We start from the raw sequence: 115343 nt of genomic DNA on the forward strand, positions 1-115343 counted from the left end.
TTAGTCGGTGAAGGGCTAGACGATGCGCTTAACCCCAAACTTTCCCGCGAGCGCTAGGAGCCCTTCATGACGGTCACTATTGATTCTAAAAAAGAGAATCCATCAGTTGAAACAGTGCTTAGCATTCGTGACTTAAGCGTGGCACTGCCCAAAGGTGCCGACCGTGCCTTGGCGGTGGAAAACGTTAGCTACGACGTTAATCGCGGCGAAATCATGTGCGTAGTCGGGGAATCCGGCTCGGGTAAATCAATGGCCGCTAACACCGTGATGGGCCTGCTCCCTAAAGGCGTACGCCCCGTTCAAGGTGAGGTTAACTTTCTCGGCCAAGACGTCATCACCCTAACCGAGAAGCAGCATCGCGCCCTGCGCGGCCTTAAAATCGGCATGATTTTTCAGGAACCGATGACCGCGCTTAATCCGTTAATGCGAGTGGGTGCCCAAATCGCCGAGGTGTTTGAAGCGCACGGTCAACTGACCCCGAAACAGCGTCAAGAACGTGCCTTGGAGCTGTTGATTGAAGTGGGTATACCACAGCCAGAAAAAGCCATCAGCGCCTACCCTTTTGAGCTATCCGGTGGTCAGCGGCAACGCGTCATGATCGCCATGGCATTAGCCCTAGAGCCCGTACTATTGATCGCCGACGAACCCACTACGGCGCTGGATGTGACTACCCAGGCGCAGATTCTCGAGCTTATTCGTGACCTAAAGCGCCGCCGTGGTATGGCGGTGATGTTTATCACTCATGATTTTGGGGTCGTGGCTGAAATTGCCAACCGCGTCTGTGTCATGCGCCATGGTAAGATTGTCGAAATCGGCGAAGCCAAAGAGGTGCTGGAAAATCCGCAAAACGCTTACACAAAAGCACTGATTGCCGCCATTCCCAGCAATGCAGTGCCGCCCCACCGTGAAACAAGCCAGGTGGCTCCGCTACTCGAGATCAAACAGCTTAATAAAGTCTTTCGTTCACGCGGGGGCTGGTTTAAGCCAGCCCGAGAAGTCCGCGCACTGGATGATATCTCGCTAACTCTGGCCCGTGGCGAGACCATGGGTATTGTTGGTGAATCGGGATCGGGGAAATCCACCCTTGGCCGCTGTGTGGTGCGCCTTGAACACCCAGACAGCGGTGAACTGTTGCTGGATGGCGTTAATCTTTCACAGCTAAAAGGCGACGCGCTGCGTCGTGAACGCCACCGCGTGCAGATGATTTTTCAGGACCCCTACGCCTCGCTTAACCCACGCACTCGGGTCGGCATGGCGATTGCGCAAGGACCTATGGCCAATGGCACACCCAAAGATGTGGCACTCAAGCAGGCAGGAGAACTACTTGATCTTGTGGGCCTTGGCGCAAGCGCCGTGGAGCGCTTCCCCCATGAGTTTTCCGGCGGACAACGCCAGCGCATTGGCATTGCCCGTGCGTTGGCGCTAAACCCTGAACTGATTGTCGCTGATGAAGCTGTTTCAGCGTTGGATGTGTCTATTCAAGCCCAGGTACTGGAACTGCTTGAAGAGTTGAAGCAACGGCTTTCGCTTTCACTGCTGTTTATTACCCACGATTTACGCGTCGCCGCGCAAATTTGCGACCGCATCGTGGTGATGCAGCATGGCCGTATTGTTGAACAAGGCAGCGCTGAACAAATATTCCTTCAGCCGAAAGAGGCCTATACCCAGTCACTGCTTGATGCGATTCCTGGTCGTCAAGCGCCAGTGGCGGCTACCGCCTAATCGCTGAATTTCAACCTATTTACCAAGGAACACCCATGCAGATAACCCTGGAGGCGCTGCGCACACTTGTTGGTTCTGCCCATGTGCTCACGGGCGATGATGTCACTAGTCGCCGTGTTGACTGGATGACCGGCGCGCCCTGCCAAGCAGGCGCCATCGTGCGTCCGGCAGACACCGAACAGTTAGCGGCTGTCATGCAGGCATGCCATGCGCTTAAACAGCCCGTCGTGACCCACGGCGGCTTAACCGGTTTGGTCCATGGCGCGGAGGCGAGCCCAGAAGAACTGGTCATTTCCCTGGAGCGCATGACCGCTATCGAAGAGATTGATCAGGTCGGCGGTACGATAACGGTGCAAGCGGGCGCCCCCCTTCAGCGGGTTCAAGAAGCCGCTAACGAGGTAGGTCTGCAGTTCCCGCTGGATTTAGGCGCACGTGGAAGCTGTACGATTGGCGGCAATATCGCCACCAATGCTGGCGGTGTCAGGGTGATTCGCTACGGCATGATGCGCCAGCAAGTACTAGGGCTTGAAGCAGTGATGGCCGACGGGCGTGTTGTCAGTTCCATGAATCGCATGCTGAAAAACAATGCAGGGTTTGATTTAAAGCAGCTATTTATTGGCAGTGAAGGCACCCTGGGGATTATTACCCGCGCCGTGCTGCGGCTTCAGCCGCCTACCCCTAGCGAACAAACGGCACTGGTGGCGTGCCACTCGTTTGACGCGCTAACCGGGCTATTAAGCCATATGGGCAAAGCGCTTGGGGGTGGCCTGGGGGCGTTTGAGGTAATGTGGCAAAACCACTATCGCCTGCTCACCGAAACACTGGCGAGGCACACGCCCCCGATTCCACCAGAGCACCCCTTTTATGTGATTATCGAATCACTCGGCAACGATGAAATTCACCATGCAGAGCAGTTCCGCGAAGCGCTTGAACAGGCATTTGAACACGACTTAATCGTCGATGCGGTGATTGCCCAATCAAGTGCACAAAGCGATGGTCTCTGGGCGATACGAGAAGATATTGAAGGGCTCATTAAGGGGTTGGCCCCCATCTTCACCTTTGATGTCAGCCTCCCCATTGCCGATATGCAGCGCTATACCGATGCATTAGAGAAGCAACTGGTACAACGCTGGCCAGATGGCCGCCTAGTGGTATTTGGCCACCTTGGCGATGGCAACCTGCATATTTCTGTTAGCGTTGGCAGCGATGCGCCAGAAGAGCGCCACGCGGTAGAAACACTGGTTTACGAGCCACTTAAAGCGCTGGGAGGCTCTGTTTCAGCAGAGCATGGCATTGGTTTGGAAAAACGCCCCTGGCTTAGCACCTGCCGCTCTCAGGCGGAAATTGAATTAATGCACACACTGAAGCAGGCGTTTGACCCACACCAGTTGCTTAATCGCGGTAAAATTTTGAGCTGAAAATTTTCACTATTAGGATATCGATATGCCCTCCTACCCCCATCATCTTACTGGTGAAGGTCCCCTTAATCCGTTTCCTGGGATTAAAGTTTTGGAGCGCCGCATTGGCCGCGAAATCCCTCATCGATTGGGCTCTAATGAAGGGCTGGACATGCCCCATCGTGCGCTACGTGAACATTTTGGCGATGCTGTCGCCGAGCATGTGTATTGTTACGGCGATGCGGAAGCTCTCGGCGTTCGTCAGCGACTAAGCGCCCAGCAGGGTATACCACTCGATCACTTGCTGGTGGATGCCGGCGCCGATAGCCTAATCGCGTTAGCGCTACGCACCACTTGCACACCGGGCGACACCGTGGTTAGTACGGCGGGCACTTACCCAACCTTTGGTTACTTTGCGAAAGGCCAGGGTTGCCACTTAGTAGAACCTAGCTATGTTGAAGCCCCTGGCCTACTGGCCCCTGATTTGGAAGCGTTAGCGGCAGCAGCACACCAGGAAAATGCCCAGCTGGTTTATTTAGCCAACCCCGATAACCCTAGCGGCCATCTGCATAGCGACAGTGCCATTCTCAAGCTGCGCGACGCACTGCCGGACACCTGCTGGCTGCTGCTGGATGAGGCGTATGGCGATTTTCGTGATGACGCCAACAGTGACTTCGCTGCCAAGGCACTTCCAGGTGTCATTCGCCTACGCACTCTGTCAAAAGCCCACGGTTTAGCAGGCTTACGCATTGGCTATGCGATTGCTGACCCTGATGTGCTCGCCTTGATGATGAAGGTGCGCATTCACTACGCGGTATCCACCTTTACCCAGGCAGCCGCAGAAATCGTGCTCGATCACCCAGCTGAAGTCCACCAACATATTGCGGAAGTAAAAGCACGCAGGGAACAGTTAGCGGCTCATTTCCAAGCACTGGGTGCCGACGTACTGCCTAGCGCCACCAACTTTATCGGCATTCGCTTACCAACTGCCGAACTGGCCGAGCGGGTAAACCGTGAGCTACTGGAAGCAGGCCGTTTAATCGCCCGCCCCGCTCACCCGGCACTTGGTCATGTCTTACGCATTACCGCCGTCGCGGATGCTCTGGAACCAGGGCAGCTAGCGATTCTTGAGCAGGCCATTAAAGAGAATGCCTGACGGCTGTCAGGCATTCTTCAAACGTTAGCGAATAGCGGGCAATAAACCTAAGCGGGCGTTAACCAGTGCTTGAACGCGGCCAGCTCGCCACGCACCGCTTGGCGATACAGGCGCTGCAAGCGCGCGGTCACACTGTCGTCCGGTATCGGCGCGTCAACTGCCAGCGCACCCGCCCTTACCCCGATGCGGCGGCCATCCAGTTCACGCAGAGGAAGAATTTCCGCAGCGGTACCGGTTAAGAACGCTTCATCAGCGGTATACAGCTCATCGCGAGTGATGCGCCGTTCGCGCACTTCAATGCCCAGCGCCTCGCGGGCTAACTGGATCACGCTGTCGCGGGTGATGCCCTGCAAGCAGGACGTTACTTCAGGCGTGTGCAGTACACCATCGCGCAATAAGAAAACATTAGCGGCGGATGCTTCGGCCACATAGCCTTCCGGATCGAGCATGATGGTTTCATCAAACCCTGCTTTCACGGCGGTATTCAGCGCCAGCATCGAATTCACATAATGACCGCTGGTCTTGGCACGGCACAGGCTGATATTGACGTGGTGGCGCGCCCAGGAAGACGTCAGCGCACGTAACCCACAGCGAGTTGCCTGCGGCGACAGATACGGCCCAAGGTCCCAGGCAGCAATCATCACATGGGTGCTTAATCCTTTGGCCCGTAGGCCAAGGCCTTCCGCGCCAAGAAAAACCGTTGGCTTGAGATAAGCGTTCGTTAGCTGATTTTTACGCAGGCACTCCTGCTGAGCTTCGATCAGCGCCTCTTCGCTAAAAGCGATCGGAATATCTAAGGAGTGGGCGCTCTCTGCTAAGCGGCGGGTATGCTCAGCCACGCGAAACAGTGCCGCTCCTTGCTCCCCTTCATAGGCGCGCACACCCTCAAAGCAGCCCATTCCATAGTGCAGCGTATGGGTAAACACATGAACCTTGGCCTCTCGCCACGCCAGCCATTCACCATCCTGCCAAATCCAGCCATCACGATCATAAAGCGGTGTCATTGCGTAACTTGCTCCCACTGTTGGCGCCAGCCGTCGACTAGCGCTTGCTGGTGCGGTTGTAAGGCTTGATATCCCCAGGCAGCAATTTCATCGTTTTGCGGGTCGGGGACACTAATGGTGCTACCTGCCAAGGTTTGAATAACGCTATGTCCGCATAGCGGTACATAGCCTTCTGAGTAACCACCTTCATGGACGAAGACCAGCTTCCCCTGACAGCAACGGGCGGCAAGTGCTTTTAGCTGTGCGGTCATTTCGGCAAACGCGGCACTGTTGAGCAGCATCTTGCCTAGCGGGTCTTTGGCACAGGCATCATAGCCACAGGCCACTACGATTAAGTCTGGGTTAAAAGCTTCCAGTGCTGGCAACACCAGCGACTCCATCGCATAACGATAAGCGCCCAAACCACAGCCCGGCGGCAGCGGCAGGTTAAGATTCGCCCCTAGCCCCTCGCCTTCTCCCTGCTCTTCAAAACTGCCTGTATCAAGGGGATAGTTCGCGGCTTGGTGAACGGAAACGGTGAACACCTCAGGCTCGGCGTAAAACGCCGACTGCTGGCTATTACCGTGATGCACATCCCAATCAAGAATCGCTACCCGCTTTACTTGCCCCAAGGCTCGGGCACGCATCACCGCTACCGGGATATTGCCCAGCAAACAGAAACCACGCCCCTGATCTGCCTCGGCGTGATGCCCCGGAGGGCGGCAAAGCGCATAAGCGTTATTAACATGCCCAAGCGCCACGTCCTCTACCGCTGCGACGGCAAGCCCCGCGGAGTGCCTTGCGGCGGCCCAGCTGCCAGGTGTAAAGGGCGCGCAGTCACCGCCATTGCCACCGCCACTCGCATCGGCTTCCTCAAGCATTTGCAGGTAACGTGGGGTGTGAAAGCGCAGCAGGTCTTGCTGCGCGACAACGGGTGGTTTGACCACCCTCAGTTCATCTATCAGACCGCTGACTTCAAGAATATTCTTCAGTCGCCGCTTGCTTTCGGGGCTTTCCGAAGCAGGCTGCGGCTGCAGAAATTCACCGGGAGCAGAAAAAACACCAATGGCACCCTGGTCGTGCCAAAAGCAGCGTTCGTGCCAGTAAAACCCTGTCTTACTCATTGAGCATCTCTCAACTTCTCTGATAACCGCGCATAAAGGCGGCAAGGTTAGCGCTTAGCTGCTCAGTCGGATAGCCGCCCTCTTGAATCACCACGGTGGGCTGCGACAAACCGCTCAACAGCTCACCCAATGCCACAAAGGCTTCGGTTTCCACGCTTAACCCGGCAAGCGGATCATCCTTGTGGACATCCAGCCCCAAAGACACCACGACCGCCTCTGGCTGGTAACGGTTGAGTTGCTCAATCAGCGTGGCCACCGCGTTAAGATAGGTCTCGCCATCACTGCCCAAGGGCAAAGGCAAGTTGACGTTGGCACCTTCACCCTCTTCGCACCCTATCTCGTCCACGCTCCCCCAGAAGAAGGGATAAAAAACGCTTGGGTCGACGTGTACAGAGCCAGTCCAGACATCCCCGCGGGAGTAGAAAATATCCTGAGTACCGTTACCGTGATGCAAATCCACGTCAATGATCGCTACTTTGGCAAATTTCTCACGCAGCACGCTGGCAGCCAGAGCAGCGTTATTCAACAAACAGAAGCCCCCCGCGTTATCCGGCCCCGCGTGATGACCCGGTGGGCGGCATAAGGCATAAGCGCGAGGGGGATAGGCGAGCGATGCACCACTCATCACTTCCTCCGCTGCAGCCACGGCTGTCGCAGCCGAGGCTAATGCCCCTTGGAAGCTTGTTTCGCTTAATGGGCAGGCCATATCGTGCAAATGCCAGCCCGCCTGGCCAACTGGGTGGCTCGGGTAGTGGCTCGCACCACCGCAGGGGTGAACGTTCGGTGCCACCAGCGCCGCTGCATTAGGCAGTGCTTGCCAACGCTCATAAATCGTTTCCAAAAAGCGTAAATAGCGCGGCGTATGAATCTGCTCAAGACGTTTACGCAGCATCGGCGAGTCAGTTTCACTAGGTGCCGTCAGGCTCAAACCAGCCGCGGCCAACCCTTTGCTTAGCAGCTCAGCGCGCACCGGCCCTTCCGGTGATGGTGCTGGCTGTCCACGCAGCAGAAAGGTCGGCGGCGCATGGTAGTCCTGGTCAGGGTGGTAGAAGCACTTCATGTGTTGCACATCCGCCTTTTAAAGTAGTGAGGGAATCCAGGTTGAAAGCGCTGGAAATGCCGCTAACAGCACAATAACGCCAATAAAAGCCACATAAAATGGTAGTGATGCCACAATGGCCCGCTCATAAGGCACTTCGGCTATTCGGGCCGCCGTCATCAACGTCATCCCCACTGGGGGCGTCACATTGGAAACGTTAAGCACCACAATCATCAATATGGCGAAATGCAACGGGTCAAAACCCAGCTGAATCATGGCTGGCACAAGTACGGGCGCAACCACTACGAGCGCAGGTAACACGTCCATTACCGTACCAATCACCAACAGTAGTAAGCACACCAGCATTAACTGTAGGAAGGCGGCATCACTGAAGGTGGTAATAAGCCCGGCAGCGTCTCTGGCAATCCCTGAGCGTGTTACAAACCAGCCCAGTACCGCCGAGGTGGCAAGCAAGAAAAACACCACCCCAGAGAAGCGTACGGTCACGACCAGCGCATCCCAAATTTTTCGCCAAGTGAGATTCCGATAAAATACGACGCCAATCACGATGGCATACACCGCCGCAAACCCAGAGGCTTCAGTGATGGTGGTTAAGCCCGACAGAATGCCACCCAGAATAATCAGCGGCACCACCATGGCAGGCAGCGCAACCACAAACGACATCAGCGCTACTTTAAACGGCGTGGGCGCCTGTTTGGGATAACCCCGTTTCCAGGCTAGGAAAAAGCTCACGCCGAGCAGCGCTAAAGCCATCAACAGCCCAGGTACAATGCCACCCGCGAAAAGGTCGATCACCGAAATATCACGCAGCAACGTTGCATACACCACCATCACCACACTGGGTGGAATAATCGGCCCAATAATCGATGAACACGCCGTAACGGCGGCCGCGTACTCGGCGTCGTAGCCCTGCTTTTTCATTTCGGGAATCATGATTTTGCCGATTGCCACGGTGTCAGTAACAGCGGCACCGGTTAACCCGGCAAAAAACACCGATACCGAAATATTGACGTGGGAAAGTGCACCACGAACACGGCCAAATAACGAATTATTAAACGCAATCAGCTTATGGGTTAGTCCGCCCTGATTCATTAGTTCGGCGGTAAAAATAAAATAAGGCACCGCAATTAACAGAAACCCAGAGACCCCTGAAAACATTCGGTCAGCAATGATGCCGAGCATGCGTTCTCCACCCAGGGAGAAACCACCAGCCAGCCCGGACATGGCCATGACGACCGCCACGGGAGCCCCAATAAACAGCAACAGCACAAATACAATAATCGTAGGCGTCATGGTCGGGTCTCCCCTTCAGAACTCTCAAGAAGCTCATCGATCACCTCATGCTCGCTTGTAAAGTGCTCAAGCAGTGCAAAGCCATGAACGAGATGCAGCAACATAATCAGGCCGCTGATAGGAACAACAATGGCCGTCACTTTGCTAGGAATGCGGATTTGATCCGACACCATGTAGACCTGAGTCGCGTTGGTGAAGTAGCCCCAGCCATACCAAGTAAGCATGAGTGCAAATAAGCCGAGGACTGCCAGACACATCACCGCCGCTATTTTCACCATGATTTTGGGCAGGCTACGCACTAGCAGCGTCATCGCTACATGCTCGCCATAGCGAAGTGAAATGGTCATGGAGAGAAAGCCTATCCATGGCAAAAAAAGCCGAGCCAGTGAATAGGTCCAGCTCAGCGTGCTGCCGGTAAACAGCTTGTAGAGAAAGGCGGTAAAAGAAATACCCAACATCGATAAAATACAGCCAACGCACAATACAATCGCCGCCTGATTGATGTGATCGCTTAGGCGGCGTAACGGGGGTAAAACGCTCATGGTGATTCCTCACGCTGAGGCAGCCTTTCTACCCCAGCGTTTGTCCGTCGCTAAGTCTTACTGGCCGTATATGCGCAGATCATCATCTGCAAGCTGCTGACCAACCCGCTCGACTTCGTCAAGTAGCCCCTGCACTCGGGCTTCATCCATACCGAAGTCATCGACAATCCACTCTTTCCAAGCGGGTCGAGCAACCTCTGCCATGCGTTCCCGCTCGGCATCAGGCATCAGGTAGCAAGCTTCAAAACGTTCGCAGGACTCTACCCAACTGGCGGTGGCAAGCGCACCAGACATACCGTGGCTCAGTTGAATCGCTTCGCGGGCAGAGCTGATTAACGCCTGTTGATGCGTTTCCGGTAGCGACTGATACCAGGATTCACTGACGACCCAAGGAGCACTGTTGTACACATGCCCTGTCAGGGTGGTGTAGTCCGTTACCGCATCAAAGTTGAACGTGGTATTCAGCACAGGAGCGTTGAACTGGCCATCCGCTAGCCCCGTTTCAAGGGCAGTAATCAGCTCACCCCAAGGGAGGGGCGTGGCAGAAGCACCAAGTGAGCGCATGATAGCCACGTGAGCGGGGTTCTCTTCGGTACGGATATTGAGCCCTTCGAGATCCTCCATGGTCTCAATCAAGCGCACGTTGTTAGTGAAGGCCACAAAACCACCGCCATCATCGAACGTACCTAAGTAGCGCATATTGGCATCTTCAACGGTGCCGGACATGAAGTCAGCAAACCATTCGCTGTCAAAGAAGCTCCACGCTTGGCGCCAGCTGGTAAACAAGAAGGGTGCCGTTACCGCTTGGTAGTCGCCATAAAACGACGACATTGCACCCGCTGACATAATGGTCGATTGCAGGGTACGACCACCCTGCACTTCTGAGCCGTTTTCTACTTCAGAACCTAACTGACCACCACCAAAAATAGAGACCTCAAGGTCTCCATCGGTGCGCGCTTCCACAAGGTTTTTGAAATGCACCAGGGCAGGATAGATTTCGTTATTCTTCATATCCTCTGGAAGCTGTGTGGCGATGACCATTTCATAGGACTGCGCCTGGGCGGTGGCACTGGCAATAGCCAGTGGCAGAGCCGCCATGGCAGCGAATAAAAAAGACTGTGTAGGTTTCATAACTTACCTCGTTTTGGTTATTAGCTGGTTTGCGTTATGACTGGCGTTTCCACTCGTAAGCGATCGTTTTATTATCGTTATTGTTAAAGCCGTAGAAGGCGAACGTGACGGCTCCCTGTTAGCTACTCGGCTCTCTGTTAGTTACTGGCTGTTAGCTACTGGTTAATGGCCTCCCACACTTCAATGGCCGCGGCTAAGTCTTCAAGCGATGCGCCAACTGACTTAAACAGCGTGATGGCCTCTGCAGAGCGCCGACCTGGCTTAGTTCCCGCAAGCACCTCAGCAAGCTCTGCCTTGATATCCTCGAAACGGAACGCGCCTTCATCGATTGCCTGAAGAATATCGCCGGCTTCGCCCTTAGCCCCTGCATAGGTGTCCACAAATACGACAGATCGACGCAGGCACTCAGCATCGGTTTCGCGCATTTGGGGGCGGAAGGCGCCGATAAGGTCAACATGCGTGCCCGGTGTTAACCACTCACCTTTAATTAGCGGCTCTGTGGAGAGCGTGACGCAGCTGACAATATCAGCCTGTACAACCGCGTCTTGCAGATCACTAACGACCTGGGTGTCAAATCGGTCGGCATAGGCCTCGGCGATAGCAGAAGCCTTTTCAGGGTTCCTGCCCCACACCAACACACGTTTGATTGGTCGAATGCTGGCATGGGCTTCAATGACCATAGGGGCCAACTTGCCAGTTCCCACCACCAATAGCGTTTCCGCCGCCTCGTTGGCTAGTGCTTGTGCCGCCAAGGCAGAGGCAGCAGCTGTGCGGCGGCGCGTTAGTTCGCTACCATCAATGCACGCTAGTGGTTGGCCGTGTTTACCTTCACTAAGCAAATACAGCCCTGAAATAGCAGGAATATTGTGCTGGGCGTTCTGAGGAAAGACGTTGACCATTTTGACGCCGATATAGCCTGCTGGCTCCCAGGCAGGCATCAGCAGCATGGTGGCTTCACCGTCGGGGCGATGCATCGCGTGATGATGGCGTGGCGGAGATTCAACGCCGTTCACAAAGGTGGTATGTAGCCGCTTAATCAAACCTTCCCAGGTTAGATAGCGTTCCACTTCCGCCGCAGACACAACCCGCATATCAAGCCTCCGGCAGCGCAGCAACAACCATGATTTCTACTTTCCACTCCGGCTTGGCAAGCTTGGCTTCAATCGCTGCACGTACAGGCGGGCGTCCAGGCACTACCCAGGCATCCCAAGCAGCATTCATTTGGTCAAACTCGGCCATGCTGGTGACCCAAATTTGCGCCGAGATAAGCTGCTCTTTCGAGGTGCCTGCCTGGGCTAACAGTTGGTCAATGCGCGCGAGCACTTGCTCGGTCTGGCCACGCATATCAGCCGTTGCATCACTGGGCACTTGGCCAGCGAGATAAACGGTGCCGTTGTGAATCGCGACTTGGCTCATGCGGGCATTGCTGTCTTGATAGGTAACGCTCATGGTGTCTCTCCAAGGAAAATGAGGTTCCTCTTGAGACTACGATGATGATGAGCGACGTGCTTGCCCGAAACTCTGGCAAATTTGCCCGTAAGTGTTGTAACTCATCGAGCTATGATTTCTGTTTGCCAAGCTAACGGTCTGAGGAGGGGGCAATTTCAAAGTAACGCCGATAGGCGCGAGAAAAGCTTCCTTGGTCACGGAAGCCAACCAGCATGGCAATATGGCCCAGGCTTAGTGCGCTGTGCCGAACCAACGTACGGGCGTGTTCAAGCCGTCTGCGCTGAACATATGCTAATGGCGTCACACCGGTTAGGTCACGAAAACAGGCATGAAAATGCCCAGGGCTTAGCGCACATAATGCGGCTAATTGCTCAACCCGAATATCGTCCGCCAAGTGCTGATCCAGCCACGCATCCAGCCTTTCCAGGTCAAGCCGTTCGCTGATACAGCGAACACCGATCTGGTCAGCAACTTGCTTCGGCTCATCTTGAAGGTACATATACAGCGCTCGAAGCAGCAGCACGGCAATTTCATTTTGCAGCGCGGGGCACTGCTCCAACTGGTTCGTTAAGGCATGGGTCAGCTGATTAAGCGCCGGAGGTACGGTAAAAAAACGTGGTTTGTCGAATAGCCGCTCGATTTCACTGCCTTTTTCCAACACCGCCAAGTGCTTAACAGGAATGTCCAACACCAGCGTGCGGTTACTGCCATCGCCTTGGTACTCATGGTGTCGAGAAGACGGGATCAAGCAGCCACGGCGTGCCGTGACACGCTCGCTCTGCCCTTCCATAGCAAGCTCAGTCACGCCACACGTTGCCAGAATTAACTGGTGAAAATCGTGTGAGTGGGATACCTGTTCGGGGGCTAAATTACGGTTATGCAGCTCAAACTGGACCATGGACGTACCGTTTGGTTCTACGTTGACGATTGCACTATAAAACGGCTGACCATAGAAAAGCGAGAGAACGCTAACGCTTGGCTAACGCTCTCTTTTTGCGTAAAGCAATTTAACTAATGGCTAGTTACAGATAACTACGCTGATCTGTAAAAAGCGGTAGCTGCTAAGCTAGTCCAGTACCGCTTTGGCAATGTCATTAGGTCATCGTGTTGTAATTGGTATTCCAGTTAACGTTGTCAAAGTCGCCAAGATTAATAGCCTCGAACGACGCTAGCGTGTCTGTATCAAACGCACTGTTTGATAGTGCTTCCACACGCTGCAGCAGCGCATCATCGGCGATGTCTGGCGTATTGCCATCTCCGGCTAAGAGATACACCACGTCACCGGTTTCCAGGCCAAGTTGATCAAGCCAATCAACACCGCTTTCAAATTCAGCGGTCGTGAACACGGCGAAGGCGTCATTAACGTCTAGCGCTTGCACCTCTTCGCTGATCACAAGTCCAGTCCCCTCGCCGCGCAGTGCTGCGAACTCATCGGCGGTCAGGTCAACGCGTAACTCGTCAGCACCTGGCACATCACCGACGCGGAAGTCGGTGATGCTCATCACCTCGCCACCAGGCTGACCATCCACCGTAAAGGTTTGGGCAAGTTGATCAATGCTTCCTCCGACTTCAGCACCCGGCTGATGCTCGTAGCCATTGACCGTAAAGGCAATATTCAGATCCTGCTCATCGTCACTGTTAAGCGGGTCATCAATGACGACAATGCTTGCGGCATCATCGACTAGAAAATCAGCAGGAACCCCACCATTGCCTGCGACATTAAGGGTGTAGATATTGCTGTAGGTATCCTGCACTACCCATGAGGTTAGCGAGGAGAGAGGCACGTCGTTATTTACCGCGCCGTCCAGCAGTGTACTGGCGGTATCAAATAGCTCCTTCGCCGCGCGAACATCCAACAATCCAGCATCAAAAAATGCGCTTTGATCGGTCTCTAACGCGTAATTTTCAGGGATGCTTCCCCCGCTGATGGAGCGCTGTACCAGATCCGCTAGGGGGTAAGACACTGTTAGCCCTGTTTGGTCAAAGTTCTTTAGCTCGCTGAGCACTTCAAAATCTTGATAACCGATCTCATCAGTATTGACGCGTACACTGCTCGCCGCTAATAGTACGTCACTATCGATAGCGTCCATGAGCTGCTGGACACTATCTTCCACCACCCAGTTCAGCAACGTTTCGCGGTCCAGCTCAGCGGCATTGTTGGCACCTGCCACAATGGAGGCGACGGTGGCTAGCAGTTGCTCACCTTCCGCGACGGTTAACGAGGAGGCATCAAAAAGCTGGTCAGCCAGCACTTGGTAGCTACCCGGGCGCTCATCGGTGCTGGCAGGCAATACCTCTCCGGCATTTATTACGGCAACCGCTTCTTGTAAGGAGTAACCCACTTCCACGCTATCGAGCGTCACATTGCCTAGCGCGACAAACGCCTCGTACTGCTCGGCGCTCAGGAGCTCATCAGCTCCCAACTCCAAGCCGATAGTAGTAGCGCCCGTTACCCACGCTTCATCACTCGCCGCTAATAAATCATCCGCCTGAGCCCTGGTAATACTCCACGTTTGCAGCACTTCCACACTGACATCACGGCTGTTTAGCGCACCATCGACAATTGCCTGAACCGACTGATATCGGGCTTGTGCATCAGCAACCGTAGCAAGTGAGAAATTGGGTAGCTCACCACTGTTTGGGGAGATTTCATAGCTATTGGCAATGCTTTCAATCTGATTCAGCGTTAAGTTACTGGTTAAGATAAATCGCACGGGCGTATCGCCAAGCTCAAAATTATCTAACCGTTGTAAACGCTGTAAATCAGCAATCGCTAGAATGTCGTTATTAACTGATACCTGCTCTGCGCCAGTGATATGCAACGGGAATTCAGTGCCAGCCTGAGCCTCTAGCAAGGCAGCTGCCGTATCAACAACCGTCCATTTCAGTAGTGCATTTACTGCTGGCGTGGGCCCATTGGCATTTGCCAGTGCAGATAGTGCTTTATCCACCAACGGTTTAACGTCAGCAGCGGTGAAGGTACCCACGGACAGCTCTTCATCAGCAATGCGATAACCCACACTGTTATCGCTTGGATCTTTATTGAGACTTTCAACACCCTCTTCGTCAATGATCTCTAATGCTTCTTCTAGGGTATACAGCACCTCAATGGGGTCATCGGCATACTGATAGTTACCTAGGGTCGTCAACGACTGATATTGCGCGTAGGTGATTTGATCATCCGTAATCGTGACATTGCCAGCCAGCGTTACGTGGCTCTGATTGATCGCACGAATAACGTTGTCAGCTGTGTCGCTTACCGTCCAGTCAAACAGGGTTTGAACGGTTTCATTGTTATTTTCAAGACCGTTAGCCGCTTCCAATACCGTGCGGATATTTGCCAAGGTGTCGGCGGAGTCTACGACAGTTAAGGTTTCCACCCTGGCTGTCGTGTCATCTAGCAGACTAAAACGCCCTGCTGGTGCGAGCAGATCGGCCTCTTCGGCACGCAGCGCATCGCTAATATCGGCATAGGTTACTGCGGTCGTATCACCTAAGCTAAAGTTGTTCAGCGTCGTATCCAAACGCTCATATTGTGCTGCGGTTAAGGTGAGGTTAGTGACTTGAATGGTATCCGCAAGCTGCAACCCTTCAGGGAGATTAGCCCTTAACTGCGCCTGGATATTAGTGTAGCTATCAAGCACGCTCCAGGTATAAACGCTGCCGAGGTTCGGCGCGTTTTCGGCGCTATCTAGCAGTTGGCGCACAGCGGCCAGATCATTAATAGCAGACTGTGCAGTCAATGGCTGCGGGGCAAATAACGCGCCAGTACTGATGATGTAATTAGCCACGACATCGTCGATACCGACGCTAAACGCCTGTGCTAGCGTGTACTCCACCTGCTCGTCGCCACGCAGGTAGCCGACATTATCGCTTTCAATCGCTAACAGCGCATTGTATTCGCCGATGCTAATCGTTGGGTCGGTGACACGAAGTTCGTCAGCAAGGGCGATATGCAATGCACCCTGCTCAACGGCTAAAATCGCCTCAGCAGTATCATTAATCACCCAGTTGAATAGCTCGTCAGCGTCTAGCCCATCGGCGTTATTGGCGCCGCTTATTATGTCTTCAACACGAGCAAGCTCAGAACTAGCACCAGCAACGCTGAGCTCTCCTGGGCTGTAAACATCTGGTGCAATTTGATAGTTGTCCGCTAGTTCAATGTCGGTACTGATAGCACCTTCTAAGGTATAGCGAACAACCGTGGCGGCCAGTTCAAAGTTTTCTAACATGGCCAAGCGTTCGTACTGGGATTGATTAATTCCTACATTGGCGACACGCACCTGATCCGCCAACATCACGTGATCTTCAGCAATATCACCAATGATAGTATTGGCGTTATCGACCACTACCCAGCTAAATGGCAGGTTTTCGCTCAGTTCAGCACTATTTTCAGCGTTTTTCGCCAACTCGACGACCTGGGTATACGCGTCACGTGCGTCTTCCACGGTGACTTCGCCAGCCTCACGAATCGCCTCTAGATTGATCGCATAATTATTGAGCAGCGAATCACTATTGTCAGCAGCAATGGCGCTTGAAAGGGTGTACTCAACGGTTTCTCCGCTGCGTACGTAATTGCTCTGAAGTCCTGTTAGGGCTTCATACTGTGCCAAGGTAATCACACCATCGCTAACGTTGACGGCATTGGCACGCAGTAAATGGGCAACATCACCCGCATCCAAAATAGCGTCAACCGTATCAAGCACTGTCCAGTTGAAGAGTTGATCGACATTGGGCGTTTCTGGGTTCAGCGCATTCGCCAGAATGTTTTCTACGGTCGCGAGCGTATCTTCTGCTTCCAACACACTAACACTGCCCGCATTAAAGGGCGGCTGTTGGGCGATTTCGTAGTTATCGGCAAGCACGTCAGCAGCGATTGCTTGTGCCAGGGTGTAGCCTACAACGGTGTCGCCTAGCTGGAAGTTATCCAGCGTATTAAGCTGGTCAAACTCATCAACGGTTATCGCACGATCACTAATCGTGACGGGGTTAGCGCCAGCGACGTGGCCATCGTTGATATCCGCAATAATGGCACTAGCACTATCACTGACGGCCCATTGAAATAGCGTCAGTGGCGGTTGATTGTTGGCACCTTCCAAAACACGCGAAACATCGGCAAAGGCTGAAGCGGCTTGTGCGACGGTCACGGTACCGACATTAAGAGGAGCATCGAGATCAATGATGTAGTTGCTGGCCAGCGGTGCTGCATCAAGAGCTTGTGCAAGCGTATAACCTACTTCTGTGGCACCTAGCTCGAAATTGCTCAGCGCATCGAGCTGCTTAAATTGCTCTGGCGTAATGACGGCTTCTGTGACACTGACACGGCGGGCCTCATTAAGCTGCGGGTCAGCACTGGAAGCGTTTATCACGTTGTCAAAACTATCGAGGATGGTCCAGTTCAACAACATCTCACGTGTTAAACCATCATCCCCAGTGTTCAGCGCGCGATCCGTTAACAGCCGTGTTTCATCAATAAGCTCTGCCGCTTCACGCAGGCTTAATTCATTATTAACAAACGGCGTTTCTGGATCTAACGTGTAGTTTGCGGGCATTTCTGCCGTTTTCAGCGCCTCTTCAAGCGTGTAAGGCACCACGGTGCTGCCAAGCACAAAGTTATCCAGCGTATTCAAGTCTGCGAACTGGTCCGGCCGGACCGTTTCATCCGTTAGCGTAACGCGCTCAGCACCTAAAACGGCGGGGCGCTCCAAACCGCCGGTCACCAACACATCTTCGACGCTAGCGCGAATTGACCAAGTGTAAATGTCGGAAAGCTCGATAGGCGCCGTTCCAACATCGTAATCACCTGCTAAGATCTTCTCCACCAGCGCCAAGCGGTCGGCGGCAACGGTCAATCCCAACGTACCCGCAGAGAACGCCTGATCAGGGTTGATCAAGTACTGAGAGGGCAAGTCTCCTTTTTGCGCAAGATTAACCGCGGTTTGAAGCGTGAGATAAGGAAGATCAGCGCGAACATCAATCGTATTAGAAAGATCGCTGTTGGGGTTTTGAACCGCTTGTTGAGCATCGCGAAGTGGGTTGCTGTCGCCGTCCCGATAAGCATCAAGATTAACGTCTGCCCCGGCGTTATCAATAGCGTCTAGCGCTTGTTTTACCTGACCGGCAATAGAAGGCAGCCCTAATGCATCAGCCATTTGCTGATTGGTCAGCTCACGCCCCGCTTCATTGGCTTGATTGAGTGCGTTGGCAAGTAGTGAAAGCGCGTCGCTACTGCTAATGCCCGCACTGTCGGCCATCGCTAGCAAGCCAGCAACTTTAACACCCGCGACAAGCAACTCAACGCTAGCGGATTGATCGCCCAGTGGATCGGTAGTCAGCAAATCAACGCGTTCATCTAATCCCAATGCAGTTTTAATGACACTTTGTGATGTGGCGTCGTTAATATCGAACTGCGCTGATAACTGAACCATCATGGTGGTCAACGGCGTGATCACCGTGGCATCTTCTGGCGCTCGCAACACCCCGTTGAACGGCAGCCCAGTGGCAATATCAACGCCACCTGTGGCCGTCAAGATACCGCTGCCCTGCAGGCCACTGAAGAAACCGCTATTGTCGGTTTCCACTTGATTAGCATTGACGGCACGAGTAACGGTGGCACCAGCAATATAGCCATCAATCACATAGCCGCTGGTCGTAGTTGGTTCTGGTGCAGGCGGTGTTGAGGAATCACCACCTCCCCCGCCGCCGCCGCCACCTGCTGCGGCCGCACCTAACGCCAACGCCCCACCACCGAGGTAAAGCCAGGGAGGAATATCGCCAAAAGAGCTAACTGGGGTGCTGCTACCGCTTGTGGCATTTGCATTACTTGGCGTGGTTTCGCTGCCGCTAACGCTAGGTGAAAAAGACGCACTAGGCACAAAGAGCAGCGTGCCAAAGTCAGTGCTTTCTGCCACACCTTGCTGCAACGCACTGCTCGGGCTGATTAACAAAAGATCACCCTGTTGAACCACGGCGCCACGCTCCACGAGCAACAGCGAGCCATCTGCGCGGGTAATCATTACATTACCATCAGGCAACAGCTCCCAGGTCTGCACATTGGGCAACTGGCTTAACGGCACAAGAAGGCCGCTGTCGGCATCCAACTTTTCCATGAGCGCTGTGATATCGACCACCACACGGCCGCCCTCAAGTTCAACATCAGCAGCCGCTAGATAAATACGTTGGCCGTTATCCATTACCAATGTCAGGCTGCCATTAGGCTGGCGAATAACCTCATCAACCCCTTGCAGGTCATTAACAGCGACCATGTCATCAGCCATCGCCTGCTGAGCCATCAGCGGCAGTACTAGCGTTGCCGCCATTCCACCACGCTTCAACACTTTTTGGTTTTTCGCCATCCAACGGCGAACGAAAGCAAGGCGTGCCTGCGGATCAGTCGGTATTTCTATGCGCGCCACACCCTCTTGGGTGTCAGCGAACGCTTGCCAGTCGCCCTGTGAGTCCACTGAACTCACCCTGACGCCATTGAGCAGGTGGCCGTTCATCACGCCAGGCTGGGTCGACTTAAGAATATCGGCTGATGATATCGCCATTGAGCACTTCTCCACTGAAAGTTCGCAGGCGCTTGGCGCCTAATCGTTTTTATATCTGGTTGGCGTATATCGCCCACACGCCTGCACGTACACTGTGCTTATCAGACGCATTAGAAAAATAGGCCTAAGTATTCCACAAAGAAGTATTAGCCAAACCCTGAAAAAGGCTGGTTATATAGCGGTAACAGAGCATTAGACGCATCGCCACCACTGAAACGCGGTAGCACGCAATGGAATCAGCCGAAAAGAACGGCCAGATGAAAAGAGATCGTAAAAAGCAGACTTCCCCCCCTCATTAGCTCTCAGCCCGCTGCGATATGCTTTTGGGGAAGCGAATGTCGGCTTTTCAATGGGAGCTGTATTCAGCAAGCTTTCATGAATTACTATGCAGTAATGGCCAATTAACTCCGAGAGATATCGTCAATCACTAACCTGATTTGATCTCGCAACCAACTCAGTCCGACATCCTTGTCCGTCCATATCGCCCAATTCATAGTTACCGGTGGGAAATTAAGTGAAATCGGCATTTCACAAAATGCAAGCCCGAATAACGGTGCATACTGCACGGCAATCCTTCTAGGCACTGTTGCCACGACAGGTGCATTGCGTGCTGCAGCAAGCAGCGGCATAAAATCAGGCGCCGCTAAGATGACATTGAGCTCTATTCCCAATGCTTCCAAAGCATCACCAACACAGCCCGCGACATTTGCCGTCTGGGACAGAACAGCATGCCGTGCGCCAAGATAATCGTCACGCGATAATGGCGGTACCAATCGACAGAGATCGGCATTAAAGCAGCATGCTATGTTAGATTCGAACAGGACCTCTCCTAGATGACGAGACTGTTTACAGCCAATAGCCAAATCAATTTCGCCCGAATCCATCATCATATCCACTGTTTCGACCGTAATCGCACGGCTTAGCAGCCGAACCCCCGGTGCCGTTGATTGCAACCGATCCATCAAGGCAGGTAGCAGAACCATCTCCATTTCACCGGCAATACCCACCCGAAAAATCCGGTCTGCTGTTTGCGGCTCAAAACTATCCGATGACTGAAGCGCATTTTGCGCCTGTGTCAACGCTACTCGCACCGGCCCAGCCAGCGCTCGGGATTTGGCCGTTGGCTGCATTTTCTGCCCGACACGAACGAAAAGATCGTCCTGCAATAACATCCGCAGTGTCGATAAATTATGACTCATTGCCGACTGACCAATACGGAGTTTCTCGGCAGATTTGGTGACACTCAGCTCTTGCATCATTGCGTCAAACGCGACCATAAGATTGAGGTCGAAGGAGCGTAAATTGAAATGATCAATATTATCCATGATTGGCATCGATTTGATTGCTGACCAATGGGAATATACCTTTTCCTCATGGCGTTACAAACCGCCGGTTGAATTCTGGCCTGTTGATTGATTGAGAGAGGGTGTTTTTATGCTGTCACGCAGAGATATGCTTAAAGGTTCGCTTGCTGCTATGGCCGTTGGTGCAGCCGCCAGCACCGTTTTCATCCCATTACACGCTGCAGCCAGTGCACCGCTAGTTGGCACGCAGGCGCCAGGCTATTACCGCTTAATGGTGGGTGATGTCGAAGTCACCGCACTCTCGGATGGTACGGGCCTGTTTCCGATCGCCGACCTTTACCTGAATATCACCCCCGAACAGGCTCGCACAGCACTTGCCAATGCGTTTCAAGGCACGCCAACCCATCTGTCAGTTAATGCCTATCTGCTGAATTTCGGTGATCGGCTGATTCTTCTGGATGCAGGAACCGGTGATCTGATGGGCCCAGCCTTGGGCAAACTGACAAGCAATATCATCGCATCGGGCTATCATCCCGATCAGATCGATGATGTGGTAATTACCCACATTCACCCCGACCATGTCGGTGGACTTGTCCTGAATGGCAACAAAGTGTTTGCCAACGCGATGGTCCATGTACCAAAACTGGATGCGGAGTATTGGCTTAGTGCCGAAAATCGTGACAAGGCCCCAGACGACGCCAAGCAGTTCTTTGATCAGGCGGTCTCGTCAACCAAGCCCTATATCGACAGCGACACGCTTAGAACCTACGACACGGATATGCCAGCCATTCCAGGCGTGATTAATTCAACCCATCGCCCAGGCCATACCCCTGGTCACAGTGCCTTATGGTTTGAAAGCAAAGGCGAAAAATTCGTCTACTGGGGCGATATCACGCATGGCGATGTCATTCAATTCGACGAACCAGGCGTGGCGATTGCCTTTGATGTTGACCCGGACCAGGCTGTCATCACTCGCGAAGCGGCCTTTGCCGAAGCGGTAGCGGAGAAGTACATGGTAGCTGGTTGCCATATCGCATTCCCAGGCATCGGATACGTGGTCGAAGACAGCACGATGTTTGACTGGGTGCCCGTCAATTATCGCGCAGACGTCTGATCTATAGCCATTATTTGCCCATGCACGACAAACGATTGGACGGCGCTGGGCAATGCGGTCACTGCTAAATAATTGCGATCATGCCCTAACCACAACGGTAAACAGACACAAAAAAGGGCTTAGCGATAAATCGCTAAGCCCTTGAATTTGGTGCCGGTGGCCAGACTCGAACTGGCACACCCGTAAAGGCGGCGGATTTTGAATCCGCTGCGTCTACCAATTCCGCCACACCGGCAATGGCTGCGCATTATACGTAGATAACCTCACAGGTCAATCACATTGACTGACTTTATCTATCTAAAGCGCTATCCTATGCCGCCTGTTTGACCACTGATAAGAGCCATTTCCATGCAGCGCGCGGATTTTCATTTCGAGCTACCCGACGAGCTAATTGCTCGCTACCCTTCTGAGCAGCGCAGCGACTGCCGTTTGCTATGCGTGGATGGCCAGAGCGGCGCGCTTGAGCATCGCCGGTTTCCTGATTTATTTGAACTACTCGAACCCGGCGACTTGCTGGTATTCAATGATACGCGCGTCATTCCAGCACGCCTGCACGGCCACAAAGCTAGCGGCGGTAAAGTAGAAATGCTGCTGGAGCGCCCGTTGGATAGCCACCGTGGTTTGGCGCATATTCGTTCGAGCAAATCGCCCAAGCCAGGCACCGAGTTGATCTTTGAAGGCGACATTCATGCAGTGGTTGAAGGCCGCCGCGATGCACTGTTTGAGCTGCGCTTTTTAGGCGACACACCAATGATTGCGCTGCTTGAAAAGCACGGCCATATGCCACTGCCGCCCTATATCACCCGTGACGATGAGCTGAGTGATCGGGAACGCTATCAAACCGTGTATGCCCGCCGCGACGGTGCAGTAGCAGCGCCTACCGCGGGGCTTCACTTTGACCAACCGTTGCTGGATGCCCTGGCCGAGAAAGGCGTTAACAGTGCCTTTGTGACCTTGCACGTCGGCGCTGGCACCTTTCAGCCAGTACGCGTCGACAACATCCTTGAACACCATATGCATAGCGAGTGGATTGAGGTGTCTGAGACCGCCTGTCAACAAGTGCGTGACACTCAGGCTGCGGGGAAACGGGTCATTGCCGTCGGCACTACCAGCGTGCGCTGCTTAGAAAGCGCTTGCCTGAAAAGTAGCGACGGCCAGATCGCCCCCTACAGCGGCGACACCGATATCTTTATCTACCCTGGCTACGAATGGCGCTGTGTGGATGCTCTGATAACTAATTTCCACCTGCCCGAGTCGACCCTGTTGATGCTGGTCTCTGCATTTGCCGGCTATGACCACATGATGCGGGCATACCGCACGGCAGTTGACGAGCGCTACGCGTTCTTTAGTTATGGCGATGCCATGCTGCTGACCCGCTAAACACGATACGTCCAGCGCCTTAACCGATTATTGACGAGTTATTTAGATGCGAAACGAATGTTTTATGCGCTTTGAGCGCCTAGCCGACGATGGCCGTGCGCGCCGGGGGCGCCTGCACTTCCCCCGCGGCACTGTCGAAACCCCGGCCTTTATGCCGGTGGGTACCTACGGCACGGTGAAGGGCATGACACCAGACTCCGTGAAAGAGATTGGCGCAGAAATCATTCTCGGCAACACCTTTCACCTATGGCTGCGCCCAGGCACCGACGTAATTGAAGCCCATGGCGACTTGCATGATTTTGCCCAATGGGACAAACCTATCCTGACCGATTCCGGCGGTTTTCAGGTTTTTTCCTTAGGCGAAATGCGCAAAATTACCGAGCAAGGCGTTCACTTCCGTTCACCGGTTGATGGCAGCAAGGTGTTCATGGGGCCGGAAGAATCCATGGCCGTGCAGCGCTCACTGGGCTCTGACGTGGTGATGATCTTCGACGAGTGCACACCGTACCCAGCCACCTTTGAAGAAGCCGAAAAATCCATGGAGCTTTCGCTACGTTGGGCGAAACGCTCACGCGATGCTCATGGTAACTCACCTTCAGCGCTGTTCGGCATTATTCAAGGCGGCATGCACCCTGAACTTCGCGAACGCTCACTAAAAGGGCTGCTCGAGATTGGCTTTGATGGCTTGGCCATTGGCGGTCTGTCGGTAGGCGAACCCAAAGAAGAGATGATCAAGGTGCTTGATTATCTACCGACGTGGATGCCGGACGACACCCCTCGCTACCTGATGGGCGTTGGCAAACCAGAAGACTTGGTAGAGGGCGTACGTCGCGGTGTCGACATGTTCGATTGCGTGATGCCTACCCGTAATGCGCGCAACGGCCACCTGTTTACCTCAGAGGGTACGGTCAAGATCCGTAACGCCAAGCACCGCTTCGATACCCAACCGCTTGATGCCGAGTGTGACTGCTATACCTGTAAGAATTTCTCACGGGGCTACTTGCACCACCTAGATCGTTGTAACGAAATGCTGGGTTCCATGCTCAATACCATCCATAACTTACGCTACTACCAGCGGGTAATGGCTGATTTGCGCGCGGCAATCGAAGCGGGTACATTGACGACCTTTGTGGAAGGCTTTTATGCCCAGCGCGGCCTGCCAGTGCCTCCCCTAGCGAATTAATCGCCATCCGCCATTGGCGGGTGGTTTAATCGGTTCACCCATTGAGTTTTCTAACCCAGGAGTTCTCTGCAATGCTGGATTTCTTCATCTCACCAGCCCATGCCCAAGAAGCCGCTGCCGGCGGTGGCATCGCGCAAATTGTCATGCTGGTTGGTTTTGTGCTGATTTTTTACTTCCTGCTGTGGCGCCCCCAGGCAAAGCGCGCTAAGCAGCACAAACAGCTGGTTACTGGCTTGGCCAAAGGCGATGAAGTCGTCATCGGTGGCGGTCTTGTTGGTCGTGTTACCAAAGTTAGTGATGAGTTCCTAACGCTGGAAGTTTCTGAAGGCACCGAAGTTAACGTGCAGAAAAATGCCGTTGCTGCCGTACTTCCTAAAGGCACTATTAAGTCCATCTAACGCCTGCATCTCCCCCCTGCCGATCCAGTGCCAGCCACCCCGGCAGGGGTGACATGGTAGCCACGATGGTGAACTTTGCTGTGCGCGGTCTGTCCGTGCACAGCAATTCCGTTTGTAATTGAAGGCAGGGCTTGCATGCTCAACCGTTACCCCCTGTGGAAGTATCTGCTGATACTGGTCGTCCTGGTGGTTGGCCTTATCTATTCGCTTCCCAATTTATTCCCCGCAGATCCCGCCATCCAGGTTAGCGATGCCCAGGGCGATTCGCTGGATGAACGGCAAATATCCCGCGTTGAAGAAGCGCTCATTGATAGCGATATCGGCATTAAAGCCATTGAAGAAACGAATGGCCAATGGCTGATTCGCCTTCAGAGTGATGATGATCAGCTAGACGCCCGCGATATTGCCGCAGATGTATTGGGTAGTGACGCGACTGTCGCACTCAACCTCGCTGACGCCACCCCTGGTTGGCTGCAAGCCTTTTCCGCATCTCCCATGACACTGGGCCTCGATTTACGTGGAGGCGTGCACTTCTTACTCGAAGTAGATATGGATGCCGCCCTTACCCAGCGCTTGGAAGTGAATGCCAGCGCCATGCGTGAACTGCTACGTGGGGAGCGCATTCGCTATCGCAACACCACCATCGACGAGCGTTCGCTGTCAATCAGCTTTGGTAGCGCTGAAGACCGCGATACCGCTCGGCGCTTGATTAGCCGCGACTTCCCTAATTTTGAGTACAGCAATGAAGGCGATGGTCGTGCTTCCAACCTAGTCATGACGCTCAGCGACCAAACGGTTAACGAGATTCAGGACTATGCGATCAATCAAAACTTAACCACGCTGCGTAACCGCGTTAACGAGCTGGGCGTCGCTGAGCCGATGGTTCAACGCCAAGGTCCTAGTCAAATCGTGGTTGAACTGCCCGGCGTTCAAGATACCGTGGCTGCAAAGCGTATTGTGGGTGCAACGGCAAACCTAGAGTTTCGCCTGGAAGCTCGCAACGATACGCCTGACACGGAAACCGAACGTCTAGAGTTCCGTAACGACCCAACACGCTCGGCAGAGCTGATGCGCGATGTCATCATTACCGGTGATAGCGTATCCAGTGCCAGCAATAGCTTTGATGAAAATGGTCGCCCACAGGTCAACATTAACTTGGACGGCACCGGCGGCACGTTAATGAACCGCGCCACGCGGACCAACATCGGTCGCAATATGGCGGTATTGTTCATTGAACATAAAAGCGAAGATCGCGTAGAAATCGACCCTGAAACGGGCGAAGAAACGATTATTCGCGAGCCCTACGTCGAACGCGGCTTGATCAGCCTTGCCACCATCCAAAGCGCACTGGGCAATAGCTTCCGCATTACCGGCTTAGACTCACCGACTGAAGCTGCTGAGCTTGCCCTTCTGCTCCGCTCTGGTTCACTGGCCGCCCCTATCTACTTTGTCCAGGAACGTACTATTGGACCAAGCCTGGGTGCCGAAAACATTGAGCGTGGCCTGCTATCGGTACAAATCGGCTTGTTACTGGTCGTGCTGTTTATGCTGGTGCGCTACAAAGTGTTTGGGGTATTTGCCAACATCGCCCTAGCGCTAAACCTAACGCTGCTCGTCGCGGTTATGTCGATGCTGGGCGCTACGTTAACACTACCAGGCATTGCCGGGATTGTGCTGACGCTAGGCATGGCAGTTGATGCCAACGTGCTGATATTCGAGCGTATACGTGAAGAATTGCGCAACGGCATGTCGATTCAGCAAGCAATCCATGCGGGCTACGAGCGCGCTTTCACTTCTATCGTGGATGCCAACATCACCACGCTGCTGGTAGCGGTGATTCTGTTCTCGATCGGTACCGGCCCAGTGAAAGGGTTTGCCGTTACGCTCTCCATTGGCATTTTGACATCCATGTTCACGGCACTACTGGTAACGCGCGCCATGGTCAACCTGACCTATGGCAGCAAGCCCGTCAAAAAGCTGTGGATTTAAACACATGGATCTAAATGGCATAGATTTGAAAAGCATGGATCTGAACCACGTGCTTAGCCCAGAATTTAAGAGGTGGTAATGAAACCCCTATCACAACTGCGAATCGACTTTATGGGGCGGCGCAACCTTGCGTTTATCGTCTCTGCCTTGATGCTAATCATCTCGATTGGCGCGATTATTTTTCAGCAGCTAAATCTCGGACTGGACTTCACCGGCGGCACCCTGGTGGAAGTGCGCTACGGCGCAGTCCCCTCCTTAGACGCGATTCGCCAATTGCTCGAAGACAGTGGTTTCCAAGACGTGTCGGTGCAAACGTTTGGCGCATCAACAGAAATACTTATCCGCATTCAACAGGCGTTCGATGCGGATGTCGGTAACGACGTTGTCAGTCTGCTACGTGCCAATGGCGATAGCGTTAATCTTGTGCGGGCCGAGTTTGTCGGTGCACAGGTAGGCGACCAACTTCGCGACCAAAGCGGCTTAGGCCTTCTAGTGGCATTGGGCGTGGTGATGCTTTACGTTGCCTTCCGCTTTCAATACAAGTTTGCTCTTGGTGCCCTGCTAGCCTTGCTGCACGATGTCATCATTGTTGTTGGCGTCTTCGCGCTGTTCAAGTTGGAGTTCGATCTAACGGTTCTGGCAGCGATTTTGGCCGTTATCGGCTACTCGCTAAACGATACGATTGTTGTCTATGACCGTATCCGCGAGACTATTCGAACATCGCGTATTGATGATATGCCGCAAATCTTCAACGAAGCGATCAATGCCACCCTGTCCCGCACGCTCGCCACCTCTGGTACTACGGTGCTGGTATTGCTGGCGCTGCTGCTATTAGGCGGCGACATGATCGAGAACTTCGCTATTGCGCTGTTAATTGGCATCGTGGTGGGTACGTTCTCATCAATTTATATCTCAGGTGCGTTACTGATTCCGCTCAAGCTTTCACGGGAAGACCTTATCCCCACCAAGAAAGAGACGGATGAAGAGGAAGAAGAGCTGCCGTAAACCAGCAAAAGTAATCCGCAACAAAAAGGCTCTGCCGATAAAATCGACAGAGCCTTTTTAATGCGTGGTCATCGAGCAGACTGTATCAATCGCTTTTACCACTTACCACTTACCACTTTTACGAACTTAAAAATGCGGTGCCAATTGTTTAATCAAGGCTTTGTACAGACGCGGGCCAGCGGCCATCAGTTGACCTTCAGCGTTCACTGTCGGCTTGCCGTCAGGCGTGCCCATCAACGCACCGGCCTCTTTCAGCAATAGCGTTCCCACCTGCATATCCTGCTCTTCAAGGCCCAGTACAAAAACACTGTCCACACGCCCACAGGCAAGCTCGCAAATATCCAGCAGGCCGCTGCCAGATGCCAACATGGCTTCCACTTGGGGGGCTAATTGCTGAGTAATGGTCAGGTAAGCGGGCAAATGACTTGGGCGCAACCAGGTTTCTGGCAGGCTCATCGCTATCCGCGTACCGCTAATGGCGGTAGGTTTGCTTACACGCATGCGCTTATCGTTGTGCTGAGCACCGCGGCCGCGGCTGGCGATATACTCATCGTCAGAAAACGGACAGATAATTACCGCGTGTTCGGGGCGATCTTTGACGAGACACACCACTGAGAGAGCAAAGCCCTTACCTGCCACCGCTAAATTGGAATAGCCGTGCATTGGTTCAATTTTCCAGACGATATCAGCGCCTTCGCCTTCACCCGCTTTATGAGGCGTATAGCGGCCACTGAAGCCGTGCAGGGGATACCCACGCTGCAGCTGCTGAACAATGGTGGCCTCTGCTTTGCGAGCGGTGTCTTCTAGCAAGCGGTCGAGGTTAAATTCATCGTGAGCATTTTCAATGCGTTCACGAACACGTAAAAAGTGTTCAACAGCGCCACGCGCAGCGCGCAGCGTAAATTGGACCATAGGATTCATGATCGGGCCTTGTCACAGTGATGTTAAAGAACGGAGGCAGTGGCAGGACTGCTTTGGCGCGCAATTCTAACAGAGCCCCCTCGGGCATGCTATCGACTCATGCTAAACTGCGCGTTTTCCGTACTTGATTACCGAGCCCATTATGCTTGAGCGCATCCGTATTGTTCTTATTGGCACTAGCCATCCTGGTAATATTGGCGGCGTCGCCCGCGCCATGCACAACATGGGCTTAGCAGATTTAGCCCTGGTGGCGCCGCGCTGTGAAGTGATTACCCAAGACAGCATTTCCCGCGCCTCGGGAGCCGACCACCTGCTTCATCAGGCAAAAGTCCACGCCTCTCTTGAAGACGCCGTTGCTGACTGCACGCTTGCCGTGGGCGCTAGCGCTCGTTCGCGCACGCTGCCCTGGCCAATGATTTCCCCACGCGAGCTAGCAGAGCGCTTGCCCAGCGAATGCCAGCCCGACAATGCACGTGTCGCGCTGGTGTTTGGCCGCGAGGACAGCGGCTTAACCAATGCCGAGCTGCAGCGTTGCCATGCCCACGTGCATATTCCCACCAATGCAGATTTCAGCTCGCTAAATCTGGCCGCTGCCGTTCAGGTGATTGCCTATGAGTGCCGTATGGCATGGCTAACCCAACAGGATAGCGCCACCGCTGAAGAGACGGATGATGCGCTGGCTACCCATGCCGAACTAGAGCGCTACTTTGAGCACTTGGAGCGCACGCTGATAGCCATTGAGTTTCATGACCCCGCACAGCCGCGCCAACTGATGGCGAGATTGCGTCGCCTGTACCTACGTTCTCGTCCTGAAAAAATGGAGATGAATATTCTGCGTGGCATTCTTTCGGCAACGGAAAAAGCAGCGGACCAACGGCAGCCATAGCTTGGCATGCCGGTTGAGCGGCAATGGCCTAAACTTGAAGTCACGCTCATGCGCCCCAACATCGCCTTCTTAACAACCGCTTCGCACTAACGATATTCCATAGCATTCGATACCCAGAGCATCCATGACTGCCGCCCTTTAACGCCCAAGGATCACCCATGTTTCAACGCCTGCGTGAAGACATTAATAGCGTATTCGACCGCGACCCAGCGGCACGTAACTCTCTTGAGGTGCTGACCAACTATCCCGGCCTGCACGCCCTGCTGCTTCACCGCTGCAGCCACTGGCTATGGAAGAAAAATTTTAAATGGTTGGCGCGAACGCTATCGACGTTTTCCCGCTGGCTGACCGGCATTGAGATTCACCCAGGCGCCACTATTGGCCGCCGTTTCTTTATTGATCACGGCATGGGCGTGGTGATTGGTGAAACAGCGCTAGTCGGCGATAATGTGACCCTTTATCAAGGCGTTACCTTAGGCGGCACCAGTTGGAATAAGGGTAAGCGTCACCCTACGTTAGAAGATGGCGTTATTGTTGGCGCTGGCGCTAAGATTCTTGGCCCGTTCACCGTTGGCGCGGGGGCTAAAATTGGCTCTAATGCCGTGGTCACCAAAGAAGTGCCATCCGGCGCTACGGTGGTGGGCATTCCTGGCAAAATCGTTAAACGCGCCGACCCCGATGTCGAGGAAGCATTAGATGTCGACCCGGCTCGTCGCGAAGCGATTTGCCAAAAATTTGGCTTCGATGCTTACGGTGTTAGCCAGGACATGCCCGACCCTGTGGCACGTTCGATGCAGGCGATGCTTGATCACATGCACGCCGTGGATGAGCGCATTGAGCGTATGTGCTCGACACTGCGTCAATTGGATGCCAGCTATCGCGACGGCCAACTCCCGGCTCTGCGCGATGAAGATTTCGCCGACATTCTTGATGAAAATGACACAGGCTGCCCAGGTGTTGGCAAACACAGTTCCGAGCCAAAAGCCAACGCCGAGGCAACCGAGACAGCAGCCGCCAGTACGCAGCAAACCGCTCCTGATTCAACGGCTAACTCGCCATCTGATGCAGCGGCTGATTCAACCTCTGACTCAACGACATCGCGCAATAGTTGACCAAAGCACTCAGGATTTCCATAATGGCGTTACATTTGCCGTAAGTGCGCTGAGGTTCAGCGTCGAGGTGCCTGTCATGCGCTTGACCACTAAAGGCCGTTACGCCGTTACCGCCATGCTCGATTTGGCGATAAATACTCCCCAAGGCCCGACCAGCTTGGGGGATATTTCTCAGCGTCAGGAAATTTCGCTCTCTTATCTCGAGCAGCTATTTGCACGCCTGCGCCGAGCGGGTCTAGTTAGCAGCGTGCGTGGTCCTGGTGGAGGCTATTTGCTGGCTAAACCAGCCGAAGACATCAGCGTTTCCCAAGTGATTGATGCTGTTAATGAGACCGTGGATGCAACACGCTGCCAAGGGCTTTCAGACTGCCAACAAGGCGACACCTGCCTAACCCATCACCTGTGGTGTGATCTATCAGGGCAGATTCGCAATTTCCTTGATGACACTAGCCTTGCACAACTGATGCAGCGCCCCGATGTTATACGCATTGCCTCTCGGCAAAAGCAGCGCGTAGAAGCTGGCATTCTCGCCTCATCCCCTTAACGGCTTTCACTGCACGTTGGACTCTATGACGATGACCTCCTCCCCTTCGCTGCCGATTTATTTGGACTATGCCGCGACCACGCCGGTAGACACCCGTGTGGCCGACGTCATGCAGCGCTATTTAACCGTTGATCAGCTGTTCGCCAACCCAGCCTCGCGCAGCCACATGTTAGGCTGGCAGGCGGAACAGGTGGTAGAGCAGGCTCGCCGTCAAGTCGCCGATACGATTAACGCAGACCCACGTGAGGTGGTTTGGACCAGCGGTGCCACTGAGGCCAACAATCTAGCGCTGACCGGCTACATGCGCGCCAATCGTGAGCGCGGCATGCATCTGGTAACGTCCACCATTGAGCACAAAGCGATAGTGGATACTGCCAACGCCCTGGAAAGCGAAGGTTTTGAAGTGACGTGGCTCACGCCTGGGCGAGACGGGCGTACCACGCCAGAACAGCTGCGCGCTGCCATGCGAGACGACACGGCACTCGTGTCATTAATGGCGGTCAATAACGAATTGGGTAGCATTAATGATATTGCCGCGCTGGCAGAGATTGCCCATGAATTCGGGGCTGTTTTTCACACCGATGCAGCCCAAGCTGTAGGACGCATTCCGTTAGATGTGGTGGCGCAACAAATTGATCTAATGTCGCTGTCTGGGCATAAAGTTTATGGCCCCAAAGGCGTTGGTGCGCTTTACGTCAAACGCCATCCAGATATACGCATAGAAGCACTTATCCATGGTGGCGGCCACGAGCGGGGCATGCGCTCTGGCACACTTCCGACCCATCAAATTGCCGGCATGGGTGAAGCGTTTGCGCTAATGCAACACCATCACCAGGAAGATCAAGCCCATATCGCCCAGCTACACGCGCGCTTCCTAAAAGGGCTAGAAGATGTTGATGACGTCTTCGCCAACTCTCCGCTGGAAAATGCCGTTCCCAATATTTTAAACCTAGCATTTAAAGGGGTAGACGGTGAATCTCTATTGATGGCGCTGCGCGATGTTGCTGTGTCAACTGGGTCTGCTTGTAACTCTGCTAGCGTTGATCCTTCCTACGTTTTATTGGGAATCGGCACACCGCGCGCCCTTGCACTCTCATCGCTACGTTTTAGTTTTGGGCGTTTCACCACTGACGCCGACATTGATCATGCGCTGACACTACTGCGCCACGCGTTGAGCGGACTACGCTCAACGCGTTAAACGGCTGATGCCACTGTTGGCAATCAGCCTACCGACTTCTTGAAGGAGGACGCCCGATGGCAACTCTCAACATTACCCCCGCTGCTGCTCAGCAAATCCGTCACGTTCTCGATGAGCGTGGCCAGGGGCTTGGGCTGCGCGTTTCTGTAAAACCTAGCGGCTGCTCAGGCTATAGTTACGTACTCGACTTTGCCGATGACGTAAGCGATGACGAAATTCGCTTTGAAGAGCACGGCGCCAGCGTGTATATCGCGCCAGACGCGCTAGAAATACTCAACGGCAGTGAAGTGGACTATGTAAGCGAAGGGCTGAATCGCTTTTTCCGCTTCAACAATCCCAACGTTAAAGATGAGTGTGGCTGTGGCGAAAGCTTCACGGTCTAAACGTTTAGCGCTGCATCACCGGTATTCATCACCCCCTTGAGGCGCTATAATCGCGGCCACTCGGCAATCGGTAATGCACAGCAGCCCTGCCGACTCTTTTTTCCTGCGCCGCCTCGGCTTTCCGGGGCGGCACTTCTGCTTTATGCCTCTTAAGGAGATTCCACCATGGCAATTGAACGTACTCTTTCTATTATCAAGCCTGATGCCGTTGCTAAAAACGCGATTGGCGACATCATTTCTCGCTTTGAAAAAGCAGGCTTGAAAGTTGTTGCTGCGAAGATGGTTCATCTTTCTGAAGAAAAAGCAGGCGGTTTCTACGCCGAACATAAAGAGCGTCCTTTCTTTAAAGACCTGGTTGGCTTCATGACCTCTGGTCCGGTTGTTGTGCAGGTACTGGAAGGCGAAGGCGCTATCGCTAAAAACCGTGACCTGATGGGTGCTACTAACCCGAAAGAAGCGGCACCCGGCACTATCCGCGCTGACTTTGCGGAAACAATCGACGCAAACGCTGTCCATGGTTCTGATTCTCCGGAAAGCGCTGAGCGCGAAATTAGCTACTTCTTCGGTAACGACGAAATTTGCCCGCGCTAAACCAAGCGTGCCGCCGATTCAACATCCGTTGCCGGCCATTTTCGCGGGGGCTATGCCCCCGCCTTTTCTCTGAACGCTGACCGCCATGACCACTACCGTAGCTCAACATACGCCTACCTCTATCTCCTCGACCGAAAGCGAACCTGCCGCCACTAACGCGCCAGAGCGCCAGAACCTGCTGGGCATGTCTCGCGAGCAGATGGAGGACTTCTTTTTGTCGATTGGCGAAAAGAAGTTTCGCGCTGCCCAGCTAATGAAGTGGATTCACCAGGAAGGTAGCGATGATTTTGCTGCCATGACGAATCTATCCAAACCGCTGCGAGAAAAACTGGCTCGGCTGGCTGAGATTCGTGGCCCTGGCGTCGTCTATGAAGGCACTTCCAGCGACGGCACACGCAAGTGGGTCCTGGAAGTAGAAGATGGCAGCTATGTGGAAACGGTGCTGATTCCTGCGGAAAACGGCAAACGCCGAACGCTATGCGTCTCTTCACAGGTAGGCTGCTCGTTAGACTGCAGTTTTTGCTCAACGGGCAAACAAGGCTTCCAGCGCAACCTGACCGCTGCCGAAATCATCGGCCAGGTTTGGGTCGCCCAGCGTAGCGTAGGCCCGCGCCGCGATACCGCTAATCGTCCGGTGACTAACGTAGTCATGATGGGCATGGGTGAGCCGCTGCTCAACTTTGATAACGTCGTGCCAGCAATGAAGCTGATGCTCGACGACAATGGCTATGGACTTTCCAAACGCCGCGTCACGCTTTCCACATCCGGCGTTGTGCCGATGATAGATAAGCTTGGCGATGAGATCGACGTGAGTTTAGCCATTTCGTTGCACGCTTCTACTGATGAGCTACGCAACGAGCTGGTACCGATTAACCGTAAATATAATATCCGCGCGCTTCTGGATGCCTGCCACCGTTATCTATCCAAATGCCCGGATAACCGTCAGGTGACTATCGAATATACGCTCATTAGAGATGTGAATGATCAGCAGGAGCATGCTGAGCAACTGGCGGCGCTGTTAAAAGAGCTACCCTGTAAAATCAACCTGATACCGTTCAACCCGTTCCCTAATTCAGGCTACGAAAAGCCCTCTCGTAACCAAGTGATGCGCTTTCAGCAATGGCTATACGATCTGGGTTATAACGCTACCGTACGCATTACGCGGGGCGATGATATCGACGCTGCTTGTGGCCAACTGGTAGGAAAGGTGAAAGACCGCACTAAGCGAAGTGCACGCTATATTCAGTCCGTACAGCTTGACGCAGACTAAACCGTTGTTATCTTGACTTCCATCGAGCGCGGCGCTTTGATGGACACATTTTCAAACCGCCACATACGCAAATGTTGTCACATAACAACGCGTCAAATCACTGCAAAATGGTTGTTATAAGAGGGTGTACATGATCAGTCACCGCTGGCGCTTTTACCCACCCCGGGTTCACATGCTGTGCGTGCTAGTAAGCAGCATGTTGTTAGCTGGCTGTGCCACGTCAGGCAGCACGTCTTCTCAGGCTGACGATGACGCTGCAGACGCTTACACCCAACTAGGAGTTGCTTACCTAGAACGCGACAACCTAACCCGTGCGCTCAGCGCGCTTGATCGTGCGCTTGAAATTAATCCACGCAATGCCGAGGCACTTCAGGCGCTTGCGCTGGTCTATCAACAGCAGAGTGAAAATGAGCTTGCAAATCACTATTTTCAGCAAGCGATTAACACAGCACCTTCTTTGACACGTGCGCGTAATAATTACGCGGCGTTTTTATATCAGCAGGGGCAGTTCAACGCCGCTTGCGAACAGTTAGAAATAGCATCTCACGATGCCCAATATGCCAATCGTGCCCAGCTATTTACTAACCTAGGGCAGTGCTATTTGGCAGCCGATGACATTGATGAAGCGCGCAAACGCTTATTGCGCGCAGTGAGCATTGATCCACGTAGCCTGCGTGGATATTTATTATTAGCCGAACTTGAAGTTTCACAGGGCAATTATGGTCAAGCCTGGGAGCCGCTGCAGCGCTACTTGCAGCTGGCCGGGCAAGATCCAGTCGCGTTGGAAATGGCGATCGATATCGCCCACGCCCGTGGTGATCACGCTGCGGCTGCGAACTACCAGCGCTTATTGAATATTGACTAACGGTGCCCTGACCACCTAATTATTGAAGGATGCTCAGCTATGAGCGATACACAATCACACGATAATGTTACGACCTCTAGCCCAACCGCAACACCTGGCGAGCTTCTCTCACGCCAACGCGAAGCACTCGGCGTACCGCTTACCGATGCCGCACGGGCGCTTAATTTACGCCCAGCGGTTGTCGACGGTTTAGAACAAGATAACTACGAAGAAATCCCTGTTGCCGCTTATCGCCGAGGCTATTTACGTGCTTATGCAAAATACCTGGGCATGGATGATCGTCTAGTACTTGAAGCCTACCAAGCTAACCATGGGAGTACAGAGACAGATCGTCGGGTGGCTCCAGTGTCAGTCACCCGGCCACCATCCCGTATTGGCGCTTGGTTATTTAAGCTAGTCACCCTGCTAGTGATTGTTGCCTTGATTGCCGTCACGGTCATGTGGTGGCAAAGCCGTGGCGGCAGCGAACCCCCCAGCATGGGAAGTAACCCTTCTGTAGAAGATGAGGGTGGTTCCATGGGTACGCCAGCCGACAATGCAACACCGACTGAACAAACGCTGGTTGCCACACCTCAGCTTCCTAGCACCGCAACGGCACAACAAACCGGCACAGCCGAGGGAGTCGATGAGGGAGCGGCTAACGCCGCAACGGCTGCCATTGAATCGGCATCTGAGCCGTCTACGTCTTCCGAAGGGGCAGAAGCTGCTGAGCTCACCTCTGCAGATACAGCTGAACAAGCGGACGCCGCCACTGACAGTGAAGACAACACAACTGAAACAGCGCCCGCAACAAACCCGAACCTGCTTGAACTTACGTTTAACGAGCAGTCGTGGACTGAAATTTTTGATGCCAATAACCAACGGGTGTTCGTTGGTCTGCAAACGCCTGGCACCACAGCAAGTGTTGAGGGCGAACCGCCTTTTCGTTTAACTATCGGCAATGCCACCGGCGTAGAGCTGCGCTATGAAGGCGAGGCCGTTAACCTTGTCCAGCGCGCCGGTGCCAATAATGTTGCCCGCTTTACCTTGGGAGAGTGACCCGTCTTATGCACGCCCCTTCTCCGATTAAACGCCGCTTCTCGCGTCAAATTCACGTTGGTAATGTGGCCGTAGGTGGTGATGCACCTATTGCCGTTCAGAGCATGACCAACACAAATACGCTGGACGTCGATGCCACCGTGGCACAAATTCAGCAGTTAGAAAAAGCGGGAGCCGATATTGTCCGCGTTTCGGTACCCGATATGGACGCCGCTGAAAGTTTTGGCAAAATTAAGCAGCGTGTCGATGTCCCACTGGTGGCAGACATTCATTTTGACTACAAAATTGCCCTGCGTGTCGCCGAACTAGGTGTCGACTGCTTGCGTATTAATCCAGGTAACATTGGCCGCGAAGATCGCGTACGTGCGGTTGTTAATGCTGCCCGCGATAACGGCATACCGATTCGTATTGGCGTCAATGCCGGGTCGCTGGAAAAAAACCTACAGAAAAAGTATGGCGAGCCTACTCCCGCAGCGTTAGTGGAGTCGGCCATGCGCCATATTGATTACCTGGATCGTCTTGATTTCCAGGAATTTAAAGTCAGCGTCAAAGCCTCAGATGTGTTTATGGCGGTAGCAGCGTACCGCGACCTGGCTACCCGTATCGAGCAGCCACTCCATCTAGGCATTACCGAAGCCGGCGGCCTGCGCTCTGGTACGGTGAAGTCATCGATTGGCCTTGGCATGCTGCTAATGGATGGCATTGGCGACACGATTCGCGTATCGCTCGCCGCCGACCCGGTAGAAGAAATTAAAGTCGGCTTTGACATGCTTAAAAGCCTGCGACTGCGGGCCAAAGGCATTAATTTTATTGCCTGCCCCAGCTGCTCACGGCAGAATTTTGATGTTATCAGCACCATGAACCAGCTAGAAGAGCGGCTTGAAGACGTCATGACCCCACTGGACGTATCGGTGATTGGTTGCGTCGTTAATGGCCCAGGTGAAGCGAAAGAAACCGATATTGGCCTAACCGGCGGCTCTCCTGCCAACTTGGTGTACATCGATGGCAAACCTGCTAGCAAGCTGCGTAATGACCACTTGGTGGATGACCTTGAAAAGCTGATCCGTGAGAAAGTACGCCAAAAACAGCAGCAAGAAGACGACATGATTGCGCGCAGCGTTTAAAAAAGCCGAGCAAGTGATACCCAACCTGGAGGCGGGCATAACCTTTTCCCCGTCCCCAGCGTTGTCTCCCATACAAGGAGTTTTCATTGAGCAAGTCCGCCGCAAAAAAAATTCAAGCTATCCGTGGTATGAATGATTTATTGCCCAGCGAAAGCCCCCGCTGGCAATTTTTTGAAGCCAAGGTGCGTCAGTTGATGCATCGCTATGGCTTTGATGAAATCCGTACGCCCATTGTTGAACAAACGGCGCTATTTGCTCGCTCTATTGGTGAAGTCACCGATATTGTCGAAAAAGAGATGTACACGTTCGACGACCGCAACGGCGACAGCCTGACGCTGCGGCCCGAAGGTACAGCTAGCTGTGTACGGGCAGCGATGGAACATGGCTTGCTGCATAACCAAACGCAACGGTTGTGGTATCAGGGCCCGATGTTCCGCCACGAGCGTCCGCAAAAAGGCCGCTATCGTCAATTTCATCAGGTAGGCGTAGAAACGTACGGCTTTGATGGACCGGATATCGATGCGGAAGTCATTCTGCTTTCAGCGCGTCTATGGCAAGAGCTAGGCTTACTGGAGCATGTGACGCTAGAGCTTAACTCTCTAGGCTCCACAGAGGCGCGCGCGGCCTATCGCGATAAACTCGTCGCTTATTTTGATCAGCATCACGACGTCCTTGATGATGACTCTAAGCGTCGCCTCACCAGCAACCCACTGCGCATTTTGGATTCCAAGAATCCAGCGATGGCGGAAATGCTCAACGGTGCGCCGCAGTTGATGGATCATTTGGACGATGAGTCGCGGACACATTTTGAACAACTCAAAGCAATGCTGGATGCAGCAGGCATCGACTACGTTGTTAACCCGCGCTTGGTACGCGGTCTTGATTACTACTGCCGTACGGTATTTGAGTGGACGACCACGGCCCTAGGCAGCCAAGGCACGGTATGTGCAGGCGGCCGCTACGATGGCCTGGTCGAACAACTAGGCGGAAAGCCCACGCCAGCCGTTGGTTTTGCCATGGGTATCGAGCGCTTAATATTGCTGCTGGAAACATTAGACCTGATTCCAGAAGAAGCGCTAGGTGGCTGCGATGTGTATCTGCTCCCCATGGATGACAACGCTACTATTGTCGCCCTCACCCTGGCTGAAAAACTACGTAGTGAGCTGCCAACCCTTAGGCTGCAGTTGCACTGTGGTGGCGGTAGTTTTAAAAGCCGTATGAAAAAAGCGGACAAAAGCAACGCACCTGTTGCAGTCTTATTGGGCGAAGATGAGCTAGCAGAGCAAGCCGTAACGCTTAAGTTCCTGCGTGATGATCGCGAGCAGTTGCGTGTGTCTCAGGCTGAGCTCACCGCGACACTGCAAAACCTAGTGCCCCACTAACCTTACTGCCTACTCTATTGGCAGACGAACACTCGCCAGCCGCCCTTGCGGCTGAGCTAAAGAACAGGAGGCCGCCCGTGGCGGAGCTGAGAAGCGAAGAAGAACAGCTAGAGGTAATTAAACGCTGGTGGAAAGAGAACGGAACCTCTCTCATAGCAGGGGCTGTTCTTGCTGCGGCGGGTGTGTTTGGCTGGAATGCATGGCAAAACTATCAAGAAGGCCAAGCAGAAGCCGCCTCCGTGCGATATCAGCAACTCGTCAACATGACCGCTGGTAACACTTTGGCAGATGATCAGTTAGCCAATGCCCGTGAGCTCATTGATGAAATCACCAGTGACCATGGCAACACCCTCTTCGCAGAGTTAGCACAGTTGCTGGAAGCACGTTTAGCCGTTCAACAGGGTGACCTTGATGCAGCAAAAAGTGCGCTTGAGAACGTGGCTAGCAACTCCTCTCGCCGCTATGTGCAAAGTCTTGCATGGCTGAGATTAGCGCGCATTGAGATTGCAAACAACAATCCACAAGCAGCCCTGAGTTTGTTAGATGAGTCGATTACCGATGCTCTGGCAGCTCAACAGGCCAACGTGCGAGGCGACGCTTACGCTGCGCTAGACCAAACAGAACAAGCGCGAGACGCTTGGCAAACTGCGCTAGAACTGGCTCAAACCCAGAATCAGCCGCTTTACGGCGTACAGTTCAAGCTTGACGATCTCGGCGTCGAAGAGGTGACACAATGATCATGACCAGTCTTCCCAAATCGCTATTTTCAAAGCCGTCTGTGCGCATTACCGTCGGAGCCGTGGCACTCGCCTTGCTAGCAGGCTGTGCCAGTAAAGGCGAACCGGCTTACACGCCTAAAGAGCTGCGTAGTTTTACAGAAACCTCTACGCTTGATGGCGTATGGAGCAGGAACGTAGGCGACGGCCTTGGTCGTGCCCGCTACCCCATTGCTCCGGCTCGCGAAGGTGACACCGTATTTGCTGCGGATGCCAATGGATTGGTCGCCGCCTTTAACGCCAATAACGGCAATCGCGAGTGGGAAATCGAGCTGGATACGCCTATTTCAAGCGCGCTTAACGCTATTGCAGGTCAGGTTTATTTAGGCACTCGTAACGGAGAAGTTATTTCCCTGGATCAGCGCGACGGTAGTGTCAATTGGCGCTCACGGGTTTCCAGTGAAGTGCTGGCAGCACCTCAAGCGAATCAACAGCTACTACTTGTGCAGAGCGTTGACGGCCAAATCACCGCACTCGACCGCGTCACTGGCGAGGAGCGTTGGGTATATGCCAGTTCACAACCTTCGCTCACCCTTCGTGGTACCGGCACGCCAATGGTCATTGATCCTGTAAGCTTTGTTGGCTTTGCTAACGGACGACTAGCAACATTAGACAACCGCAATGGTCAACCACTGTGGGAGTTACAAATTGCTACTCCCCGCGGACGTAGCGACGTCGACAGGTTGGTTGATCTTGCCGGTCAGCCGGTAGTAACTCCTGATGGCCGACTTTTCGTTACTAGCTATAACGGTAGCGTCGTAGCGTTGGAAGCAACCCGCGGTGGCGTTCTATGGGAAAGCAACTTATCTAGCCGCCATACCCCTATTTTGGTAGGTAACATTCTGCTAGTGGTCACTGATGATAGCCACGTCGTTGGCCTGAATGCCGACAACGGACAGGAATTGTGGCGTAACGATGACTTGGAAGACCGCCGGTTAACAGCACCTGCGTTTGCAGATGGCCGCGTGGTCGTCGGTGACTTCGAAGGCTACGTTCATCTACTTGATGCCCGCGAAGGCACGTTAGTAGGCCGTACGCGCGTGCACAAATCTGGCATCAGCGTGCGTCCTGCCACTGAAGGCAGCACCATTCATGTCCAGGCCAATAATGGTCGCCTGGAAACCCTGGAAGTAACTCCATGACACCCGTCATTGCTTTAGTCGGTCGGCCCAATGTGGGCAAATCGACGTTGTTTAACCGCCTAACCCGCTCACGCGATGCGCTCGTAGCGGACTTTCCTGGCCTTACCCGAGACCGTAAATACGGGAACGGAATGCTAGGCGGCAAAGCGTATACGGTGATTGATACCGGCGGCATCAGCGGTGACGAAGAAGGGATTGATGCGGCAATGGCCGAGCAGTCCCTGGCCGCCATTGATGAAGCCGATATTGTACTGTTTCTAGTAGACGCGCGCGCAGGGCTTAACGTGGCTGATGAAGCCATTGCGAACCATCTGCGCGTTAATCAGAAAAAAACCTGGCTAGTGGTCAACAAAACCGATGGTTTGGAAGAGCATTCGGCCATGGCCGACTTCTGGACCTTAGGTCTTGGCGACCCATGGCCGATTGCTGCCGCCCATGGCCGCAATGTCTCACTGCTCATTGACACAGTGCTGGAGCCGTTTCCCGAGCGCGATCCCAGCATTCCTGGGGATACCGGCACCAAAGGCATTCGTATCGGTGTTATTGGCCGTCCCAACGTGGGCAAATCCACATTGGTTAATCGGCTGTTGGGCGAAGAGCGCGTTGTTGTATTCGATGAGGCGGGCACTACCCGCGATGCGATTGAAATTCCGTTCGAGCGTCGTGGTAAGCCCTACGTATTGGTTGATACTGCGGGTATTCGGCGGCGTAAGAACGTTCGCGAGATTGCTGAAAAGTTTTCTATTATCAAAACCCTGGATGCTATCAAAGAGTGTCACGTCGCCGTGATGGTACTCGATGCACGCAGCGGTTTAGTTGAGCAAGATCTCCACCTGCTAGATTACGTGCTAACCACTGGCCGCGCGTTAGTACTGGCCATCAATAAGTGGGACGGACTGGAAAGCGAAGCGAAAGAGAAAATGCGCGCAGAAATTAAGCGCCGCCTGGGCTTTGCTGAGTATGCCGAGATGCATTTTATCTCCGCCCTACACGGCACCGCTGTGGGTGATCTTTATCCTTCGATCGAACGAGCTTTCAATGCCGCGAACGCTCACTGGTCGACCAACCGATTGACCACGCTGCTTCAAGATGCGGTCAGCCAGCACCCGCCGCCCATGGTTAACGGCCGGCGTATCAAACTGCGCATGGCACACCAAGGTGGTAGCAACCCACCTATCATCGTAGTGCATGGCAATCAGACTGAATCACTGCCGGAAGCCTATCGCCGCTATCTAACCAACACCTTCCGCAAAGTGTTGAAGGTTCGCGGTACGCCAATGCGCTTTGAGTTCCGTTCGGGTAGCAATCCGTTTGACCACATGGCAGGGGCAAGCGATAAAGAGAAAGCCAAAAAACGCGAGCTCAACCGTACTAAAGAAGCACGTAAAAGCCGCCGCTAATGCTAGCTCATTAATCTACCAAACGCCTGCTGACCCTCATCAGCAGGCGTTTTGGTTGATGGCCCCCATTATCGAGTAAATCTGCTTGACAGCTACCCGCACGAGCCCTCAAATAGCCGCGTTTTTCGGCAATCGCCACTCTGACATTTTGCACCTCTGAACCTTTGCCCTTCTTAGGAGGGATATTAATGCACTACGCAATTAAACGCGGGCGCGGTTTGCTCTTGCTGCTGATGACAAGCTTGCTAGCAGGTTGCCTTGCCCTGCCCCAAACAGGCTTATTTGCCTTTCGCTTGGCGGTAACATCGCTGGGCATTGAAGAGGTGCGTATTGGCCCTTATAACGTGCAAGCAGGGCTTGATACTAGCGACCTGACAAGTTTGCTTGCGTCTAGTCTTGGCGCTGGCAGCTTGCCCGTTCAGGCCACCTTAGCGATGGGCCTTGGTTTACCTACCGGTATGCCCGCTGTTGAGATGTCAGGTTTCCGTTGGATGCTCGATATGCCGGGAGTCGATCCAGTGCAAGGCCAATATCAAGAGGATGTAACGCTAACATCAGGGGAAGACTCAACGTTACGTCTACCGGTAGCGTTTGACATCCTGACTACCGACACTCAGCGTATGATGCCAATGCTAGAACTCGCCAGTCAGTTAGCCACCCAGGGCTCACTACCGCCTGGCAGTGAGCTTGCTATCACGCCAGGAGACCTGCGTGGACTGGGTATGACATTACCTGCAGGGCTTTTAACGCCGACCATTCGCCTGAACGTAGGCGCCGACGGCCAGTTAACGCCTGTGCGTTAAGCCTGACGACTTCCTTCATGAAGCCGTTTGCGGCCCACCCACTGGGCTGCAAACTGCCAAGCCGTTCGGCCACTGCGCCCTCCTCTTAGCGTTGCAAAGCGAACCGCTTCTGCCCGTGCGGCATCACTCCAATCCTGCTTATCACCTATACGAGCTACCCAATGCTCACAGACCTCTAAGTAAGTCGCTTGGCTGAAAGGATGGAAACCTAACCATAAGCCGAAGCGATCCGACAATGAGATCTTTTCCTCAACAGCGTCACCGTGATGCAGCTCTTCACCCACAAGACGCGTACCGCTATTATCGTCCATGGATTCCGGCAGTAAATGGCGGCGGTTAGAAGTGGCATACAACAAGACGTTTTCCGGCGGCCCCGTTAAGGCGCCGTCTAAGACGCTTTTTAACGCCTTGTAAGCATCATCATTACCTTCAAACGAAAGATCGTCGCAATACACCACGAAACGATGCGGCGTATCGCGCAGCTGTTCTACCAATATCGGCAGACTACCTAAATCGTGGCGATCCACTTGAATCAAGCGCAGCCCATCATTCGCCAACGAGTTAAGCAGCGCACGAATCACCGATGATTTCCCGCTGCCACGTGATCCCCATAGCAAACCATGGTTGGCGGGTAGCCCCTGCAAAAATGCACGGGTGTTATCAACTAAGGCTAATTTTTGACGCTCGATACCTAACAGGTCATCCAGTGTCATCGTGTCGCGTGGTGGCACGGGAACTAAGCGACCACCTAACGGGTGGCGCTGCCAAATAGCCGCCACATGCTTGTCCCAATCCACCTGGATCGGTGCAGGCGGCAACCAATGTTCTACGTGGTCCAGCAACCGCGTTAAGCGTTGGCTCAATTCAGCATCCATGATTGTCCTCAGAGTGCGTTATGATATGAGTTGATTTACCACTGACAGTGGTTATCTTGTGTGCAAAGATCCCTACTCGTCTATAAGGAAACCGCTTATGCGCTGGCTTCGCCCCCTGGCTGTTGCTGCACTGTGTGCTTCTGTCGCAGCATGCTCCACGTCACCTACCGGCCGCTCTCAGTTGCTGCTGCTTTCAGATGATCAGCTTAATCAAATGGGCCAGCAAGCCTTTGCGCAGTATCAACAAGATATTCCCACCGCAGGTCAGGCAAGCCACCGCTATGTACAGTGCATCGCGGATGCCATTGTAGAAGTATTGCCAGCCGAACAGCGTAATCTTGATTGGCAAATCCGTGTCTTTGAATCTGAACAGCCCAACGCCTTTGCTCTGCCCGGTGGCTACATGGGTGTAAATACGGGCATGCTTGATATCGCCACCAATCAAAACCAGCTTGCCTCGGTTGTCGGCCACGAAATTGGCCACGTCATTGCGAATCATGCCAACGAACGCGCCTCAACAAAAAGCGCAACGTCACTTGGTTTATCGGTACTTGCCAGCACCTCCGGCATGCAAACCCCGGGTGGCCAACAACTGATGGGGGTACTGGGGATGGGAGCGGAATACGGTATTGCGTTGCCGTTCTCCCGTAGTCATGAAAGTGAAGCCGATGTTATCGGCCTTCAGTTAATGGCCCAGGCAGGTTTTGACCCACGGGAAAGCGTTACCGTTTGGGAAAATATGCAGGCGGCCTCCGGCGGTGGCGCCCCACCCGCCTGGATGTCGACGCACCCAAGTGAAGGCCAGCGTATCGAAGGGCTTCAAGCCAGCATGAATAACGCCATAGCAAGCTACGAACAGGCGCGTAATAGCGGCCGCACTCCCAACTGCCCACGCCCCTAGGCACCTTAATATTGAGGTTTGAATGATTCGACTTGGTTTATTGCTGCTTGTCTTGCCGATTTTAGTGTTGCTCGGCGTCTATTTCTGGGAGCTTGGTGACGTACGCGCTTGCCAGCTCGACGGGGGGCATTGGGACTACCTGACAAATGCGTGCCGTGACACGCCGCAGCCCTTTGTATCGTGGCTTGAGCGCTCACCGCTGCTAGTCAACGGTGGCATGCTGGTCTCTGTGGTTGGTCTCGTTATGTGCATGATTGGCTTTTACACCAAATCTCGCTAAACACGAGAGAACACAACCAGCATTAACCGAAAAAGGCAGCCGCAAGGGCTGCCTTTTGCTGTCTTATCTTCAGAGCGTATGGAAACGCTCGCTATCGCTAGTCACTGGCGACGTTCAACGATTGCCTTAATAGTGTACGCACCGGGGCGGTTTCAGGCCGCAGGTTACGCCATAAAAAGAAAGATTCGGCGGCTTGCTCGACCAGCATACCCAGGCCATCGAGCAACTTGGCGCCGCGTGGCCCTGCCCACTGCAAAAACACCGTGGGCTCCGAGCCATACATCATGTCGTAGGCCCAAGCACCCTGGTTAAATAGGTTATTCGGTAACGGCGGCAAATCACCCGTAAGACTGGCACTGGTACCATTGATGACCAAATCAAACTGGCCTTCTAACGTCTCAAACCCACCGCCATGAAGGGTGCCTAAGTCGGCAAATGCGTCTGCTAATTGGACGGCTTTTGCCGCCGTTCGATTGACGATAACAACGTCACGAGGTTGCTCTGCAAGCAGCGGTTCAAGCACGCCACGCACTGCACCACCGGCACCGATCACCAGCACGCGTTTATCCTTAATGGGTACGTGATGGTATCCAAGGTCACGCACCAGCCCAATGCCATCCGTGGTATCACCGTAGGTACGGCCATTGCCGCCGACAATTAGTGTATTCACTGCCTGAGCACGCTTGGCACGATGGCTCAGGGTATCGCACAGCGCAAAGGCATCGCCTTTGAACGGTACGGTCACGTTCGCCCCTCGACCACCCGCTGCCACAAACTCTCGCCAGGCACTGGCAAAACCTTCCACCGGTGCAAGTTCGGCGGTATAGGTCATAGGTTGCTGAGTTTGGTTAGCAAACTCTTCGTGAATTAATGGCGACTTAGAGTGCTTAATCGGGTTTCCAAAGACACAGTAACGGTCGGTCATACAGGTTCCTTACACTTTACCTATCTGGGTGGCTTCGGCTAGCCAATCGCGTGGCACCAAGTACTCGTGCAACTTAGCCTCTCGGCTGCCCTCGGGCGGTGTAAATGCGTACTCCCAACGGGCTAGCGGCGGCATCGACATCAAGATGGATTCGGTGCGCCCACCGCTTTGCAAGCCAAACAGAGTGCCCCTATCCCACACTAAGTTAAATTCTACATAGCGGCCGCGGCGATAAAGCTGAAAATCACGCTCTTTTTCACCCCAAGCATCACCCTTACGGCGCTCTACAATCGGTACATAGGCGTCCAGAAAGCTATCGCCCACCGCACGCTGAAAAGCAAAACAGTCGTCGAAACTGCCTTCATTTAAATCATCGAAAAACAGTCCACCAACACCACGCGTCTCGTCGCGATGCTTAAGATAGAAGTACTCATCGCACCACGCTTTGTAGCGCGGATACACCTCTTCGCCAAATGGCACGCAGGCAGCCTGGGCAACCCGATGCCAGTGCACAACATCTTCAAACACCGGGTAGTAAGGCGTTAGATCAAAGCCGCCACCAAACCACCATACCGGCGCTTCACCCGTTTTTTCAGCAATAAAGAAACGGACATTTCCGTGGCTTGTCGGCACATTAGGGTTTTCAGGATGGAGCACCCAGGAAACACCCACCGCATGAAAGCTGCGTCCGGCTAGCTCTGGTCGTGCCGCCGTCGCCGAGGGGGGCAACTGAGCCCCGTAAACATGCGAGAAATTAACACCGCCTTTCTCGAAAACAGCGCCTTCTTCGATGACCCTTGAACGTCCGCCGCCGCCTTCTTCACGCTGCCAGCTATCTTCTTTAAATGTCGCTTTTCCATCAGCAGCGGCAAGCCCTGCACACAACCGCTCCTGCAGATCCAGAAGGTAATGTTTAACGTCGTCTAGGTGCTCGTGAGCCACAGTAACTCCAAAGAGGTCGAGGATAAGTGTGATTGGTAAGTAGTCAATGACAGAGACAGCTCAAGGCGCCTCGCTATGAACGCATTACTTTGCCCGTCACCAAGTCTTTGATGGTGCTGGGTTTTGCGTTACCCCCAAGCTCACCTGCTACAATCGCGGCGACCTCCTCACCGAAAATGGACGCGACTTCGTCAGCACTCATGGCGGGTGGGTCACCCGCGCGATTAGCGGAGGTAGAGACTAGCGGGCCACCAAAGGCCTCACAGAGCGCCTTCATCAGCGGATGGTCGGTCACCCGTAGAGCCACACTCTGATGGGCACCGCGCACTAAACCATGACTACGGCCATTGTCAGGCACTAGCCAAGTATTAGGGCCAGGCCAGCTGGCCGCTAAGGGCGCATGCAGTGCAACTGGCAGTTGGTTTAGCCAAGGCTGAAATTGCTGAATATTCGCAGCAACAAGAATCACCCCTTTGGCGGGATCACGCTCTTTCATACGCATCAAATGCGCCAGCGCTTCATCGTTATCTGGGTCACAGCTCAGCCCCCAGACTGCTTCGGTGGGGCAGGCGATAACGCCCCCCTCTTTTAATGCTCGTACCGCTTCTTTAACCTCAACAGCCGATTTCATAGATGCTCCTCGTTACAAACGCGGCCCCTCATCACCTGAGATTGATACATCTTCAGTAGATGAAAAACGGTTACTTACATCCTACCATGGCCGCGTCAAACGCACCCAGCCGCCCGCTTGCTGCGCTACTTTGCCATCAAGTTCCAGCATCAATAACCGTTGTTGGCATTCACTGACCGTAAGGCCCGCGCTCTGAACCAATATATCAATTGGCGTTGGCGTTGCGCCCAGCGCGCTTAGTACATTGTCCTTGGGCTCATCGTCCTCGATTGGCAAATCAAGGCTTGCGTTGTCAGTGATAGCACGTGGACCGGTTGGCATATAACGTTCAGCCCAGTGCTGCAACTCTTCTAAAATATCGTCCACATGACGCACCAGCGTCGCACCGCTACGTAATAACTGCAGGCAACCACGAGCCTGCACGTTATGTAGCGACCCGGGCAGTGCAAACAGCTCACGGTCTTGCTCAAGGGCTAATCGTGCGCTTACCAACGAGCCGCTCTTCTCAGTCGCTTCGACCACTAACGTACCTAATGAAAGGCCGGTTACAATTCGATTACGTCGGGGAAAAAAGGCTGGTCGAGCAACGGTTCCTGGCGGATGCTCGGATAATAACAAGCCTCCTGGCACGCTACTTAGCTGCTCATGTAAATCACGGTGACGGGGCGGATAAATGACATCAGCGCCACAGCCAAGCACCGCAATCGACTGCCCGCCTGCCGCTAACGCTGCGCGCTGTGCAACCCCATCAACCCCGAGAGCCATGCCGCTGACGATGCACCAGCCGCGATTAGCAAGCTCTCTGGCAAACGCCTGAGCATTACCGCTTCCTTCAGCAGTGGGACGCCGAGTGCCCACCATGGCCAGTTTTGGGCCATCTAGTGCACTAAGATCACCTTGTGCCCAAAGCACCACAGGTGGGTCCGGCAATTGATCGAGCAACTCAGGCCATGCGGGATGATTGCGATGGAGCAAATGGCGATTAGGCGCAGCCGCTAGCCATGCGAAGGTATGGTCGACTGCCTGCTGCAACGGGCTGCGCTCTGGCTGCGCTAGCCAAAGCCGCAGCGCACTCGCGGCATTACTGGGCAGCCCAGCAAGCCAGCCATGGGGCCATTGCGGCTGTTTGGCGGCCAGCGCTGCGGTGCGAAGCGCCCCCATGCCCGGTAGCTCATTCACCACTAGCCACTCCTTGGCATCCATACCTATCCCCTGTTAGTTGCGCGGTGTTTAGCGTATCGGCGTGTGTACCCGGTCTCCAACCGCTAAAACGTTCGATGCCTGCATCACCAACGCATAGCTCATCAGGCTATACGGCTTTACCACCATGACTCTTCCCGCCTCAGTGGCGGGTAGTTGCAGAAGCTCCTGGCTACGCGGGTCATTAACAAGTTCGCCCTGCTGGCCAACATGTAATACATGACCGGGCTGCAAGCCATCCTGAGTACCAATATCCAGTGCCACTATTTGTAAGCGTCCAATAAAGCGCACTCCGCCAGGTACCGCAATAATCTGGCCAGCGACATCGTTCAACGGTAAACGAGGCTGAAAGCTATTTTCTGACGACTGAGATTCAAACAACGGGGCGTCAAGCGGCAGCAAAATATCGTTATTACGCACTTCCTGGTAAGCACTGAGGACTTCTAAGCGGGCAATATCTCCCTCTCTGCTGAGCTGGCGCGCTTCGCCAATATTGATTAACTCCGTACCTAACGGGATACCCTCAGCGGAAACATAACGCTCGCCCAGACGATAAATACCTAAACGCACTCTGGACGGCAGTACGCCGCGCGCATACAACGTATCGCCTGCGCCACTCATCAAGCGTTGATTCTCACCGCCGACAACGTAGGCCAGTTCCCGGGTAGGCGTGTCCGGCTCTGCGACTCGATGTTCTCGCAAAAACGCCCGGATCGCTTCCATCGGAAGCGGCGCCATTGCCTGTTGCTGAGGAGCGGCGCGCATCTGGGGAGAAAGCTTTACCACCCGCTGCGGAGATTCCCACGCCAATGCGGCGGTCGTCATAAGCGTCAAACATGCCAACGACACGCTATAATAAAGAAACCTTTTCGCCACTGCCCTTTTCACCACCATCCTGTGCTCTCTTGTCAGTTATGGGTGAAGCCGTTGAGGGGAGCTGCATGGCGTTGTACGTGCCCAGGAACGCTTACAGCATGATATAGTGGCCGATAGTAAAGCACTTAGGCCTGCCAACACAGGTGGCAAGGCCTGCTCATATTAAAGACTCAGCATAACGGTGATTGTAACGCCATGGCCAAACTTCCTATTCTCGAATTCCCCGACGAGCGCCTGCGCACCAAGGCTGCACCGGTGGAAACCGTTGACGATGAGGTCCGCCAGCTCGTCGACGATATGTTGGAGACCATGTACGACGCGCGCGGCATCGGCCTTGCAGCGACACAAATCGATGTTCATCGACGTGTCGTAGTAATGGATGTCAGCGACGATAACTCGCAGCCGCTAGTACTTATTAATCCGCGCTACGAGCCGATTGGTGACGAAAAAGAGCCGCTTTCTGAAGGCTGTCTATCGATTCCGGAATACTACGCTGAAGTCCCGCGCTATTTAAAAGTAAAGCTGAACGCGCTAGATCGTAGTGGTGAGCCCTACGAGTTAGAAGCCGATGGCTTATTAGCCCACTGCATTCAGCATGAGTATGACCATTTGGAAGGCGTGCTTTTTGTTGACTACTTATCACCCCTAAAGCGTGACCGAGTGATGAAAAAGATGCAGAAACGCCACAAGCTATTACACGACGCATAAACCGACCTACGCCGTGTTATTGCTGGCCGAGCTGACACGCTGCAAACGCACAGAATGTTATTCCTGGTGCGTTGTAGCGTTGCTTCTCGGCCTTTATTTGTTTCCCCCACGGCACACGATTACTTTCCCCCTTCAATGCTAGGTAGTCATCACCATGTCACAGTTGCGCGTTGTTTTTGCTGGCACGCCGGATTTCGCCGCTTCAAGCCTTGCTGCCGTGCTCGAAAGTCAGCATCAGGTGGTAGCGGTATATACTCAACCTGACCGCCCAGCTGGCCGCGGGCGCAAGCTCACCCCAAGCCCCGTCAAGCAGCTTGCTGTTGAGCATGGGCTACCTGTCTACCAGCCCGTCAGCTTAAAAAGCACTGATGCCCAAGCGGAACTGGCTGCATTGAACGCCGACGTAATGGTTGTCGTTGCTTATGGGCTACTACTGCCACAGGCCGTGCTCGATATTCCCCGCTTAGGCTGCATCAACGTGCACGCATCGCTGCTACCACGCTGGCGAGGTGCCGCCCCCATCCAACGCGCTATTGAAGCCGGTGATAGCGCATCAGGCGTCACCATTATGCAAATGGATGCGGGTCTGGATACCGGTGAGATGCTGTATGAAGTGCGTACGCCGATCACCTCGCGCACCACGGGCGGGGACTTGCATGATCGGCTGGCCATTCAAGGGGCGAATGCACTGATTAACGTGCTGGATGCGCTGGACAGCAACAATTTAAAAGCAACACCGCAGCCTGACGAGGGCGTCACCTACGCCGCCAAGCTCAGCAAAGCGGAAGCCGAGCTGGACTTCCATCAACCTGCCGAGCCGCTAGCGCGCAAAATACGTGCGTTCAACCCGTGGCCAGTGGCTTGGTGCACGTTAGGCAATGATCGCTTACGTTTGTTGATGGCCAGTGTTGAACCAGGTGAACAGCCTTCCACTACGCCCGGCACACTACTCGAACATGGCGAGGATCACCTACGCATTGCCTGTGGCGAGCAAGGCCAAGAAGTACTGTGCATTAGCCATGCCCAGTTACCTGGTGGGAAAGCGATGGCCGTGCGCGACCTGCTTAACGCCCGACAAACCCCGCTTATCGTCGGCGCACGCCTTGGGCACGCCGCCGCTCATCAAGGAGTTAGTGAATGAGCCAGAATCGCCCACCCAAAGGCGGCAGCGGCCAGGAAGTTCGCGCCGCGGCCGCCCGCGCGCTAGTACCTGTTTTGACTGACCAAGGCTCACTAGCCGGGCTAGATGAGCACAGTGTGATTGCCCGCGACCGCAGCCTGTTAAAAGAGCTGTGTTACGGTACTTGCCGACGCTTGCCGCGCCTGGAAGCGTTGGCTGGCGCACTGCTCAAGCAGCCTTTTAAAAAGCGCGATAGTGATGTTCACGCCTTGTTACTGGTGGGAATCTACCAGCTGCTTTATATGCGTATTCCAGCACACGCAGCGGTTGGCGAAACCGCTGGCGCCGCTCGCCTGCTAGGCAAAGAGTGGGCTACCCGAGTGCTTAACGGCTGCCTGCGCCGCCTACAGCGTGAATCCGAAGCGCTTCAAGCCGCCGTTGACCTAGATGAGAGCGTTGCCCTGGAGCACCCGCCCTGGCTGCTTAATGCGTTGCGCAGCGCTTGGCCTGAACAGTGGCGCGCCATTGCCGCAGCGAACAATGAACCAGGCCCCATGACGCTGAGAGTCAATCAACACCACAACGACCGTGAAGCCTATTTACAACAGCTGACTGAGCAGGGACTAAGTGGGCACCTATGCCTACATGCGCCGGATGGCATTACCTTGGATGCACCCTGTGATGTCTCCATACTTCCCGGCTTTGAAGAAGGTCATGTCAGCGTCCAAGACGAAGCGGCTCAGCTTTCTGCCGCGCTGTTAGGGCCTGCATTAGCCCCCCGCCCAGGCGCCCACGTTCTCGATGCTTGCTGTGCGCCTGGCGGTAAAACTGCCCACCTATTAGAGCAGTTTGATATTGCTCTGACGGCCATTGATAGCGACAACCAGCGCCTAGGCCGTGTAGACGATACACTGAACCGCCTAGGCTTAACGGCAGAACTGCAGCACGCTGATGCTACCCAGCAAGACTGGTGGGACGGCGCGCCTTTCGACGCGATTTTGCTTGATGCGCCCTGTTCTGGCACGGGCGTTATTCGTCGTCACCCCGACATTAAAAAACTGCGCCGTAAAGAGGATATTCGCCAGCTCGCTAAGCTACAGCGCCAACTGCTGGATAACCTTTGGCCACTACTCCGCCCAGGCGGCACCTTGCTATACGCCACCTGTTCAGTGCTGCCCGAGGAAAACGCTGAGCAAATCAAGGCATTTCTTGACCGCACGCCCGATGCAGAAGTCACCACGCCAAATGACGTAGCCTGGGGCGAACCGAGTGGCCAAGGACGCCAACTGTTTCCCGCGCAAAGCAGTCATGATGGCTTTTTTTATGCCAGACTAGAGAAGCGTACTGCTTAACATACCGCCCCTACCGGGGCGGTAAACCGATGACAAGGATGGAGACACTATGAGTACCCACACTTATAAGCATATCGAGCTAACCGGTTCTTCTGAAAAGGGAATTGAAGAAGCTGTGCAAAGTGCCCTCGCCAAAGCATCAGAAACCATTCATAACTTGCGCTGGTTCGAAGTCACCGACACTCGTGGCCATATCGAGGACGGCCGTGTCGCTCACTGGCAGGTCACGATAAAAGTTGGCTTCACACTCGAGTAATCCCGACCTGCTTTTCGACGGCGGCTGGTTTACACTGGCCGCCGTCTTTATTGCAGCGCACATATCTCTTGCCGAGAACGCGCTGGCGCTTACAACGGAACCGATGCTTAGCAATGAAAATCATCATTCTCGGCGCCGGCCAGGTCGGCGGCACCCTAGCGGAGCACCTTGCCCGCGAAGAAAACGATATTACCGTCGTCGATACCGACGCCGCGAAACTGCGCGAACTGCACACCAAACTGGATATTCGCACCGTGACGGGCGCGGCTTCGTATCCTATTGTGCTGCGTCAGGCGGGCTGTGAAGACGCCGATATGTTGATTGCGGTGACCAACACCGATGAAATCAACATGATCGCCTGCCAAGTCGCCCATACGCTGTTTCGCACGCCTACCAAAATTGCCCGCGTACGCTCAACCGCCTACCTCACCCGTAAGGGGTTGTTCGCCCACGAAGCGATTCCTATTGATGTACTGATCAGCCCTGAACAAGTGGTCACGGATCATGTTCGCCGCCTGATTGAGCATCCCGGTGCGTTGCAGGTGTTGGAGTTTGCCGGTGGTTTAGTGCAGCTGGTGGCGGTCAAGGCGTTCTACGGTGGCCCGTTGGTGGGACAGGATTTAGCCTTTTTAGCCAAGCACATGCCCAATGTGGAAACACGCGTGGCGGCCATTTACCGCCGCAATCGGCCGATTATTCCCCGTGGTGATACGGTGATTGAAGCCGACGACGAAGTGTTTTTCCTGGCTGCACGGCGTGATATTCGCGCGGTAATGAGCGAACTACGCCGCGTTGAACGGGATTTCCGGCGGGTGGTGATTGCCGGTGGGGGCAATATAGGTGAACGCTTAGCCGAACACCTGGAGCACAGCCACCAAGTTAAGATTATCGAGCACAGTTTAGAGCGCTGTACTGCGCTTTCCGAGCGGCTTGACCGAACGGTGGTGCTCCACGGCAGCGCCACCAGCAAACGGCTGTTGGAAGAAGAGAACATCGAAGACTGCGATATCTTTTGTGCCCTGACCAACGACGACGAGGTCAATATTATGTCGTCGCTGCTGGCCAAACGCTTGGGCGCCAAGAAGGTACTGACGCTGATTAACAACGCTGCCTACGTGGACTTGGTTCAGGGGGGCGAAATCGATATCGCCATTTCCCCCCAGCAAGCGACCATCGGCAGCCTGCTCACCCACGTCCGCCGCGGCGATATTGTCAACGTGCACTCACTGCGCCGTGGCGCTGCGGAAGCCATCGAGGCGATCGCCCACGGTGACAAGCAGTCGTCCAAAGTGGTGGGCCGGACCATAGCTGAGATCAATCTGCCTGAAGGCACCACCATTGGTGCCATTGTGCGAGGCAAAGAGGTCATCATTGGCCATGGGGATGTAATGGTAGAGAGCGGCGACCACGTCATTCTATTCGTGATTGATAAGCGACGCATTCGTGACGTGGAGCGGCTATTCCAAGTGGGATTAACGTTCTTCTAGGCAATGGCCTTCTAGGCAACGCTCTTCAAGAAAACAGGCCACCGCTATGAGGCAACCACTGCTATGAGTTTGCGGGTCATACTACGCATTTTAGGGCTACTGTTGATGCTATTTAGCCTCACCATGTTGCCACCCATGCTGATATCACTTTGGTTTCGCGACGGTGTTTGGCATGCTTTCATGAGCGGCATCGCCATTTCAGTGATAACTGGCTTACTGCTTTTCCTACCCAATCGCCGCGCCCACAAAGAGCTACGAATTCGCGACGGCTTCATTATTGCGGCGATGTTTTGGACCGTACTGGCACTCTTCGGCTCGCTACCACTGATGCTGTTTGGTGAAGGCTCGCTCGGTATCACCGATGCGGTATTTGAATCGTTTTCCGGGCTAACCACGACCGGTGCAACCGTCATTACTGGCATCGATTTTCTGCCAGAATCCATCCTTTACTATCGCCAGCAGTTGCAGTGGTTAGGCGGCATGGGGATTGTAGTGTTAGCGGTGGCCATTTTGCCCACCTTGGGTGTTGGGGGAATGGCCCTGTACCGCACAGAAATTCCTGGCCCACTCAAGGATTCAAAGCTAACACCGCGAATTACCGAAACCGCCAAAGCGCTTTGGTACATCTACGCAACGCTAACGCTGGCCTGTATGGTCGCTTACATGTTGGCGGGGATGAGCTGGTTCGATGCCTTGGGACACAGCTTTTCGACCGTCGCGATTGGCGGATTTTCGACCTATGACGCCAGCATCGGCTACTTTGACAGTGCCGCCATTGAGCTGATTTGCGTTGGCTTTATGCTGATCTCAGCATTCAGCTTTAGCCTGCATTTTATTGCTTGGCGTGAAAAGCGCTTGCTGCACTACTTTCAGGACCCCGAAGCGCGCTTTTTAATGATATTTCTTGCTGGGTTAACCACGATCACCGTGATTACTTTGTGGCTCACGGACACCTACGACGATTTTGAAGGTCTGAGACACGCGCTGTTTGAAGTCGTCTCTGTCGCCACCACTGCGGGCTTTGCAGTTGCCGACTTTTCAGGCTGGCCGGGTGCGTTACCATTTCTGTTATTTGTCGCCGCGTTTGTAGGCGGTTGTTCCGGATCGACGGCGGGCGGCATGAAAGTAATCCGCATCATTCTGATCTTGAAGCAGGGCATGCGTGAAGTCATGCGCCTTATTCACCCCAACGCAGTCATTGCCGTTAAAGTGGGCAAAGTTAGTGTTCCCGACAGCATCGCCCAGGCGGTATGGGGCTTTTTCTCAGCCTACGTCATGCTATTTTTCTTGATGCTAGTAGGCGTTATGGCAACAGGTGTTGACCAAGTTACCGCTTGGTCCACGGTTGGTTCTGCACTGAACAATTTAGGCCCAGCATTGGGCGAAGCTAGCAGCCATTACGGCGACTTGCCCAGCCTAGCCAAGTGGATTTTGGTGCTAGCGATGCTGCTGGGCCGCTTGGAAATTTTCACGGTACTCGTGCTATTTACACCCGCCTTCTGGCGTCGTTAAACACGTATCAATGCTTTCTATTCAAATTGAGACACATTAATGATCCATGACGATGCAACACCGCTGGCGCAAGAACCCAACGCGCAGCCTAAGACCAGCGGCCCGTTAAAAACCGTCACCGTTGGCGGCACCCGTTACACCCTGCTCGGCACCGCTCACGTCTCTGCCGAAAGTGCCGATGACGTTCGCCAATTAATCAACAGTGGCACTTTCGATGCCGTTGCCATTGAGCTATGCGACGCACGTCATCACAGCATGGACAACCCCGATGCCATGGGGGAACAGGATCTTTTTCAGGTATTTAAACAGGGCAAAGCGGGCATGGTAGCGGCAAGTCTGGCGCTTGGTGCGTTTCAGCAACGGATTGCTGAGCAGTCAGGTATTCAGCCTGGCGCTGAAATGCGTGCAGCAGTAGAAGAGTGCCGTACCCACAAGCTGCCTTTAATGTTGGTCGATCGTGACGTTGGCATTACATTAAAACGCATTTACCGCAATGTCCCTTGGTGGCAACGCTTCTCGCTATTTTCGGGGCTAATTGGCAGTGTCATGTCGCGCCAAGATGTTTCCAAAGAGGATATCGAAAAGCTCAAAGAAGGCGATATGCTGGAAGCCACTTTCAGCGAATTTGCTGCCGAATCAGAAGCACTCTATACCCCGCTTATTCGCGAACGCGACCGCTATATGGCACTGCGCTTAGCTGAAGAAGCACCACCTGGGCGCTACCAAAACGTGTTAGTGGTGCTGGGTGCCGGGCATTTAAAAGGCACCGGAGAACACCTGGAAGCAGCGCTTCCTGAAAACCCTACCACTGAGCGTGAATCGCTGGAGGCAACGCCGCCACCGTCTAAACTCTGGAAAGCTGCCCCTTGGCTGATTACCGCGCTGGTTATCACCGGTTTTGTGATCGGCTTTTCGCGCAATACTGAGCTTGGCTGGCAGTTGGTCATTGAGTGGTTTTTAATCAATGGAATTTTATCCGGCGGCGCGACAATAGCGGCCCTTGCACACCCAGTGACGGTGATTGCCACTTTCTTTGCCGCCCCACTGACCTCGCTTAACCCCACCATTGGTGCAGGCTTTGTCGCCGCGGGGGTCGAACTCTATATGCGCAAACCGAAGGTGCGCGACTTTTCGACACTGCGCCATGATGTCACCGAGCTCAAAGGTTGGTGGAAAAACCGTGTCTCCCGTACGTTGCTGGTGTTTATTTTGGCAACATTAGGGTCTGCGGTGGGTACCTGGGTAGCAGGCTTTAGAATTGCCGGTGCACTGTTTGGTAGTGGCACTAGTTAGTTAAGCATTTGCCTCAGTTTGTCGATCTAACAGCCGCTGCATGGCAGCGGTTGGTTCAGCAATTTTGCGATAGTAACGGCTCTCGGCATAGCTATCGTTAAATACATCAAAGTAATCGTCTAGCACATCAGCGGCATTTTCATCACCACTTTGGCGCAGCAGTTCAATGGCAACCTCTGCCGTACACAGGTGCGCTTTTGAGGCGGGTTTGCGTAGCCGGTAGCGTGTTTCCCGCTCAGTGCGCAGCGGCAGTACCGGCAGCGTATCCAGATAAGGGCTCTTGCGGAACATTCGTCGCGCTTGGCGCCAAGTGCCATCTAAAATCACAAATACCGGAATACGCGCCTGCTGCTTCACAGCGTGCACGGCATTAATATCCACCACACGGTCTGCGTAGTCGGGCTGGTCATCTGGGAAGATCACAAAAGGCGCGTAGCGCGGATCTTCAAGCAGCGCGGCTAACTCTTCGTCCGGCGCGGTGCGATACCAGGTAAACACTTTGGTTTGCGTCAGCACATCACCAATTAACCGCCCGGTATTGGTCGGCTTGTAGTGTTCTATAGAGTGGGTCAACAGCCATACCTGGGCGGTGCTATCTGCTTTCACCTGATAAGGGCACAGACAGTTGAGCTCAGGAAGATTGCACCCTTCGCAGCGAGTGACAAAACTGCCCCGTGCTTTAAATTCACGCCGAGGTGGGCGCGGATGCCCCGTAGCAGGGTCGAAGTCAGTCAATGAAGAAGACTCAGGGGGCTGTGACGTAGCGTCAGACATCCGCGCTCCAATTTATAAAGGGCGATTAATAAAGGGCGATTAACAAAAGACGGTTAACAAAGGGCGCCGAGTATAAAGCAGCCCGGCCACCATGACGAACCCCTGCTCTCTAAAACCGCTCGTAGTAAACCAGAACACTCTGAACAGTTGACACCAAAAGCGTAACGCCGCTAGAGTCTCGTCAACTTTCAAAAGAAAAAAGGTTTACCCGTGACCGCCACCGCTTTCAATGCCGCCGCCCCGCGCCACGACTGGACGCTGGACGAAATTAATGCGCTGTTCGCGCTGCCCTTCAACGACCTGTTATTTAAAGCTCAGCAAGTGCATCGCGCCCACTTTGATGCTAACGCGGTGCAGGTTTCTACCCTGCTGTCGATTAAAACGGGGGCTTGCCCAGAAGACTGCAAATATTGCCCGCAGTCTGGTCACTACAATACCCAGCTCGAAAAAGAGAAGCTGCTGGAAATCGAAAAAGTCGTTGCCCAGGCCAAGGCCGCCAAGGAGGCCGGCGCTAGCCGTTTCTGTATGGGCGCGGCATGGCGCAGCCCGCGGGACAAAGATTTACTGCTGGTCGAAGAGATGGTTCGCCAAGTAAAAGCGCTGGGACTGGAAACCTGCATGACGCTAGGTATGGTCGACGGTGATCAAGCCAACCGCTTGGCAGCTGCGGGGTTGGATTACTACAACCATAACCTGGATACCTCCCCCGACTTTTACGCTGAAATCATCACTACCCGTACCTTCAGCGACCGCCTAGACACCCTGGCCACCGTGCGTGAAGCGGGCATGAAAGTATGCTCCGGCGGCATTTTAGGCATGGGCGAAGGCGCGCAAGACCGCAGCGCGCTGTTACAGCAGTTGGCGAAGCTGTCACCGCACCCAGAATCCGTGCCTATCAATATGCTGGTTAAGGTACCGGGCACTCCGCTGGAGAACGTCGAAGACTTGGACCCACTTGAGTTTATCCGCGCCGTAGCGGTGGCGCGGATTATGATGCCGCAAAGCCATGTGCGGCTTTCCGCTGGCCGCGAGCAGATGAGTGAGTCGACTCAAGCACTGGCATTTCTGGCGGGGGCCAACTCGATCTTCTACGGCGACAAACTGCTCACCACCGGCAATCCTCAGGCAGACCGCGACCGCGCGCTATTTGCAAAATTAGGCCTGCACCCTGAACGCCGTAATACCTGCGAAGATGAAGCCACTCACACCGAGCGACTCACCCAACAAGCTCAGCAGCGCGCCCAGGCAGAGCGGGCAGCAGCACTGGCGGTAGATGCCAGTGTCTGAAGCGTGGCTGCAGCGCCTAGCCAGTGCCCGTCAGCAGCGTGTCGATCACCAGCGCTGGCGACACCGCCAGGTGAATACCCTTGGCACGCTGGACTTTGCCGGCAATGACTATCTCGGGTTGGCTCATAATCCACGTGTACAAGCTGCCCAGGCAGAGGGTGCGCGCCGCTTTGGCGCAGGCGCGGGCGCGTCGCACTTGGTCAGCGGCCACTTGGAAGTCCACGACGCACTGGAAGACGCCCTGGCCGAGTGGACCGGACGGCAGCGTGCACTGCTGTTTTCCACCGGCTATATGGCTAACCTTGGCGTGTTGCAGGCGCTCGCCGACTCAAATACCGCTATTTTTCAAGACCGTTTAAATCATGCCTCGCTGTTAGATGGCGCAGTGTTAAGCGGCGCTCGCTCGCGACGCTTTCATCACCGCGATAGCGCTGATCTTGAACGTCTGTTGGCGCGCAGTTCCGCCCCCCATAAGCTGGTGGTCAGCGACGGCGTGTTCAGCATGGATGGCGACGTTGCCGATATTGCCACCCTTGCCCACGTCAGCCAGCAACACAACGCCTGGCTAATGATCGATGATGCTCACGGTCTGGGCGTGTTAGGCGCTAACGGCAGCGGCTGTGTGGAAGGTTTCGATAGCCAAGCGGTGCCTATTTTGGTGGGTACACTGGGCAAAGCACTGGGCACCGCTGGCGCGTTTGTGGCCGGTGACGCGGCGCTGATTGAGCACCTCATCCAGTTTGCTCGCAGCTATATCTATACCACGGCCCAGCCCCCCAGCATTGCCGCAGCGACCCTGGAAGCGCTGGCTATCGTGCAGCGCGAACCCGAACATCGCCAGCGGCTCCAGCGCCATATCAGCTACTTCCGCCAGCAGGCCCAGGCGCTAGGGCTGCCCCTTGCCGACTCTCATACGCCTATTCAACCGCTGCTACTCGGCAACGAGCCACGCACCATGGCTTGGGCGGCTAAGCTCGCCCAACGGGGCATTCACGTCGGGGCGATTCGTCCACCCACGGTACCCAATGGTGCTGCACGACTGCGCATTACGCTGAGTGCCCGCCACAAACCAGAGGATATTGATCGGCTTATTGAAGGGCTGAGTGCCTGTCAGCGAGAGGAAGCAGCATGTCCCGCCTAGACGCCCCTCAACGTCTGGTGCTGCTGTCGGGCTGGGGGATCGATCAGCGCATCTGGCAGCCGCTGGACACCTACTGGCCTGCCCATACTGAGGTACACACGGTGGACTGGCCGGGCTATGGCGATACCCCTGCCCTGGCTGAACCGGCCACCCTTGATACCCTTGCCAGCGCCATGGCCGACAAACTCCCCAGTAACGCTGTGTGGGTTGGCTGGTCACTGGGCGGGCTGTTAGCCAGCGCACTGCTCGATAAGCTGCCTGCGCCACGCGGCATGGTACTGATTGGCACAGGCGGGCAATTTTGTAGCGATGACGGCGTGAGCAAAGCCGAGCTTGCCAGCTTTCAGCGCGCCTTTAGCCGCGACCCCGACGCCACCTGGCGGCATTTCTTACGCTGGCAAACCCAAGGCGAACCTAACGCTCGCCACGCCCACCAGCAGCTACGTGCCATGTTGGGTGACACCCCCAGCGCCACGGCAAGCACGCTGTCCCAAGGGCTCCACTGGCTTGCCACTCTGGATAACACCCAGCGTTTGCAAGAGGCGCCCTGTCCGGTCATTCAACTCGTTGGCGAGCACGATCCGTTAGTAGCTTCCAGCACCCGCGCTCAGGCAATCAACCTTGCCCACGCGGGGCACTGTCCAATGCTTTCCCAACCTGCTCAACTAGTCGCGACCATCGCTTCCCAGGCCGCACTGGTCGCCAAGGAGCACGTATGTACCTAACGGCAACGCCAAACTGGCAGGCAAAAGTCGCCCACGCTTTTTCTCGCGCGGCACCCCGCTACGATGCGCTGGCCAGCGCTCAGCGACAGATAGGGGAAACGCTCTGGTCATCGCTTCCGCCTAGTGCCGACAACATACTCGACCTTGGCTGTGGTACCGGCGTCTGGACACAGCGACTAGCCACTCAATTTCCCCATGCCAACGTCACTGGGCTGGATATTGCCCCAGGCATGCTCGCCCATGCCCAGGCGCGCTATGGCCATCATATTCGTTGGCAGCAAGGCGATGCCGCTGCACTGCCTTTTGAGCGCGGAACTTTTGATCTGATATTTTCCAACCTTGCCATCCAGTGGTGCCGCGATATCGATGCGGTTATGCGCGAGCTTCAACGAGTGCTGTCCCCTGGCGGCCAAGTGCATCTCACGACACTCTTACCCGGCACGTTGGCAGAAGTCGCCTCTGCTTGGCAGCGCCCGGAGGCATTACTGCAAACGCCGAATGCCCAAGCGCTTGAACGCGCCGTTGCCTTAAGCGGCTTAACGCTGGTTGATCGCATTACCGAGTGGCGGCGGTTTTACTACCCCGATCTCACTGCCGTCATGGACTCAATTAAGGGAGTAGGCGCCCAGGTGGCGCGGCCCAAGGCACGTCTTACTCGCCGAGACCTGGTCGCCGCCCGCCAGCGTTTTGAAACGCTACGTGAACCCCAAGGGCTCCCCGTTAGCTACCACTGCATCACCCTGCACCTGGAAAAATCACCATGACCGTCTATTTCGTGACCGGCACCGATACCGATGCAGGTAAGACCCTGGCCACCAGCGCACTGCTATGCGCTGCCAAACAGCAGCAGCTCAGCACGCTGGGGCTTAAGCCGATTGCCTCTGGCAGCCACATCACGGCGGATGGGCTGCGCAATAGCGACGCCTTGGCGCTACAACAACAGAGCGCTCCCCCCGTCGATTACACCACCGTTAACCCGTGGGCGTTTGCGCCCGCTATTGCGCCGCACCTGGCCGCCAGCGAGGCGGGGTGCGCTCTTAACGTCAATAGTGTAGTGGCCTCGCTTACCGCCACCCTAAACGACATGCCGCGCGATTTAACGCTCATCGAAGGCGCTGGCGGCTGGCGTGTGCCACTCAATGAGCACAACGACTTTTCCGATATACCGCGGATGATGCAGCTGCCCGTTATTCTGGTCGTGGGACTAAAGCTTGGCTGTCTTAATCATGCGCGGCTTACCGCGGAGGTCATCGCTGCCGATGGCCTAACCCTTGCGGGTTGGGTCGGCAGTGTGGTGGACCCTGAGTTCGCCGCTGATACAGCGCGCTTTGAGTCCAATATCGCGCTTCTTAAAAACGCCCTTAACGTGCCATGTCTAGGCATTATTCCTCATTTAGCCACCGCCGATGCCACCCATGCGCGCCACGCGCTTTCACTATCTGCACTGCTCAACACTTCAGTTTTGAATCAGGAAGCCGCTTTATGAGTTCTCCCGTTTGGCACCCTTACGCCCACCTCAAAACACAAGCACCCGCCCCTAAAGTGGTCGGCGGCAGCGGTAGCCATTTCACCCTGGAAAGCGGCGAGCAACTGCTCGACGCGACCTGCTCCTGGTGGTGCATGATTCATGGCTATGGCCATCCACGTTTAGTCGCGGCCATTCGTGAACAGGCAGGCGAGCTATGCCATGTAATGCTAGGTGGCCTCACCCATGATCCCGCCGACCAGCTTGCTCGGGAGCTCGTGCGCATCACCCCTGACGGCCTTAATCACGTGTTTTACTCCGACAGCGGTTCAGTCGGGATGGAAGTGGCGATGAAAATGGCCCTGCAGTACCAGGTGCTCATCGGCCACCCCGAAAAGTGCAAGATGCTTTCGTTAATGAAGGCCTACCATGGCGACACCACCGGCTGTATGGCGGTATGCGACCCTGAAGAGGGCATGCATAGCCTGTTCGCCAGCCTGCTGCCCCAACACCACTTCGCCCCCGCGCCCACCGCACCGTTTAACGCCACACCGGAGCAGGTAGCCGACGATTTAGCGGCGCTGCGCGACGTATTGGCGAGCCATCACCATGAGATTGCTGCCCTGCTGATGGAGCCGTTGTTACAGGCAGCAGGCGGGCTGAATATGACCTCGCCTGACTACCTGCGCGGCGCACGGGCGCTATGCGATGAGTTTGGCGTGCTGCTAATTTTTGATGAAGTAGCCACCGGCTTTGGCCGCACTGGCAAGCTGTTTGCCGCCAATCACGCTGACGTAACACCGGATATTATGGTGCTCTCAAAAGGATTAACCGGCGGCTATCTAGGCCATGCAGCGACCCTGGCCAGCGACCGTGTTCACGATGCGTTTGTTGGCGACAGCGCCCACCATGCCTTTATGCACGGCCCGACATTTATGGGCAACCCGCTGGCCTGCCGTGTCGCGCTGGAAAGCCTGCGCGTGTTTGAAGAGGAGCACTACCTGGACAAGATTGCGGCACTCAGCCAACAGCTTAGCCGAGCGTTAATTGACGACTCCGCGCTGAACGCCCACCCAGACGTGGCCGATGTGCGAGTGCTGGGTGCCACCGCAGTGATTGAAGCGCACTCCGCCGAGACGCTGAAAGGTGTCGGGCAGTTCGCCCGCGAGCGAGGTGTGTGGCTGCGCCCAATCGGCCGCTGGCTTTACACCATGCCCGCTTATATCGCTACCGACGCCGACATCACTCAGATTACCGACGTAATGAAAGCATGGTTTTTGAAGCGATAGACAGTTCAAGGCAGCATCAAATTGCCCTGTTTGCGCCACTGGTTTACCAACGCTGGAACGCCCTCTCCTGCGGTGGTATTAATCGCTAGAACGCCAGGCGGTGTTAAGGCATCCGCGTCGGGGTCGACCAGCGCACACGGGGTATCCAAGTCAATATACGACAGCAGCGACGCCGCGGGCATTACCGCTAGGGACGTGCCTACCACCAGCAAGAAATCCGCCTGGCTAACAAGTTCACAGGCGTCTTCAAATAGCGGCACCGACTCACCGAACCACACCACGTCCGGGCGCAGCTGGCTGCCTTTGTCACAAATATCGCCCAGCGCAATGCCACCTTTCGGCAGCGGATAGCGCAGCCGCACATCCACTGTAGAGCGCGCCTTCAAAATCTCGCCATGAAGATGCAGCACATCTCGCGACCCTGCACGCTCATGCAAATCATCAATATTTTGCGTGACAACACTGACTCGAAAGCCATCTTTTTCAAGCGCCGCCAGGGCTTTATGGGCAGCATTGGGCTTGGCCTTACGAATTTGCTCTCGGCGCAGGTTATAAAACTCCAGTACGCGCTGTGGGTCTCGGCGCCAGCCCGCGGGCGTGGCCACCTCCTCGACTGGGTGGTCTTCCCAGAGACCATCACTGGCACGGAACGTTTTAATACCGCTTTCGGCGCTAATCCCTGAACCGGTAAAAACCACTAAGTGCGGTGGTGCTGTCATGTTTTCCTCGACTAAATAACTGCTTACTGTTTCCTAATATACCAGCTGCCCTATGGTCCCCGCGAAGCGCTGCTTATTACGATATGGGTAAACATCAATCACCCGACCATCGACAATGGCCTGCTGTAGCTCCAACCAGTAATCGGGATCAAATAACTCCGGATGCTGTTGCATAAAAATCGCGCGCAGCTCCGGGTTGGCAAACATAAAGGGGCCGAACTCCTCGGGGAAGATATCATTGGGGCCAACGTAAAAACTCTCCCCACCACCTCCTTGAAAGTCATTGCCATACGATTTAGGCATGTGCCGAAAGCGACACTCCGTGAGATAACATACCTCGTCATAATCGTAAAAAATCACTCGGCCATGGCGGGTAACACCAAAGTTTTTTAACAGCATATCGCCCGGGAAGATGTTCGCCGCTGCCATCTGTTTAATGGCGTTACCATAGTCTTTGAGCACCATTACGCGCTCGTCCGCACTGCACTGCTCCAGATAGATATTCAGCGGTGTCATCATTCGCTCGGTATAGCAGTGCTTGATTATTACCTTGTCATCTTTCAATGACACAGTAGACGGTGCTACTTCTAGCAAGTGCTCTAGACACTCTGGCGCAAAGTGATCCTGACGCACGATAAAATTCGAGAACTCCTGGGTATCAGCCATACGCCCAACACGGTCATGGCGTTTCACCAGGCGGTATTTCTCGCGCACTATTGCGTGGGTGACCTCTTTTGCCGGGTCGAATTTATCTTTAATGATCTTAAACACGGTGCGAAAACTAGGCAGCACGAACACCGCCATCACCATGCCGCGCACACCAGGTGCAATGACAAACTGATCCTCACGCTTGGCCACTTGCAGGTTTAGGGCACGGAAAAATTCGGTTTTGCCATGCTTAAAAAAGCCAATCGCGGCATACAGTTCGCCTTCAGGCTTATGGGGCATGAGCTGTTTTAAGTAGTGGACAAACTCCCCAGGCACCGGCACATCGACTTGGAAGTAGGCACGGGTAAACGAGAAAATAATCGAGACTTCATCGGTCTCGGTTAGCACGGTATCCAAGTGCAGGCAGGGGTCGCCGCCCTGCTGCTCGCCAAACCCTTCACCATGTAGAATAGGTAACACTAGTGGCACCTGCTCACCGCCACCCAAAATGCGGCCGACTAAGTAGGCCCCTTTATTACGGTAAAAGACACTTTTCAACAGCTCTAATTGCGCGTCTTCTGACTGCAAAATAGCGGCGGGAAGCAGGGTTTCTAATAGGCCTGCAGCTAGTTCAATATCGCGCTCCAGATCAGCAAAGGCGTTATCAAACGGTGCCTCTTCAAGCGCCCAGGCAAGCGCTTGAGACCAATCACCATTGACGGAATACTGTCGACAAAGCTCAATTCCAGAATGGTGCGCAGCATCTTCTCGGGAGCTGTACACAAACATCCAGTCATTGCGAATATGGCGGTGGTGGAAAATCGAGCAGAATAGTGAGTTAAAAAACGTCTCGGCCAACTCGTAATCCAACCGCTGGCTAATCAGCTGCGCATAGTGCTCACGCGCCTCCCGCCAGGTCTCACAGTACGTAAGCGCCTCATGATCAAAGGTACGCTGCAAACGTGTCAGCGTATCGCCCACTCTCTCTTCATAAAGGTTAATCCGCGCCGCTGAGGCTTGCTGGGCATCACGCCACGCCGCATCACGAAAACGCCGACTGGCGTCAAAGGTAATCTGCTTGAAGCGTGCTCGGTAGCCATCAAATCCATGCAGAATAGTGGCCGCTAAACGATACGCGGGAGAGTGCTTCATGGCGGTGCTCCTGACTATTTCCCCCAGCTTCGCGTAACGGAGCACTACATGCGAGAAGACCTTGGTGGGTAATTCGCATGTTTAAGAACGCAGCTGTCTATTTTAGCACTCATCATAAAAAGCCTCTGGGCCGTTGGGCACAGAGGCTTAAACTGCCTAATCAGGTTAGGCGATTGGGATCAAACATTACAGCTTGGCAGCGGCTGGCACCGGCTCGTCAATGTCTAGCTCTTCTGGGGCAGCAGTCACTAGCGCAAACTCCTCTTCAGCGGTTTTCGCCACCAGCTTATTCTTGCTGTAAAGGAAGTAGTACGCCGCACCAGCAATGAATAGAACAATGGTGTAATTAAACGCGCGGGGGTCAAAAGCATAGACACCGGTAAGCGCGACGAGGGACAAAACTAACGCAACGCCAGAGGTCACCACACCACCGGGTGTTTTATAAGGGCGCGGCAAGTCAGGCTGTTTCACTCGTAATAGAATGTGGCTGAGCGCCATCAATGCATAAGAGAGCGTCGCGCCGACAACGGCCATCCCTAGAATCAGATCACCCTCGCCGCTAAGCGAGACCAAAAAGCCAAATACACCAGGCACAATCAGCGCCAGATAAGGCACTTTACGCTCGCTGGTCAGTGACAGCGGTTTTGGTAAGTAGCCCGCACGAGAAAGCGCAAACACCAAACGGCTGTAGCCATAGATAATCGAGAAAAATGACGCCACCAACCCCGCAAGGCCCAACACATTAACCAGCGTGGCAAGCGTTGGGTTGCCCGCAACGTTAAGCGCATCGACCAGCGGCACACCACTTTGACCAATCATTTCAGCACCCGCTGCGCCTGCCAGTAACACCACGACTAATAAGGCGGTAAATAGCAGGAACAGCATCGCAGCAATAATCCCTTTAGGCATATCCCGCGCGGGATCTTTGGCTTCCTCTGCCGCTAGCGGCACGCCTTCAACCGCCAAAAACAGCCACATCCCAAACGGCAGCGCTGCCCAAATACCGTACCAACCATAGGGCATAAAGGTGCTCGCACCGGCTGCATCGGTGGGCGCAATATCAAACAGATTCGCTGAATCGAAATTGCCAATCAGCGCCACTGCCGTTGCCAAAATCGCAAACACCGCTAGGCCGCTAATCACCATCATCACTTTTAGCGCTTCACCTACGCCGGCTAAGTGAATGCCGATAAACACTGCGTAAAACAGCAGGTAAACCAACGGCCCATTAATGCCCAGCAGCGATTCGACTGCCGAGCCAATGAAAATCACGATCGCAGCAGGCGCAAGCGCGTACTCAATCAACACCGCAAGCCCGGTTAAATAGCCACCGGCTGGCCCCATCGCTTGGCGGGCAAAGCTATAGCCTCCCCCCGCGGCTGGAATCGCTGCGGACATTTCCGCCAATGCTAATACGAGTGCCAGGTACATCATCGCCATTAAGCAGGCGGCAATGGCAAAACCACCCCAACCCGCTTCAGCAATACCGAAGTTCCAGCCGGCAAAATCACCGGAAATAACATAAGAAACCCCAAGCCCTGCTAGTAATAGCCAGCCCGCGGTACCTTTGCGCAGCTGGCGCTTGGCCAAATACGCTTGATCGACAGAAGGTTGTGTCATTGTCATGCCCTTTTCAGTGTGGAACGCAATCGTTGTCAGCGGCGTGCTGAGTCGGGGTGTTGGTTCCATATTGTTGTTAGGAGTGTTGTTAGGAGCGTTTCTATAAGTGTTTGTTATTTATGTATTGTTATTACTCTTTTTAATTACTATTTTAATTACTCTGTTATCTATATGGCGCTGCTTATACATAACGCTTCGCTTCCTGTGCCGCTTATTAATCGGCCACCAGGAAGTTTTGAGTTGTCCCCCCTGTTGCACCGTCTAATACGCTGTCCTCGCTACGATCTTTCAGTTGCACGCCAGACAGTTTCCGCTGACGGGCTTCGGTTAATAGCAACAACAACCGCCGTGCGGCCTCTTCCGGTTTGAGCCCTGCTGGGCGCACGTTTGAAATGCAGTTGCGGCGGTCATCCTTTAGACCTACTTCTGGTTCCCAGGTCATATACAGCCCGAGGCTATCTGGAGAGCTTAAGCCTGGGCGCTCACCAATCATCACCAGCACGGCATCGGCATTAAGCAGCGCGCCAACCTCATCACCAATCGCCACGCGGCCCTGCTCTACGATGGTTAATGGCGCGAGCTGCCACTCCCGCTGATCACTCTCTAAGGCGCGATACAGCGCAGTAAGAAACGGCGCACTGTTCTGCTGTACTGCCAGTGCGGAAAGCCCATCGACAATCACCACCGCTAAATCGAAGCGCTGGCCACTTTGCGCCGCTTGTTGCAGTTGCTCTCGCGAAGCGTCGTCAAGACGACGGCCATAATCCGGACGCTGCAGGTACATGGCGCGGTCTACTGCGTGGCTATGCACATGAATAGGTGTCTGGTGCAAGCTCAGCGCTGTCGTTAACTCATCGGCCAGCGCGTGACACTCAAGAGGGCAGTGAACGGCATCCTGGGCTTGGGCATGAGCCAGTTGAAACGCCAATAGCTGATGCGTGGGCAGACTAATGCCCGCTCGTCCCAGCCCAATGCGAGCATCGGTAAATGCCCTCAGCCGCTCCCATGGGTTAGCGATCACAATCGGTGGGGCTTTTTTCGATTCATTATCAGACATCGCGAGCAGCCTCCGTTGGCAGGTGGCGCAGGCTATTAGCGAAAGCGGCAGGTAGTTGATCATTTAACCGATAGGAGGAAACATCTTGGAAGATTTGCATCTTCGCCAGCCACTGCTCGAACTCCGGGGCGGCCTTCAACCCAAGTACGCGCCGTGCGTAAAGGGCATCGTGAAAGGACGTGGTTTGATAGTTGAGCATGATGTCGTCAGAGCCTGGGATGCCCATCACAAAGCTACAGCCCGCCACGCCTAATAGCGTCAGCAGGTTGTCCATATCATTTTGATCGGCTTCAGCGTGATTGGTGTAGCAAACATCACAGCCCATGGGCACGCCTAGCAACTTGCCGCAAAAGTGGTCTTCCAGCCCCGCTCGGGTGATCTCTTTGCCATCGTACAAATACTCAGGGCCGATAAATCCCACCACCGTATTCACCAGCAGCGGATTAAACTTGCGCGCCACCGCATAGGCGCGGGCTTCACAGGTTTGCTGGTCCAAACCATGATGAGCATCAGCGGAAAGCGAGCTGCCTTGCCCAGTTTCGAAATACATCACGTTGCGCCCAACCGTACCGCGATTCAGCGTTTGAGCAGCCGCCTCAGCCTCTGCCAACGTACTTAAATCAAAGCCAAAGCTGCGGTTGGTGGCTTCGGTACCGCCAATGGATTGAAAAACCAGATCTACAGGCGCGCCCTGCTCGATCGCTTCGAGCGTGTTGGTCACATGAGTGAGCACGCAGGATTGGGTGGGTATTTCGTATTTCTGAATGACATCGTCCATCAGGCGCATTAGCTTGATGCTTTGGGCGACATTATCAGTAGCAGGATTGATTCCAATGACCGCGTCGCCACTGCCATACAGCAAGCCATCCAGAATACTGGCGGCAATCCCGGTCACGTCATCGGTAGGATGGTTGGGCTGCAAACGCGTAGATAACCGCCCCGGCAAACCAATAGTATTGCGAAATGCGGTCGTCACATGGCACTTCTTGGCGACTAGCATCAAATCTTGGTTGCGCATCAACTTGCTAACAGCGGCGGCCATTTCAGGAGTAATGCCAGGGCGAGCCGCGGCTAATACATCGCTGGTGGCATAGTCGGATAGTAGCCAGTTACGAAAGTCACCCACGGTTAAATGCTTCAGCGACGCAAACGCAGCAGCATCGTGCTCATCGATGATTAAACGAGTAATTTCGTCTTGCTCATAGGGGACCAGCACATCATTCAAAAACGTGGTAAGCGGGAGCTCTGCCAGCACCATTTGCGCCACTACCCGCTCTTCTGCTGATTCTGCAATGACACCTGCCAAGCGGTCGCCAGAGCGTGGCGGCGTGGCCTTGGCCATTAATTCCGCCAAGCCATTAAAGCGATAGCGGCGGCTTCCAACAGTTGTGTGATAGGTCTGCGCCATGGGACCTTCCTTTTTTATATTTAAAAGCGACGATTTCTATAGCTAAGGTTTCTATAACTAAGGTTTCTAAAACTACGGTTTCTAAAACAATGGCGCCGAATGCGCGTTGAGGAACAGAATTTACTTGTTTCCACAATAGCGCTATCACTTAATGGGGAGTATCGAGTTTTGGCAAACCTGTCATACTTATAAAAACATTATTAAATACAATAAATTAGAGGCAAGCATGCAACGTGATGGCGCTTTAATCACGTTCACAGGAGTTTTTCATGACGCTGACAAGCCAAGACATTGCACCAAAAAAATGCATTCAAGAGGCGTTTGATGCCGACGAACATGCCCAAAATCTGACCCGCTGGCAGCAGCAATACGACCAACTAAGTCCTGGCCGCTTTTATGGGCGACTAGATGAAATTGAGTTACCCGCCATGCAGGTGTTTAAAGAACATACCGGGCAAGCGCTGCGACAAGACTGCCGAGTGTGGGCTGACTCTCTCTGGCTGGGCATCCCCACTCAGGCACCAGGGTCACGAATTAATGGGCAGGCGCTGGAAGAACATGAGGTGATGTGTCACCCCGGCGGTCGTGATTTTGAGCTGGTAACCCCCGAGGCGTTTGATATCTATGGACTAGTGATACGTATGCCGTTATTACAGGCTGCCGCCCAGCGACAGGGGGTGATACTTGATCATGAGTGGCAAGATTCACCCCGCCGCCGGGTAGCGCCTGAAACTCTGCATGCGGTGTCTTTTTTACTTGAACGCTTACTCTCAAATCAACAAGGCCCCATCGCTGAAAACGTTCATCAAGATATTTTGCTAACAGGCCTAATGGAAGTATTAAAAGCCAACCAAACAAGCCATGAATTGCCTCCCAGCTATCCTCATCGAAAAGCAGTGGTTGACCGGGTGAAGCGCTATGTTGATGAGCACCTGGAAGGTCCAGTCACCATGGAAACGTTATGCGAGCTAACTCATGTCAGTAGGCGTACGCTGCAATACAGTTTTACGTCTATCCTTGGTATTAGTCCGCTGCAATTTTTACGTTTAACGCGGCTGAATAGAGTGCGTCGTGCTCTGCGCAGCGCAGAGCCCCACCAAACAGTGACTGAAATTGCCACCTACTGGGGCTTTTGGCATTTGGGGCAATTTGCTCATGACTATAAGCAACAGTTTGGCGAAAGCCCTTCGCAGACGTTAAACGCGATTCACTGAGCGTGCGCGGCATCCCTTTCGAGGTAAAGATCTTATGTCGAGGCAACGATCCTATATCGAGGTAGAGACCCTATGGTAAATACCACCGCCTGGAATCGCTTGCGCTATAGCATTTACGCACCAATCTATGATCTGGTGGCAACTAAAGCGTTTCGTAAACCCCGAAGGAATGCACTTAACCAAGTTGACTGGGAACCCGGCATGCGAGTGCTGCTGGTGGGTGCAGGCACCGGCTTAGACCTGCCTTATTTACCGCGTGAATTAGAAATCCATTTAACCGACCTAACCCCCGCGATGGTGACGCGAGCCCGTGAGCGAGCGGAACATGCGCAACGTGACGTGGTATGTCGTGTAATGGATGCCGCTGCACTGGACTACCCAGATGAGCATTTTGACGTCGTTGTGATGCATCTTATTTTGGCGGTGATGCCCAATCCTGAACAAGGACTAGCCGAAGCGCACCGGGTACTGAAAAACGACGGGCAGCTCTGTGTTATGGATAAATTTCAACCCGACACCCACATTGCTGGTCCAAGTCGGCGAGCACTGAACGTCATTACTTCATTGATCGCGACCGACATCACCCGCCAGGCGACACCACTGCTTCAACAAGCAGGCTTCAACATCCGCCGCGACGAACCCGTATTGATGAATGGCCTTTTTCGCGCACTTCTAGCAATAAAGTAAACTGTCCTCACAACTGCACATCCCCTAAAAATACCAGTACATCTGAAACAACAACGTCCAATACTGGTACAATTAATAGCAACCCGTTACTTGCAAGCTTCATCAATATGTAAGGTGACCAATGCCTAAAGCAGCTGTGAAACGCTTCCGTCGTTTACCCGAAGAAGAGCAGTCCCGCGTGATTGAAATGGCTTGGGAAGATCGCACTCCGTTTGAAGCGATCGACACTCTGTTTGGCCTAGGCGAGCCGGACGTCATAGAAGTAATGCGCCACCAGCTTAAGCCGGCCTCGTTTCGACTGTGGCGCAAGCGTGTTACTGGTCGCGCGACGAAGCATACGGCTTTGCGATCGCCGGATATTTTACGGGGCTACTGCCCAACGCAATATAAGCGCTAATCACCATTTGCAACGAAAAATCAGAGGATGCCATTCTCTAGTAGGCCTTTTTAATCGCCGAATAAGTGTTATATTATCACATAACATAACGCCGTTTATAAAAACCCGCTTAGAGGTGCATTCACAATGACCGTGTTTTCTCCCCTGCCCGTCACCGTGCTTTCAGGATTTCTAGGTGCAGGTAAAACCACCGTACTCAATCATATTTTGGCTAACCGCGAAGGTCGTCGCGTCGCGGTGATTGTCAACGATATGAGCGAGGTCAATATCGACGGTGCATTAGTGCGTGGCGGCCCTGGCGAGTCCACGTTAGATGGCGAGGTAGCGCTGAACCGTTCTGAAGAGCGTTTGGTAGAAATGAGCAACGGCTGCATTTGCTGCACGCTGCGTGAAGATTTGCTAGAAGAAGTTAGCCAACTGGCCAGAGAAGGTAAATTTGATTACTTGGTGATTGAGTCCACTGGGATTTCCGAACCGCTACCCGTGGCGGAAACCTTCACCTTTGAAGATGAAAGCGGCCAGAGCCTTTCCCACGTTGCACGCCTTGATACGCTGGTCACTGTCGTCGATGGTGCCAACTTTCTTGAGCAGTACCGCGAAGCGCAGAGCCTCGCTGAAGCGGGCGAAAGCTTGGGTGACGATGACGAGCGCAACGTCGCGGACCTGCTGGTCGACCAGATCGAGTTTTGTGATGTATTACTGATCAGTAAAACGGATCTGATCAATAAAAAAGAGCTTGATGCGCTAACGGCGATTCTGCGCTCACTAAACCCTGATGCAGAGCTGGTGCCCATCACTCAAGGTGGCGTGCCGCTAGAGAAGGTGCTTGATACTGGCAAGTTCAATTTTGAGCGCGCCCAGCAAGCGCCTGGTTGGCTAAAAGAGATGCGTGGCGAGCATGTGCCAGAAACCGAAGAGTACGGTATTGGCAGCTTTGCCTACCACGCTCGCCGCCCTTTCCACCCGCAGAAATTCCACGCTTTACTCAATGAAGAGTGGTTTGGTAAAGGACTGCTACGCTCGAAAGGCTTTTTCTGGCTTGCTACTCGGCCACGCTTCGCAGGCCAATGGAGCCAAGCAGGTGGTATTGCTCATCACGGCCCAGCGGGCGTGTTCTGGAAAGCTATCCCCGAAGCTAACTGGCCGGAAGATCCTGAAACTCGCCAGTTCATTATGGAAAAGTGGCAGGAGCCGTTTGGTGATATGCGCCAAGAGCTGGTGTTTATCGGCCAGAACTTGGACCAAGCCAAGATGCGTGACGCACTAGACACCTGCCTGCTAAGCGAAGCTGAGCTATTACAAGGTATGGAAGCGTGGAAGCAGCTACCCGATCCGTTCCCCGCTTGGGAGTAATGCTTTAACTGCAGGAGCTAGCTAAACAGCGCTCTGCCCACTGCCGCACTTCAGGGTAGGCACGCTGCTCAAAGACCGCGAAGCCGTTAAGGCCGCGGGCTTTGAGTGGGGTAAAAATCGGCATAGTTAAACCGCATAAGAAGTGTGCCAGCCGCTGGACATTGGGCGGCTGGCCGAACTGCTCGGTGTGGCGTTCAATCAGCGGTGAGGCATAGCGGATAAAATCATTCTCAGACAGCGCGGGTAATGGCGTCGCATCCGGCAGCCGAACCGGGTTGCCGTAGCATACCGAACAGTGGCCACAGCGGCCCTGCTCGGTACCAAGTGGCCCATCGAAGGTGGTGTCCCCAAAATGCTCAGCTAACCGCCGAGTCAGGCAGCTTTGCGACTCAAACAGTGCCAGCATGGAGTGCAACCGTTCAATTTCGATTCGCTCCCGATCTAGACACTCATTAAATAACTGGCTTGCCATCGCCTCGACCGAAAATTCCGGCTGACAAATTTCATACACATCGGTCATACGCTTACCTTCCAGGGTCAGCCAGCCTTTATCCTGGAAGTATTCAAGCGCGGTAATGACGCGGGCACGGGAAGCATCGATTTGCTGTGCCTGCCCAGCCTGATGCAGCCGCTCAAAATCCACTGTTCCCCAGGTGCGAGCGATAGCGATATTGTCGATCAACAAACGTACAAAGGCCGCCCGCTCTCCTGCAAAATGCCCCACCAAGGCAGTAGGCTCAATGTGGTAGCGCAACCGATACTCGGCTAAGAACGCAAAGCGCGGCGCAATAATGCCGTGCATTTCCAGCCGCACCAGCAACGTTTTTAGCGGCAGCAAACGGATATTAGTATCTCGGGAAAGTGTGTTGAGCAGCACTTCCCACTGACGATCTTGCGCTTGGCCGGCTGATGAAATTTCTTCCAGTAAGCGCAAAATACCCACGTATTCAGGCGTGTCGCCGTAAACGAAGTTCTCCAGCACCCTCAGTCCATCGCGCCCAGCGATCGTCAAGCAAGTCGAAGGCAACCCGTCGCGACCCGCTCGGCCAATTTCCTGGCTGTAATTCTCAATCGATTTAGGCAGATCAAAGTGCACAACGTTGCGGATATTGCCTTTATCAATCCCCATGCCAAAGGCAATGGTAGCGACAATACAGGGCGATTCGCCGTTCATAAACTGGCGCTGAATGTCGTCGCGGCGGGCTGAATCCAACCCCGCATGGTACGCCTGGGCGGCGATTCCATGGGCGGCCAGCGCACTTGCCACCTGCTCGGCAGTTTGCTGCAAGGTGACGTAAATAATCGTGGGCGCTTCGTTGCCAGGCGGCATTTGCGGTTTAAGCCAATCAATCAGCTGTTGCTGACGATTTTCCATCGTGGGAACCACCAGAAGCTCTAAGTTAGCGCGATAAAAGCCAGTGGTAATGACATTTTCCGGAACGATGGAAAACTTCTCACGTATATCCGCAATAACCGCTGGCGTGGCCGTGGCAGTCAGTAGCAGTACCTGGGGAATGGCGAAATCGCGCTGGTAATCCGGCAGTTTGAGGTAATCCGGGCGGAAGTTATGCCCCCACTCAGAGAGGCAGTGTGCTTCATCAACCACTAGCAGCGATATCTGTACTTGGTGTAGAAAGTGCCGAAAACGCTCGTTCTTAAGCCGCTCCACCGACACCATAAGGATTTTCAGCTCACCGTTTTTAGCGCGCTCCATCACATCACGGGTCGTAGCGCGGTCTTGGGTGGAATCAATACTGGCGGCTGCAACACCATGGCGTGCCAAGAAAGCGAGCTGATCCTGCATCAGTGCCAGCAGCGGCGATACCACCAGCGTCAGGTGTGGAAGATGAAGTGCAGGCAACTGATAACAGATTGACTTCCCCGCCCCGGTGGCAAAAATCGCTGCGGTAGAGTGTCCATCCAACACTCTGGACACCACCGCCTGCTGGCCACCACGAAAATCATCAAACCCGAATACTGCCTTCAGCGTCTGCTGCGGTGATAGCGAAGTCATGGCCGATCCCTGGAGTGTCGTCAATACGTTAGGACTAAGCTAACGCGTTCACGTCGTTTTCTCCAATCAACGGTGACCATTAATAAGTAAGGATTGCGGCTCTTCACTCTGTGTGGGAAGAGCCAGTGTCTGCCAAGCCTCATAGGTGGTAAAAAACACTTGCCCTGTTAGCTCGCGGTAAAGCGCTGTGTTTGTTAAGCGATCCATCACTGGGCCTTTCACTTCCGCCAAGTGCAGCGTTGCGCCAGCATCTTTTAACCGTCCGTTAATCGCTTCTAAGCTTTCAAGCGCGGACGCATCAATCACATTCACCGCCTGGCAGGTCAATACAATATGTTTTAACGTAGGGGAACGAGCAGCCAGCGCCATCACGGTATCTTCTAAGTAGCGAGCGTTAGCAAAGTAAAGGCTTTCATCAATGCGCAGCATGGCCACATGTTGATCGGTTTCGACCTCATGGCGCTTCACATTGCGAAAATGCTCGGTGCCCGGCACCCGCCCTACCACGGCACTATGGGGCTGGCTGGTGCGGTACAGGTGCAGCCCTAGTGACAGCACCACACCGCTGATAATGCCGACCTCGACACTGTGCAACAGGGTCAGAAGCAAGGTCGCCACCATTGCCACGCCGTCGCTGCGGGAGTATTGCCAAGTGCGCTTTACTGCTGGCAGATCAATCAATGTGCCCACGGCGACGATAATGGTAGCGGCCAATGTCGCCGTCGGCAGAAATGCCAGCAGACCAGTGAGCAACAGCGTAGAAAGCACAATACCTAAGGCGGTAAATGCCCCGGCCAACGGTGTTGCCGCGCCCGCTTCAAAGTTCACTACCGAGCGTGAAAACCCACCTGAAACCGGCGAACCACCGCTGACGCCAGCGCCCAAATTGGCCATCCCAAGAGCGATGAGTTCTTGGTTAGGGTCGATACGCTGGCGACGCTTAGCCGCCAGGGTTTGCGCCACTGATACCGATTCTACAAAGCCCACTAAACTGATCAATAAAGCGGCAGGCAACAGGCCAAGCCATAGCGACTGATCTAGGCTAGGCAGCGTAATGGCAGGCAAGCCGCTAGGCACAAAGCCCACTAGATTCACACCGTACTGCCCCAAGTTAAAGTGCCAGGCCAGCAGTGTAGTCACCATCACCGCTGAAATCGGTGCGGCTTTGACCATCAAACCAGAAGCGCTAGCCGAGATACCTATAGCCATCAGCCAGGTATTCAAGCGCTTGCGGCAAACCAGCAGATAGCCCCACACCCCTAAACCAATCAGTAGCGTGATGAGATTGATCTGTTGCCACTGGCTGAACAGTGCGCCCAGCAGCTCAATGACGTTATGCCCCGCAGCCTCAACACCTAGAATATGCTTGAGCTGACTAATGGCGATCAAAATACCCGACGCAGTGATAAACCCAGAAATAACCGGATGGCTTAAAAAGTTGACCAAAAAGCCCAGCCGCAATACGCCCATGGCAATCAATATCAATCCTGAAAGCGCCGCCAACACCAGTGCAGCGCCAATATATTCAGGACTGCCTGGAGTAGCAAAGCTGCTTAAAGCCGACGCCGTCATTAACGCTGCCACGGCTACCGGCCCTACCGCCAAGCTGGCACTGGTACCAAAGATGGCGTAAAGCACCAGCGGTAGCATACTGGCATACAGGCCCATCTCTGGCGGCAACCCAGCCAGTAAGGCATAGGCCAACGCCTGGGGCACCAGCATTAGCGTGACGATAACGGCTGCCAGCGAATCTTTAAATAACAAAGCCCGGTTATAGCGCCGCAGCCAGCCAACCACAGGCACCCAACGCTCTATGTTCATGGGGAGTACTCGCTCAGGTAATAGCACTGACTAAGGCAAATCACACCGCACGCCTACGCTGTCTGATTTTCAAGCCCTTGGCGGTGCTCTTCCAAATCAAAACCGGCTGCTTTGGCAGCGGAAAATAGTTCCGCCAGATCGCATTTTTCGGTATGGCGCTTTGCGTAAGCCCAAAGATGGGTAGCACGCTTACCTGACCGACAAAACGCCAAAATAGGCCGAGGTAGCTGCTGCAGCGCCTTAGCAAAAGCGGCGACATCCGCTTGGCTATACTCGCCGGGGGTCACAGGAATGTGCACCCAATGAAGCCCAAGTTCTTCTGCTTTAAAGCGGTAAGCATCCTCTCCAGAAAATTCAGCGCTTTCACCCGGCTTGCAGTTACAGATCACCGTTTTAAAGCCCTGAGCTTTTACGTGCTCAAGCTCCTCGATCGTGAGCTGTGAAGTAATAGCAACGCCCTTCTCTAACGGTTGTGTTTGCATGCATCTCTCCTAGCGTTTCTCACTGCCGTTTTAAGCAGCAGCGCATGGCATAACATACCATTACAACAATGTTATAAACATAGCTTATTTTGGAATATAAGCAATAGCGCACTACAAAAACACCCGGGACTTTTTTTGAGAAAAGATCCGGGTGGCGCATAAATATCGAAGGGGGAAACGTTACGCTATTGAGTGTTGTCGCTGTTAGGGAACCTCTGATTAACGTTATGAGCGCAGGTCAGACAAGGCAAAAATCAACGAAAAAGCGGAGTTTACGGGTTGTAAATGAGCATTTTGATCGGACTCGCGCACGAGGCGACTTTTAACGCAGTATGACCAAGCGCAATAGTTAATCAGAGGTTACTTAGGGAACGCCGGATTAATTAAACACTTTCTCTAACGCAAAGCGCGGCTGTGGCTGGCCGTCTTTGTTAACGCTCTCAGTGAACATTGTAAGTGGGCGCACCCACAGGCCGTAGTCGCCGTAAAGCGCACGGTAGACTACTAGCACCTCTTCATTTTCACTGTGCTGAGCGGTGCCCAGCACTTCGTAAAGGCTGCCTTTATAGTGGCGATATATACCGGGAACAGGCGTAGTCATTCACTTTCCTCTTGTTGGGTCGTTGATGGCATGGGCTTAGCGGCTTTTTTAGCCAGCCTTTCGAGCACTTTTGAGGCAGCGACAAAACCAAACGTACCAGTGACAAAGGTGGCGGCGCCAAAGCCTGAGGCGCAGTCTAGGCGGGTAGCATCACCGTTGCCGGGCTTTTGCAGACAGACTTCGCCGTCAGCGCCAGGGTACACCAGCTGCTCATCAGAATAGACACACTCGACGGAAAAGCGCCGCTTGGGATTACGCGAAAAACCGTAATCACGGCGCAGCCGCGAGCGCACCTTGGAAAGTAGCGGGTCGTGCTCAGTACGTGTTAAATCTGCCACCTGAATGCGGGTAGGATCCGTCTGACCGCCTGCAGCTCCCGTCACGGTAATCGGCAGTTTACGTCGTTTGCACCAAGCGATTAGCGCTGCCTTGGCGATCACACTATCAATGGCGTCCACCACATGATCGGCATCCTCGGGGATACGCTCGGCAAGGTTAGTGGGTGTCACAAAAGCACTGTCAGCTACGACGTTTATCTCAGGGGCAATCAAGCGACAACGCTCGGCCAACACTTCCACCTTTGGCTGGCCAATAGTGCCGTCTAACGCATGGAGCTGACGATTGACGTTGGACACGCATACGTCATCCAAATCAATCAGCGTCAGCTTGCCAATGCCAGAACGCGCCAACGCTTCTACCGTCCAGCTCCCCACGCCACCTACACCCACTACCACAACATGAGCATGGCGAAACGCTGTGGCAGCACGTTGGCCATACAAGCGGCGAATGCCGCCAAAGCGAAAGTCATAATCCGAAGACATGGTTGGCTCTCTATTTTACAACATGCTATTTGACAGCACGGGTCGATTCGTCACGACTACCGCTGAAGTGCTGCAGGCGTTGAAATGGCTGGGGTGCGCACGCTATCTAGCGGCAGATGCCCAGCCCAGCCGAATTGCTCAAATAGGCTTCTCATGGTCGCATCGAGTGCGCAGCTTAGTTGGATGCGCTTATCGGTTAAGGGGTGATCAAACGCTAAATAGGTAGCAGCCAACAGCAAACGAGGAGCATTCAGCTGATCCGCAAAAAAGCGGTTGTGGACACTTTTGCCGTGCTTGGCATCTCCAATAATTGGATAACCACGTCGAGAAAGATGGCGACGGATCTGATGTCGCCGCCCGGTCATAGGCCGCGCTTCCACTAGCGAATAGCGCGCCACTGGATAGCGGTCTACCTGCACAGGCAATTCAACGCTATCCAGGCGACGAATATCGGTCATCGCGGGCATAGCAGGCATCTCGGCTTTGGGGCGCGTGCCATCTTCTTCCCGTAAAGGGTAATCAAGACGCTCTTGCTCCGGCGCTTTTCCCCTCACTACCGCCAGATAGCGCTTTTCTACCTGCCGCTCGCTAAAGCCTTCACTCAACACGGCTGCCGCTTCAGATGACAAACCAAACACCATCACGCCAGAGGTGGGTCTATCTAACCGATGCACCGGATACACTCGTTTGCCAATTTGGTCACGCAGGCGTTGAAGTAAAAACTCTGTTTCTCCACGCGCCAGCGCCGAGCGGTGCACTAGTAACCCAGACGGCTTATGCACTGCAACAAGATGCTCATCCTGATAAAGGATGTTCAATGGCAACATGGTACTCCCCGGTAACGGCAATTGAGATAACAAATCGCGGTGATTTGAAGCAGCGCGCTATTGTCGCGGCTTGACGGCTCAATGTCATCTGCTACTAGCAGCATCAGGAAAGCAAATATCCCCAACGCCCAATCCATTGGCAGAGTTGCTTCGAGGAAGCTACCTTGAAATGGCAACTCGTCTTACGAGCTTCCATGGATAAGGAAAGGAGAATTGCACTATGCGTTATTCACTACCGCTAACAGGTATTGCCGCGGGGCTATTGCTGGCAACCACCGCTCAGGCCAATGAGACGCTCGACGTTGAAATGCACAAGGTCAGCGCTGAAGGAATTGAACAGTCTATTGGGACTGTCGCTATTGAGCATACTGAGCACGGCGTGTTGCTTACGCCGTCGTTAACTGACCTAGAGCCCGGCGTATACGGTTTTCATGTCCACCAAAATGCCAGCTGCGAGCCTGCTGAAAACGATAGCGGCGAAATGACAGCAGCGCTGTCTGCAGGTGGTCATTACGATCCCGAAGAAGCTGGCACCCACCAAGGTCCCTACGGCGATGGCCATCTGGGTGACCTACCGGTTCTCACGGTGAATGAAGATGGCGAAGCTAACCTTCCCGTGCTGGCACCGCGCTTGAGTATGGAAGATATGCCGGGGCGCAGCCTGATGATCCATGCCGGCGGCGATACGTATTCAGATGATCCCCACTTAGGCGGCGGCGGTGCGCGCATGGCCTGCGGCGTCGTTGAATCGTAACGGTTAAAACCCCATCACTATAACGACATACCGGGCAGCACAGCGCTGCCCTTTTTTGTGATGATGATTTCTTGTGTTAATGAAGCCTTATGTTGTTGGTTGCTCTCGCTAGCACCATAGGCCACTAAAGTCTTAAAGCGATTATCCTGATGAGTCGGTACATTCAGCCCGGCCAAATAAGCGTGCTAACAAGTAATTCACTAGCATGCACGACCATCTTAATTCCCCTGAGACTGAGTGCCCTAAATGATCACCTTCATTGTATCGATACTGCTTCTAGTCGTGGGCTACTTCACCTACGGCAAGTTCGTTGAGCGCGTGTTTGTTACTGACCGCAAGCGTCAAACACCGGCGTTTAGTATGCGTGACAATATTGACTATGTGCCGATGAACACCACGCGCAACTCGCTTATTCAATTGCTTAACATTGCCGGTGTCGGCCCGATTTTCGGCCCCATTTTAGGGGCGCTTTACGGTCCTGTGGCTTTTATATGGATTGTGGTTGGCTGCATCTTTGCAGGTGCCGTACACGACTACCTCACCGGTATGATCTCGATTCGCAATCACGGGGCTCATTTGCCTCAATTGGCGGGTAAATTTCTCGGTAAAACCATGAAGCATGTGGTTAACGGCTTTGCTATTTTGCTGTTATTACTGGTGGGCACGGTCTTTGTAACCTCGCCCGCAGCGCTGCTTTCTAATATGACATCACTCTCTTTAACGCTCATTATTCTGGCAATTTTTGCCTACTATCTGGTTGCTACTCTGCTACCGATTGATAAAGTCATTGGGCGTATCTACCCCTACTTCGGCGCTTTGCTGCTATTCAGTGCCGCAGGCATCGGTATTGGTTTGGTTGTTACCGGCGCACCGATTCCAGAACTCTCTTTCCAGAATATGCATCCGGAAGGAGCGCCCATTTTCCCACTGCTGTTCTTAACAATCTCCTGCGGTGCTCTTTCAGGCTTCCATGCCACACAAACCCCCATCATTTCGCGTACGACGCAAAACGAAACCAATGGCCGTAAAATCTTTTACGGCATGATGATTGCCGAAGGCGTGATTGCGATGATCTGGGCCGCCGCCGCCATGAGTTTATTCCAGGGTGAACAGTCGCTGTCCGCTGTGTTGGCCGCCGGTGGCCCCGCAGCAGTGGTCAGCGAAGTATCTATTAGTATGCTTGGCGCTGTTGGCGGCACGCTGGCAGTGCTGGGGGTTATTGTGCTGCCGATTACCTCGGGCGATACCGCCTTCCGCAGTGCACGAATGATTATTGCTGACTATCTCAAGGTTGAGCAGAAGCCGATTATTAAGCGTATTTTGATCGCCCTGCCACTGTTTGTTGCTTCTTACGCGCTTACCCACATGGACTTTACCCTGCTATGGCGCTACTTCTCCTGGGCCAACCAAACCACGGCAGTCATTGCACTGTGGGTCGGCACCATGTACCTAGTGCTATCACGTAAACCTTATCTGATCACCTCAATCCCAGCTGTCTTTATGACCATGGCTACCTTTACCTATTTAGCCTACGCACCGATTGGCTTTGGTTTGCCACTCCAAACAAGCTGTATCGTCGCGGCGCTGGGAACGCTGGTATGTATCGCACTGTTTATGAAGCGTGTACGCCGCTTAAGCCGCGCGACCTTTGCTGTTGATGAGCATGCTGATGCCTTTGATGCAGGCCAAGAGGGACAGACCCAAACACTATCTACTGCTACCAAGTAAGTTACTGTTTTACTGCCCATTAAGAGAAAAAGCGCTGATTAGCTCAGCGCTTTTTTATGGGCGTCTCTTAACTTAATTTCGACCACTTTTAGACTAGCTGTTTTGACTAGTTGTTTTAACCACTGAAACACGCTTTTTAGACGCAGCATTAGCGCATAGATTGATGCCCAACCAACCAATGTTATATCATAACTAAAATATCTTATTGAGCGGCATAGCAAACGATGGTGTCAATGTGCAGCGACCCAGTGTTATCCGTGCGTGATCTGCGCATCAAAATCGGCCAGCTACAGGTTGTTGATGGACTCTCGTTTGATGTCATGCCCGGCGAGCGTGTTTGCCTCTTGGGCGCTTCTGGCTCAGGCAAATCGTTCACAGCTAAAGCAGTGCTCGGCTTGCTGCCACCCAATGCTAGAACTCAGGGAAGCATACGTATTCAAGGCCAAGAGGCGATTGCAACACCTGCCACACAGCGGCCGAAAAACTCACGGGTGTCGATGGTGTTTCAGGATTCGCTCTCGGCACTTAATCCCTTAGTTTCTATCGGTTCCCAGCTGCGAGAACCCTTTTTGCGCCACCATGGCCTATCGCGCTCTGCCGCGAATGACGCCACAGTGGCACTACTCGCGTCACTGGACCTTCCAGACCCTCAACGGTTAATCAAGCGCACGCCAGCAGAGCTTTCTGGTGGGCAACGCCAACGGGTCTGTATTGCCTTGGCTATGGCTTGTAAAACGTCGCTAATGGTTGCCGATGAACCTACGACTGCGTTGGACGTCGTCACTCAAGCCCAGGTACTGCGCGCCTTACATCAACATACCGACAGCTCAGCATCTGCGCTGCTATTCATTACTCATGATCTACACGCGGCAGCACAGCTATGCCAGCGGGCAGTCATGATTGAACGGGGCATGATGATCGAAAGCGGTGAGTTAGACACCCTAATCACCTCCCCGCAGCACCCATTCACTCAAGCGCTCGTAGCGGCGGCGCATAATGTGCAACCGCCTGAAGTAGTCCCAACTGACTATTTGAAGAGTGCCTAAATGCAGAGCCATCCACTTTTCAAGTGCCAGGAAGCCTTCCTCTCAGCAAACGGGCTCTATAAAAGCGTCTCGTTACCCCGCACTGTTTTTTGGCGGGCGGGTGAACGCAAACAAGTCATGAATAACATCAACCTGAGGCTTTATCCGGGTGAACGTGTCGGACTAGTCGGCTTGTCAGGGTCGGGGAAAACGACATTACTGCGCTCGCTGTTAGCGATTGAAGCGCCCGATACTGGTTCGATTACTTGTCTGCATAAAACGGTACGTCCCGCCTCCACGGCCAAGCTTAGATGGTACCGTCGGGCTGTTCAGTATATTCCCCAAGACCCCGGTGCCTCCCTTGACCCTCGTATGAATGTTCGTGCACTAGTGGCCGAGCCATTGATACGCCTAAACGTTGATTGCGACCCTGGAGAACGCGCCCGAGAAGCACTGGAGCAAGTCGGCTTGGATACCCAGTTTTTGGAGCGCCTGCCTCATGAACTCTCCGGCGGCCAAGCCCAACGGGTCGCCATTGCTCGCGCGATAGCCACACGCCCGCGCTTTTTATTGGCCGATGAGCCACTTAGCGGCCTGGATCTACCGGTTCGCGCGCAGGTGATTAGCGTGCTCAAGCAGCTTTGTGATGAAAGTGGCACCGGACTGCTGATGGTGTCCCATGATTTATCGGTGGTCACCCAGTTGTGCCAACGCACGCTGGTCATGGATGACGGCAAAATAGTTGAAGACCGTTCAACGGCAGCGCTTTGGCGCACACCCCATCACCCGACTACGCGCTCGCTAATCAATGCCGTTGCGCAACTACCTACTTGTGCGCATCCAAACTGCAATGCAGCTGAGTTAGAAGCACTCTAATAACGTATCTGTGACTTTTTATTTTTTCTACGCATTTTTCCTGCCCGTCACTTCAACCGGAGTTGTTACGATGTTACCCCGTCCGCTGCGCCTTTCCCTGCCCATTGCCCTTGCCGCCCCGTTACTGCTTGCCGGTTGTTTTGATGAACAGCGTGACACCACACCTTCAGAGGCTGGTGAACGAATCAGCCTAGCGATGCTGCAGCCACCTCGCTCGGGATTAACGCCACTTTCCGATGATGCTTTCAAACTGTCGCGCTGGAGCACGGCGGAAACGCTCATTCGGTTGGATGCCAGCAGCGACCCACTGCCCTTTCTAGCCACCGAGTGGGAGCAACTCGATGGCCATACATGGCGGTTTGTGATTCGCGATGGAGTCAGCTTTCATGATGGCACGACACTGACAGTTAGCGACGTAGTGAACGCTCTCACTGCGGCCACCCAGGCCGCCCCGAAACCACGCATTTTAGATGGCGTGAACATGACCATCGAAGCCGATGGTGATAATGCGGTGATTGTGCGCACCGTTACCAATGACCCGCTGATTCCCAATCGCCTTTCAAGCCCCCAGCTAGCGATTTTAGCCGCCAGCGCCTATGGCGAGGATGGCCGGGTTAACCCCATCAAAGCAGGTACCGGCCCGTTCGTATTAACAGAGATCAACAGTACTAGCAGCGCACATCTAGACCGCTTTGCTGACTACTGGGGCGAGCCCGCCAAAGTGGCCGGTATTGATGCTGATTATGTCCCCGACGGCACCGCTCGGGCGGCAGCCTTAAGAACCGGTGTGGCCGATGTGGTTGAAGCGATTCCGGTGTCTCAGGTGGCGCTGCTTGACCCTGAGTTAGTCCACGAAGTGCCCATGCCACGCACCAATACGCTTTACCTGAATACCGAATCAGGCCCAATGACCGACCCCGGGCTGCGCGCAGCCGTTCGTGAAGCAATAAACCGCTCCGCTATTGTAAATACCGTTTACGAAGGGCGCGCGGATATCGCTGAAGGGTTACTCGGCCCGGCACTAGCGTGGGCAAGCGACTACCGCACCCCGCTTGAAGATCGCACTGCACCCACCGAGCCAAACGGCACTGACATCACCCTGGCGACTTTTACTGACCGCGCCGAGTTGCCCGAAGTGGCTGTACTGCTTGAACAGCAGCTGACCCGTGCGGGCTTTAACGTGAACCAAGAAGTACGTGAGTACGCGCATATAGAAGCAGACGCCTTAGCCGGTGAGTTTGACGCCTTTATTCTTTCGCGTGCCACCGTCCTCGATTCAGGCGACCCGGTGGCCTATATGTTCAGCGACTTCGCTTGTGCGGGCTCTTTCAACATCGCCCAGCTATGTGACCCCGCCGTCGATGAAGCATTAGCCAATGCCGCCATGCTGCCCACAGGAGATGAGCGTCGTCAGGCAATTAGCGAGGCGGAAGCGGCTATTTTACGCACCGATGCGGCTATTCCAATGCTCCACGAGCGCGTTATTCAGGGCGAGTCGGCGCGGGTCTCTAACGCCGAGCGCGACCCCCGTGAGCGTGCGCTGATCACTGAGCAGACAACCATCGACGCCGACAGTGACTCCTAAGGGTACGCCACGCATGACAACCGCAATACCGCTGCGCCTATGGCGCAGCTTGCGTATCACGCCCTTTATTCCGCTGCTCTCACGTTTGGTTACACTAGCCAGCGTGGTGGTGCTGGTGGGACTACTGCCGTGGTTATCCGGCCGGGACCCTGCACTGAGCATTTTGCGGGCACGCTCTGCCGAGCAGGAAGCCACCCCCGAAGCCTTAGCAGCAATTCGTGCTCAGTTAGGCCTGGATCTTGGCCCCTTCGAGAAGTTACAGAGCTGGCTGGTGGGCCTGATGCATGGCGATGCAGGCAATTCCTGGATCTCCGGCGCACCCGTGCTACCAGGTATGTTAAAGAGCGCCCAGGTATCACTTACGCTAATGACCTTTGGCATGCTGGTAGCGTTGGTTACCACTACGCTGATCTGTATCCCCGTGGTACGGCGTGGCTTGAGAGGTCAGGTCAGCCGCTCTTCCGGCGCGATTGGCGCAGCATTGACGGCCCTGCCTGAGTTTCTACTCGCCTCACTACTGCTAGTCGTGTTTGCGGCATGGCTAAACTGGCTACCGCCTTACGGTTGGCGAGGTTTTAGTTATGCTCTATTGCCCGCCTTTGCGCTTGGCCTTCCGGCAGGCGGTCTGTTGGGCCGCTTGTTTAGCGATGGCCTTGCGGCCACCTTCAGCGAGCGCTGGGTCGCTACCTGGAACGTAGCAGGCTTTTCACGCTGCCGAATTGTCATGGCCGCACTACGACGCACCTTACCCAGCCTGATGCCTCAGGTCGGCATGGTGATGGTGGGGCTGACGGGGGGAGCCATTGCCGTCGAACAGGTATTCTCTATTCCAGGCCTGGGTCGAGCAACGCTTGGCGCAGCATCGGCCCAGGACCTTCCCGCGCTACAAACCGGCATTCTGATTCTGCTGATTATCGCCATTATATTAGGCAGCTTGGCCAATATTGGTCGCGTGCTGTTACTGGGCCGTGCTTTTCAGCTTGGGGCTCTGCCCGTGGCGCATAGCGAACAAAATATCCAACGTAGGGCATGGGTCGTGCCCGCCATCGCGATGCTGCTGCTCTTTGTGCTAATCGTAGCGGGGATGGGGCGTGACCCGTTTAGCTCCGCGTTTATGCGCTTAGAGTCACCAAGCTTTGCGTTACCATTAGGCGCCGACGGCACTGGGCGCGATATTTTGGCGCGAGTAGCTCACGGAGCGCTGTCCACCATGGGCATGGCAACGGTCGTCGTATTCTTTTCGCTAGTAATAGGGCTACTGATTGGACTAGCCCCCAAGCTAGCCACTGGCCCTATTGAAATCACCAAGGCAACGCCACCCACCATTGCGGGGTTGATTGTCGCGGGGCTAATAGGGCCAAGTGCTAGCGGCGCGATCATTGCGGTAACAGCCGTCGCTTGGGCTCCGCTTGCAGCGCACACAGCGGCACTGGTGGCGGAAGTGAAAGCCCAGCCCCACGTTCGCATTACGCCGATGCTAGGCGTGGGGCATTTACGCTTAATGAGCCGCTACATCTTGCCGGCGGTGCTTGGCCCCGTGTTTCGCCACGCCATGCTGCGCCTACCCGGCGTGGCGCTGGCCTTGGCGGCACTTGGCTTTCTCGGCCTGGGCCCCCGCCCCCCTTCGCCGGAGTGGGGGCTGATCCTTGCCGAAGGCATGCCCTATATTGAGCGAGCCCCCTGGGCAGTGCTGATTCCGGCGCTAGCACTGATTTTGCTATCGGTACTGGCGGTGTCACTTTCAAGTATTGTGGGCTTGCGCAAGCTACCTCGCTAAGATCATCAAGCGCAAAAATAGAAGACGTAAACAGCCCCAAACAAAACGGGCAGCCATTTGGCTGCCCGTTTTGCTTTAATCCAGTTAAGCGGTGTTACTCTTCGTCAGTCGCCAACTGCATATGTTTTTGCAGGTAGTTCTGGATACCCACTTTATCGATCAGACCAAGCTGCGTTTCGATATGGTCGATATGGCTTTCTTCATCGGCAAGCAGGTCGCGCAGTAGATCACGAGTCACGTAATCTTTAACGCTTTCACAATAGGTAATCGCTTCGATGTAGTCGTTGCGGCCGTCATGCTCGATTTTCAAATCACTTTCGAGCATTTCTTTTACATTTTCGCCGATATGCAGCTTACCTAGATCTTGAAGATTAGGAATGCCTTCAAGGAACAAAATACGCTCAATTAGCTTATCGGCGTGCTGCATCTCCTCAATGGACTCATCGTATTCCCACTTGGCAAGCTCTTTAAAGCCCCAGTCTTTGTACATTTTGGCATGCAAAAAATACTGGTTGATGGCTACCAGTTCATTGCCGAGGGCGATATTGAGATGCTGAATAACCTTGGGATCACCTTTCATGACGTCACCTTTCTTAGTGTGCGATTACGCTAACTAGAGAGTATAGGCCATAAATAGGCTTACTCCCAACGATGCTGGGAGTATATAGAAAATGACTAAAAACTCAAAAAAATCATATATTTGCTAACGATAAATTTAACAATAGTGATTCGCGTCACACAGCGTAAGCGAGACTCATATCCGCTTCGCAACGAGCCTCCTGAACCGCTTCGCGGGTTAGCGATTTAGCAAAACAAGCGCATTTTCCGCACTGGGTTCCGCAACCTGTGGCCTCGCGTACTTCTCGCCAGCTGCGCGCTCCATCGCTAACGTGCTGGCGAATCTGATGGTCGGTTACTCCCTTGCACACGCAAACGTACATGGCAACACCTCATAAAGATCATGAGATGAATGTAAATGATTCGCATACATCTTTTCAAGTAGAAATGGATGCTTTTTGGTATCCATTCGTCTTAATAAAAATGAGCCATATGATAACGCCTTGTCATAGCAATATTTTTAGCAAAACAGGCGGTAAAATTATTTTTTCGGTAGCACCACGGTTTGCGTATTCGAGGCGATATCTGGCCAACTTCTGCGCTGCCGATCAAACAAAACCCACCAGTAACCAATGCCAAACGCGGCCAGGGACAGCCAGGCAGTCACACAGCGAATTAGGCTTTGCTTAAGAGTAATCGCATGACCATCGGTGGTTTGCACCCGCAGCCGCCACGCCTGCATCCCTAACGTCATGCCACCACGCCGCCACGAGTAGATAAAGAATAGCGTGACAAAGAACAGCAACATCAGCCTAAGGCTCCAGATATCAAACGGAGTTGTGCCTATCTCGTCAGCCTGCTGCCCCAACACAAAGCGAAAAAAAGCCAGATGAGCTACTGTCACCATGATCCAAATGGCTGTGACCAAAAATCCGTCGTACAGCATCGCGCCTAAACGGCGGCTTAACCCAGCAGGCCAGACGCTATCTAATTGGGTAAAGCGCCGGGGGCTCGTCACCTTGCTCGTCACTATGCTCATCCTCATTCACGTGTCGCCGCCGCAACTAGCCGTTGCGGTGTAAGAAATAAATACCTACCGCCGCACAGGCAAGAGTTGGCACCAACACCGCCCACACAGGCGAAAAACCAAAAATGGTTGATGCAGGTGCCAGCAGGTCTTGTACATACTTAAATACAAGGCCGGTCACCACGCCATAAAACACTCGCGTACCTGCGGCCACCGTGCGCAATGGGCCAAACACAAAGGAAGCGGCGATTAATACCAGTGACCCCATCGTTAGCGGCATCAGCACCTTTTGCCAGAAATAGAGCAGCGGTTGGTCAGCTTGGAGGTTTTGGCTTTGCAAAAAGTTGGCGTACGCCCACAGCTCACTAGGCGCTTGGCTCTCGATATCACGCAGCAAACGTTCCAATTGGGTGGGCGTTAACGCTGTATCCCAACCCGCGTGTTGCTGATACTCCGACTCTGTATGGTCATCAAAAATACGCGTAGTGGTAACATCTTCCAGCTGCCATGCCCCCTCTTCCCAATGCGCACGATTCGCATGGGTAGCCTCAATTAGCCGACGCTCATCAAAACGATAGCGTGTTAAATCCAGCACCACGTTATCCGCACGAATAGCGCCAAAGCGATACACGCTTTCTCCTTCAAACTGCCAACCACTTCGGCTAGTTAGCAGTGCCCCTTCCCCCTGGCGCTGCTCTAAACGCCATGCCTCGGCAAATTGCTCCGTACGGGGAGATACAAATTCGGCGACCAGCAGTACCACCACGACCACTAATAGCACCGGCTTCATGACACCCCAGACAATCCGCGCAAGCGATCGGCCAGCGGCACGCATGACGGTTAACTCGTTGCTGGATGCCATGCTCCCCATGCCAATCAGAGCGCCAATCAACACCGCCACCGGAGCGTATTGATAAAATCGCCAAGGCAGACGCATGCCCAGATAAATCAACACATCTAACGCGGTATAGTTACCTTGGGTGTCGCCTAAATCACCGATATAGGCGATGGTGATGTCCAAGCCAAGCAGGACGAACTGGACGACAATGATGGCCGCCAACACATTGCGGGCAATATAACGATCAAGACGATCAGCAAGCATGAATTAGCCCCTTCATTAGCGCATTCCTTTACGTTGCGAGTGCCATAGCAGCAGGCAGCCAAGCGCCAAGAACAGCCCGTGTACCGGCCAAACCCCCAGCGCAACTTCCAGCACGCCCTTACCGACCGCATCCACCGCGGCCAATAGCAGGCTTAAATAAGCGACGTAAAGAAAAACGGCAGGCAGTAGTTTGGCAAACCGCCCCTGACGAGGGTTTACTCTGGAAAGCGGCTGGGCTAGTAATGCCAAGACAAACACCATTAGCGGCAACCCCGCTCGCCACTGAAATTGCGCTTGGGCACGAGGACTGGGGTCGTTCCAAAGCTCAGTCGTGGTCGCGTACTCTAATGAATCCAGCTCTTGTCGATTCCGGCTCAAGCCCAGGCGCAATGTGTAGCGCTCAAACGTTAACCGTTCAGCAGCTTGTTTACCTGGCGTTACACCATAGCGCTCGCCATCCTCCAGTACTAGAAAACGGCTGCCGGTTTCCATACTGGTTTCTTGATAACCAGAACCTGCCCGGGTCACGTAGCTATGAGTCTTTTCCGCCCCAGCTACGGGCTGCTCATGAACCAGCACCTCCTGCATTTCAGTGCCATCGCTGCTGAAATCGCTGATGTAAGCGGTACGTCCTCCACCGAAATCTTGGAAACGCCCAGGTGCCAGTACTGACACATCCAGTCGACTGCGCTGCTCTTCAAGCGCAGCCTCAGTTTGTAACGCGCCCGCAGGTGTTAGCCACAAACTACAAAGCCCCACCAGCACCGCCACAACCGAAGCAGGCAACAGCGTTACTCGCAATAGCCGCATAGGGCTCATACCACAAGCCACCATCACGGTAATTTCACTGTTCATATAAAGCTGACCATAGGCCAGCAATATCCCCAGGAAAAAAGATAGCGGTAGAATCAGTTCCATAAATCCAGGCAGGTGAAAAACCATCAGGCTGCCTAAAATAGTGACCGGAATGTCGCCCTCTGCCGCATCAGAGAAATAGCGAATAAAACGGCTGCCCATGATGACCAGCAGCAAAATTCCAGCCACCGCTGACATCGTCAGTAATACTTCGCGAGTTAAGTACCGAAATAAAATCAACGCACTCTCCGGCTAGTAGCGCAGGTTGCAATGCAATGCGCCCATGGCTTGGGTACACTAATCAAACTGCTATCAAAAATTTGTTATCAAAAACCGATTATCAAAACCTAAGTAACGGGGCATTATCCCGAATCACTCGATGCTTGTCTTGTTGGAGACGTCATGGAATTTTCCGTTCAGACCGCGAACCCAGCCAAAGCCGAAACGGCTTGCCTCGTTTTGCCTGTCTTTAAAGGTAGCGACTTATTGCCCGCCGTCGCCAAATTAGATGACGCGAGCGAGAGGCTAATTGGCCAGTTGCTTGACCGTGGCGACTTTGATGCCTCGCTGGGCAATGTGCAGCTTGTCCCCTTTGCGCCGGGCTTAGGCGCCGAACGTTTATTGCTCGTTGGCCTGGGCGAACGTGCCAAATGCCAGGAAGCGGCGTTTATTAAAGCCTTAGACGCCGCCATGGCAGCGTTGACCAAACTGCCCATTGATGAAGCTAGTGCTACGTTTACAGACGTTCCTCTAGAAGATCGCGACACTGCTTGGAAAGCTCGTAAAACACTCGAAGCAGCTCAACGCGCTATTTATCGCTTTGACCAGTTCAAATCATCTCCCGCAAAAGCCCCCAGCCTGGCCAAGCTGAACCTGATTGTCAGCGATGCCGACGAAGCACCAATGGCCAAACAAGGGGCAACACTGGGCACTGCCATTGGCCAGGGTATCAACCTCACCCGCACCTTGGGTAACTTGCCGGGCAACGTCTGTACACCGCGCTATTTAGCCGAACAAGCCGAGCAGTTGGGCCGCGATTCCCAAGGCGCCCTCGAGGTTGAAATTTTAGATGAAGAGGCGCTGGAAGCGCTGGGTGCTGGTTCACTGCTTTCTGTTGGGCGCGGTAGTCAAGAACCAACACGCCTGATCGTGATGAAATACCAGGGGGCGGAAAATTCTGAAGAAGCGCCCCATGTGCTAGTGGGCAAAGGCATTACCTTCGATACCGGCGGTATTTCGTTGAAGCCCGGCGAAGGCATGGATGAAATGAAGTTCGACATGGGCGGTGCGGCGAGCGTATTCGGCACCGTAAAAGCAGTGCTCGCCATTAAGCCCAAGCTAAATGTGGTGTTTATTGTTGCCGCTGCTGAAAACATGCCTGACGGTGCGGCCACCAAACCCGGCGACATTATCAAAACTCTGAAAGGATTGACGGTTGAAGTGCTCAACACCGATGCCGAAGGCCGCTTGGTGCTGTGCGATGCGCTTACCTACGCAGAGCGTTTCACCCCGGCCAGCGTGGTTGATATTGCCACCCTGACCGGTGCTGTCATTATTGGCCTTGGCCACCACGCAACGGGCCTGCTTTCCAACGATGATGACCTGGCACTTGACCTGCTGGACGCTGGCGAAGCGGCTTGGGATCGTGCTTGGCATCTGCCGCTATGGGATGAATATCAGGAACAGCTAGATTCCAATTTTGCCGACTTGGCCAATATCGGTGGCCGCCCGGCAGGCACCATTACGGCAGCCTGTTTCCTATCGCGCTTTGCCGATCACTTCCCCTGGGCGCACCTGGATATTGCAGGTACCGCCTGGCACTCCGGCAAACAAAAAGGCGCTACCGGCCGCCCGGTTGGGCTGCTAACCCAGTACTTGCTTGATCGTGAGGCCGATGCACAAGTAGAAAATAGCGATGGTTAACATCACAATCAGACGATCAACGGTTGCCTTTCGTTGACGTAAACGTTACATCTAAGGGCATTAGCGTGCGTGCTGCTTTCAGGGCGCACGCTACACCATATAAACACCAACACTTGCCCTTCGGGGCCAGGCTATAGCGGAGAGAATACGCCGTGCCCACAGCTTCAGATACCCAACATGGGTCACATTTTGAAATACTGCCGTCCAACCAACCGATGGCCGATGAGATTCGTGACAACATTCTGCAGAATCCAGGTTTTGGCAAGCATTTCACTGACCATATGGCCCACGTCCGCTGGACAGTCGACGCTGACTGGCACGGCCATCAAGTGCGTCCCTATGGTCCGTTAACCCTCGATCCAGCGGCCTCGGTGCTGCACTACGGTCAGGAGATTTTCGAAGGCATTAAAGCGTATCGCCATGCCGATGGCTCTATCTGGACGTTCCGCCCAGAGAAAAACGCCGAGCGTTTTCGCCGCAGCGCCCGCCGATTGGCGTTGCCGGAGCTTTCCGATGAAGATTTCATCGGTTCACTGAAAGCGTTGCTGTCCCAAGACCACACCTGGGTACCTACACCTTCCAGCGATGCCGACGAATGCAGCCTCTACCTGCGTCCATTCATGATCGCTTCCGAAGCCTTCCTAGGCGTACGTCCTGCCCATGAAGTGGATTACTACGTGATCGCCTCACCGGCGGCGGCTTACTTCAAAGGCGGCATTGAGCCGGTGTCTATCTGGCTCTCTTCCCACTACAAGCGCGCAGCCCCTGGCGGCACCGGCTTTGCCAAGTGCGGCGGTAACTACGCAGCCTCTCTGGCAGCCCAGAAAGAAGCCGCCGCAAACGGCTGTAGCCAGGTAGCGTTCTTAGACGCCGCTGAAAACAAGTGGATTGAAGAACTAGGTGGTATGAACCTGTTCTTCGTTTATAAAGATGGTCGTTTAGTGACGCCCCGCCTCACCGACACCATCCTTGAAGGCGTTACCCGCAACTCAGTGCTTACCCTGGCAAAAGATGCGGGCCTAACACCGGAAGAGCGCGCCATCAGCATCGATGAATGGCGCGAAGGCGCTGCGTCTGGCGAGATTACCGAAGTGTTCGCCTGCGGCACAGCAGCGGTAATTACCCCGGTCGGCGAACTGGTCACCGAAAACGAGCGTATTCGTTTACAAGGCGATGGCAACAATGAAATTGCCAAACGCATCCGTAAATCGCTGCTTGATCTGCAATATGGCCGCAGTGAAGACAAATACGGTTGGCTTACCCGATTGGTATAAATCAGTTGGTATAAATCAACGGATATAAACCGGCACCCTACCGCCACTAGCCGCGGTGGTAGGGACGGGTTTTGAAAAAAGCGGGAACCGCTGGAGCCTTTGATGGCACGTATCGATTTTTATATTCTTCCTGACACTACCCTGGAAGCGCGCCTACAGTTTGCTTGCAAGCTAGCAGAAACCATCTACCGCAAAGGCTATCGGTTGCACCTGCACTGCGAAGATAAAGCCCTGGCCGAACAGGCCGACGAGGCCCTTTGGCAGTTCCGTGAAGATGCCTACCTCCCCCACGCATTGGAAGACAGCGATATGGCCGCCAGCGTGCCGATAACGCTAGGCTGGCAGCAACTCCCGGTGCCAACGCAAGAAACCGCTCTACTGAACTTGCACCCCGACATTCCCGACGGCGTGGAGCGCTACGCCCGCATTGCCGAAATCATCAATCAGCACCAACAAGTACTGGTCGCCAAACGTGCCTGCTGGCAACGCTATAAAGAAATGGGTCATGAAGTGGTGCCGCATAAGTTGGGGTAATCTTTCTACCATCTGGCCACTGATGCATAGCCACTTACACTAGCGCCATACATAACAACAACTCAGCGGAAGAGTCACCCAATGCGCTTTCCCACTCGGCTTGCATCCACCCAATCTTCCCATGCTTTTTTAGCGCGCGCCCCGTTGGCGGTGATTGTCATTGCACAGCTGTTTGGAACATCGCTCTGGTTCAGTGTTAACGGCGTTGGGCTGGCGCTTCAACAGGCTGTTGGCTTGAGTGAAAGCGACCTGGGGCTGCTCACCATTGCAGTGCAAGCAGGTTTTATTACCGGCACGCTGTTAATTGCCACCACCGGCCTTGCCGACCGCGTACGCGCCAGCCACTTGTTCGCTATCTCTGCGGTAGCAGGCGCGCTGATTAACGCCGCGTTTATTGGTGTCGCCGAGAGCGTCAGCTTAGCGGTAGCAGCACGCTTTTTGGTCGGGCTGTGTCTTGCCGGTATTTATCCGCTCGGTATGAAATTGGTGGTGAGCTGGACACCCAACAACGCAGGCTCGGCGCTGGGCTGGTTGGTCGGCATGCTGACACTGGGCATTGCCTCGCCCCACTTATTGCGCGGGCTAACGCTGCACTTGCCATGGCAATGGCCACTGTTGCTGTCCTCTGCCCTGGCACTGCTCGCCGCACTGATGATTTTTAAACTAGGCGTGGGGTCACACCTGCCTGCCACAGCCAGCGGCGGACGCCCCTGGGCAGGACTGGCTGCCTTCAGGCAAAAGAACTTTCGCGCCGCGGCGCTGGGCTACTTTGGTCACTGCTGGGAGCTATACGCCCTATGGGCGCTGGTGCCTTTTTTAGTTGCTAGAGAGCTGGAACGCCTAAGCGCAGCGCCGGGCCTTCAGCCATGGCTCAGCTTTGCGGTGATTGCGTTGGGCTTACCTGGCTGCGTTTGGGCTGGCCGCTGGAGCCGCCGAGTGGGCAGTGCGCGAGTGGCCGTTGTGGCGCTAGCGACCTCCGGCACGCTTTGTTTGCTCTATCCACTCTTAGGTGGCACTTCACCCTGGCTACTGCTAACCCTGTTAGGGATTTGGGGTATTAGCTTAATTGCCGATTCCGCGCAGTTTTCCGCGCTGGCGTCAGCCGCCGCCCCACCTGAGCGCCTCGGTGCAGCACTTGCCATGATGAATGCTATTGGCTTTGGCCTAACGATTCCTTCTATCGCTCTAGTCACTGCCCTATGGGCCAGCCAAGGTCCCTGGGTGATCTGGTGGCTCCTGCCTGGCCCAGTGCTTGGATTAATCGCCATGCGTGGGCTCTCTTCAAGTAAATGATTAACGCGTGTTCTTGGTAAGGTGGCCGCCCTAACACCGACACCACAAAGGTTTTCCTATGGCCCACACTGCCCACTGGGTGCCGCTTAACGTTAAGCACCACGGCGGTTTGATGTGGCAACGTTTTACTGCCTACCACTTTGCTCAGCACATTACCCAGGCAAGCCTAGCAGAGGGTGAATTACGTCATGCGGCCGCCAGCTTTCCTATTGGGTTTACCCAAACAGCATCAGGCTGGCAGGCCGTCGCACTACTGGGGCTGCGCGATGAGCAAAATCTCATCGTCGATAGCCAAGGGCGCTGGCGCGCGGCGTATGTGCCCGCCGCCCTGCGAAGCCACCCCTTCGGGCTGCATGCTGAATATCCTGAAAAGCTATGCATCGACCAACATTCACCCTTTGTGGTGGCGCGCCTGGATGCCGAGCCTTTCTTTAACCAACACGGCGAGCTAGCCAGCTTCCCCCAACAAGTACTGGCTTTTCTCCAGCAGCGGGAAGCAGGTTGCCAGCGAGTTGCACAGCAGCTTGATGCATTGGCCAATGCCAAGCTGCTCACGCCTTGGCAGCCAGAAGGCTATCAAGGCAGCGCGCCGCTATATCAAATTGATGAGCCCGCTTGGAAGGCGCTATCCGCTGAACAAATGGGGCTTTTCTGGCAATTGGGTGCCGTTCCTTTAGTGTACGCTCAGCTCATATCCCAACGGCAGCTTGGCGTACTTCGCAGCCTCCTTCAGCGGCCGACAACATCGCCGCCAGAAGCAAACGCTTCCCGCCCCCTTTCCGAGTGGCAAGAAGCGTTTAGCAGCGAAGAACGCTATCAATGGCCGGATCCCTCTTAATTGGGTGCCAAGCACCGACGTTATTCAGGAACGTGAATGTCTTTTAATGTTGATACGCGGCCACGCAAACGGCTATTACTAAGCAGCGTGGCCGCTGCGTTTTTGCTGGCAAGTCCATTACTGGCCGCTCAAACGGCGCTTGATGAACCGCTTCCTGAGGCTGCGCCACTGCCCGCCTCATCGCTGGAAGGCCCGGCATTTTCGCCGGAACTAACGCAACTATTAACGCGCTTTCGCTGGCAAACGGGTCAGCCAATGGAAGCCACCCCTGCGCTAGGTGCGCTACGCCAAAAAATCCAACAGGCGCTAGAGCAACAGCCTCGAATTCTGGCACAACGCTCGCGTGAGCGTGAGTCGGTGCTGCAAATTGACGAAGTGCGCGCCGTACGCCGCCCTCAGGTAAACGCTGGGCTTGAGTACCGTAACGACTTGCAGCGCACTGAATCACTGCCCGACCGCGGCTCACGTGTTGACGCGGTCATTACGCTCAGCCAGCTGTTGGTAGATTTTGGCGCCAGCGGCGAACGCATCCGCGCTGCCGATCTTAGCGCTGAAGCGGCTTACTGGCAGTCCCACGCCAGTGTCGAAGAAGAAGTCCTCTACGCCTTGAATGCCTACTTGGATGTTGCCCGTGTTAGCGCTCAGCGCCAGCTAGCTGAGCACAATCTGCAGCAGCATCAGCGCATTTTTGAAGACGTTCAACTTCGCCGCGAGGCAGGCGCCGGTTCGCGAGCCGATGTACTGCGTGCCCAGAGCCGCTTAAGCGACGCCAACTCGCGGCTAATCTCTTTAGAAGGTGAGTTAGCCAGGGCGATTAACGTCTACCAAGAAGCGTTCTTTACCCAGCCCGACGAGCTGGCCTTGCCCCAAGGCGGGGCGCTACTAAGCGAGACCAGCGCCGACCAACTGCTGGATAACGCCCTTGCACGTAACGCCTCGCTGCGTAGCCAAACCCTGGCCAGCGAGGCCAGCGAAGCCGACGCTCAAGCTACCCGTAACGCCCGCTTGCCTAGCCTGAGCGTAGCCGTGGAAGGTCGTCAATTCGATGTGAATGAGTTCAACGAATCGGATAATGACGTGGCGCTGCTATTTAATCTTGATTACACGCCCTATAGCGGCGGCGCGACCTCATCGCGCATTGCCCAGGCGGTTGAACGTCAGCAGCAGAGCCAATTTGAACGCCAAGCCTTGCATCGCGAGCTGGAGCGGGAAGTGCGCTCTGCCTATACCGACACGCGCACCCGCCTAGCGGAGCTTGAAGCGCAAACCGCCACGCTTGCCGCTGAAGAAGAAGCGCTACTGGCCTACCGCGATCAGTTCGCCGTAGGAAGAAGCAGCATTAACGATTTGTTGGACGCCCAGCGGGATCTGTTCCAAACCGCGCTAGAGCTGATTAATCGCCGTGTGCGCTGGGAGCAAGCTAGCTTTCAACAGCTCGCGGTAACCGGGCAGCTACTCGATGTGATGGAGATTTACCTTGAACGCCGCTAATCCACACACGGATGCCCTTGAGCAATGCCTGACCTTTGTGGCGGCTCGGCTTGAGCTGCCGGTCTCAGAAGCTGCTATACGCGCCCAACGGGTAGGCGCAAACACCCCGCTCACCCCCGACGGCTTTATTGATGCTGCCGAGCGTCACGGCATGGTCGCGGCGCTGGGTGAACATGCGCTGGCAACGCTAGGTAACTCGCTGCTGCCAGCGGTCGCGCTGCTAAAAAACGGGCGCGCCGTGGTGATCATTGAGCGCATTGATGATGAGCGTTTTGCGCTGTTCGATCCGGCATTAGGCAAACAGCCGGTCGAAACCGCGTTAAGTGCCCTTCAAGCAGAGTACATCGGCCATCTGATTGCAGTGCGTGCCCGCTACCGGCCGGTAACGCTGAATAGCGAGCCAGCCATACAAGGCGGCCACTGGTTTTGGAGCGCACTCTCGTCTAATCGTTGGGTGTACACCCAAGTGGTGATTGCCGCTGCGCTAACCAACTTCCTTGGGCTAGCCACCTCACTGTTTATTATGGTGGTTTACGACCGCGTATTGCCCAACGAGGCCATTGAATCGCTCGTCGCGCTAACCGTGGGTGTGAGCATCGCATTGCTGTTTGATTTTGCGGTAAAAACGTTGCGCCAACTGTTTATTGAACGGGCGGGACAAGAAGCTGACCTGCGCATGGGCAGGCGCATTTTTGACCATGTGCTCAACCTACAAATGAGTGCCAAGCGGGGCTCTACCGGTGGGTTTGCCAATACCCTGCGAGAATTTGAGTCGCTGCGCGATTTCTTCGCCTCAGCATCGCTGGTAGCCCTCGTCGATTTGCCGTTTATTTTCCTGTTTATCGGCGTGATTTATCTGATTGGGGGCCCACTCTTTATGGTGCCGCTGATTGCCGTGCCGTTGGTACTGCTGATTGGCCTGGCGGTGCAGCCATTTCTTAAACGCCTTTCCGGCCAAGCCTTTGAAGAGAGCCGTTCCAAGCAGGGCGTGCTGATTGAAGCGGTAGCCGGGCTGGAAACCATTAAAGCCAGTGGCGCTGCGCCAATGATTCGTCAGCGCTGGGAAGAGAGCGTTCAGCAGCAATCTAACGTGGGTCGTAAAGGCCGTGCTATTCAACAGTTTGCTCTTAATGCCACCGCGTTCGCCCAGCAGGCCGCTCAGGTGAGTATTGTGGTGTATGGGGTGTTTTTAGTCGGCGACGGAGTGATTTCCATGGGCGCAATGATTGCCTGTGTGATTCTCACCGGACGGGCACTCGCGCCGCTGGCGCAGCTGGCTCAAACCATGACCCGCATTAACCAAGCCCGCACCTCTTACCGTGCGCTCGACCAACTAATGAATATGCCTTCCGAGCGCCCCGCTGGCCGTCACTACTTAAGCCGCTCTTCTCTGGAAGGCAAAATCAGCCTGCAAGATGTGAGCTTCCGCTACCCAGAGCAAACCACTGCGGCACTGGCCAATATCAACCTGACCATCGAGCCTGGAGAAAAAGTTGCGCTGTTGGGCCGTGTGGGCTCTGGGAAAAGCACCCTAGCGCGGCTACTGCTCGGCATTTACCCGCCCGAAAAAGGCGCGGTACTGGTAGACGACACCGATATTCGCCAAATTGACCCTGCGGATTTACGTCACAATATTGGTAGCGTGTTGCAGGAAGCGTGGCTGTTTTCTGGCACCGTTCGCCAGAATATTGCGATTGGTGCCCACCACCCTACCGATGAACAAATTCTCCAGGCCGCCAAACTGGCCGGTGCCCACGACTTTATCGCCCGCCACCCCCAAGGCTACGACATGCCTATTGGTGAGCGCGGCGAAGGGCTTTCCGGTGGCCAGCGACAACTTATCTGCCTTGCCCGCGCGCTGCTGGGTGCCCCGCCGATGCTACTGATGGATGAGCCGACCAGCGCAATGGATATTCAAACCGAAAAAGAGGTGATCTCACGGCTCAAAGCCGCTAGCCAGTCGCAAACTCTGGTCGTCGTAACGCACCGTACCAGCCTACTAGCACTGGTTGATCGGGTGATTATTGTTGATCAAGGGAAGATTATTTCCGATGGCCCCAAGACCCAGGTGATGCGCCCCGTTGAAGCAGCACCTCACCGCGCGCGTGAAGGAGCAGCATTGTGAGCCGCCCGACGTCCCAGCTTGATTTTGAACACTTTGTTCGCCACGGCCGCGCCAAGCGCCCGATTGGCAGCAGCTTACTCCTGCTCACCATTATTGGCTTTTTACTGATTGGCTTCTTGTGGGCTTATCTCACGGAGGTGGACGAAGTGACCCGAGGGCAAGGCAAAGTCGTGCCCTCGCGCAGCCTGCAAGTAGTAGAAAGCCTGGAAGGCGGCGTGGTGACCGAGATTAACGTACGCCGTGGGGATACGGTCGAACAAGGCGACACGCTGATGGTGCTTAGTGGCGGCACGCTGGAAGGTGACTACGAAGAGAGTTTACAGCGCCTGCGTTCGTTACAACTGCGCTTGCAACGCCTGGAAGCCGAAATCAACCAAACGCCGCTGGCACTCGATGATGCACTCAGCCAAGGCGCACCTAGTGTGGCTGCGAGCGAAACCCGTCTGTTTCATGGGCGGCAGTTGGAGCTAAGCGCCGAACTTCAAGTATTAGAACAGCAGGGCTATCAGCGCAGTCAGGAGAAAGCTGAGCTCGAAGCCGCGTTAAGCACCGCCCGTTCCGGCGTACAGCTGGCCGAACGAGAGCTGGCCATCATTCAGCCACTGGCTCAGCGCGGTATTGAACCAGAAACCTCGCTGCTGCGAGTGCGTCAATCACTCAACGAGCTGCGCGGCGAGGTAGCCCGTCAACAAAGTGCCGTTGCCCGCGCTGAATCTTCCATCGCTGAAATTGAAGACCGCAAAGCAGCCGCTCGCAATGCCTTTGAAGCCGATGCACTCACTCAGTTGGCCGAAGCGACCTCACAGGTCGCAGAGCTACAAAAGACGCTTCCCGGCCGAGCAGACCAGGTGGCACGCACCACCATCCGCTCGCCAGTCGCGGGGGTCGTGAATCAAGTGCATATTAGCACCGTAGGTGGCGTAGCAGGCTCCGGTGAGCCGCTGGTAGAAGTCGTTCCTGCCGATGACGCCTTGGTCGTAGAGGCGCATATTCGCCCCTCGGATATCGCCTTCCTCTACCCCGGCCAGCCAGTAAAGGTAAAACTAACGGCCTACGACTTTGCCCGTTACGGCGGCCTGGATGGCGAGCTGGTCACTATTGCCGCCGACGCTGTTCAGATGCCCGAAAGCGGTGAGTTGATGTACCCCGTTGAGGTGCGCACCGACGGCTATCTCTTCGACGCTGACAATGAACCGCTGACCATAATTCCTGGTATGGTGGCGGAAATCGATATTCTCAGCGGTAAGCGCAGCGTATTGGACTATCTCATGGAGCCCGTGGTGAAAGTACGCGACCGCGCCCTACGCGATTAACCGCTGTGCGGTTTCATCAACGCCCCTGACGCCAGGGGGTCGTTCGCGGTATACTTGCCACCATTTTTTTGCAAGCCGTGAGCCGACTCCCCATGGAAAAGACCTACCAACCCGAACAGATCGAAACCCGCTGGTACGAACGCTGGGAAGCCGACAACCGCTTCGCCCCAACAGGCCGCGGTAAGCCGTTTTCGATCATGATTCCGCCGCCTAACGTGACCGGCAGCCTGCACATGGGCCACGCGTTCCAGGACACCATTATGGATACCCTGACGCGCTGGAAGCGGATGCAGGGCAACAACACCCTGTGGCAGGTAGGCACCGACCACGCCGGAATCGCCACGCAAATGCTGGTTGAGCGTAAAATTGCCGCGGAAGAAGGCAAAACCCGCCACGACCTGGGCCGCGATGCGTTTATCGACAAGGTATGGGAGTGGAAAGAGGAGTCCGGCGGCCACATCACCCGCCAGTTGCGCCGCATGGGCGCCAGCGTTGATTGGTCCCGCGAGCGCTTCACGATGGATGACGGCTTCTATAAAGCCGTGCAAGAAGTGTTCGTGCGCTTGCACGAAGAAAAGTTGATCTACCGTGGCAAACGCCTGGTGAACTGGGACCCTACCCTGCACACCGCCATTTCCGACCTAGAAGTGGAAAACAAAGATCAGCAGGGCAGCTTCTGGCACTTCCGCTACCCACTAGCCGATGGCGTCAAAACCACCGATGGTAAAGATTATCTGGTCGTGGCAACCACTCGCCCCGAAACCTTACTAGGCGATACGGGTGTCGCGGTTAACCCAGACGATGCTCGCTATGCCTCGTTGGTCGGCAAATTTATCGAATTGCCGCTAGTCGGCCGCCGCATTCCTATCGTTGCCGATGAACACGCCGATATGGAAAAAGGCTCCGGCTGCGTGAAGATCACCCCGGCCCACGACTTCAATGACTACGAAGTCGGCAAGCGCCAGAACCACTTGTTGATCAATGTGTTCACCAAGGATGCCACCATCCTTGAGCGCGCTGAAATCTTCGACCTAAAAGGCACTCCCCAGCCCGACGAAGACGCCAGCCTACCCGCCAAGTACGCAGGGTTGGACCGTTTTGAAGCGCGTAAGCAAATTGTTGCCGACATGGACGCCCTGGGCCTTTTGGAACAGGTAGAAGCCGTCAACAACACCCTGCCCTATGGCGACCGCTCTGGCGATGTGATCGAACCGCTGCTCACTGATCAATGGTTCGTTGCGGTAGAAACGTTGGCCAAGCCGGCCATTGAAGCGGTGGAAAACGGCGACATCCAGTTCGTACCGAAGAACTACGAAAACATGTACTTCGCTTGGATGCGCGACCTGCAAGACTGGTGTATCTCCCGCCAGCTGTGGTGGGGCCACCGCATTCCTGCCTGGTACGACGCGGAAGGCAATGTGTACGTTGCCCGTAGCGAGGAGGAAGCCCGCGAGAAGCACGGCTTAGGTGCAGAGGTGACACTGACCCAAGACGAAGACGTGCTCGACACCTGGTTCAGCTCGGGCCTGTGGACGTTCGGCACGCTAGGCTGGCCGGAAAAAACCCCAGAACTGGAAACCTTTCACCCCTCCAGCGTGTTGGTGACCGGTTTTGACATCATCTTCTTCTGGGTCGCTCGGATGATCATGATGACCCTCAAGTTCACTGGCGAAGTACCGTTCAAAACCGTCTATGTGCACGGTTTGGTACGCGACGGTCAGGGTCAGAAAATGTCCAAATCCAAGGGCAATGTGCTGGATCCCATCGACCTGATTGACGGCATCAGCCTGGATGCGCTGCTGGAAAAGCGCACCGGCAATATGATGCAGCCGAAACAGGCCAAAGCCATTGCCAAAGCGACCAAGGACGAGTTTAAAGACGGCATTGAAGCCCACGGCACCGACGCCCTGCGCTTTACGTTCCTTTCCCAGGCAACCACTGGGCGCGATATCAAGTTTGATATGAACCGTCTGGATGGCTACCGCAACTTCTGCAACAAGCTGTGGAACGCTTCACGCTACGTGCTAATGAATGCCGAAGGTGAAGACTGCGGCACAGAGGGTGGCGACGTTGAGCTTTCACTGGCCGACCGCTGGATTATTTCCCAGCTGCAGAAAACCGAAGTCCAGGTCACCAAAGCGATGGACGAGTACCGCTTCGACCACGCCTCCCAAGCGCTGTATGAGTTTGTCTGGAACGAGTACTGTGACTGGTACCTGGAGCTTTCCAAGCCTGTTTTATGGGACGAAAGCGCCAGTACGGAAGCCAAACGTGGTACGCGGCGAACCCTGGTGCGCGTACTGGAAGTGATTCTGCGCCTCGCCCACCCGATGATGCCCTACATCTCAGAAGAGATCTGGCAGCGCGTTGCGCCGCTGGCAGGCACCTTCGTCGGTGATGGCGCGTCGATCATGCTCCAAGCTTGGCCGGAAGCCGACGAAAGCAAAATCGACGAACAGGCCACTCGCGATATCGAATGGCTAAAAGGCGTGATTATCGCGGTGCGTAACATCCGCGCTGAGATGAACATCGCCCCTGGCAAACCGCTGGACGTACTGCTCACCAAAGGCAAGCCGGAAGATGCCCAGCGTCTGGAAAGCAATCGCCACTTCCTCGCCAAGCTGGCCAAGTTGGAAAGCGCCACCTGGCTATCCAACCCAGACGACGCACCGCTCTGCGCAACACAGCTAGTGGGCGATATGGAAGTGCTGGTACCGATGGCGGATCTAATCGACAAAGACGCCGAACTCAAACGCCTGGCCAAAGAAATTGACAAGCAGGATAAGTTGATCGGCGGTATCGAGAAGAAACTCGGCAACGAAGGCTTTATCGCCAAAGCCCCCGAAGCCGTGGTGGAAAAAGAGCGTGGCAAACTCGCTGAATTCCAAGCTGCCAAAAAGCTGCTGGAAGAGCAACAAGTGAAGATCGCGGCGATGTAAGTCAGCGCTGACGGCAGTATCTCAACGGCACCTATTGGGTGCCGTTGTCGTTCATACACCTCTCTACTGACCGCCGCGGCCCCCATCGTCATCGTTTTTTATGACGAACCGTGTAAGGTTGGTCATGATTCTGCCACTGAGTACCAACACTGAACGCTCAGCCCCCGTTTCTCACACTACGGAATGCTCTATGCCCACACTCTCTGAGGCTCGACTGCAGGCATTAGACAACACTCTGCAACAGGCGGAGATCGCTTACCAATCGCTTTCACCGATGGCGGACACTGGGCTTGCCCACGATCATGTGTGGGTGCATCGCGATGGCGATGATTGGGTCGCACGGCTGCCCAAGCAGAGCCAAATGAACTTGGCTCCGGCCGACAACTTGGCATATGAAGCCGCATGCTACGAACGCGCCAGCCAGGGAGGCCAAGTACCCCGCTTGCATGACATCTTGCCCGTGAGCGATGCCCTACCGCGTGGCGGGCTGCTGGTCGATGCCATTGAGGGACGGTTGGCGCAGCTACCGCAGGATTTACCACGTATCGCAGAGACCCTGGCAAGCCTACACCGCTTACCGCTACCTGAGCATCCCGAACCACTACTAGCGCCTGCCGACTCATGGCAGGCCATGTGTGAGGAAGTTAGCCGCCAGGCCGAGTGGCTGGAAAAGGCCGACTTGGAGCCCGATGTCATTGCCCGTGTTCGCGATGAGCTGGAGGCACTGCCCACCACGCTGCCCGATGCCGAGCGCTGCTTGATCAGCTTTGATACCCACCCTGGAAATTTTCTGATCACTGCAGAAGGTAGCGCGATGTTGGTGGACTTAGAGAAGTGCCGCTACGGTCTGCCAGGGATCGATTTAGCCCACACCTCGCTTTACACCTCGACCACCTGGGACGTTAACAGCCAGGCAGTGCTTACTCTGGAAGAGGTCGTCGCTTTTTATCAGCGTTGGCAAGCGCATGCGGGTAAATCACCCAGCGCGGAAACACTGGTCGCCTGCCGACGTGCTACTTGGCTGTGGTCATTAACATGGTGTGCCAAGTGGCGAGCCCAGCATTTGCAACGCAAAGATATCGAGTACCGTGGCCAGGATTGGTCAGCAGAACTCACCGATGCTGACGTCATTGCCCATGTCCGCGACCGGGTCGAACACTATTTGTCACTGCCGATTATTGGGCATGTCCATAATGAACTTCTCCACCTAAAAGAATCTCTATAACCAACTGATTTTAAAAGGTGTACGATGAAACCACGCACCACCCTAACGACCGCTGTCGCCACCGCCATGTTGTCACTGGCGCTGCCCGCCATGGCTGCCCCAGATCCCAATGATTGGGATGCCGTACTGCAAGCTGCCGAAGGTCAAACCGTTTACTGGAACGCCTGGGGCGGTGACAGTCGCACCAACCGCTATATCGCTTGGGTGTCCGAGCAAATGCAGTCCACGTATGGCGTCGATGTAGAGCATGTAAAGTTAGATGACACAGGTAGCGCCGTTGCTCGAGTACTGGGTGAAAAGCAGGCTGGTAACATGGATGATGGCCGCATCGACCTGATCTGGATTAACGGCGAAAACTTCGCCGCCATGCGCGAACAGGATCTCTTATTTGGCCCCTTTGCCGAATCCTTGCCTAACTTCGCCTTGACTCACCCAGATGAAAACCCAGAAGTGGTTACCGACTTTACGTTGCCTACTGAAGGCTATGAATCTCCTTGGGGAAAAGCACAAATCACGTTCTACTACGACAGCGCTCAAACTGAAACGCCGCCGCATAGTATTGCGGATTTGCTGGAGTGGGCCAAAGACAACCCTGGCCAATTCAGCTATCCACGTATTCCCGATTTCACCGGTAGCACCTTTTTAAAACAGGCGTTAATTGAATTATCTAATCAAGATGACGCCCTTTATGCGCCAGTGGTTGAAGCGGAGTTTGCGGAGATCACCGCGCCATTGTGGGATTATTTGGATGAGTTGCACCCTTATCTGTGGCGCAGCGGCCGCAGTTTCCCGGAATCAGGCCCTAACCTGCGCGCATTGATGAGCGATGGCGAGCTCAGTTTAGCCTTCTCCTTCTACCCGACAGATGCCGCTGTCGCGGTGATGGAGTATGAACTTCCAGAGAGTGTGCGCAGCTATGTGCTGGAAGGCGGCACCCTAGGAAACGTTCACTTTGTCGCTATTCCCTATAATTCTCCCCATAAGGCAGGCGCGATGGCACTAGCCAACTTCCTACTCTCACCTGAAGCTCAAGCCCAAAAGCAGTCGCTTAGTATGTGGGGCGATCGCACCGTATTGGCAGCCAGTCGGTTAGATGAAAACGACAAGGCACTTTTCGAACAAGGTGAAATCCATCCATCTGCGCTGCCTGCCGATGCACTTTCCAATACCCTGGCCGAACCTCACCCCAGTTGGATGACGGCGCTACAGGATGCGTGGCTTAAGCGTTATGGCGTTAATTAATTGATCCTGCGGCTAGCCTCTATACTGCTTATTGCACTTTTGGTTATTCCAGTAAGTGCGGGGCTTGGCATGGTGTTGTTGCCTGCCTTTGGCTATTTACCGGTGCTCGGGGCGGACACGTTTCATCTGGAAGCATGGCAAGACCTATGGGCGCACGCTGGTCTCCACCGCTCCGTACTGCTGAGCTATTTTAGCGGTCTGATCACCGCCTTGGTGGCACTGTTTATCGTGGTGCTGTTTCTGGCGGCTAGCCAAGGCACCTGGATTGACCGTGCCATTCGGCGAATGGTCTCACCACTACTGGCCATTCCCCATGCAGCCGTGGCCTTTGGCTTAGCTTTTTTGATTGCGCCTTCAGGGTTGCTGGTGCGCTGGGCGTCTCCTGGGCTCACTGGGTGGGAGCGCCCACCTGATCTGCTGATCGTCAACGACCCGTTTGGGTTGGCGCTAATGGCGGGCCTGATACTCAAAGAAGTGCCCTTTTTGCTGTTGATGAGTTTAGCTGCGTTACCTCAGTTACGTCCTGAACAGCGTGTCACCCTGGCGCGCTCGCTGGGCTACGCGCCCGGCATTGCTTGGCTGAAGTGCGTTTTCCCAGCGCTCTACCCACTGATTCGCTTGCCGGTTTATGCCGTTATTGCCTACGCCACTTCGGTGGTGGATATGGCGTTGATTCTTGGCCCCACTCTGCCACCAACGTTGAGCGTTTCGGTGCTCACCTGGTTTAATGACCCCGATTTAAGCCGCCGCTTTATGGCGTCTGCCGGTGCCGTACTGCAGTTTGGCGTTACCCTGGCGGCACTACTGACTTGGTGGCTTGGCGAACAAGGAATCAAACGTCTCTGCCAACGCTGGTTGGCCAACGGCTCGCGGGCATCAGGGGCAACGGCGATTGCGTTTGGCGGCCGTGCGTTGCTGCTAGCTGTCACTTTGCTAGCGATCAGTGCGCTGGCCGGGTTGGCACTGTTTTCAGTAGCGGGCTTTTGGCGTTTTCCGGATGCGCTGCCGGGCACGTTCACACTGGATCATTGGCAGCGCATTCTGCCCGGCGTGGCAACACCGCTGATCAATACGCTGAGTGTGGGGCTGGCCGCGACACTTATCGCCGCGGTACTGGTCGTGGCAACATTGGAACATGCAGCGCGCCACCACTTGCCTGCACTGCGTGCCCAATGGCTGCTTTACCTACCGCTAATTGTGCCTCAAGTAGCCTTTCTGTTTGGCTTAGTGGTCGCCGTTGAAAGCATTGCCATCCGCCCTCAGCACGCCTTGGTAGTGGCCGTTCATTTGTTGTTTGTGGTGCCGTATCTCTATTTATCGCTGTCAGAGTCCTACCGGCGGCTGGACCCACGCTGGGTACAGGTGGCACTGTCACTGGGTGTTCCCCCCTGGCGAGCTTTCTGGCAAGTGCGTCTGCCACTGTTATTGACCCCGCTACTCACCGCCTGCGCAGTTAGCTTAGCCGTCAGTATTGGCCAGTATTTGCCAACACTGCTGCTGGGTGGTGGTCGCGTACCCACCATCACTACCGAAGCCGTTGCCATGGCGTCTGGCGGCAATCGCAGGCTAGTGGCGGTATTAGCGCTGTTGCAGGCGCTGCTGCCGTTTATTGGCTTTAGTCTGGCACTCATGATTCCCCGCCTTGTATGGGCAAAACGCCGCCAAATGCGAGGAGCTGCATGATCCCAAACCTTCAATCGTTGCACATCAAACAGATGACGATCACGCTGGCAGGCGAAGCACTGCTGGCAATGCACTGTGACATAGCGCCAGGCGAAGTATTAACTGTCATGGGCCCTTCCGGCTCGGGAAAGTCAACGCTACTGGCCTATCTAGCGGGCTTTTTGTCGCCTGCCTTTCAGGCTCAAGGTGAACTCTATCTGGGTGATAAACGTCTAGATACGCTGCCCGCCGAACAGCGTGGCATTGGCCTGCTGTTTCAGGACCCGATGCTATTTCCCCATTTAAGTGTGGCGGGGAATTGTCGCTTTGGCCTGCCACACCGTGCCAACGACAAACGCCAGCAAGTTGCCCAAGCGTTGAATCAAGTGGGGCTGGCGGGCTTTGAAAACCGCGATCCGGCGACTCTTTCCGGCGGCCAGCAAGCTAGGGTGGCGCTGATGCGCCTGCTGCTTTCACAGCCCCGTGCCGTGCTGCTGGATGAGCCGTTTTCCAAACTGGACACCGCACTGCGCCAGGAGATGCGTACGCTAGTGTTCGGCCAGCTTCGCGAAGCGGGCTTACCCACCCTGCTGGTCACCCATGATGAAGCCGATGCCAATGCCGCAGGAGGGCCGATCATTGCCCTTGGCTAGCCCAGATGCTGAATTGCCTAAGCTTAGCGTTGTGATCCCCATGCTGAATGAGGCCGCAGGGATTGAGACGGCGCTATCTGCGCTGCAGCCACTGCGGGAGAGTGGCGTGGAAATCATTGTAGTCGATGGAGGTAGTACCGATGAAAGCGTGGCGCTAGCCACCCCGCTAGCGGATACACTACTGACGAGTGCCCCTTGCCGAGCACGGCAGATGAACCTCGGCGCAGAACGCGCGCGCTCAGCGGCGCTGCTATTTTTACATGCTGATACCCGGCTTCCCGAAGGGGCCTGCAAGCTGATCTCCCAATCGCTGAGCACAAATTGCTGGGGGCGGTTTGATATTCACCTTGAGGGAAAAAGCCGCTGGCTGCCGCTCGTTAGCATTCTTATGAACCTACGCTCACGGCTAAGCGGTATCGCCACTGGCGATCAGGGCATGTTCTTACGCCGAGCGTCTTTTGAAGCGGTCGGCGGCTTTCCCGAACAACCGTTAATGGAAGATATTGAGTTAAGCAAGCGGCTGAAGGCACTTTCTCCCCCCGCCTGCCTACGCACCAAAGTGATAAGCTCAGGCAGGCGCTGGGATCAGTTCGGCGCCTGGAAAACTATTTGCCTGATGTGGCGGCTGCGTTATCGCTACTGGCGCGGTGTCAGCGCCACCCAACTGGCCAAGGAGTATCGCAATGCCCGTTAAGTCACCGGTGCTGCCCCATTTACATCTACTGGCCAAAGCGCCACTGCCTGGGCAGGCGAAAACGCGCTTAATTCCTTGCCTAGGGCCAGAAGGTGCGGCGCAAGCCCATGCCACCATGGTTCGCCACTGCGTTGCCACCGCCTGCCAAGCACTGGGATCGCAAAACGTCACACTATGGACTTCCTTAGAGCATCAGCATCCTTTGTTTGTGGAGCTGCAGTCCCACTACGGCATTTCGCTCGCCGCTCAACTTCAGGGCGATTTGGGAATGCGCGTACGTCATGCACTGAATAGCACTCAAGGTCCGTCGATGGTGATGGGCACTGATTGCCCTAGTATCACCGTTGCCATGCTTAGGCAGTGCAGTTCAGCGCTTAAAGACGTGCCAGTGGTGATTTTACCTGCCGAAGACGGCGGCTATGGGTTGATCGGCACTCATGACGATCATCCTAGCCTCTTTAAGAACATTCCTTGGGGAACCGAGCAAGTGCTCCAAGTCACTCGACAGCGGCTTGAAGCGCTGTCCTTGGAAGCCATCTTTCCCGACACCATGTGGGATATTGACCGCCCAGAAGACTGGCAGCGCTGGCAACAAACACTGAAGCACGCAAACAGCCTGTAAGGATTCCGCTCTTTACGTCACTGTTACTGAACGAATGTTCTGTTTCTACCACCACCTTGCCCCAACGGAGCCTGCCATGAACCGTCAGCGCCTGCTGATTATCACCCTGCTGCTACTGGCCGTGCTCGGCTTTTACGTGAGCGGTGCCCATACGTTCTTCACCTTGGAAACCCTGCAAACCTATCGCAGCGATTTCCAGGCTGCATTCCAGCAATCCCCTTGGCAGGTTGCGGGCATTTTCTTTGCGGTGTATGTGGTTATGACGACACTATCGCTACCCGGCGCGACACTCCTCACACTGCTAGGTGGCGCACTGTTTGGCCTCGGTTGGGGGCTGTTAATTATCTCCTTTGCCAGCACCATCGGTGCAACGCTGGCCTTTTTACTTTCTCGATTCCTGTTTCGACAGCCGATTGAAAAGCGTTTTCCTCGCCAGTTCGATACGGTCAATCGTGGCGTTGATAAAGACGGCGCTTTTTATCTTTTCATCCTTCGCTTAGTACCGATATTCCCCTTCTTTATGATCAATCTGGTGATGGGCCTAACGCGGCTTAAAACAGTCACCTTCTATTGGGTAAGCCAGCTAGGCATGTTGCCCGGCACCGTGGTTTACGTGAATGCGGGCGGTCAATTGGGTGAACTTGAAAGCCTGGGCGGTATTATTTCTCCTGGGCTTTTGGCCTCGTTTGCGCTGCTGGCAGTGTTTCCTTGGATAGCTCGCCGTATTGCGCTACTAGTACAAAAGCGCAATGCCTATCGTGGTTTTAAGCGCCCATCCCGGTTTGATTACGACATTGTGGTCATCGGCGGCGGCTCAGCGGGTCTGGTCACTAGCTACATCGGCAGCGCCGTAAAAGCTAAAGTAGCATTGGTAGAAAAGCATAAGATGGGCGGCGACTGCCTGAATACCGGCTGTGTACCTTCAAAGGCGCTAATTCGTGCCGCCCACGCTGCCCACGAAGTACGTACAGCACATCGCTTTGGCGTTAACGCTAGCGAGCCGGAGATTGATTTTGCCAAGGTGATGGGGCACGTACACCAAGCCATTACTGATATTGAACCCCACGATAGTGTCGAGCGTTACACTAAACTGGGCGTTGAGGTGTATCAGGAACACGCCACTCTGACGTCTCCTTGGGAAATCAACATCGGTGATAAAACCCTGACCGCCCGCCATATTGTGCTAGCCACTGGCGCACGCCCCCGCGTGCCATCGCTTCCTGGTATCGAGCATGCACCACTGCTCACCTCAGAAAACCTGTGGTCACTCACGGAGTTGCCTAAACGCTTGGTCGTACTGGGCGGCGGAGCAATTGGCTGCGAGCTCAGCCAGAGTTTTGCCCGCCTGGGCAGTCAGGTCACGTTGGTGGAGGGTATTCCCCAATTGCTAGGCCGAGAAGACCAAGACGTAGGCGAACACGTGGAGCGCACGCTCACTCAGGAAGGCGTTAACGTAATGACCGGCGCCAACGCCTTGGAAGTAAGCCAAGATGGCCCCGGACATCAACTGGTGGTAGAGCACAATGGCCAGCGTACCACCATCGAATTTGATTATTTGCTCGTCAGCGTTGGCCGCCAAGCCAATGTTGAAGGGCTGGGTTTGGAAGCCCTGGGAATCACCACCACCAACACTGGCACGCTGGAACTCAACGAGCGTCTCCAAACTCGACTGCCCAACATTTGGGCCTGCGGCGACCTAGCAGGCCCCTATCAACTCACGCATGCCGCTGCCCATCAAGCGTGGCATGCAGCCGTCAATGCACTGTTTGGTGAGTTGAAAAGCTTCGCAGTAGATTATCGCTTTATGCCTGCCGTCACCTATATCCAGCCGGAAGTAGCGCGGGTCGGGCTCAACGAAAAAGAGGCCATCGCTAAAGGCGTGGCGTTTGAAGTCACCCGCTATGCCATGAGTGAAAGCGACCGCGCTATTGCAGAAGGCGCGACCGAAGGATTTATCAAGGTGCTTACCGTGCCCGGTAAAGACAAAATCCTTGGCGCGACCATCGTGGCTGAAAACGCCGGAGAATGGCTAGGAGAGTTCACCATCGCCATGAAGCATGGCCTGGGGCTTAACAAGCTATTGGGTACCATTCATCCCTATCCCACCCTTGGTGAAGCTGCCAAGGCCACCGCTGGCGTGTGGAAAAATGCCCACAAGCCCGAGCGTATTCTCACCCTATTGGAGCATTATTTCCGCTGGCGGCGTGGTGCGGAAAAATGATGTCCCCATGAAAAATCTCGTGCTGATTGGCGCGGGCCATGCCCATGCCTTCGTGCTGGAAGCCTTTGCTCAGCACCCAGATCCGTCAATCGCTATCACCGTGGTTAGCGACAGTGCCCTGTCAGCCTATTCTGGCAGCGTGCCAGCGTGGCTGGCAGGGGAATGCACGCTACGCGAAACACAGATTGATGTAGCGGCGCTATCTCAACGGGCAGGCGCTCACTTAATCACCTCGCCTGCGATGGCTATCGACCCCACTAAGCGCCTGCTAACGCTAGCAAACGGCGAGGCAATCCATTTTGATGTGGCCTCATTTAACGTGGGCTCTACGTTAAGGCTGCCTGAACAGCCGTTTCTCGACAAGCATGACGAACAAAGCCCCTACTTGTTGGCGATGCGCCCGCTTAGTTCACTGCATTACCGCTGGCAAGCGCTAAGAGAGAAAGTCGACCAGCTTCCCCGGGGGTCTACACAGCGGGTGGTAAGCGTAGGCGGAGGCGCGGCAGGCTGTGAAACCTTAATGAGTGTGCTGGCGCAGCTTCGTCAACAACGTTCAGATATTACTTGGCAAGGCGCGCTTGTCAGCGCATCAACAACACTGCTACCCGACGTAGGTTGGCTGCCCCGCTGGCTAACCCAACGCGCTCTGCGTCGAGCAGGCGTTACGGTGTTGCACGGTGTCCGCGGCCAGGCGCTAATAGCAGGTGGCGTCCAAACCTCTAAAGGCGAACTGATTGACGCGGATATCGTACTGTGGGCTACCGGCGCCATAGGCCAGCCTTGGCTGCAAGACACCGCTCTGCCGCTGAATCAGCGGGGATTCATCCAGGTGAATAAGACACTTGAGGTAGTGGGCCAGCCGGGGCTTTTTGCCGCGGGTGACTGTGCAGCGTTCAATCAACCACGGCACTCTTCTCCACTGTCCTCTTCTC

Annotated in this window: 102 protein-coding genes and 1 tRNA gene (2 of these 103 running past the window's edge); 67 read left to right on the forward strand and 36 right to left on the reverse strand. The window is 54.6% G+C overall.

Annotation, left to right across the window (positions count from 1 at the left end):
* The 4 genes in view from JFC11_RS02065 to JFC11_RS02080 are tightly spaced (at most 35 nt apart) and all read left to right on the forward strand, a layout consistent with a single transcriptional unit that may run on beyond the window.
* Positions 1–57, forward strand: partial view of an ABC transporter permease gene (locus JFC11_RS02065; RefSeq protein WP_198348614.1) — the final stretch only. Its footprint begins 777 nt before the window's first position; 57 of the gene's 834 nt are visible here — the last part of the coding sequence; the start codon falls outside the window, past its left edge; the stop codon is at positions 55–57.
* A gap of 9 nt (positions 58–66) precedes the next feature.
* Complete coding sequence (locus tag JFC11_RS02070; RefSeq protein ID WP_198348615.1) at positions 67–1722, forward strand: ABC transporter ATP-binding protein; 1656 nt, start codon at positions 67–69, stop codon at positions 1720–1722.
* A gap of 35 nt (positions 1723–1757) precedes the next feature.
* On the forward strand, positions 1758–3140 hold the full coding sequence (locus tag JFC11_RS02075) for an FAD-binding oxidoreductase (RefSeq protein WP_198348616.1): 1383 nt from the start codon (positions 1758–1760) through the stop codon (positions 3138–3140).
* Positions 3141–3165: 25 nt separating this feature from the next.
* Positions 3166–4275 carry a pyridoxal phosphate-dependent aminotransferase gene (locus tag JFC11_RS02080; protein ID WP_198348617.1) on the forward strand — a complete coding sequence of 370 codons (1110 nt, stop codon included), beginning with the start codon at positions 3166–3168 and terminating at the stop codon, positions 4273–4275.
* 47 nt (positions 4276–4322) lie between these two features.
* On the opposite strand, the gene JFC11_RS02085 is transcribed toward JFC11_RS02080, so the two are convergent.
* The 11 genes from JFC11_RS02085 to JFC11_RS02135 all read right to left on the reverse strand — a co-directional run bounded on the left by JFC11_RS02085 (position 4323) and on the right by JFC11_RS02135 (position 20732).
* Positions 4323–5279 carry a branched-chain amino acid transaminase gene (locus tag JFC11_RS02085; protein WP_198348618.1) on the reverse strand — a complete coding sequence of 319 codons (957 nt, stop codon included), beginning with the start codon at positions 5277–5279 and terminating at the stop codon, positions 4323–4325.
* Entirely contained in the window at positions 5276–6382 is a 1107-nt protein-coding gene (locus tag JFC11_RS02090; RefSeq protein WP_198348619.1) for a class II histone deacetylase, read from the reverse strand. The genes JFC11_RS02085 and JFC11_RS02090 overlap by 4 nt, the downstream gene beginning before the upstream one ends.
* Before the next feature lie 10 nt (positions 6383–6392).
* Positions 6393–7442, reverse strand: a complete 1050-nt coding sequence (locus JFC11_RS02095) for a histone deacetylase family protein (RefSeq protein ID WP_198348620.1) — start codon at positions 7440–7442, stop codon at positions 6393–6395.
* 18 nt (positions 7443–7460) lie between these two features.
* A complete protein-coding gene (locus JFC11_RS02100) occupies positions 7461–8735 on the reverse strand; it encodes a TRAP transporter large permease (protein WP_038481516.1) in 1275 nt (424 codons plus the stop codon).
* The gene (locus tag JFC11_RS02105) at positions 8732–9277 is read right to left on the reverse strand and encodes a TRAP transporter small permease (RefSeq protein ID WP_038481514.1); all 546 of its coding nucleotides are present in this window, start codon (positions 9275–9277) and stop codon (positions 8732–8734) included. The genes JFC11_RS02100 and JFC11_RS02105 overlap by 4 nt, the downstream gene beginning before the upstream one ends.
* Positions 9278–9334: 57 nt before the next feature.
* On the reverse strand, positions 9335–10408 hold the full coding sequence (dctP, locus tag JFC11_RS02110) for a TRAP transporter substrate-binding protein DctP (protein WP_038481511.1): 1074 nt from the start codon (positions 10406–10408) through the stop codon (positions 9335–9337).
* A 155-nt stretch (positions 10409–10563) separates the two neighbouring features.
* Complete coding sequence (gene lhpI, locus JFC11_RS02115) at positions 10564–11499, reverse strand: bifunctional Delta(1)-pyrroline-2-carboxylate/Delta(1)-piperideine-2-carboxylate reductase (protein WP_095602694.1); 936 nt, start codon at positions 11497–11499, stop codon at positions 10564–10566.
* A gap of 1 nt (position 11500) precedes the next feature.
* Positions 11501–11857, reverse strand: coding sequence for a RidA family protein (locus JFC11_RS02120; protein ID WP_095602695.1), 357 nt, complete (start codon positions 11855–11857; stop codon positions 11501–11503).
* 130 nt (positions 11858–11987) lie between these two features.
* Positions 11988–12755 carry a helix-turn-helix transcriptional regulator gene (locus JFC11_RS02125; protein WP_038481501.1) on the reverse strand — a complete coding sequence of 256 codons (768 nt, stop codon included), beginning with the start codon at positions 12753–12755 and terminating at the stop codon, positions 11988–11990.
* 196 nt (positions 12756–12951) lie between these two features.
* Positions 12952–19407 carry a calcium-binding protein gene (locus JFC11_RS02130; protein ID WP_198348621.1) on the reverse strand — a complete coding sequence of 2152 codons (6456 nt, stop codon included), beginning with the start codon at positions 19405–19407 and terminating at the stop codon, positions 12952–12954.
* A gap of 401 nt (positions 19408–19808) precedes the next feature.
* Positions 19809–20732, reverse strand: a complete 924-nt coding sequence (locus JFC11_RS02135) for a LysR family transcriptional regulator (RefSeq protein WP_198348622.1) — start codon at positions 20730–20732, stop codon at positions 19809–19811.
* A 109-nt stretch (positions 20733–20841) separates the two neighbouring features.
* Between JFC11_RS02135 and JFC11_RS02140 the strand changes: the two genes are divergently transcribed.
* On the forward strand, positions 20842–21825 hold the full coding sequence (locus JFC11_RS02140; protein ID WP_120385745.1) for an MBL fold metallo-hydrolase: 984 nt from the start codon (positions 20842–20844) through the stop codon (positions 21823–21825).
* 148 nt (positions 21826–21973) lie between these two features.
* On the opposite strand, the gene JFC11_RS02145 is transcribed toward JFC11_RS02140, so the two are convergent.
* Positions 21974–22060 (reverse strand) — tRNA-Leu (locus JFC11_RS02145).
* 113 nt (positions 22061–22173) lie between these two features.
* On the opposite strand from JFC11_RS02145, the gene queA reads away from it, so the two are divergent.
* The 5 genes from queA (at position 22174) to secF (ending at position 27780) form a co-directional block, all read left to right on the forward strand.
* Positions 22174–23205 carry a tRNA preQ1(34) S-adenosylmethionine ribosyltransferase-isomerase QueA gene (gene queA, locus JFC11_RS02150; RefSeq protein WP_120385746.1) on the forward strand — a complete coding sequence of 344 codons (1032 nt, stop codon included), beginning with the start codon at positions 22174–22176 and terminating at the stop codon, positions 23203–23205.
* Positions 23206–23269: 64 nt separating this feature from the next.
* The gene (gene tgt / locus JFC11_RS02155; protein ID WP_038481489.1) at positions 23270–24388 is read left to right on the forward strand and encodes a tRNA guanosine(34) transglycosylase Tgt; all 1119 of its coding nucleotides are present in this window, start codon (positions 23270–23272) and stop codon (positions 24386–24388) included.
* A gap of 71 nt (positions 24389–24459) precedes the next feature.
* Positions 24460–24786, forward strand: coding sequence for a preprotein translocase subunit YajC (yajC, locus tag JFC11_RS02160; protein ID WP_038481485.1), 327 nt, complete (start codon positions 24460–24462; stop codon positions 24784–24786).
* Between the two features lie 135 nt (positions 24787–24921).
* Entirely contained in the window at positions 24922–26775 is a 1854-nt protein-coding gene (gene secD / locus JFC11_RS02165; RefSeq protein ID WP_120385747.1) for a protein translocase subunit SecD, read from the forward strand.
* Between the two features lie 78 nt (positions 26776–26853).
* The gene (gene secF, locus JFC11_RS02170) at positions 26854–27780 is read left to right on the forward strand and encodes a protein translocase subunit SecF (protein ID WP_038481479.1); all 927 of its coding nucleotides are present in this window, start codon (positions 26854–26856) and stop codon (positions 27778–27780) included.
* Positions 27781–27906: 126 nt separating this feature from the next.
* Here secF and JFC11_RS02175 read toward each other — a convergent pair whose 3' ends face one another.
* Positions 27907–28701, reverse strand: a complete 795-nt coding sequence (locus tag JFC11_RS02175) for an inositol monophosphatase family protein (protein WP_038481476.1) — start codon at positions 28699–28701, stop codon at positions 27907–27909.
* A 142-nt stretch (positions 28702–28843) separates the two neighbouring features.
* On the opposite strand from JFC11_RS02175, the gene trmJ reads away from it, so the two are divergent.
* The 15 genes from trmJ (at position 28844) to JFC11_RS02250 (ending at position 43215) form a co-directional block, all read left to right on the forward strand.
* Positions 28844–29587, forward strand: a complete 744-nt coding sequence (trmJ, locus tag JFC11_RS02180; RefSeq protein ID WP_038481473.1) for a tRNA (cytosine(32)/uridine(32)-2'-O)-methyltransferase TrmJ — start codon at positions 28844–28846, stop codon at positions 29585–29587.
* A gap of 158 nt (positions 29588–29745) precedes the next feature.
* A complete protein-coding gene (gene cysE / locus JFC11_RS02185) occupies positions 29746–30699 on the forward strand; it encodes a serine O-acetyltransferase (RefSeq protein WP_198348623.1) in 954 nt (317 codons plus the stop codon).
* A 76-nt stretch (positions 30700–30775) separates the two neighbouring features.
* Positions 30776–31243 carry a Fe-S cluster assembly transcriptional regulator IscR gene (iscR, locus tag JFC11_RS02190; RefSeq protein WP_038481467.1) on the forward strand — a complete coding sequence of 156 codons (468 nt, stop codon included), beginning with the start codon at positions 30776–30778 and terminating at the stop codon, positions 31241–31243.
* A gap of 31 nt (positions 31244–31274) precedes the next feature.
* Positions 31275–32441: an aminotransferase class V-fold PLP-dependent enzyme gene (locus JFC11_RS02195; protein WP_198348624.1), complete on the forward strand. Its 1167-nt coding sequence runs from the start codon at positions 31275–31277 to the stop codon at positions 32439–32441.
* 56 nt (positions 32442–32497) lie between these two features.
* Complete coding sequence (locus JFC11_RS02200; protein ID WP_038481461.1) at positions 32498–32824, forward strand: HesB/IscA family protein; 327 nt, start codon at positions 32498–32500, stop codon at positions 32822–32824.
* Between the two features lie 165 nt (positions 32825–32989).
* A complete protein-coding gene (gene ndk, locus JFC11_RS02205) occupies positions 32990–33415 on the forward strand; it encodes a nucleoside-diphosphate kinase (protein ID WP_038481458.1) in 426 nt (141 codons plus the stop codon).
* A gap of 85 nt (positions 33416–33500) precedes the next feature.
* Entirely contained in the window at positions 33501–34685 is a 1185-nt protein-coding gene (gene rlmN, locus JFC11_RS02210; RefSeq protein ID WP_038481455.1) for a dual-specificity RNA methyltransferase RlmN, read from the forward strand.
* A 130-nt stretch (positions 34686–34815) separates the two neighbouring features.
* A complete protein-coding gene (gene pilW / locus JFC11_RS02215; protein WP_038481452.1) occupies positions 34816–35550 on the forward strand; it encodes a type IV pilus biogenesis/stability protein PilW in 735 nt (244 codons plus the stop codon).
* Between the two features lie 39 nt (positions 35551–35589).
* Complete coding sequence (locus tag JFC11_RS02220) at positions 35590–36588, forward strand: RodZ domain-containing protein (protein ID WP_198348625.1); 999 nt, start codon at positions 35590–35592, stop codon at positions 36586–36588.
* 8 nt (positions 36589–36596) lie between these two features.
* Positions 36597–37712, forward strand: coding sequence for a flavodoxin-dependent (E)-4-hydroxy-3-methylbut-2-enyl-diphosphate synthase (ispG, locus tag JFC11_RS02225; RefSeq protein ID WP_198348626.1), 1116 nt, complete (start codon positions 36597–36599; stop codon positions 37710–37712).
* A gap of 86 nt (positions 37713–37798) precedes the next feature.
* A complete protein-coding gene (hisS, locus tag JFC11_RS02230) occupies positions 37799–39094 on the forward strand; it encodes a histidine--tRNA ligase (RefSeq protein WP_038481442.1) in 1296 nt (431 codons plus the stop codon).
* A 77-nt stretch (positions 39095–39171) separates the two neighbouring features.
* Positions 39172–39831: a YfgM family protein gene (locus tag JFC11_RS02235; protein ID WP_198348627.1), complete on the forward strand. Its 660-nt coding sequence runs from the start codon at positions 39172–39174 to the stop codon at positions 39829–39831.
* Positions 39828–41012, forward strand: coding sequence for an outer membrane protein assembly factor BamB (gene bamB / locus JFC11_RS02240; RefSeq protein ID WP_038481435.1), 1185 nt, complete (start codon positions 39828–39830; stop codon positions 41010–41012). The genes JFC11_RS02235 and bamB overlap by 4 nt, the downstream gene beginning before the upstream one ends.
* Entirely contained in the window at positions 41009–42412 is a 1404-nt protein-coding gene (gene der, locus JFC11_RS02245; protein ID WP_038481432.1) for a ribosome biogenesis GTPase Der, read from the forward strand. The genes bamB and der overlap by 4 nt, the downstream gene beginning before the upstream one ends.
* A gap of 188 nt (positions 42413–42600) precedes the next feature.
* A complete protein-coding gene (locus JFC11_RS02250; RefSeq protein ID WP_120385752.1) occupies positions 42601–43215 on the forward strand; it encodes a hypothetical protein in 615 nt (204 codons plus the stop codon).
* Here the strand turns inward: JFC11_RS02250 and JFC11_RS02255 are convergent.
* Positions 43212–44090, reverse strand: a complete 879-nt coding sequence (locus JFC11_RS02255; RefSeq protein ID WP_038481426.1) for an ATP-binding protein — start codon at positions 44088–44090, stop codon at positions 43212–43214. The two genes, JFC11_RS02250 and JFC11_RS02255, sit on opposite strands and share 4 nt — an antisense overlap.
* 97 nt (positions 44091–44187) lie before the next feature.
* On the opposite strand from JFC11_RS02255, the gene JFC11_RS02260 reads away from it, so the two are divergent.
* Both JFC11_RS02260 and JFC11_RS02265 read left to right on the forward strand, forming a co-directional pair.
* Positions 44188–44991: a M48 family metallopeptidase gene (locus tag JFC11_RS02260; RefSeq protein ID WP_198348628.1), complete on the forward strand. Its 804-nt coding sequence runs from the start codon at positions 44188–44190 to the stop codon at positions 44989–44991.
* A gap of 22 nt (positions 44992–45013) precedes the next feature.
* Positions 45014–45271 carry a hypothetical protein gene (locus JFC11_RS02265; RefSeq protein WP_038481419.1) on the forward strand — a complete coding sequence of 86 codons (258 nt, stop codon included), beginning with the start codon at positions 45014–45016 and terminating at the stop codon, positions 45269–45271.
* Between the two features lie 97 nt (positions 45272–45368).
* Here JFC11_RS02265 and aroE read toward each other — a convergent pair whose 3' ends face one another.
* The 5 genes from aroE to JFC11_RS02290 form a co-directional block, all read right to left on the reverse strand.
* Positions 45369–46196 (reverse strand): shikimate dehydrogenase, encoded by an 828-nt coding sequence (gene aroE / locus JFC11_RS02270; RefSeq protein ID WP_198348629.1) that lies wholly within the window; start codon positions 46194–46196, stop codon positions 45369–45371.
* Positions 46197–46205: 9 nt separating this feature from the next.
* On the reverse strand, positions 46206–47138 hold the full coding sequence (gene hemF / locus JFC11_RS02275) for an oxygen-dependent coproporphyrinogen oxidase (RefSeq protein ID WP_198348630.1): 933 nt from the start codon (positions 47136–47138) through the stop codon (positions 46206–46208).
* 73 nt (positions 47139–47211) lie between these two features.
* A complete protein-coding gene (gene tsaC / locus JFC11_RS02280) occupies positions 47212–47769 on the reverse strand; it encodes an L-threonylcarbamoyladenylate synthase type 1 TsaC (protein WP_038481410.1) in 558 nt (185 codons plus the stop codon).
* Positions 47770–47850: 81 nt separating this feature from the next.
* The gene (gene dprA / locus JFC11_RS02285) at positions 47851–48972 is read right to left on the reverse strand and encodes a DNA-processing protein DprA (protein WP_198348631.1); all 1122 of its coding nucleotides are present in this window, start codon (positions 48970–48972) and stop codon (positions 47851–47853) included.
* Positions 48973–48999: 27 nt separating this feature from the next.
* Positions 49000–49863, reverse strand: a complete 864-nt coding sequence (locus JFC11_RS02290; RefSeq protein WP_198348632.1) for a peptidoglycan-binding protein — start codon at positions 49861–49863, stop codon at positions 49000–49002.
* A gap of 177 nt (positions 49864–50040) precedes the next feature.
* Here JFC11_RS02290 and def point away from each other — a divergent pair, with 177 nt between their 5' ends.
* From def to JFC11_RS02325, 7 genes are all read left to right on the forward strand, one after another.
* Positions 50041–50553 (forward strand): peptide deformylase, encoded by a 513-nt coding sequence (gene def / locus JFC11_RS02295; protein ID WP_038481402.1) that lies wholly within the window; start codon positions 50041–50043, stop codon positions 50551–50553.
* Positions 50554–50707: 154 nt separating this feature from the next.
* The gene (fmt, locus tag JFC11_RS02300) at positions 50708–51694 is read left to right on the forward strand and encodes a methionyl-tRNA formyltransferase (RefSeq protein ID WP_038481399.1); all 987 of its coding nucleotides are present in this window, start codon (positions 50708–50710) and stop codon (positions 51692–51694) included.
* Positions 51691–53025 (forward strand): 16S rRNA (cytosine(967)-C(5))-methyltransferase RsmB, encoded by a 1335-nt coding sequence (gene rsmB, locus JFC11_RS02305; RefSeq protein WP_038481396.1) that lies wholly within the window; start codon positions 51691–51693, stop codon positions 53023–53025. The genes fmt and rsmB overlap by 4 nt, the downstream gene beginning before the upstream one ends.
* Positions 53026–53074: 49 nt before the next feature.
* Complete coding sequence (locus JFC11_RS02310) at positions 53075–53281, forward strand: dodecin (RefSeq protein ID WP_038481393.1); 207 nt, start codon at positions 53075–53077, stop codon at positions 53279–53281.
* Positions 53282–53394: 113 nt separating this feature from the next.
* A complete protein-coding gene (gene trkA, locus JFC11_RS02315) occupies positions 53395–54768 on the forward strand; it encodes a Trk system potassium transporter TrkA (protein WP_038481390.1) in 1374 nt (457 codons plus the stop codon).
* Between the two features lie 63 nt (positions 54769–54831).
* On the forward strand, positions 54832–56280 hold the full coding sequence (locus tag JFC11_RS02320; protein ID WP_038481387.1) for a TrkH family potassium uptake protein: 1449 nt from the start codon (positions 54832–54834) through the stop codon (positions 56278–56280).
* Positions 56281–56319: 39 nt separating this feature from the next.
* Positions 56320–57573, forward strand: coding sequence for a TraB/GumN family protein (locus tag JFC11_RS02325; RefSeq protein ID WP_038481384.1), 1254 nt, complete (start codon positions 56320–56322; stop codon positions 57571–57573).
* Here the strand turns inward: JFC11_RS02325 and JFC11_RS02330 are convergent, their stop codons facing one another.
* Positions 57574–58347, reverse strand: coding sequence for a tRNA-uridine aminocarboxypropyltransferase (locus JFC11_RS02330; protein ID WP_198348633.1), 774 nt, complete (start codon positions 58345–58347; stop codon positions 57574–57576).
* Positions 58348–58557: 210 nt separating this feature from the next.
* On the opposite strand from JFC11_RS02330, the gene bioB reads away from it, so the two are divergent.
* The 6 genes from bioB to bioA are packed head-to-tail and all read left to right on the forward strand — an operon-like array spanning position 58558 to position 64254.
* Positions 58558–59634, forward strand: coding sequence for a biotin synthase BioB (gene bioB / locus JFC11_RS02335; RefSeq protein WP_038481378.1), 1077 nt, complete (start codon positions 58558–58560; stop codon positions 59632–59634).
* A complete protein-coding gene (gene bioF, locus JFC11_RS02340; RefSeq protein ID WP_198348634.1) occupies positions 59621–60775 on the forward strand; it encodes an 8-amino-7-oxononanoate synthase in 1155 nt (384 codons plus the stop codon). The genes bioB and bioF overlap by 14 nt, the downstream gene beginning before the upstream one ends.
* Positions 60763–61500, forward strand: a complete 738-nt coding sequence (locus JFC11_RS02345; RefSeq protein ID WP_198348635.1) for an alpha/beta fold hydrolase — start codon at positions 60763–60765, stop codon at positions 61498–61500. The genes bioF and JFC11_RS02345 overlap by 13 nt, the downstream gene beginning before the upstream one ends.
* Positions 61491–62264, forward strand: coding sequence for a malonyl-ACP O-methyltransferase BioC (bioC, locus tag JFC11_RS02350; protein ID WP_198348636.1), 774 nt, complete (start codon positions 61491–61493; stop codon positions 62262–62264). The genes JFC11_RS02345 and bioC overlap by 10 nt, the downstream gene beginning before the upstream one ends.
* Positions 62261–62986, forward strand: a complete 726-nt coding sequence (gene bioD / locus JFC11_RS02355) for a dethiobiotin synthase (RefSeq protein ID WP_198348637.1) — start codon at positions 62261–62263, stop codon at positions 62984–62986. The genes bioC and bioD overlap by 4 nt, the downstream gene beginning before the upstream one ends.
* On the forward strand, positions 62983–64254 hold the full coding sequence (bioA, locus tag JFC11_RS02360; RefSeq protein ID WP_198348638.1) for an adenosylmethionine--8-amino-7-oxononanoate transaminase: 1272 nt from the start codon (positions 62983–62985) through the stop codon (positions 64252–64254). Before bioD ends, bioA begins: the two co-directional genes overlap by 4 nt.
* 5 nt (positions 64255–64259) lie before the next feature.
* Here bioA and JFC11_RS02365 read toward each other — a convergent pair whose 3' ends face one another.
* From JFC11_RS02365 to JFC11_RS02385, 5 genes are all read right to left on the reverse strand, one after another.
* A complete protein-coding gene (locus JFC11_RS02365) occupies positions 64260–64973 on the reverse strand; it encodes an SIR2 family NAD-dependent protein deacylase (protein ID WP_038481359.1) in 714 nt (237 codons plus the stop codon).
* A gap of 33 nt (positions 64974–65006) precedes the next feature.
* Entirely contained in the window at positions 65007–66773 is a 1767-nt protein-coding gene (gene aceK, locus JFC11_RS02370) for a bifunctional isocitrate dehydrogenase kinase/phosphatase (protein ID WP_038481356.1), read from the reverse strand.
* A 186-nt stretch (positions 66774–66959) separates the two neighbouring features.
* Positions 66960–68393, reverse strand: coding sequence for an ethanolamine permease (gene eat / locus JFC11_RS02375; protein ID WP_038481353.1), 1434 nt, complete (start codon positions 68391–68393; stop codon positions 66960–66962).
* A 214-nt stretch (positions 68394–68607) separates the two neighbouring features.
* Positions 68608–69450 carry an ethanolamine ammonia-lyase subunit EutC gene (gene eutC / locus JFC11_RS02380; RefSeq protein ID WP_120385771.1) on the reverse strand — a complete coding sequence of 281 codons (843 nt, stop codon included), beginning with the start codon at positions 69448–69450 and terminating at the stop codon, positions 68608–68610.
* Positions 69443–70858, reverse strand: a complete 1416-nt coding sequence (locus tag JFC11_RS02385; RefSeq protein ID WP_038481347.1) for an ethanolamine ammonia-lyase subunit EutB — start codon at positions 70856–70858, stop codon at positions 69443–69445. Before JFC11_RS02385 ends, eutC begins: the two co-directional genes overlap by 8 nt.
* 269 nt (positions 70859–71127) lie before the next feature.
* Here JFC11_RS02385 and JFC11_RS02390 point away from each other — a divergent pair, with 269 nt between their 5' ends.
* The 4 genes from JFC11_RS02390 to zigA all read left to right on the forward strand — a co-directional run bounded on the left by JFC11_RS02390 (position 71128) and on the right by zigA (position 74509).
* Positions 71128–72072: a helix-turn-helix domain-containing protein gene (locus JFC11_RS02390; RefSeq protein WP_193085630.1), complete on the forward strand. Its 945-nt coding sequence runs from the start codon at positions 71128–71130 to the stop codon at positions 72070–72072.
* Between the two features lie 72 nt (positions 72073–72144).
* Positions 72145–72759 carry a class I SAM-dependent methyltransferase gene (locus tag JFC11_RS02395; RefSeq protein WP_198348639.1) on the forward strand — a complete coding sequence of 205 codons (615 nt, stop codon included), beginning with the start codon at positions 72145–72147 and terminating at the stop codon, positions 72757–72759.
* 121 nt (positions 72760–72880) lie between these two features.
* Entirely contained in the window at positions 72881–73156 is a 276-nt protein-coding gene (locus JFC11_RS02400) for a TIGR03643 family protein (RefSeq protein ID WP_038481338.1), read from the forward strand.
* Positions 73157–73282: 126 nt separating this feature from the next.
* Positions 73283–74509 carry a zinc metallochaperone GTPase ZigA gene (zigA, locus tag JFC11_RS02405; RefSeq protein ID WP_038481335.1) on the forward strand — a complete coding sequence of 409 codons (1227 nt, stop codon included), beginning with the start codon at positions 73283–73285 and terminating at the stop codon, positions 74507–74509.
* A gap of 4 nt (positions 74510–74513) precedes the next feature.
* Here zigA and JFC11_RS02410 read toward each other — a convergent pair whose 3' ends face one another.
* The 6 genes from JFC11_RS02410 to JFC11_RS02435 all read right to left on the reverse strand — a co-directional run bounded on the left by JFC11_RS02410 (position 74514) and on the right by JFC11_RS02435 (position 81075).
* On the reverse strand, positions 74514–76523 hold the full coding sequence (locus JFC11_RS02410; RefSeq protein ID WP_198348640.1) for a RecQ family ATP-dependent DNA helicase: 2010 nt from the start codon (positions 76521–76523) through the stop codon (positions 74514–74516).
* Positions 76524–76589: 66 nt separating this feature from the next.
* A complete protein-coding gene (locus JFC11_RS02415) occupies positions 76590–78344 on the reverse strand; it encodes a SulP family inorganic anion transporter (RefSeq protein WP_198348641.1) in 1755 nt (584 codons plus the stop codon).
* 53 nt (positions 78345–78397) lie between these two features.
* Positions 78398–78826: a protein tyrosine phosphatase family protein gene (locus JFC11_RS02420; protein ID WP_198348642.1), complete on the reverse strand. Its 429-nt coding sequence runs from the start codon at positions 78824–78826 to the stop codon at positions 78398–78400.
* A 379-nt stretch (positions 78827–79205) separates the two neighbouring features.
* Positions 79206–79427 (reverse strand): DUF1653 domain-containing protein, encoded by a 222-nt coding sequence (locus JFC11_RS02425; RefSeq protein ID WP_120385776.1) that lies wholly within the window; start codon positions 79425–79427, stop codon positions 79206–79208.
* Positions 79424–80248 (reverse strand): tRNA cyclic N6-threonylcarbamoyladenosine(37) synthase TcdA, encoded by an 825-nt coding sequence (gene tcdA, locus JFC11_RS02430; protein ID WP_038481320.1) that lies wholly within the window; start codon positions 80246–80248, stop codon positions 79424–79426. The genes JFC11_RS02425 and tcdA overlap by 4 nt, the downstream gene beginning before the upstream one ends.
* Before the next feature lie 56 nt (positions 80249–80304).
* The gene (locus JFC11_RS02435) at positions 80305–81075 is read right to left on the reverse strand and encodes a pseudouridine synthase (RefSeq protein ID WP_038481317.1); all 771 of its coding nucleotides are present in this window, start codon (positions 81073–81075) and stop codon (positions 80305–80307) included.
* A 220-nt stretch (positions 81076–81295) separates the two neighbouring features.
* On the opposite strand from JFC11_RS02435, the gene sodC reads away from it, so the two are divergent.
* The 6 genes from sodC to JFC11_RS02465 all read left to right on the forward strand — a co-directional run bounded on the left by sodC (position 81296) and on the right by JFC11_RS02465 (position 88820).
* A complete protein-coding gene (gene sodC, locus JFC11_RS02440) occupies positions 81296–81829 on the forward strand; it encodes a superoxide dismutase family protein (RefSeq protein WP_038481314.1) in 534 nt (177 codons plus the stop codon).
* A gap of 246 nt (positions 81830–82075) precedes the next feature.
* On the forward strand, positions 82076–83557 hold the full coding sequence (locus JFC11_RS02445; RefSeq protein WP_038481311.1) for a carbon starvation CstA family protein: 1482 nt from the start codon (positions 82076–82078) through the stop codon (positions 83555–83557).
* Positions 83558–83790: 233 nt separating this feature from the next.
* Complete coding sequence (locus JFC11_RS02450; RefSeq protein ID WP_120385779.1) at positions 83791–84603, forward strand: ABC transporter ATP-binding protein; 813 nt, start codon at positions 83791–83793, stop codon at positions 84601–84603.
* The gene (locus JFC11_RS02455) at positions 84604–85458 is read left to right on the forward strand and encodes an ABC transporter ATP-binding protein (RefSeq protein WP_038481305.1); all 855 of its coding nucleotides are present in this window, start codon (positions 84604–84606) and stop codon (positions 85456–85458) included.
* A gap of 70 nt (positions 85459–85528) precedes the next feature.
* Complete coding sequence (locus JFC11_RS02460) at positions 85529–87043, forward strand: ABC transporter substrate-binding protein (protein WP_198348643.1); 1515 nt, start codon at positions 85529–85531, stop codon at positions 87041–87043.
* A gap of 13 nt (positions 87044–87056) precedes the next feature.
* Positions 87057–88820, forward strand: a complete 1764-nt coding sequence (locus tag JFC11_RS02465) for an ABC transporter permease subunit (RefSeq protein ID WP_038481299.1) — start codon at positions 87057–87059, stop codon at positions 88818–88820.
* Positions 88821–88914: 94 nt separating this feature from the next.
* Here the strand turns inward: JFC11_RS02465 and bfr are convergent, their stop codons facing one another.
* The 5 genes from bfr to lptF all read right to left on the reverse strand — a co-directional run bounded on the left by bfr (position 88915) and on the right by lptF (position 92602).
* Positions 88915–89400 carry a bacterioferritin gene (gene bfr, locus JFC11_RS02470; RefSeq protein WP_009724215.1) on the reverse strand — a complete coding sequence of 162 codons (486 nt, stop codon included), beginning with the start codon at positions 89398–89400 and terminating at the stop codon, positions 88915–88917.
* Positions 89401–89554: 154 nt separating this feature from the next.
* A complete protein-coding gene (locus JFC11_RS02475; protein WP_083001105.1) occupies positions 89555–89761 on the reverse strand; it encodes a (2Fe-2S)-binding protein in 207 nt (68 codons plus the stop codon).
* A 158-nt stretch (positions 89762–89919) separates the two neighbouring features.
* Positions 89920–90324, reverse strand: coding sequence for an RDD family protein (locus tag JFC11_RS02480; RefSeq protein ID WP_231658335.1), 405 nt, complete (start codon positions 90322–90324; stop codon positions 89920–89922).
* Positions 90325–90442: 118 nt separating this feature from the next.
* The gene (lptG, locus tag JFC11_RS02485) at positions 90443–91507 is read right to left on the reverse strand and encodes an LPS export ABC transporter permease LptG (protein ID WP_038481292.1); all 1065 of its coding nucleotides are present in this window, start codon (positions 91505–91507) and stop codon (positions 90443–90445) included.
* 15 nt (positions 91508–91522) lie between these two features.
* Positions 91523–92602, reverse strand: coding sequence for an LPS export ABC transporter permease LptF (lptF, locus tag JFC11_RS02490; RefSeq protein WP_084183657.1), 1080 nt, complete (start codon positions 92600–92602; stop codon positions 91523–91525).
* A gap of 162 nt (positions 92603–92764) precedes the next feature.
* Between lptF and JFC11_RS02495 the strand changes: the two genes are divergently transcribed.
* From JFC11_RS02495 to JFC11_RS02575, 17 genes are all read left to right on the forward strand, one after another.
* Positions 92765–94285, forward strand: a complete 1521-nt coding sequence (locus JFC11_RS02495; protein WP_095602748.1) for a leucyl aminopeptidase — start codon at positions 92765–92767, stop codon at positions 94283–94285.
* 152 nt (positions 94286–94437) lie between these two features.
* Positions 94438–95559 (forward strand): branched-chain amino acid aminotransferase, encoded by a 1122-nt coding sequence (locus JFC11_RS02500; RefSeq protein WP_198348644.1) that lies wholly within the window; start codon positions 94438–94440, stop codon positions 95557–95559.
* Positions 95560–95661: 102 nt separating this feature from the next.
* Positions 95662–96093: a DNA polymerase III subunit chi gene (locus JFC11_RS02505; protein WP_038481282.1), complete on the forward strand. Its 432-nt coding sequence runs from the start codon at positions 95662–95664 to the stop codon at positions 96091–96093.
* 81 nt (positions 96094–96174) lie between these two features.
* Positions 96175–97386, forward strand: coding sequence for an MFS transporter (locus JFC11_RS02510; RefSeq protein ID WP_198348645.1), 1212 nt, complete (start codon positions 96175–96177; stop codon positions 97384–97386).
* A gap of 58 nt (positions 97387–97444) precedes the next feature.
* Positions 97445–98224, forward strand: coding sequence for a SapC family protein (locus tag JFC11_RS02515; RefSeq protein ID WP_038481279.1), 780 nt, complete (start codon positions 97445–97447; stop codon positions 98222–98224).
* A 36-nt stretch (positions 98225–98260) separates the two neighbouring features.
* Positions 98261–99715, forward strand: a complete 1455-nt coding sequence (locus JFC11_RS02520) for a TolC family protein (protein ID WP_038481276.1) — start codon at positions 98261–98263, stop codon at positions 99713–99715.
* Positions 99702–101840, forward strand: coding sequence for a type I secretion system permease/ATPase (locus tag JFC11_RS02525; RefSeq protein ID WP_198348646.1), 2139 nt, complete (start codon positions 99702–99704; stop codon positions 101838–101840). The genes JFC11_RS02520 and JFC11_RS02525 overlap by 14 nt, the downstream gene beginning before the upstream one ends.
* Complete coding sequence (locus JFC11_RS02530; protein WP_198348647.1) at positions 101837–103153, forward strand: HlyD family type I secretion periplasmic adaptor subunit; 1317 nt, start codon at positions 101837–101839, stop codon at positions 103151–103153. The genes JFC11_RS02525 and JFC11_RS02530 overlap by 4 nt, the downstream gene beginning before the upstream one ends.
* Positions 103154–103245: 92 nt before the next feature.
* Positions 103246–106092, forward strand: a complete 2847-nt coding sequence (locus JFC11_RS02535; RefSeq protein WP_198348648.1) for a valine--tRNA ligase — start codon at positions 103246–103248, stop codon at positions 106090–106092.
* Positions 106093–106282: 190 nt separating this feature from the next.
* A complete protein-coding gene (locus JFC11_RS02540) occupies positions 106283–107317 on the forward strand; it encodes a phosphotransferase family protein (RefSeq protein ID WP_198348649.1) in 1035 nt (344 codons plus the stop codon).
* 24 nt (positions 107318–107341) lie between these two features.
* The gene (locus JFC11_RS02545; protein ID WP_198348650.1) at positions 107342–108559 is read left to right on the forward strand and encodes an ABC transporter substrate-binding protein; all 1218 of its coding nucleotides are present in this window, start codon (positions 107342–107344) and stop codon (positions 108557–108559) included.
* Positions 108560–110242: an ABC transporter permease gene (locus JFC11_RS02550; protein WP_198348651.1), complete on the forward strand. Its 1683-nt coding sequence runs from the start codon at positions 108560–108562 to the stop codon at positions 110240–110242.
* Positions 110239–110874 carry an ATP-binding cassette domain-containing protein gene (locus tag JFC11_RS02555; protein WP_038481258.1) on the forward strand — a complete coding sequence of 212 codons (636 nt, stop codon included), beginning with the start codon at positions 110239–110241 and terminating at the stop codon, positions 110872–110874. Before JFC11_RS02550 ends, JFC11_RS02555 begins: the two co-directional genes overlap by 4 nt.
* Entirely contained in the window at positions 110840–111568 is a 729-nt protein-coding gene (locus JFC11_RS02560; protein ID WP_084183772.1) for a TIGR04283 family arsenosugar biosynthesis glycosyltransferase, read from the forward strand. The genes JFC11_RS02555 and JFC11_RS02560 overlap by 35 nt, the downstream gene beginning before the upstream one ends.
* Positions 111558–112190 carry a TIGR04282 family arsenosugar biosynthesis glycosyltransferase gene (locus tag JFC11_RS02565; RefSeq protein WP_198348652.1) on the forward strand — a complete coding sequence of 211 codons (633 nt, stop codon included), beginning with the start codon at positions 111558–111560 and terminating at the stop codon, positions 112188–112190. The genes JFC11_RS02560 and JFC11_RS02565 overlap by 11 nt, the downstream gene beginning before the upstream one ends.
* A gap of 76 nt (positions 112191–112266) precedes the next feature.
* A complete protein-coding gene (locus JFC11_RS02570) occupies positions 112267–114411 on the forward strand; it encodes an FAD-dependent oxidoreductase (RefSeq protein WP_198348653.1) in 2145 nt (714 codons plus the stop codon).
* A 7-nt stretch (positions 114412–114418) separates the two neighbouring features.
* A protein-coding gene (locus JFC11_RS02575; protein WP_198348654.1) for an FAD-dependent oxidoreductase crosses the window boundary here: on the forward strand, positions 114419–115343 show its 5' portion. 269 nt of this gene lie beyond the right edge of the window; the window shows 925 of its 1194 coding nt (coding positions 1–925); the start codon lies at positions 114419–114421; its stop codon lies beyond the right edge, outside the window.

Origin of the sequence: Vreelandella alkaliphila (assembly GCF_016107625.1) — a bacterium.
In the GTDB taxonomy this organism is placed as follows: domain Bacteria; phylum Pseudomonadota; class Gammaproteobacteria; order Pseudomonadales; family Halomonadaceae; genus Vreelandella; species Vreelandella alkaliphila.

Bases quoted from the DNA above. Each gene is read 5' to 3' on its own strand.
- JFC11_RS02070 (WP_198348615.1), top strand. From the start codon at position 67: ATGACGGTCACTATTGATTCTAAAAAAGAGAATCCATCAGTTGAAACA.
- JFC11_RS02075 (WP_198348616.1), top strand. From the start codon at position 1,758: ATGCAGATAACCCTGGAGGCGCTGCGCACACTTGTTGGTTCTGCCCAT.
- JFC11_RS02080 (WP_198348617.1), top strand. From the start codon at position 3,166: ATGCCCTCCTACCCCCATCATCTTACTGGTGAAGGTCCCCTTAATCCG.
- JFC11_RS02085 (WP_198348618.1), bottom strand. From the start codon at position 5,279: ATGACACCGCTTTATGATCGTGATGGCTGGATTTGGCAGGATGGTGAA.
- JFC11_RS02090 (WP_198348619.1), bottom strand. From the start codon at position 6,382: ATGAGTAAGACAGGGTTTTACTGGCACGAACGCTGCTTTTGGCACGAC.
- JFC11_RS02095 (WP_198348620.1), bottom strand. From the start codon at position 7,442: ATGAAGTGCTTCTACCACCCTGACCAGGACTACCATGCGCCGCCGACC.
- JFC11_RS02100 (WP_038481516.1), bottom strand. From the start codon at position 8,735: ATGACGCCTACGATTATTGTATTTGTGCTGTTGCTGTTTATTGGGGCT.
- JFC11_RS02105 (WP_038481514.1), bottom strand. From the start codon at position 9,277: ATGAGCGTTTTACCCCCGTTACGCCGCCTAAGCGATCACATCAATCAG.
- dctP (WP_038481511.1), bottom strand. From the start codon at position 10,408: ATGAAACCTACACAGTCTTTTTTATTCGCTGCCATGGCGGCTCTGCCA.
- lhpI (WP_095602694.1), bottom strand. From the start codon at position 11,499: ATGCGGGTTGTGTCTGCGGCGGAAGTGGAACGCTATCTAACCTGGGAA.
- JFC11_RS02120 (WP_095602695.1), bottom strand. From the start codon at position 11,857: ATGAGCGTTACCTATCAAGACAGCAATGCCCGCATGAGCCAAGTCGCG.
- JFC11_RS02125 (WP_038481501.1), bottom strand. From the start codon at position 12,755: ATGGTCCAGTTTGAGCTGCATAACCGTAATTTAGCCCCCGAACAGGTA.
- JFC11_RS02130 (WP_198348621.1), bottom strand. From the start codon at position 19,407: ATGGCGATATCATCAGCCGATATTCTTAAGTCGACCCAGCCTGGCGTG.
- JFC11_RS02135 (WP_198348622.1), bottom strand. From the start codon at position 20,732: ATGGATAATATTGATCATTTCAATTTACGCTCCTTCGACCTCAATCTT.
- JFC11_RS02140 (WP_120385745.1), top strand. From the start codon at position 20,842: ATGCTGTCACGCAGAGATATGCTTAAAGGTTCGCTTGCTGCTATGGCC.
- queA (WP_120385746.1), top strand. From the start codon at position 22,174: ATGCAGCGCGCGGATTTTCATTTCGAGCTACCCGACGAGCTAATTGCT.
- tgt (WP_038481489.1), top strand. From the start codon at position 23,270: ATGCGCTTTGAGCGCCTAGCCGACGATGGCCGTGCGCGCCGGGGGCGC.
- yajC (WP_038481485.1), top strand. From the start codon at position 24,460: ATGCTGGATTTCTTCATCTCACCAGCCCATGCCCAAGAAGCCGCTGCC.
- secD (WP_120385747.1), top strand. From the start codon at position 24,922: ATGCTCAACCGTTACCCCCTGTGGAAGTATCTGCTGATACTGGTCGTC.
- secF (WP_038481479.1), top strand. From the start codon at position 26,854: ATGAAACCCCTATCACAACTGCGAATCGACTTTATGGGGCGGCGCAAC.
- JFC11_RS02175 (WP_038481476.1), bottom strand. From the start codon at position 28,701: ATGAATCCTATGGTCCAATTTACGCTGCGCGCTGCGCGTGGCGCTGTT.
- trmJ (WP_038481473.1), top strand. From the start codon at position 28,844: ATGCTTGAGCGCATCCGTATTGTTCTTATTGGCACTAGCCATCCTGGT.
- cysE (WP_198348623.1), top strand. From the start codon at position 29,746: ATGTTTCAACGCCTGCGTGAAGACATTAATAGCGTATTCGACCGCGAC.
- iscR (WP_038481467.1), top strand. From the start codon at position 30,776: ATGCGCTTGACCACTAAAGGCCGTTACGCCGTTACCGCCATGCTCGAT.
- JFC11_RS02195 (WP_198348624.1), top strand. From the start codon at position 31,275: ATGACCTCCTCCCCTTCGCTGCCGATTTATTTGGACTATGCCGCGACC.
- JFC11_RS02200 (WP_038481461.1), top strand. From the start codon at position 32,498: ATGGCAACTCTCAACATTACCCCCGCTGCTGCTCAGCAAATCCGTCAC.
- ndk (WP_038481458.1), top strand. From the start codon at position 32,990: ATGGCAATTGAACGTACTCTTTCTATTATCAAGCCTGATGCCGTTGCT.
- rlmN (WP_038481455.1), top strand. From the start codon at position 33,501: ATGACCACTACCGTAGCTCAACATACGCCTACCTCTATCTCCTCGACC.
- pilW (WP_038481452.1), top strand. From the start codon at position 34,816: ATGATCAGTCACCGCTGGCGCTTTTACCCACCCCGGGTTCACATGCTG.
- JFC11_RS02220 (WP_198348625.1), top strand. From the start codon at position 35,590: ATGAGCGATACACAATCACACGATAATGTTACGACCTCTAGCCCAACC.
- ispG (WP_198348626.1), top strand. From the start codon at position 36,597: ATGCACGCCCCTTCTCCGATTAAACGCCGCTTCTCGCGTCAAATTCAC.
- bamB (WP_038481435.1), top strand. From the start codon at position 39,828: ATGATCATGACCAGTCTTCCCAAATCGCTATTTTCAAAGCCGTCTGTG.
- der (WP_038481432.1), top strand. From the start codon at position 41,009: ATGACACCCGTCATTGCTTTAGTCGGTCGGCCCAATGTGGGCAAATCG.
- JFC11_RS02250 (WP_120385752.1), top strand. From the start codon at position 42,601: ATGCACTACGCAATTAAACGCGGGCGCGGTTTGCTCTTGCTGCTGATG.
- JFC11_RS02255 (WP_038481426.1), bottom strand. From the start codon at position 44,090: ATGGATGCTGAATTGAGCCAACGCTTAACGCGGTTGCTGGACCACGTA.
- JFC11_RS02260 (WP_198348628.1), top strand. From the start codon at position 44,188: ATGCGCTGGCTTCGCCCCCTGGCTGTTGCTGCACTGTGTGCTTCTGTC.
- JFC11_RS02265 (WP_038481419.1), top strand. From the start codon at position 45,014: ATGATTCGACTTGGTTTATTGCTGCTTGTCTTGCCGATTTTAGTGTTG.
- aroE (WP_198348629.1), bottom strand. From the start codon at position 46,196: ATGACCGACCGTTACTGTGTCTTTGGAAACCCGATTAAGCACTCTAAG.
- tsaC (WP_038481410.1), bottom strand. From the start codon at position 47,769: ATGAAATCGGCTGTTGAGGTTAAAGAAGCGGTACGAGCATTAAAAGAG.
- dprA (WP_198348631.1), bottom strand. From the start codon at position 48,972: ATGGATGCCAAGGAGTGGCTAGTGGTGAATGAGCTACCGGGCATGGGG.
- JFC11_RS02290 (WP_198348632.1), bottom strand. From the start codon at position 49,863: ATGGTGGTGAAAAGGGCAGTGGCGAAAAGGTTTCTTTATTATAGCGTG.
- def (WP_038481402.1), top strand. From the start codon at position 50,041: ATGGCCAAACTTCCTATTCTCGAATTCCCCGACGAGCGCCTGCGCACC.
- fmt (WP_038481399.1), top strand. From the start codon at position 50,708: ATGTCACAGTTGCGCGTTGTTTTTGCTGGCACGCCGGATTTCGCCGCT.
- rsmB (WP_038481396.1), top strand. From the start codon at position 51,691: ATGAGCCAGAATCGCCCACCCAAAGGCGGCAGCGGCCAGGAAGTTCGC.
- JFC11_RS02310 (WP_038481393.1), top strand. From the start codon at position 53,075: ATGAGTACCCACACTTATAAGCATATCGAGCTAACCGGTTCTTCTGAA.
- trkA (WP_038481390.1), top strand. From the start codon at position 53,395: ATGAAAATCATCATTCTCGGCGCCGGCCAGGTCGGCGGCACCCTAGCG.
- JFC11_RS02320 (WP_038481387.1), top strand. From the start codon at position 54,832: ATGAGTTTGCGGGTCATACTACGCATTTTAGGGCTACTGTTGATGCTA.
- JFC11_RS02325 (WP_038481384.1), top strand. From the start codon at position 56,320: ATGATCCATGACGATGCAACACCGCTGGCGCAAGAACCCAACGCGCAG.
- JFC11_RS02330 (WP_198348633.1), bottom strand. From the start codon at position 58,347: ATGTCTGACGCTACGTCACAGCCCCCTGAGTCTTCTTCATTGACTGAC.
- bioF (WP_198348634.1), top strand. From the start codon at position 59,621: ATGCCAGTGTCTGAAGCGTGGCTGCAGCGCCTAGCCAGTGCCCGTCAG.
- JFC11_RS02345 (WP_198348635.1), top strand. From the start codon at position 60,763: ATGTCCCGCCTAGACGCCCCTCAACGTCTGGTGCTGCTGTCGGGCTGG.
- bioC (WP_198348636.1), top strand. From the start codon at position 61,491: ATGTACCTAACGGCAACGCCAAACTGGCAGGCAAAAGTCGCCCACGCT.
- bioD (WP_198348637.1), top strand. From the start codon at position 62,261: ATGACCGTCTATTTCGTGACCGGCACCGATACCGATGCAGGTAAGACC.
- bioA (WP_198348638.1), top strand. From the start codon at position 62,983: ATGAGTTCTCCCGTTTGGCACCCTTACGCCCACCTCAAAACACAAGCA.
- JFC11_RS02365 (WP_038481359.1), bottom strand. From the start codon at position 64,973: ATGACAGCACCACCGCACTTAGTGGTTTTTACCGGTTCAGGGATTAGC.
- aceK (WP_038481356.1), bottom strand. From the start codon at position 66,773: ATGAAGCACTCTCCCGCGTATCGTTTAGCGGCCACTATTCTGCATGGA.
- eat (WP_038481353.1), bottom strand. From the start codon at position 68,393: ATGACACAACCTTCTGTCGATCAAGCGTATTTGGCCAAGCGCCAGCTG.
- eutC (WP_120385771.1), bottom strand. From the start codon at position 69,450: ATGTCTGATAATGAATCGAAAAAAGCCCCACCGATTGTGATCGCTAAC.
- JFC11_RS02385 (WP_038481347.1), bottom strand. From the start codon at position 70,858: ATGGCGCAGACCTATCACACAACTGTTGGAAGCCGCCGCTATCGCTTT.
- JFC11_RS02390 (WP_193085630.1), top strand. From the start codon at position 71,128: ATGACGCTGACAAGCCAAGACATTGCACCAAAAAAATGCATTCAAGAG.
- JFC11_RS02395 (WP_198348639.1), top strand. From the start codon at position 72,145: ATGGTAAATACCACCGCCTGGAATCGCTTGCGCTATAGCATTTACGCA.
- JFC11_RS02400 (WP_038481338.1), top strand. From the start codon at position 72,881: ATGCCTAAAGCAGCTGTGAAACGCTTCCGTCGTTTACCCGAAGAAGAG.
- zigA (WP_038481335.1), top strand. From the start codon at position 73,283: ATGACCGTGTTTTCTCCCCTGCCCGTCACCGTGCTTTCAGGATTTCTA.
- JFC11_RS02410 (WP_198348640.1), bottom strand. From the start codon at position 76,523: ATGACTTCGCTATCACCGCAGCAGACGCTGAAGGCAGTATTCGGGTTT.
- JFC11_RS02415 (WP_198348641.1), bottom strand. From the start codon at position 78,344: ATGAACATAGAGCGTTGGGTGCCTGTGGTTGGCTGGCTGCGGCGCTAT.
- JFC11_RS02420 (WP_198348642.1), bottom strand. From the start codon at position 78,826: ATGCAAACACAACCGTTAGAGAAGGGCGTTGCTATTACTTCACAGCTC.
- JFC11_RS02425 (WP_120385776.1), bottom strand. From the start codon at position 79,427: ATGACTACGCCTGTTCCCGGTATATATCGCCACTATAAAGGCAGCCTT.
- tcdA (WP_038481320.1), bottom strand. From the start codon at position 80,248: ATGTCTTCGGATTATGACTTTCGCTTTGGCGGCATTCGCCGCTTGTAT.
- JFC11_RS02435 (WP_038481317.1), bottom strand. From the start codon at position 81,075: ATGTTGCCATTGAACATCCTTTATCAGGATGAGCATCTTGTTGCAGTG.
- sodC (WP_038481314.1), top strand. From the start codon at position 81,296: ATGCGTTATTCACTACCGCTAACAGGTATTGCCGCGGGGCTATTGCTG.
- JFC11_RS02445 (WP_038481311.1), top strand. From the start codon at position 82,076: ATGATCACCTTCATTGTATCGATACTGCTTCTAGTCGTGGGCTACTTC.
- JFC11_RS02450 (WP_120385779.1), top strand. From the start codon at position 83,791: ATGTGCAGCGACCCAGTGTTATCCGTGCGTGATCTGCGCATCAAAATC.
- JFC11_RS02455 (WP_038481305.1), top strand. From the start codon at position 84,604: ATGCAGAGCCATCCACTTTTCAAGTGCCAGGAAGCCTTCCTCTCAGCA.
- JFC11_RS02460 (WP_198348643.1), top strand. From the start codon at position 85,529: ATGTTACCCCGTCCGCTGCGCCTTTCCCTGCCCATTGCCCTTGCCGCC.
- JFC11_RS02465 (WP_038481299.1), top strand. From the start codon at position 87,057: ATGACAACCGCAATACCGCTGCGCCTATGGCGCAGCTTGCGTATCACG.
- bfr (WP_009724215.1), bottom strand. From the start codon at position 89,400: ATGAAAGGTGATCCCAAGGTTATTCAGCATCTCAATATCGCCCTCGGC.
- JFC11_RS02475 (WP_083001105.1), bottom strand. From the start codon at position 89,761: ATGTACGTTTGCGTGTGCAAGGGAGTAACCGACCATCAGATTCGCCAG.
- JFC11_RS02480 (WP_231658335.1), bottom strand. From the start codon at position 90,324: ATGCTGTACGACGGATTTTTGGTCACAGCCATTTGGATCATGGTGACA.
- lptG (WP_038481292.1), bottom strand. From the start codon at position 91,507: ATGCTTGCTGATCGTCTTGATCGTTATATTGCCCGCAATGTGTTGGCG.
- JFC11_RS02495 (WP_095602748.1), top strand. From the start codon at position 92,765: ATGGAATTTTCCGTTCAGACCGCGAACCCAGCCAAAGCCGAAACGGCT.
- JFC11_RS02505 (WP_038481282.1), top strand. From the start codon at position 95,662: ATGGCACGTATCGATTTTTATATTCTTCCTGACACTACCCTGGAAGCG.
- JFC11_RS02510 (WP_198348645.1), top strand. From the start codon at position 96,175: ATGCGCTTTCCCACTCGGCTTGCATCCACCCAATCTTCCCATGCTTTT.
- JFC11_RS02515 (WP_038481279.1), top strand. From the start codon at position 97,445: ATGGCCCACACTGCCCACTGGGTGCCGCTTAACGTTAAGCACCACGGC.
- JFC11_RS02520 (WP_038481276.1), top strand. From the start codon at position 98,261: ATGTCTTTTAATGTTGATACGCGGCCACGCAAACGGCTATTACTAAGC.
- JFC11_RS02535 (WP_198348648.1), top strand. From the start codon at position 103,246: ATGGAAAAGACCTACCAACCCGAACAGATCGAAACCCGCTGGTACGAA.
- JFC11_RS02540 (WP_198348649.1), top strand. From the start codon at position 106,283: ATGCCCACACTCTCTGAGGCTCGACTGCAGGCATTAGACAACACTCTG.
- JFC11_RS02545 (WP_198348650.1), top strand. From the start codon at position 107,342: ATGAAACCACGCACCACCCTAACGACCGCTGTCGCCACCGCCATGTTG.
- JFC11_RS02555 (WP_038481258.1), top strand. From the start codon at position 110,239: ATGATCCCAAACCTTCAATCGTTGCACATCAAACAGATGACGATCACG.
- JFC11_RS02560 (WP_084183772.1), top strand. From the start codon at position 110,840: ATGCCGCAGGAGGGCCGATCATTGCCCTTGGCTAGCCCAGATGCTGAA.
- JFC11_RS02565 (WP_198348652.1), top strand. From the start codon at position 111,558: ATGCCCGTTAAGTCACCGGTGCTGCCCCATTTACATCTACTGGCCAAA.
- JFC11_RS02570 (WP_198348653.1), top strand. From the start codon at position 112,267: ATGAACCGTCAGCGCCTGCTGATTATCACCCTGCTGCTACTGGCCGTG.